Annotated in this window: 94 protein-coding genes and 1 tRNA gene (1 of these 95 running past the window's edge); 44 read left to right on the plus strand and 51 right to left on the minus strand. The window is 43.8% G+C overall.

Features of this window, described 5'->3' with window-relative positions; translation table 11 throughout:
• The first annotated feature begins 1074 nt into the window (after nt 1-1074).
• The 4 genes from thrS (at nt 1075) to rnr (ending at nt 7588) form a co-directional block, all read left to right on the plus strand.
• Nucleotides 1075-3009: a threonine--tRNA ligase gene (gene thrS / locus CXF65_RS09275; RefSeq protein ID WP_025652974.1), complete on the plus strand. Its 1935-nt coding sequence runs from the start codon at nt 1075-1077 to the stop codon at nt 3007-3009.
• A 23-nt stretch (nt 3010-3032) separates the two neighbouring features.
• Complete coding sequence (gene infC / locus CXF65_RS09280) at nt 3033-3536, plus strand: translation initiation factor IF-3 (RefSeq protein ID WP_021813163.1); 504 nt, start codon at nt 3033-3035, stop codon at nt 3534-3536.
• 398 nt (nt 3537-3934) lie between these two features.
• Nucleotides 3935-5179 (plus strand): toxic anion resistance protein, encoded by a 1245-nt coding sequence (locus tag CXF65_RS09285; protein ID WP_025652976.1) that lies wholly within the window; start codon nt 3935-3937, stop codon nt 5177-5179.
• 141 nt (nt 5180-5320) lie between these two features.
• Nucleotides 5321-7588: a ribonuclease R gene (gene rnr, locus CXF65_RS09290; protein WP_101211835.1), complete on the plus strand. Its 2268-nt coding sequence runs from the start codon at nt 5321-5323 to the stop codon at nt 7586-7588.
• 88 nt (nt 7589-7676) lie between these two features.
• Here rnr and CXF65_RS09295 read toward each other — a convergent pair whose 3' ends face one another.
• The 3 genes from CXF65_RS09295 to hisA form a co-directional block, all read right to left on the minus strand.
• On the minus strand, nt 7677-7979 hold the full coding sequence (locus CXF65_RS09295; protein WP_101211836.1) for a hypothetical protein: 303 nt from the start codon (nt 7977-7979) through the stop codon (nt 7677-7679).
• 84 nt (nt 7980-8063) lie between these two features.
• Nucleotides 8064-9719, minus strand: a complete 1656-nt coding sequence (locus tag CXF65_RS09300) for a mechanosensitive ion channel family protein (protein WP_101211837.1) — start codon at nt 9717-9719, stop codon at nt 8064-8066.
• Nucleotides 9720-9853: 134 nt separating this feature from the next.
• A complete protein-coding gene (hisA, locus tag CXF65_RS09305; protein WP_025652981.1) occupies nt 9854-10591 on the minus strand; it encodes a 1-(5-phosphoribosyl)-5-[(5-phosphoribosylamino)methylideneamino]imidazole-4-carboxamide isomerase in 738 nt (245 codons plus the stop codon).
• Between the two features lie 970 nt (nt 10592-11561).
• Here hisA and CXF65_RS09310 point away from each other — a divergent pair.
• The 17 genes from CXF65_RS09310 (at nt 11562) to CXF65_RS09390 (ending at nt 31116) form a co-directional block, all read left to right on the plus strand.
• Nucleotides 11562-12914, plus strand: coding sequence for a Na(+)-translocating NADH-quinone reductase subunit A (locus CXF65_RS09310; protein WP_101211838.1), 1353 nt, complete (start codon nt 11562-11564; stop codon nt 12912-12914).
• Between the two features lie 5 nt (nt 12915-12919).
• Entirely contained in the window at nt 12920-14155 is a 1236-nt protein-coding gene (locus CXF65_RS09315; protein ID WP_025652983.1) for an NADH:ubiquinone reductase (Na(+)-transporting) subunit B, read from the plus strand.
• Nucleotides 14136-15050: a Na(+)-translocating NADH-quinone reductase subunit C gene (locus tag CXF65_RS09320; RefSeq protein WP_025652984.1), complete on the plus strand. Its 915-nt coding sequence runs from the start codon at nt 14136-14138 to the stop codon at nt 15048-15050. Before CXF65_RS09315 ends, CXF65_RS09320 begins: the two co-directional genes overlap by 20 nt.
• A gap of 1 nt (nt 15051) precedes the next feature.
• The gene (locus CXF65_RS09325; RefSeq protein ID WP_025652985.1) at nt 15052-15723 is read left to right on the plus strand and encodes an NADH:ubiquinone reductase (Na(+)-transporting) subunit D; all 672 of its coding nucleotides are present in this window, start codon (nt 15052-15054) and stop codon (nt 15721-15723) included.
• On the plus strand, nt 15723-16331 hold the full coding sequence (gene nqrE / locus CXF65_RS09330) for an NADH:ubiquinone reductase (Na(+)-transporting) subunit E (protein ID WP_101211839.1): 609 nt from the start codon (nt 15723-15725) through the stop codon (nt 16329-16331). The genes CXF65_RS09325 and nqrE overlap by 1 nt, the downstream gene beginning before the upstream one ends.
• Nucleotides 16332-16454: 123 nt before the next feature.
• Nucleotides 16455-17690, plus strand: a complete 1236-nt coding sequence (gene nqrF / locus CXF65_RS09335) for an NADH:ubiquinone reductase (Na(+)-transporting) subunit F (protein WP_101211840.1) — start codon at nt 16455-16457, stop codon at nt 17688-17690.
• A gap of 176 nt (nt 17691-17866) precedes the next feature.
• Nucleotides 17867-18667, plus strand: a complete 801-nt coding sequence (locus CXF65_RS09340; protein WP_101211841.1) for an SDR family NAD(P)-dependent oxidoreductase — start codon at nt 17867-17869, stop codon at nt 18665-18667.
• A gap of 145 nt (nt 18668-18812) precedes the next feature.
• Complete coding sequence (locus CXF65_RS09345) at nt 18813-19958, plus strand: FAD:protein FMN transferase (protein ID WP_101211842.1); 1146 nt, start codon at nt 18813-18815, stop codon at nt 19956-19958.
• Between the two features lie 307 nt (nt 19959-20265).
• Nucleotides 20266-20511, plus strand: a complete 246-nt coding sequence (gene nqrM, locus CXF65_RS09350; RefSeq protein WP_025652990.1) for a (Na+)-NQR maturation NqrM — start codon at nt 20266-20268, stop codon at nt 20509-20511.
• 444 nt (nt 20512-20955) lie between these two features.
• A complete protein-coding gene (locus CXF65_RS09355) occupies nt 20956-22266 on the plus strand; it encodes a CynX/NimT family MFS transporter (protein WP_101211843.1) in 1311 nt (436 codons plus the stop codon).
• 39 nt (nt 22267-22305) lie between these two features.
• Nucleotides 22306-23064, plus strand: coding sequence for a hypothetical protein (locus tag CXF65_RS09360; RefSeq protein ID WP_157824070.1), 759 nt, complete (start codon nt 22306-22308; stop codon nt 23062-23064).
• 159 nt (nt 23065-23223) lie between these two features.
• Complete coding sequence (locus CXF65_RS09365; protein WP_413772501.1) at nt 23224-24099, plus strand: arylesterase; 876 nt, start codon at nt 23224-23226, stop codon at nt 24097-24099.
• Entirely contained in the window at nt 24096-24842 is a 747-nt protein-coding gene (locus CXF65_RS09370) for an ABC transporter ATP-binding protein (protein WP_101211845.1), read from the plus strand. The genes CXF65_RS09365 and CXF65_RS09370 overlap by 4 nt, the downstream gene beginning before the upstream one ends.
• 109 nt (nt 24843-24951) lie before the next feature.
• On the plus strand, nt 24952-27555 hold the full coding sequence (locus CXF65_RS09375; protein WP_101211846.1) for an ABC transporter permease: 2604 nt from the start codon (nt 24952-24954) through the stop codon (nt 27553-27555).
• Nucleotides 27556-28296: 741 nt separating this feature from the next.
• A complete protein-coding gene (locus tag CXF65_RS09380) occupies nt 28297-28518 on the plus strand; it encodes a hypothetical protein (RefSeq protein ID WP_101211847.1) in 222 nt (73 codons plus the stop codon).
• A 12-nt stretch (nt 28519-28530) separates the two neighbouring features.
• Complete coding sequence (locus CXF65_RS09385; protein WP_101211848.1) at nt 28531-29202, plus strand: hypothetical protein; 672 nt, start codon at nt 28531-28533, stop codon at nt 29200-29202.
• A gap of 594 nt (nt 29203-29796) precedes the next feature.
• On the plus strand, nt 29797-31116 hold the full coding sequence (locus CXF65_RS09390; RefSeq protein WP_101211849.1) for a valine--pyruvate transaminase: 1320 nt from the start codon (nt 29797-29799) through the stop codon (nt 31114-31116).
• Between the two features lie 85 nt (nt 31117-31201).
• Here the strand turns inward: CXF65_RS09390 and CXF65_RS09395 are convergent, their stop codons facing one another.
• From CXF65_RS09395 to hisB, 5 genes are all read right to left on the minus strand, one after another.
• On the minus strand, nt 31202-32113 hold the full coding sequence (locus CXF65_RS09395; RefSeq protein WP_101211850.1) for a DJ-1/PfpI family protein: 912 nt from the start codon (nt 32111-32113) through the stop codon (nt 31202-31204).
• 207 nt (nt 32114-32320) lie between these two features.
• Nucleotides 32321-33169 (minus strand): hypothetical protein, encoded by an 849-nt coding sequence (locus CXF65_RS09400; protein ID WP_101211851.1) that lies wholly within the window; start codon nt 33167-33169, stop codon nt 32321-32323.
• A 61-nt stretch (nt 33170-33230) separates the two neighbouring features.
• Nucleotides 33231-33614, minus strand: a complete 384-nt coding sequence (locus CXF65_RS09405) for a hypothetical protein (protein ID WP_101211852.1) — start codon at nt 33612-33614, stop codon at nt 33231-33233.
• 142 nt (nt 33615-33756) lie between these two features.
• Nucleotides 33757-34401, minus strand: a complete 645-nt coding sequence (gene hisH / locus CXF65_RS09410; protein WP_101211853.1) for an imidazole glycerol phosphate synthase subunit HisH — start codon at nt 34399-34401, stop codon at nt 33757-33759.
• Nucleotides 34402-35067, minus strand: a complete 666-nt coding sequence (gene hisB / locus CXF65_RS09415; protein WP_101211854.1) for an imidazoleglycerol-phosphate dehydratase HisB — start codon at nt 35065-35067, stop codon at nt 34402-34404.
• Between the two features lie 356 nt (nt 35068-35423).
• Here hisB and CXF65_RS09420 point away from each other — a divergent pair, with 356 nt between their 5' ends.
• Nucleotides 35424-35846: a hypothetical protein gene (locus CXF65_RS09420; protein ID WP_025651952.1), complete on the plus strand. Its 423-nt coding sequence runs from the start codon at nt 35424-35426 to the stop codon at nt 35844-35846.
• A gap of 111 nt (nt 35847-35957) precedes the next feature.
• Nucleotides 35958-36033 (plus strand) — tRNA-Phe (locus CXF65_RS09425).
• 100 nt (nt 36034-36133) lie between these two features.
• On the opposite strand, the gene CXF65_RS09430 is transcribed toward CXF65_RS09425, so the two are convergent.
• The gene (locus CXF65_RS09430) at nt 36134-36499 is read right to left on the minus strand and encodes a hypothetical protein (protein WP_101211855.1); all 366 of its coding nucleotides are present in this window, start codon (nt 36497-36499) and stop codon (nt 36134-36136) included.
• A gap of 179 nt (nt 36500-36678) precedes the next feature.
• Here CXF65_RS09430 and CXF65_RS09435 point away from each other — a divergent pair, with 179 nt between their 5' ends.
• Together CXF65_RS09435 and CXF65_RS09440 are read left to right on the plus strand one after the other, a co-directional pair.
• Nucleotides 36679-37179 carry a DUF4385 domain-containing protein gene (locus CXF65_RS09435; RefSeq protein WP_101211856.1) on the plus strand — a complete coding sequence of 167 codons (501 nt, stop codon included), beginning with the start codon at nt 36679-36681 and terminating at the stop codon, nt 37177-37179.
• Between the two features lie 127 nt (nt 37180-37306).
• Nucleotides 37307-37984, plus strand: a complete 678-nt coding sequence (locus CXF65_RS09440; RefSeq protein WP_101211857.1) for a phosphoglycolate phosphatase — start codon at nt 37307-37309, stop codon at nt 37982-37984.
• Nucleotides 37985-38011: 27 nt separating this feature from the next.
• Here CXF65_RS09440 and CXF65_RS09445 read toward each other — a convergent pair whose 3' ends face one another.
• Nucleotides 38012-39589, minus strand: a complete 1578-nt coding sequence (locus CXF65_RS09445) for a YifB family Mg chelatase-like AAA ATPase (protein ID WP_101211858.1) — start codon at nt 39587-39589, stop codon at nt 38012-38014.
• Nucleotides 39590-40082: 493 nt separating this feature from the next.
• Between CXF65_RS09445 and CXF65_RS09455 the strand changes: the two genes are divergently transcribed.
• The 3 genes from CXF65_RS09455 to hemN all read left to right on the plus strand — a co-directional run bounded on the left by CXF65_RS09455 (nt 40083) and on the right by hemN (nt 45547).
• Entirely contained in the window at nt 40083-42596 is a 2514-nt protein-coding gene (locus tag CXF65_RS09455) for a penicillin acylase family protein (protein ID WP_101211859.1), read from the plus strand.
• Nucleotides 42597-42905: 309 nt separating this feature from the next.
• Entirely contained in the window at nt 42906-43850 is a 945-nt protein-coding gene (locus CXF65_RS09460; protein ID WP_101211860.1) for an arylamine N-acetyltransferase family protein, read from the plus strand.
• Nucleotides 43851-44005: 155 nt separating this feature from the next.
• Complete coding sequence (hemN, locus tag CXF65_RS09465) at nt 44006-45547, plus strand: oxygen-independent coproporphyrinogen III oxidase (RefSeq protein WP_101211861.1); 1542 nt, start codon at nt 44006-44008, stop codon at nt 45545-45547.
• A gap of 126 nt (nt 45548-45673) precedes the next feature.
• Here hemN and CXF65_RS09470 read toward each other — a convergent pair whose 3' ends face one another.
• The 5 genes from CXF65_RS09470 to CXF65_RS09490 form a co-directional block, all read right to left on the minus strand.
• The gene (locus CXF65_RS09470; RefSeq protein WP_025651960.1) at nt 45674-46534 is read right to left on the minus strand and encodes an SPFH domain-containing protein; all 861 of its coding nucleotides are present in this window, start codon (nt 46532-46534) and stop codon (nt 45674-45676) included.
• Nucleotides 46535-46572: 38 nt separating this feature from the next.
• Nucleotides 46573-47064 carry an NfeD family protein gene (locus tag CXF65_RS09475; protein WP_051395162.1) on the minus strand — a complete coding sequence of 164 codons (492 nt, stop codon included), beginning with the start codon at nt 47062-47064 and terminating at the stop codon, nt 46573-46575.
• A gap of 226 nt (nt 47065-47290) precedes the next feature.
• The gene (locus tag CXF65_RS09480; protein ID WP_025651961.1) at nt 47291-47839 is read right to left on the minus strand and encodes a porin family protein; all 549 of its coding nucleotides are present in this window, start codon (nt 47837-47839) and stop codon (nt 47291-47293) included.
• Nucleotides 47840-48046: 207 nt separating this feature from the next.
• Nucleotides 48047-48601 (minus strand): porin family protein, encoded by a 555-nt coding sequence (locus CXF65_RS09485; RefSeq protein WP_101211862.1) that lies wholly within the window; start codon nt 48599-48601, stop codon nt 48047-48049.
• A 161-nt stretch (nt 48602-48762) separates the two neighbouring features.
• Nucleotides 48763-49308, minus strand: a complete 546-nt coding sequence (locus tag CXF65_RS09490) for a porin family protein (RefSeq protein WP_101211863.1) — start codon at nt 49306-49308, stop codon at nt 48763-48765.
• A 292-nt stretch (nt 49309-49600) separates the two neighbouring features.
• Between CXF65_RS09490 and CXF65_RS09495 the strand changes: the two genes are divergently transcribed.
• On the plus strand, nt 49601-50851 hold the full coding sequence (locus CXF65_RS09495; RefSeq protein WP_101211864.1) for an 8-amino-7-oxononanoate synthase: 1251 nt from the start codon (nt 49601-49603) through the stop codon (nt 50849-50851).
• A 71-nt stretch (nt 50852-50922) separates the two neighbouring features.
• Complete coding sequence (locus CXF65_RS09500) at nt 50923-51732, plus strand: methyltransferase domain-containing protein (protein WP_101211865.1); 810 nt, start codon at nt 50923-50925, stop codon at nt 51730-51732.
• 145 nt (nt 51733-51877) lie between these two features.
• On the opposite strand, the gene dnaK is transcribed toward CXF65_RS09500, so the two are convergent.
• Together dnaK and grpE are read right to left on the minus strand one after the other, a co-directional pair.
• The gene (dnaK, locus tag CXF65_RS09505) at nt 51878-53821 is read right to left on the minus strand and encodes a molecular chaperone DnaK (protein ID WP_025651966.1); all 1944 of its coding nucleotides are present in this window, start codon (nt 53819-53821) and stop codon (nt 51878-51880) included.
• Between the two features lie 275 nt (nt 53822-54096).
• A complete protein-coding gene (gene grpE / locus CXF65_RS09510; protein ID WP_101211866.1) occupies nt 54097-54702 on the minus strand; it encodes a nucleotide exchange factor GrpE in 606 nt (201 codons plus the stop codon).
• Between the two features lie 703 nt (nt 54703-55405).
• Between grpE and CXF65_RS09515 the strand changes: the two genes are divergently transcribed.
• Nucleotides 55406-56701 (plus strand): alpha/beta hydrolase, encoded by a 1296-nt coding sequence (locus CXF65_RS09515; protein ID WP_101211867.1) that lies wholly within the window; start codon nt 55406-55408, stop codon nt 56699-56701.
• Here CXF65_RS09515 and CXF65_RS09520 read toward each other — a convergent pair.
• From CXF65_RS09520 to fmt, 15 genes are all read right to left on the minus strand, one after another.
• Nucleotides 56666-57793 carry a metallophosphoesterase gene (locus CXF65_RS09520; protein WP_101211868.1) on the minus strand — a complete coding sequence of 376 codons (1128 nt, stop codon included), beginning with the start codon at nt 57791-57793 and terminating at the stop codon, nt 56666-56668. The genes CXF65_RS09515 and CXF65_RS09520 overlap by 36 nt on opposite strands.
• Before the next feature lie 156 nt (nt 57794-57949).
• Complete coding sequence (locus tag CXF65_RS09525; RefSeq protein ID WP_227523241.1) at nt 57950-58984, minus strand: metallophosphoesterase; 1035 nt, start codon at nt 58982-58984, stop codon at nt 57950-57952.
• Nucleotides 58985-59171: 187 nt separating this feature from the next.
• The gene (locus CXF65_RS09530) at nt 59172-59633 is read right to left on the minus strand and encodes a thiol-disulfide oxidoreductase DCC family protein (RefSeq protein ID WP_101211870.1); all 462 of its coding nucleotides are present in this window, start codon (nt 59631-59633) and stop codon (nt 59172-59174) included.
• Nucleotides 59634-59764: 131 nt separating this feature from the next.
• The gene (locus tag CXF65_RS09535) at nt 59765-60622 is read right to left on the minus strand and encodes a fatty acid desaturase family protein (protein WP_101211871.1); all 858 of its coding nucleotides are present in this window, start codon (nt 60620-60622) and stop codon (nt 59765-59767) included.
• 116 nt (nt 60623-60738) lie between these two features.
• Nucleotides 60739-61194, minus strand: coding sequence for a hypothetical protein (locus CXF65_RS09540; protein WP_101211872.1), 456 nt, complete (start codon nt 61192-61194; stop codon nt 60739-60741).
• A gap of 83 nt (nt 61195-61277) precedes the next feature.
• Nucleotides 61278-62243: a TIGR01777 family oxidoreductase gene (locus tag CXF65_RS09545; protein ID WP_101211873.1), complete on the minus strand. Its 966-nt coding sequence runs from the start codon at nt 62241-62243 to the stop codon at nt 61278-61280.
• 24 nt (nt 62244-62267) lie between these two features.
• On the minus strand, nt 62268-62768 hold the full coding sequence (locus CXF65_RS09550; protein ID WP_101211874.1) for a hypothetical protein: 501 nt from the start codon (nt 62766-62768) through the stop codon (nt 62268-62270).
• 124 nt (nt 62769-62892) lie between these two features.
• On the minus strand, nt 62893-63846 hold the full coding sequence (locus CXF65_RS09555) for a fatty acid desaturase family protein (RefSeq protein ID WP_101211875.1): 954 nt from the start codon (nt 63844-63846) through the stop codon (nt 62893-62895).
• A gap of 126 nt (nt 63847-63972) precedes the next feature.
• Complete coding sequence (locus CXF65_RS09560) at nt 63973-64491, minus strand: GbsR/MarR family transcriptional regulator (protein ID WP_025651978.1); 519 nt, start codon at nt 64489-64491, stop codon at nt 63973-63975.
• 121 nt (nt 64492-64612) lie between these two features.
• On the minus strand, nt 64613-65242 hold the full coding sequence (locus CXF65_RS09565; protein WP_101211876.1) for an L-threonylcarbamoyladenylate synthase: 630 nt from the start codon (nt 65240-65242) through the stop codon (nt 64613-64615).
• Between the two features lie 158 nt (nt 65243-65400).
• A complete protein-coding gene (gene dprA, locus CXF65_RS09570; RefSeq protein WP_198551990.1) occupies nt 65401-66648 on the minus strand; it encodes a DNA-processing protein DprA in 1248 nt (415 codons plus the stop codon).
• 48 nt (nt 66649-66696) lie between these two features.
• Nucleotides 66697-67794 carry a LysM peptidoglycan-binding domain-containing protein gene (locus tag CXF65_RS09575; RefSeq protein ID WP_227523242.1) on the minus strand — a complete coding sequence of 366 codons (1098 nt, stop codon included), beginning with the start codon at nt 67792-67794 and terminating at the stop codon, nt 66697-66699.
• 338 nt (nt 67795-68132) lie between these two features.
• The gene (gene thrC, locus CXF65_RS09580) at nt 68133-69554 is read right to left on the minus strand and encodes a threonine synthase (RefSeq protein ID WP_101211879.1); all 1422 of its coding nucleotides are present in this window, start codon (nt 69552-69554) and stop codon (nt 68133-68135) included.
• A gap of 58 nt (nt 69555-69612) precedes the next feature.
• A complete protein-coding gene (locus CXF65_RS09585; RefSeq protein WP_101211880.1) occupies nt 69613-71214 on the minus strand; it encodes a transcription antitermination factor NusB in 1602 nt (533 codons plus the stop codon).
• Between the two features lie 66 nt (nt 71215-71280).
• Nucleotides 71281-72372 (minus strand): methionyl-tRNA formyltransferase, encoded by a 1092-nt coding sequence (gene fmt / locus CXF65_RS09590; RefSeq protein WP_101211881.1) that lies wholly within the window; start codon nt 72370-72372, stop codon nt 71281-71283.
• Between the two features lie 231 nt (nt 72373-72603).
• Between fmt and CXF65_RS09595 the strand changes: the two genes are divergently transcribed.
• Nucleotides 72604-75462 (plus strand): response regulator, encoded by a 2859-nt coding sequence (locus CXF65_RS09595; protein WP_101211882.1) that lies wholly within the window; start codon nt 72604-72606, stop codon nt 75460-75462.
• A gap of 125 nt (nt 75463-75587) precedes the next feature.
• On the opposite strand, the gene CXF65_RS09600 is transcribed toward CXF65_RS09595, so the two are convergent.
• From CXF65_RS09600 to rpmH, 8 genes are all read right to left on the minus strand, one after another.
• A complete protein-coding gene (locus CXF65_RS09600) occupies nt 75588-76262 on the minus strand; it encodes a riboflavin synthase (protein WP_101211883.1) in 675 nt (224 codons plus the stop codon).
• Nucleotides 76263-76681: 419 nt separating this feature from the next.
• Nucleotides 76682-77767, minus strand: a complete 1086-nt coding sequence (gene ribD, locus CXF65_RS09605) for a bifunctional diaminohydroxyphosphoribosylaminopyrimidine deaminase/5-amino-6-(5-phosphoribosylamino)uracil reductase RibD (protein WP_101211884.1) — start codon at nt 77765-77767, stop codon at nt 76682-76684.
• Nucleotides 77768-77804: 37 nt separating this feature from the next.
• Nucleotides 77805-78281, minus strand: a complete 477-nt coding sequence (gene nrdR, locus CXF65_RS09610; RefSeq protein ID WP_025651988.1) for a transcriptional regulator NrdR — start codon at nt 78279-78281, stop codon at nt 77805-77807.
• A gap of 122 nt (nt 78282-78403) precedes the next feature.
• Entirely contained in the window at nt 78404-79849 is a 1446-nt protein-coding gene (gene mnmE / locus CXF65_RS09615; protein WP_101211885.1) for a tRNA uridine-5-carboxymethylaminomethyl(34) synthesis GTPase MnmE, read from the minus strand.
• A 173-nt stretch (nt 79850-80022) separates the two neighbouring features.
• A complete protein-coding gene (gene yidC / locus CXF65_RS09620; RefSeq protein ID WP_101211886.1) occupies nt 80023-81714 on the minus strand; it encodes a membrane protein insertase YidC in 1692 nt (563 codons plus the stop codon).
• 219 nt (nt 81715-81933) lie between these two features.
• Nucleotides 81934-82308 carry a membrane protein insertion efficiency factor YidD gene (gene yidD, locus CXF65_RS09625; protein WP_101211887.1) on the minus strand — a complete coding sequence of 125 codons (375 nt, stop codon included), beginning with the start codon at nt 82306-82308 and terminating at the stop codon, nt 81934-81936.
• A 1-nt stretch (nt 82309) separates the two neighbouring features.
• Nucleotides 82310-82681, minus strand: a complete 372-nt coding sequence (gene rnpA, locus CXF65_RS09630) for a ribonuclease P protein component (protein WP_101211888.1) — start codon at nt 82679-82681, stop codon at nt 82310-82312.
• Nucleotides 82682-82866: 185 nt separating this feature from the next.
• Nucleotides 82867-83001 carry a 50S ribosomal protein L34 gene (gene rpmH / locus CXF65_RS09635; protein WP_007394757.1) on the minus strand — a complete coding sequence of 45 codons (135 nt, stop codon included), beginning with the start codon at nt 82999-83001 and terminating at the stop codon, nt 82867-82869.
• 611 nt (nt 83002-83612) lie between these two features.
• Between rpmH and dnaA the strand changes: the two genes are divergently transcribed.
• The 6 genes from dnaA to CXF65_RS09665 all read left to right on the plus strand — a co-directional run bounded on the left by dnaA (nt 83613) and on the right by CXF65_RS09665 (nt 93292).
• Entirely contained in the window at nt 83613-85058 is a 1446-nt protein-coding gene (gene dnaA / locus CXF65_RS09640; RefSeq protein ID WP_025651994.1) for a chromosomal replication initiator protein DnaA, read from the plus strand.
• 205 nt (nt 85059-85263) lie between these two features.
• A complete protein-coding gene (dnaN, locus tag CXF65_RS09645; protein ID WP_101211889.1) occupies nt 85264-86439 on the plus strand; it encodes a DNA polymerase III subunit beta in 1176 nt (391 codons plus the stop codon).
• 194 nt (nt 86440-86633) lie between these two features.
• The gene (recF, locus tag CXF65_RS09650; protein ID WP_101211890.1) at nt 86634-87848 is read left to right on the plus strand and encodes a DNA replication/repair protein RecF; all 1215 of its coding nucleotides are present in this window, start codon (nt 86634-86636) and stop codon (nt 87846-87848) included.
• Nucleotides 87849-88412: 564 nt separating this feature from the next.
• Nucleotides 88413-90992 (plus strand): DNA topoisomerase (ATP-hydrolyzing) subunit B, encoded by a 2580-nt coding sequence (gene gyrB, locus CXF65_RS09655; protein ID WP_227523247.1) that lies wholly within the window; start codon nt 88413-88415, stop codon nt 90990-90992.
• 126 nt (nt 90993-91118) lie between these two features.
• Entirely contained in the window at nt 91119-92600 is a 1482-nt protein-coding gene (locus CXF65_RS09660) for a DUF6880 family protein (RefSeq protein WP_101211892.1), read from the plus strand.
• Nucleotides 92601-92662: 62 nt separating this feature from the next.
• Nucleotides 92663-93292, plus strand: coding sequence for a manganese efflux pump MntP family protein (locus CXF65_RS09665; protein ID WP_025651999.1), 630 nt, complete (start codon nt 92663-92665; stop codon nt 93290-93292).
• A 351-nt stretch (nt 93293-93643) separates the two neighbouring features.
• Here the strand turns inward: CXF65_RS09665 and rlmF are convergent, their stop codons facing one another.
• Together rlmF and CXF65_RS09675 are read right to left on the minus strand one after the other, a co-directional pair.
• Nucleotides 93644-94681, minus strand: a complete 1038-nt coding sequence (gene rlmF, locus CXF65_RS09670; RefSeq protein ID WP_101211925.1) for a 23S rRNA (adenine(1618)-N(6))-methyltransferase RlmF — start codon at nt 94679-94681, stop codon at nt 93644-93646.
• A gap of 65 nt (nt 94682-94746) precedes the next feature.
• Nucleotides 94747-95445 carry a LysE family translocator gene (locus CXF65_RS09675; RefSeq protein WP_101211893.1) on the minus strand — a complete coding sequence of 233 codons (699 nt, stop codon included), beginning with the start codon at nt 95443-95445 and terminating at the stop codon, nt 94747-94749.
• A gap of 319 nt (nt 95446-95764) precedes the next feature.
• Here CXF65_RS09675 and CXF65_RS09680 point away from each other — a divergent pair, with 319 nt between their 5' ends.
• From CXF65_RS09680 to CXF65_RS09690, 3 genes are all read left to right on the plus strand, one after another.
• Nucleotides 95765-96571, plus strand: a complete 807-nt coding sequence (locus CXF65_RS09680) for a crotonase/enoyl-CoA hydratase family protein (protein WP_227523243.1) — start codon at nt 95765-95767, stop codon at nt 96569-96571.
• Between the two features lie 68 nt (nt 96572-96639).
• Nucleotides 96640-98778, plus strand: a complete 2139-nt coding sequence (locus CXF65_RS15050) for an McrB family protein (RefSeq protein ID WP_198551991.1) — start codon at nt 96640-96642, stop codon at nt 98776-98778.
• A complete protein-coding gene (locus CXF65_RS09690) occupies nt 98762-100171 on the plus strand; it encodes an McrC family protein (protein ID WP_157824071.1) in 1410 nt (469 codons plus the stop codon). Before CXF65_RS15050 ends, CXF65_RS09690 begins: the two co-directional genes overlap by 17 nt.
• 384 nt (nt 100172-100555) lie before the next feature.
• On the opposite strand, the gene CXF65_RS09695 is transcribed toward CXF65_RS09690, so the two are convergent.
• Nucleotides 100556-101395 (minus strand): membrane protein, encoded by an 840-nt coding sequence (locus CXF65_RS09695; protein WP_025652910.1) that lies wholly within the window; start codon nt 101393-101395, stop codon nt 100556-100558.
• Nucleotides 101396-101764: 369 nt separating this feature from the next.
• On the opposite strand from CXF65_RS09695, the gene CXF65_RS09700 reads away from it, so the two are divergent.
• Nucleotides 101765-102940: a MalY/PatB family protein gene (locus tag CXF65_RS09700; RefSeq protein ID WP_101211895.1), complete on the plus strand. Its 1176-nt coding sequence runs from the start codon at nt 101765-101767 to the stop codon at nt 102938-102940.
• Here CXF65_RS09700 and CXF65_RS09705 read toward each other — a convergent pair.
• Nucleotides 102937-103143 (minus strand): hypothetical protein, encoded by a 207-nt coding sequence (locus CXF65_RS09705; RefSeq protein WP_101211896.1) that lies wholly within the window; start codon nt 103141-103143, stop codon nt 102937-102939. The genes CXF65_RS09700 and CXF65_RS09705 overlap by 4 nt on opposite strands.
• A 183-nt stretch (nt 103144-103326) precedes the next feature.
• Here CXF65_RS09705 and CXF65_RS09710 point away from each other — a divergent pair, with 183 nt between their 5' ends.
• Nucleotides 103327-103893, plus strand: coding sequence for a PAAR domain-containing protein (locus tag CXF65_RS09710; protein ID WP_101211897.1), 567 nt, complete (start codon nt 103327-103329; stop codon nt 103891-103893).
• Here CXF65_RS09710 and CXF65_RS09715 read toward each other — a convergent pair.
• The 7 genes from CXF65_RS09715 to CXF65_RS09750 form a co-directional block, all read right to left on the minus strand.
• On the minus strand, nt 103885-105099 hold the full coding sequence (locus CXF65_RS09715) for an IS256 family transposase (protein ID WP_101211898.1): 1215 nt from the start codon (nt 105097-105099) through the stop codon (nt 103885-103887). The genes CXF65_RS09710 and CXF65_RS09715 overlap by 9 nt on opposite strands.
• 123 nt (nt 105100-105222) lie before the next feature.
• Entirely contained in the window at nt 105223-105999 is a 777-nt protein-coding gene (locus CXF65_RS09720; RefSeq protein WP_101211899.1) for a hypothetical protein, read from the minus strand.
• Nucleotides 106000-106437: 438 nt separating this feature from the next.
• A complete protein-coding gene (locus CXF65_RS09730) occupies nt 106438-107301 on the minus strand; it encodes a hypothetical protein (RefSeq protein WP_101211901.1) in 864 nt (287 codons plus the stop codon).
• On the minus strand, nt 107298-107789 hold the full coding sequence (locus CXF65_RS09735) for a hypothetical protein (RefSeq protein WP_101211902.1): 492 nt from the start codon (nt 107787-107789) through the stop codon (nt 107298-107300). The genes CXF65_RS09730 and CXF65_RS09735 overlap by 4 nt, the downstream gene beginning before the upstream one ends.
• Before the next feature lie 453 nt (nt 107790-108242).
• Nucleotides 108243-109811, minus strand: a complete 1569-nt coding sequence (locus CXF65_RS09740) for an FGGY-family carbohydrate kinase (protein ID WP_101211903.1) — start codon at nt 109809-109811, stop codon at nt 108243-108245.
• A 186-nt stretch (nt 109812-109997) separates the two neighbouring features.
• The gene (locus tag CXF65_RS09745) at nt 109998-111644 is read right to left on the minus strand and encodes a glycerol-3-phosphate dehydrogenase/oxidase (RefSeq protein WP_101211904.1); all 1647 of its coding nucleotides are present in this window, start codon (nt 111642-111644) and stop codon (nt 109998-110000) included.
• Nucleotides 111645-111834: 190 nt separating this feature from the next.
• Nucleotides 111835-113595 (minus strand): FAD-binding oxidoreductase, encoded by a 1761-nt coding sequence (locus tag CXF65_RS09750; RefSeq protein WP_101211905.1) that lies wholly within the window; start codon nt 113593-113595, stop codon nt 111835-111837.
• A gap of 718 nt (nt 113596-114313) precedes the next feature.
• On the opposite strand from CXF65_RS09750, the gene guaA reads away from it, so the two are divergent.
• Nucleotides 114314-115343 carry the 5' portion of a glutamine-hydrolyzing GMP synthase gene (guaA, locus tag CXF65_RS09755; RefSeq protein ID WP_101211906.1) on the plus strand. Its footprint extends 590 nt past the window's final position, so the window shows 1030 of its 1620 coding nt (coding positions 1-1030); its start codon is at nt 114314-114316; its stop codon lies beyond the right edge, outside the window.

Below are 115343 nucleotides of genomic sequence, written 5' to 3' on the forward strand. Positions count from 1 at the left end.
ATCTCTTTCACCATTTAGCTCTAATCCCTTGCGGGTTAAGCTATCTAGCGAGCCGACTAGTATATCATATTGAAATAGTCTGTCAACCCTTTGTTCTAATTCGTTTCAACTGGTTATCTGGGTTATAAGCTTGTTAACTTATTTGCCAGCTTCGCTTGCTGAGGTGCGTATTATAGACGCTTTTAATGCTGTGTCAAGAAATAAATTATTCTATTTAAAAGTAATTTATTTGGTCAGCTAGATCATTCAATGGTAACCCATCTCCTAATCCGCCTTCCCTTCCGACTGGGACGCATTATACGCGTATTTGAAAGAGGGTCAAGGGCTGTTTTTGATTTTAGCTAAATTAACCTAACTGTATTCCTTAGTAGACTATTTATAGCTAACCAGTAAGCAACGTTGTGATATTGAGCTGTCTTACAGTACTATTTTATTTACTTTGCTAACCTACCAATTGTTGCACGCGGCACACCCTTTCATCTTACCCAGATTATTCGTTTTCCTTACCTAGGCAGCAGGACAAGCAGTAACTGATTATGATTTGTTTAAATAAGAAACAATCGCGTTTATAGGGTGTGATGAAACAAGAGAGAAGTATGATTAATAAAGAAGCTCGAAAACTTGTAGATAATAAGACAGCTAGATGTATTAAGTAGTTGAAAGTCTTATTACTGCCATGGTGCTTATTAATAACCTGCTTCGCTATGTCCTTAGTTATACATATTTATCCTTCTTGATATTTACATCAATAGCACCTATATATAGAAGCTTACCTAACCCCTTGCTATCTAGTGTTTATAGACGGTTTTTGCTATAATGGCCGCTTTTATAACATTACTTAAGAGTAGTTCTGCTTAACCTTATTATAAAAGGCAGCTCGCTCTCTATTATGGTTATGCGATTATAGATTATTAGATGGCTATAAATCGTGATGATATATATGTCTGCACTTTTAAGTAATGCCTATCTCTTACAACATATCACAGTGGTTGGATATAATTGACGCAGTCTTACGGTTATATGATTGATTGTTGCAATCATCACTGCCAACGGACGCAAAAAGGTGAATAGATTATGGTAGCGATTACTTTACCCGATGGTAGCGTAAAGAACTTCGAAGGCAATACAACCGTCATGGAAGTGGCGCAAAGCATTGGAGCTGGCCTAGCAAAAGCGACGGTTGCAGGACGTGTAGATGGTCAATTGGTGGATGCCTCTGATCCTATCGCCCATGATGCTAAAGTAGAAATCGTTACGCCAAAAGATGCTGATGGTGTCGATATCATTCGTCACTCGGCCGCTCACTTATTAGGGCACGCGGTCAAACAGCTTTATCCCGATGTGAAGATGGTGATTGGTCCTGTTATCGAAGATGGCTTTTATTATGACATCTATAGTGAGACGCCGTTCACCCCTGAACATATGGAAGCCATTGAAAAACGTATGATGGCGTTGATTAAGCAAGATTATGACGTCATCAAAAAAATGACACCTCGCGATGAAGTCATTAAAATCTTTGAAGAACGCGGCGAAGATTATAAGCTCAAGCTCATTAATGATATGCCAGGTGAAGAGGCTTTTGGCCTCTATCATCATCAAGAATATGTCGATATGTGCCGTGGCCCCCACGTGCCGAACACGCGATTCTTAAAGGTATTCAAGCTGACTAAAATGTCTGGCGCATATTGGCGCGGTGATGCTAAGAACGAACAACTACAACGTATTTATGGGACAGCGTGGGCAGATAAAAAAGATTTAAAAGCCTATATCCAGCGTATCGAAGAAGCGGAAAAGCGTGACCATCGTAAGATTGGTAAGGCTTTGAACCTGTTTCATATGCAAGAGCAAGCGCCGGGTATGGTGTTTTGGCATGCCAATGGTTGGACAATTTATCAAGTGCTTGAGCAATATATGCGTAAAGTACAGTACGATAATGGTTATGAAGAAATTAAAACCCCGCAAATTGTGGATCGCAGTTTATGGGAACGCTCAGGACATTGGGGTAACTATGCAACCAATATGTTTACCACTTCAAGCGAAAACCGTGATTATGCGGTAAAACCGATGAACTGTCCGTGTCACGTACAGGTATTTAATCAAGGTTTAAAGTCTTACCGTGATTTGCCACTCCGTATGGCAGAATTTGGCTCGTGTCATCGTAATGAGCCGTCAGGTTCACTGCATGGTTTGATGCGCGTTCGTGGTTTTACGCAAGATGATGCGCATATATTCTGTACCCAAGCGCAAATTCAACAAGAAGTGGCGGATTTTATTAAGCTGACGCTTGCTGTTTATGAAGACTTTGGCTTTGACAAGATTATTATGAAGCTCTCAACCCGTCCTGAAAAACGTGTTGGTAGCGATGAGTCTTGGGACTTTGCCGAAAAGGCGCTTGCTGATGCCCTTGATAGCTCAGGATTAGATTGGGATTATCTACCCGGCGAAGGCGCGTTTTATGGTCCGAAAATTGAGTTCAGTCTAAAAGACAGTTTAGGGCGCGTGTGGCAGTGCGGTACTATTCAGGTTGACCCAAATATGCCTGAACGTCTTGATGCGGAATTCGTCAACGAGCAAAATGAGCGCGAAGTACCTATTATGTTGCACCGTGCCATCTTGGGTTCATTTGAGCGCTTTATCGGTATCTTAATTGAGAACTACGCTGGTTGGATGCCAGTTTGGCTCGCACCGCAACAAGTCGTTGTGATGAATATTACCGATAAACAAGCCGATGCCTGCGAAAACGTGGTGAGCGAGCTCAAAAATGCAGGTTTGCGTGCTATTAGCGACTTGCGTAACGAAAAGATTGGATTTAAGATACGAGAGAAAACATTAGAACGTATTCCCTATATGCTAGTATTAGGGGACAAAGAAATCGAGACGGGCAGTGTCAATGTCCGTACTCGCGAAGGTGAGAACCTTGGCGTGATGAGTGTTTCTGAATTTATAGCATTAGTACAGACCGCTGTTGGTAAAAAAGGCCGACAGACCCCAAAAACAGATGAGGAGTAATACCTATTAAACAGTCCAACCGTTTGAACATCAACGAAGATATCAGTGCCAAAGAAGTCCGTCTGGTTAAAGAAGACGGCGAACAAATGGGCGTGGTCGATATCGACACCGCGATGAAAGCGGCACGCGAAGACAATTTAGATTTGGTCGAATTGGTTCCTGAAGCCAAACCGCCAGTATGCAAAATCATGGATTATAAGCATTTCCTCTATGATCAAAAGCAAAAGGCAAAAGAAGCTAAAAAGAACCAAAAGCAGACTCAGCTCAAAGAGATGAAGCTACGTCCTAGCACTGAAGAAGCCGATTATCAGGTCAAACTGCGTAAAATCGTCAGCTTCTTGGAAGATCAAGATAAAGTTAAAATTAGCATCCGCTTCCGTGGACGTGAAATGGCGCACCAAGATATCGGTCGCAAACAACTTGATCGTATCATTGAAGATACCGCTGATATCTCAAACGTCGAACAGTATCCCAAGATGGAAGGCCGTCAAATGGGTATGCTGCTTGGGCCAACTAAGAAAAAGTAATCTATTCTTTAGATGACTGTTAGTGGTGGCTGTGAATCAATTTGACTGCTATTTAATATAGACAGTTCGTTGAGATAGATAGTTATAATCTTAACCATCAATATGCTGCGGGATATTGATGGTTTTTTACTATCCAATCATGTAAAAAACAGCTTAGTCATGCAAACAATAGCGGTGCAAATAGCGCATAGTTATATTAGACTGAGTTTGGTTTACAAAATCTGTCTTCTCAGTCTTTCGATTACAAGGTAGTCTAAAGGACAGTTTTATATTCAATCATCTCTATACAAAAAATCTATGCCAATAAAAACTATTAAACATATAAAAACATTGTGTACCACGACCATTAACGTCGTTGGCAAAAGACACAGCCCCTCTCAGATATTATAGGAAACTTCATGCAAGAATTGACCCCACCCGAAAACGCCTCTACGCCAAGTATTTCTTTGACGCCACCTGAACCGGTCAAAGAAATACAAAAAAGTGAAGCCGATCAGATGGTCAAGTTGGATGAAAGCCAAATTCCAGAACTTGATGCCAAGGTCGATGCGTTCGTCGATCACGTGCTTAATAACTCTGTCCGCAGCGCTGAATTTCAGCAAAATGTGCAATCTATTCATAATTTGGGTACCAAAGAAATTCGTGAATCCGCGCAAATATCTAACCGTATGTTAGAGTTGCCTGCGAAAAGCCTGAATGACAGCTTGTTTGACAACTCCCCTATCGCCAAGTCATTGACTGAGCTGCGCGGTATCGTCGAAGATTTAGACCCGAGTAAAAAAGAGCTGACCAGTTCGCGTAAGCTGTTTGGTCTCATACCTTTTGGCAATAAAGTACAAGATTACTTCCGCCAATACGAGTCAGCGCAGTCGCATATCAATGCTGTCGTCACCAGTCTTTATAATGGTAAAGACGAGCTGCTCAAAGACAATGCGATGATTGAGCAAGAAAAAGTCAATATGTGGGAGTTGATGCAATCTATCCGTCAATACGTCTATGTGGGCAAAAAAATCGACGAGCAACTTGAGCAAAAAGTATATGCTATAGAAGCGACCGACCCTGAAAAAGCTCGGGTTATCAAAGAGGAAATGCTGTTTTATGTGCGCCAAAAGAATACGGATTTTTTAACCCAGTTAGCCGTTAACGTCCAAGGCTATCTGGCGCTTGATACCATTCGTAGAAACAACCTAGAGCTGATTAAGGGTGTGGATCGCGCAACGACAACCACGGTATCGGCGCTGCGCACGGCTGTCGTGGTGGCACAAGCAATGACCAATCAAAAGCTTGTCCTTGACCAAATCACTGCTTTAAACAAAACCACTAGTAGCTTGATTGAGTCAACGTCAGCGATGCTCAAACGTCAATCAGGCGAAATTCACGAGCAAGCGACCAATAGCACTATCGAGCTAGATAAACTGCAAAATGCCTTTAATAATGTCTATGACACGATGGATATGATTAGTAATTATAAAATTGAAGCGCTAGAGAATATGAAGCAGACGGTCAATACTTTGACCACTGAAGTGGATAAAGCCCAGAAGTATCTCGACAAGTCTAATCAAACAACAGTGCTAGAAGTATCTAAAGAATTAAACAGTAAAAAGATTACAAACCAATCGAATACGGTTGATATCGATATTTGAGATACCTCGAGTGCTGTCGCTGATTGACGGTGACAGCCACCCGCTATCGAATACATATAAGACAATTGACGCAAGATATTGCAACGTCGTTCGTGTTAAGATAGTCCTTATTAATAATTTTAAAAATAGATACGGTAATTTATGAGTTGGAACGATCCAAACGCCTCAAGTGAGGCAAAAAAATATGACAATCCCATCCCTAGTCGCGAGCTGATACTCAGCACGATTAATGAGCATGGCGAAGTCACCCATCAACAATTGGCAAAAGCCTTTAATATTGATGATCCTGACCAATTTGATGCTTTAGGTAATCGCCTCAAAGCGATGGCACGTGATGGACAAGTAAATCGTGATGGACGTCCTTATCGCTATCGTACGGTGACCCAGCACGATGTGGTTACTGGTACTGTGTCAGCCCACCCAAAAGGCTTTGGCTTTGTATTGCTAAGTGATATGCCTGACCTATTCTTGCATGAAAAACAAATGCGCTGGGTCTTTAATGGCGATACCGTCGAAGCAGTTGGTACCTCAACAGACAACCGCGGTCGTACCGAAGGGCGTATCGTCGATGTCGTTGAGCGTCGCCAGAATAATTTCATCGGTACATTGGCGCGTGACGAAGACGGCTACTGTGTCGAGCTTGGCAGTCCTAACAACCATCAGCCGATTACGGTCACTGAAGAGAATGTGCAGGCTTTCGAAGCTAAGCAAGGCGCTCCAGTGAAAGTAGATATTATCGACTGGCCAAATCAGCATGAGTTTGCTACGGGTAAAATCACTGAAGTGCTGTCTGATGATAACGATCGTGAATTAATCATCGAGACCACCCTGCTCAACTATGACATTCCGTCTGATTTTAGTGAAGCGGCGCTTAAACAAGCCAATGATTATCAAGAGCCGACTGAGAAAGACTTAAAAGGTCGTACGGACTTGCGTGATTTACCCCTTATTACCATTGATGGTGAAGATGCGCGTGACTTTGATGATGCCGTATTTGCCGAAAAACGCTCAGGTGGTAACTACCGCGTCTTGGTAGCGATTGCTGATGTGAGTCATTATGTCACGCCAAATTCGCCGCTTGACCAAGATGCTTATGAGCGTGGTACATCGGTATATTTCCCGCATCGTGTGATTCCGATGCTGCCTGAAGTACTGTCTAACGGTCTGTGTTCATTGAACCCTGATCTTGATCGTCTGTGTATGGTTGCGGATATAAAGATATCTCGCGCAGGCAAGGTCACCGGCTATGACTTCTATCCTGGGGTGATTCATTCACAGGCACGCTTGACTTATAATCAAGTGAATAGCTATCTTGAGGATCCACAAGACCCGAGTATTCCTAAGTCATTAACCGGTAATAAAGCGGTCAAAAAATCGGTCGATACTCTACATCAATTGTATGAGCTGCTGCTGCAAAAGCGTGAAGAGCGTCATGCAATGGAGTTTGAAACGGTTGAGACTTATATTAAGTTTAACGAAAAAGGGGGTATTGCAGCCATCTTGCCGCGTACTCGTGGTGACGCGCATAAGCTTATTGAAGAGTGTATGCTGCTCGCCAATACCTGTGCCGCTAATTTTGCGTTAAAAAACGAGCTGCCAGTGTTGTATCGTAACCATGACAAACCTGATGGTGAAAAGTCGATGCGTGTCCATGAATACGCGAAAAACTTTGGCTTAAGCTTCCCAGAAGAAAACCCAACGCAAGCGGATTATCAGCGGATTATCGAAGCCACCAAAGACCGTCCCGATGCGATCAGTATCCACAGCATGCTACTGCGCTCAATGATGCAAGCGAATTATTCGCCTGACAATATTGGTCACTTTGGCTTAGCTTATGACGAGTATAGCCACTTTACCTCGCCGATTCGCCGTTATCCTGACCTCATGCTGCATCGCGCGATTAAAGCAAAAGTCACTAACACTAAGCAACCAGTGATGGACTTCTCTTTAGAGGGTGCTGGCACGCAGACGTCAGATACTGAGCGCCGCGCTGAGAAAGCATCACGCTACGTAGAATCTTGGCTCAAATGTCATTATATGAAAGATCACGTCGGTGAAGAGTTCGACGGTGTGGTAACGACGGTTACTAGCTTCGGTCTATTCGTCACCTTAACTGACTTATATATCGATGGCTTAGTACATATCTCCAATGTTGGTGACGATTTCTTTGTCTATGATGAGCAGCAACAGCAACTCATTGGTAAAGATAAAGGTACGCTATTTGGCTTGGGTGATTTGGTCAAAGTAAAAGTGGCCGGCGTCAATATGGATCTGCTACAAATAGACTTTGATCTTAAAGCGAAGCTGCAATCTAGCGAGATGAATCAAACGAAAAAAGATCAACCAAAGAAAAGCCCTGCTAGAAAAAACAGTAGCCGAAACAATAAAGGCACTAGCAAAAAAAGCTAACGTTGAGTAAAAACCAATCGTAATAAAAAAGGCTAAAGTTTATCTTTAGCCTTTTTTTGTGCGCGATGAATACGTGATAACTGCTTAACTACTGCGCATTACTCATCTGCTCTACGCGCTCTTGATTGACCTGCTCGGCTTGCTCTATTTGGGCAGTGGCATTATCGAGAATGGCTTTAGGCTGCTTACCAAGAGGCTGGCTTGCGATATCGGTGTTGGTGCTCACGGTATTACCTTCAGAGCTAATAGCAGTATCTGGCGCTGCTGCCGTGGCGCTGCTACTGGTCGTCGACGCTATCCGACTCTCGTGGCGACTGCTATTAAACATGTTGAAACCAATTAAGATAACAATACCAGCTAGGGCGAATATAATCAGATGCTTCATTTGCATAAAAATGTCTCGTATATTTTAATAATATTGTCTTATACGTTTTCATGCATTTTTTATGCCTAGTTGTGAGGTTTTTTTGGACATTTACTCTTGCGGACTATTATTACTCAATAAATCCGTCTCATCTGAGTTTTCGGCAATTTCTTGTTCGACCTTTTCCATTAACTTCTGATCAGGACGAGCATTTAGCACCTCTTCAGCGTTACGTCCCTGTAAGATGTATTTAGCACGGGCTTTGGCTTGTTTTTTGTCTTTGTCATCAGCACTGCTATCATCAGCTTTATTGATAGCTATAGATTCCGGTGTGGTCGGCGTAACCGTCATATCAGCATTAGCCCCATGAGCTTGGCCAGCGCGATTATTACCTTGTAGATGCTCCAAGGCTTTTTCTAACTCATTATTGAAGCGTAAACGATAGATAGGCTCAGGAAGACTAAAGCCTTCATCCTCTAGGGCGTGTTTGGTTTCACGTATGGCGATACTGCGTGCTTTGGCAAAATCCGTTTCTGATTGATCCACCCAAACCTGAAACTCAAGAATGATATTGGAATCGCCAACATTATTAATGACCGCAATCGCTTTGGGTTCATCTAAAACAAAATCTAACTGACATATCGCATCGATACCTACTTTGATGGCAGCAAGCGGATCATCATTGGCATCCACGCCCAGCTCAAAGGTAAAACGTCGTTCAGGGTTTTTGGTGTAATTTAGAATCGTACCTTTAAAGACTTCTGCATTTGGTATACGTAGCTGATTGCCATCCAACGTCATCAGAATCGTCGCACGTGATGTCAAACGCACCACAATACCCTCTTGCCCGTTAATGACAATCTGATCACGAGCGCGAAACGGCTGACGAATACTCAGCATCAACGAGGCAATATAGTTCTCAATAGTATCCTTGACCGCAAAACCAACCGCGATACCGATAACACCCGCACCGCCAAGTAGCGTCCTTAGGATCGTTTCTGCCCCTATCAAGCTCAATGCCAAGATCAAACCAAAAATAATAAAGATTACTTTGACAGTTTGTGCCAGCAGTTCAGCGACGAAAGGATTGGGCGTGAGCCGTTGCCACATATTTTTTCGATTGGACAACCAGCTACCAAACCATGTAACCAATCCAAAGATAACAATGCCGACCAAGAGTAAAGGCACCGCTTTGACTAGGTTTTTAACTTGCGCTTTGAGCCCTTGATAAACCGTCGTGACGTTATCCTGAACATCCAGCGTTCGATTGATATTATCCTCAACGGTGACCACATCCGTCAAACGATTGGTCAAATTAATGGCTTGTTGCGCCTTTTTTTCGTTGGGAGTTTCTCCTGCTAAAGTCACAACGCCTTGAGTAACACTGACACTGACCGCTTGCAACCCTTCTATTTCAGAAAAAATACCGTTGATACGTTGACGAATGTCATTGTCTTTTAAGGGTGTGGGGGTGGTTTCGATTTGAGCATTGTTGGTGCTCTCACCACTAATCACCGGTGGGTCGGCAGCAGGGGGGAGGTTTTGCGATTCAGCTTCTACAGAGGTCTCGCCTTCTGTAGAAGTTGCAGCATCTTCATTAGACACTTCTTCTGGCGTACTCTCTATACCCAAGGCCGTCGTGACACCAGCTATGTCTTCACCAACAGCATAAGCGGGCAAAGTAAAAACGAGGCTTAGTAGCAATAGCAGCTGGCCCCACACTGTTAAAAACTTGCGTGTCATCGGGCGGTCAAAATAGGCGGCCATAAGCATCCTTTGCTCAGTATTTTTTTGGGTGATATTGTGATTTCAAACTAGCAAGTGTCCTCAATCTGAACGTGAACAACTAAATGGGCTAAAAACAGTAATTAAGATAGCCCATTATTGACCGTTTAAATCCATTAGCTGTCTAAATAACGTTGCGCTTCCGCTAAGTCCAATGTGCCTTCATAGATAGCGCGGCCAGTAATAATGCCTTCAATACAATCACCATAAGGCTTAAGCAATTCGATATCTTGCATATTGGTCACGCCGCCCGAAGCAATCACTGGCAGGCCACCTTCACGTGCTAAATTAACCGTTTGCGGGGCGTTAACGCCTTGCATCATGCCATCGCGGGCAATATCAGTATAAACGATTGACGATACGCCCACATCAGCAAAGCGTTTGGCAAGCTCAGTGGCTTTGGTATCCGTCACATTCGCCCAGCCATGAGTCGCCACCATGCCGTCTTTGGCATCGATACCAACGATAATATGTCCGGCAAATTCGCGGCAGGCTTCAGCCACAAAATTAGGATCTTCAACGGCCTTAGTGCCAATAATAATATAGGTTAGTCCGGCAGTGATATACTGCTCGATGGTGTTCATATTACGCACACCGCCGCCCAACTGAATAGGCAACTGCGGAAAAGCTTTGGCGATGTCGTTGACGACTTGCTTGTGTACTGGCACCCCATCAAAGGCACCATTCAAATCGACCAAATGCAATCGGCGCGCACCCTCGTTTACCCAGCGCGCTGCTACGGCAACGGGATCGTCCGAGAACACCGTATCATCTTCCATACGGCCTTGTTTTAAGCGCACACATTTACCATCTTTTAGATCAATAGCCGGGATAATGACAGGGACAGCACACATATAGCATTCCTTATAAAACGTAATATTAAAAATAAACAGCAAAGTTAAACAATAAAAAGTTAAACAGTGATAAAAAGCCCCACTCAGTGAGCTAACAGAGAGTCGTCTAAAATTGAATCCTAACGGTATTTGAAAATCTCATTTGAAAACCTCTGTCCTTATATTATGAACAAATGAATAGTGTGAGCAAATGAATAGTGTGAGCAAATGAAAAAATCTGCCAATCATAACCATAAGTTTGAGCACTCTGAGACACTGGCAACATTAGGTAAATTCAATTACTGACTGGCAATTTTAGGTCAATTTAGCGTATAATCCTAGGTAAATTTGTATTTGTTTCTAAGTGATAGCAACCATGCGCTACACATTTTTATTCACTCATAAATGAGTTGATGTTGCATGGCGGTCAGGATGAATCGAACAACAGCCATATATGTTTTTAGATCATTGGCTGATACGTTGTTGAACGGATGATATTAGAACTCAAAATAGGTCACCTGCGATAGGTCAACCTGCGCCATTACACTCTAAATGAATTTTTTGCTTGAATGGTATGTTGCCTTCATCAGTTATTTATTTGATTCACTCTTGTCCCTGAGCCAATCACTCTGAGTTACAAATTTTAAGATTTTAATAAATCGCATGGCAAAACTGTCTTTTTTATAGCAATTGCTTTTAGCAACCAGCTTTGACAATAGACTTTGATTGGATGATTTTGCCATGCACCTTGGTAGCCAGTCGCCACTTTGGTAATTCGAATAAGACATTAACGTGTTGTTAAGGAGTCTAAGGTCAGCGTTAATACTCTTACTAGTAGTTATGATCCAGCGTTACATTTAAGTGCTTTGTCTCCGCCCTATTTTAGGATGTGGCTGATTAAGGGCTTTGATGAAAAACGTGACGTTCATGCTACCGATATACCAAACAGGACGTCTGGTATCGTTTTAGACTATGGACTAAGTTTTCGCTTATGATTACCATCAAAAAAGGTTTGGATTTGCCCATCACTGGTGAACCCTCCCGCGAGATATCTGAGCACAGACCTGCCCATGTGGCACTCATTGGCTATGATTATGTGGGCATGAAGCCCACGATGAATGTCAAAGAAGGCGACATCGTAGCTAAAGGTCAGCCCGTTTTTGAAGACAAAAAACGTGTCGGCGTTATCTACACTGCCCCTGCTGCTGGTAAGGTCATCGCCGTTAATCGCGGTGAGCGTCGTGTGTTCGAAAGTCTTGTGATTGCGGTCGACCCAAACGGTGAAGAAGTAGAATTTCAGCGCTACGACTCCCAGCAACTTGCTGACCTAGATTCTGAAGTCGTTGAAACCCAACTGCTTGCCTCTGGTGAATGGACCGCGTTCCGTACGCGTCCCTATAGCCGTTCTCCTGAAATCGGTGCCCGTCCGCACGCCATTTTTGTCACCGCGATGGATACCAATCCATTAGCGTTTGACCCGATGCTGCTGATCAATGAGCAACTGCAAGCGTTCAACGACGGACTTGCGGTACTATCGACGCTCAGCCCTAAGACCTTTGTCTGCCATCATGGTGATGCCCAGCTGACGCCAGTTGCGAAGACTGCGTCTAATAATGTTACTGCGTATCATAGCTTTGCTGGCAAACATCCAGCAGGTCTGGCTGGCACGCATATTCATTTCTTGCATCCAATCATGCGTGGCGTGAGCGTCTGGACGATCGGCTACCAAGACGTGATTGCGATTGGGAAGCTATTTACCACTGGGCGCTTATATACGCGTCGCCTGCTAAGCCTAGCAGGCCCTGCGGTCAAAAACCCACACCTAATCGCTACCGAACGCGGTGCAGATATTACTGCCTTGACTAAAGGTCAACTGATCGATGGCGAGAACCGTATTATTTCAGGTTCAGTGCTATCGGGTCGCCAGTCATTTTCGAATATTGCCTATGTTGGTCGCTTCCATGATCAAATCAGCGTGTTAACTGAAGGTCATGAACGCCCAGCGTTCCATTTCTTTACACCAGGTGCAAACCGTTTCTCAAAACTGCCTATCTACATCTCGCAGTTCTTCGGTGGCAAAAAATACAACTTTACCACCACCAGTAACGGCTCACCGCGCGCGATGGTACCTATCGGGGTTTATGAAGAGGTCATGCCACAAGACTATCTGCCAACGCAGCTATTACGCGCGTTGATTGTCGAAGACATCATCACGGCAGTAGACTTGGGCGCACTTGAATTGGACGAAGAAGATTTAGCATTATGCACCTTCGTATCTCCTGGCAAATATGAATTCGGTGATATTTTGCGTGATAACTTAACGCGCATTGAACTGGAGGGCTAACCACGATGAAATTTTTACACAATATGTTCGATCGTATGGAGCCGTCTTTCACCAAAGGTGGCAAACACGAAAAATACTATGCCATCTTTGAGATGTTTGATACGTTTTTGCGTCAACCAGACTCAACGACATACGCCTCATCACATGTGCGTGACGGGATTGATCTAAAACGCATTATGATTACCGTCTGGCTATGTACCTTCCCAGCAATGTTTTGGGGTATGTACAATATCGGTCATCAAGCATTGACAGCTATTACTCAACTTGGCTTGCAGCCTGAAGGCTGGCGTACCATCATCACCAGTATGGCAGGCTATAACCCAGACAGTATTTGGGCGAGTTTTGTCTACGGGGCGATGCAGTTCTTACCGATCTATATCGTTACCTTTGCCGTCGGTATTTTCTGTGAAATTATCTTTGCCGTGGTGCGCGGACACGAAGTCAACGAAGGTTTCTTTGTGACCTCTGTATTATTCGCACTATGTCTACCACCAGATATTCCATTATGGCAAGTAGCCTTAGGTATCATCTTTGGTGTGGTCGTGGCCAAAGAAGTCTTCGGCGGTACCGGTAAGAACTTCCTTAACCCTGCCCTATCGGGTCGTGCGTTCCTATACTTTGCGTATCCTGCTTATATGTCAGGCGACTCAGTATGGACAGCAGTTGACGGCTTTTCAGGAGCGACACCACTTGGCCTAGCGGCACTTGGCGTAGTACCTCAGGATTTCGTCGATGTCTACGGTAATGCCATCACGTGGGGTGATGCGTTCTTAGGCAACATGCAAGGCAGTATCGGTGAAGTATCGACCTTAGCAATCTTAATGGGTGCAGCAGTTCTGTTATGGACGCGTATTGCCTCATGGCGCATCATGGCAGGTTGTGTGGTTGGTCTGATTGCCACCTCCCTTGTCTTTAATATGATTGGCTCTAAAGACAACTTGATGATGAGCCTACCGTTTTACTGGCATTTAGTAATTGGTGGTTTTGCATTCGGTGCTGTCTTTATGGCGACCGATCCAGTCTCTGCTGCGCATACCAATAAAGGCCGCTGGGCTTATGGTATCTTGATTGGCTTTATGACCGTATTGATTCGCGTCGTCAACCCAGCCTTCCCAGAAGGCATCATGCTGGCCATTCTATTTGCCAACTTATTTGCTCCATTGTTTGATTACTTTGTGACCCAAGCAAACATCAAACGCCAAACAGCACGGAGGGTTCGCTATGTCCAAGCCCAAAAGTAATAATGCGAAAACCATCAGTGTGGCATTGACGCTATGCTTGGTGTGTTCCGTATTGGTCTCAGCAGCTGCTGTTGGTCTAAAGCCAGCACAAGTCGAAAACGCACGCTTAGACCGCAACAAAAACATCTTAGTCGCCGCCGGTATGTACGATGCTGAATCTGATACCGCTGACGACGTTACTGAGCGCTTCAAAGATTTTGAAGTAAAAATCATTGACTTGAATAAAGGCAATTATGTAGAGGATGACGCGCTAAAAGCCGCGGGCATCCCTGATCGTAATGATTATGACGCTAGCCAAGCGACCAAGAACAAAGCACTGAGCGATGACTTAGGGGATAACGATCCAGCCAGTATTGGTCGCAAGCCTAAATACGCCAAAGTCTACGTCAAAGAAGATGACGCAGGTAAGCCTGAGATGGTGGTACTACCGATTCAAGGCTATGGCCTATGGGGTACGATTTATGGTTTCTTAACGCTTGAGAGCGACATGAATACCATCAAAGGTATTAGTTTTTATGAGCATAAAGAAACCCCAGGCCTTGGCGCTCGCATCGAAGAGCCAAAATGGCGCGCGATGTGGAGCGGTATCCACTCGTATGACGAAAACGGTGACGTGGCAACGGGTGTGACCAAAGCGGGTAATCCAAAAGACAACTGGGTTGACGGTATCAGCGGTGCAACGCTAACCAGTCGCGGTGTGAGCAACATGATTCAGTTTTGGTTGGGTGAGCAAGGTTATAAGCCTTACCTAGATTTGCTACGCGAACAGAACGGTCAAACGCTTGACAGTGTTGATGCCCAAGCGAGCCAGTCGACACCACCGGACAATAAGAGCGCTCAACCGACAACCGAACTGGCAGCGACCCTACCAGTAGCAAACGGCAAGGAGGCATAACATGGCTGACACTAAAAGTATTTTAACCTCGCCTATCTTTGATAATAACCCCATTGCCCTACAGATATTAGGTATCTGTTCGGCACTGGCGGTGACGACCAGCATGTCCAATGCGTTGGTGATGTGTGTGGCGTTGACTCTGGTAACGGCGTTTTCGAGCTTCTTTATCTCTATTATTCGTAAGCAAATTCCGTCAAGTATTCGTATTATTGTACAGATGACCATCATTGCCTCACTGGTTATTTTGGTCGATCAAGTGCTAAAAGCCGTCGCTTATGATGTCAGTAAAGGTCTATCGGTCTTCGTTGGCTTGATTATCACCAACTGTATCGTTATGGGCCGTGCCGAAGCCTTTGCCATGAGCAATCCACCCGTACCCAGCTTTTTGGACGGTATCGGTAACGGTCTTGGCTACTCGGCGGTGCTGTTATTTGTCGCGACTATTCGCGAGCTATTAGGTGCAGGTACGTGGTTTGGTATTACCATCCTACAGCCTGTTACTGATGGCGGTTGGTATATTCCAAACGGTCTATTACTGTTGCCACCGTCAGCATTCTTTATCATTGGATTATTCATTGCCATCGTTCGTATTTGGAAACCAGAACAGGTTGAAGATGCTGAATTTGTAATGAAGCCGCAGTCTAAAGGCATGGCACATGGAGGCGGTCACTAATGGGACATTATGTTAGTTTATTTATAACCTCAGTCTTTATTGAGAATATGGCGCTGGCCTACTTCTTAGGTATGTGTACTTTTTTGGCAGTATCGAAGAAAGTGTCCACTGCGATTGGTCTTGGTGTTGCAGTCGTCGTCGTGATGGCGATTACCGTGCCGCTAAACAACTTACTATTTCAGTTCATTCTAAAAAATGGTGCGCTGGCATGGGCAGGTTTTCCAGGTATTGACTTAAGCTTTTTGGGCTTGCTCAGTTATATTGGTCTGATTGCTGCGACCGTACAGATTCTAGAGATGTTCTTGGATAAGTTTGTCCCAAGTCTCTATAACGCGCTAGGGGTATTCTTACCGCTCATTACTGTCAACTGTGCCATCTTAGGTGGCGTGCTGTTCATGGTTGAGCGTGACTACAACTTTGGCGAATCGATGGTGTACGGCGTCGGCGCAGGCTTCGGTTGGGCATTGGCGATCACTGCATTGGCCGGTATCCGTGAAAAGCTGAAATACTCAGACATTCCAGCACCACTGCGTGGTCTCGGTATTACCTTTATCACGGTTGGTCTGATGTCACTTGGCTTTATGTCTTTCGGCGGTATGTCAATCTAGACCGCTAAGCTTAAAAGCCTATTTAGCGATTTGACCTATTTAATTCATTTATTCGGTAGGGGTTCAGGAAACACGCAATGACGTCTTTTCGCACCCCTACTCCATAGATTAAGGATACCTACCATGGATTACGCTACGGCGATTGGTGGCGTTGCTATGTTTACCTTGATCATCATGGGACTCGTTGCCATTATTTTGGCAGCGCGCTCAAGACTGGTCAGTTCAGGCGATGTTACTATCCATATCAATGACAATCCCGATAATGACGTCGTGACACCGGCAGGCGGAAAACTACTACAGACACTGGCGAGCGAAGGTATTTTCTTATCTTCAGCCTGTGGTGGTGGTGGTACGTGTGCGCAGTGTCGTTGCCGCGTTATTGAAGGGGGCGGTTCTATTTTGCCTACCGAAGAAGGCTATTTTACCCAAGGTGAAATCCGTAATCACATGCGCTTGGCTTGTCAGGTAGCTGTTAAGCAAGACATGAAAATCGAGATTGATCCTGAATTCTTTGATGTACAAAAGTGGGAATGTGAAGTTATCTCTAACGATAACGTTGCCACCTTTATTAAAGAGCTAGTGCTTAAAATTCCAGAAGGCGAAGAAGTTAACTTCCGCGCTGGTGGTTATGTACAGTTGGAAGCGCCACCGCATGAAGTACATTACAAAGACTTCGATGTGGCCGAAGAGTATAGAGAAGACTGGGAAAAATTCGGTATCTTCAACTATGTCTCAAAAGTTGATGAGCCGGTTATTCGTGCTTATTCAATGGCCAACTACCCAGAAGAAAAAGGCCTTATTAAGTTTAACATTCGTATCGCTAGTCCACCGCCACGTGGCCCTGACGGTATCCCACCCGGTAAGATGTCTTCTTGGACATTTAGCTTAAAGCCTGGTGATAAAGTGACGGTTTCAGGTCCTTATGGTGAATTCTTTGCCAAAGACACCGAAACTGAGATGATCTTCGTCGGTGGTGGTGCAGGTATGGCACCGATGCGCTCACACATTTTCGATCAGCTTAAACGCTTAAACTCTGATCGTAAGATTAGCTTTTGGTACGGTGCACGCTCTATTCGTGAGATGTTCTATGTTGAAGATTATGATCAACTAGAAGAAGAGTTCGATAACTTTGAGTGGCATGTGGCTTTGTCTGATCCACTTCCTGAAGACAATTGGGATGGTTATACTGGCTTTATCCATAACGTCTTGCTAGAAGAGTATCTCAAAGACCATCCAAACCCAGAAGACTGTGAATACTACATGTGTGGGCCACCGATGATGAACGCGGCGGTAATCGACATGTTGCATAGCCTTGGTGTTGAAGACGAAAATATCATGCTTGATGACTTTGGTGGTTAAGCCGACTGGTTAGAGAAACACGATTAAATTAATACTATAAAAGAGAGTCTCAATTGAGGCTCTTTTTTTATTTCGATTAAATGATGACCTTAAATCATAAGACTACAAATTTAAATAGTAGCCCACCTACGCTCTCCTATATGATGGATTATTTATGATGTTAAGAAAGGATTCTTATGAAAACCAAAGTAAAAGAATTAACCATTTGGATTACTGGTGCTTCTAGCGGTATCGGAGAAGCCTTAGCCATTGCTTTTGCCAAACGCGGTGCTCGGATTATCTTGAGTGGTCGTGATGAGGCAAAATTGGCAGCGGTCAAAAAAAGCTGCAAACACAGCAAAAAACATATCATTATGCCTTTTGATATTAGTGATGCCGAGCAAGCGAAAGAAGCCTATGACGCTGCTATCGCACAAGCAGGGAACATTGACTGGCTGATTAATAATGCTGGCGTCAGTCAACGCGCGCTTATTATGGAAACCAGTGAAGCGGTCGAACGGCAAATTATGGAGATAGACTATTTTGCGCAAACGCGTCTCACAAGATTGGTTTTGCCCAATATGATCGCACAAGGCGGCGGCAAAGTCGTGATGATATCGAGTGTGGCCGGCTTACTCGGTACGCAATATCGCGGTGCTTATGGGGCAGCCAAGGCCGCCTTGCATATGTGGGCGAACAGTTTACGTGCAGAATTGCATGATCAAGGCATAGAGGTTGCGACCATATTTCCAGGCTTTATCCAAACCAACGTTTCTATTAACGCGCTGACAGGAGATGGTAGCGCCCAAGGTACCATGGATGAGGCGACCAATAAAGGACTGACTGCAACTGCCTTTGCCAAGCAAGTCGTTAAGGCGCTTAGTAACGATAAAGAATACATCATCGTTGGTGGCAAACAAGAAAAACTGGCCACGAGAGTCAATCGCCTATCACCGCCAAAGCTCTATAAGTTAATACGTGAGTCGCAAGTGAAATAATAAGCATAAATATACTAGGGACTCATTAACACGCTCGCTGACTTTTGCAATTTTAGAGTTATTGGCGTTATGGGTGGCAAGGGGTGTAAAATAGGCAACGCTTAACTAAAGCCACATTCACCCCTGATGCTATAGCAAAGAGCTTATGAAAAATTTAATGTATTCCTTGTCTACTAATAAAAACAACACTATCGCCCTATATGGCGTCATTTGTCTCATCGGTACAGTGAGCCTCACTGCTTGCCAGCAAACGCCAGATTATAATTATCTGAGCGGTGAGACGATGGGCACCAGCTACCATATTAGCTATCAACTACCGGATGATGTAGACGAAACTGCCATCCAAGCCGCGATTGATAAGCGTTTGCAAGATATCAATGACAGCATGTCCACTTATCAAGCGGACTCTACTATTTCTAAATTTAATCAATTAGGCAAAGATACGCCGATTGCTATCGACTCCGATTTCAGCCATGTATTAGAGGCGTCTAGGCAAGTCTATCAACAATCAGGCGGTGCCTTTGACCCGACAGTGATGCCACTGATTGAGACATGGGGATTTGGTAGCACCATGACGGTTGAGCGCCTACAAAGCCCGCCAACTGCGCTAGAAATCGCGCAAGCAAAAGCCTTGGTAGACTTTGAGAGCGTGGTGCAAAACGACAACGGTCTTATTAAAACCAAAGACGGCATCGAGCTTGATTTTTCAGCAGTGGCAAAAGGCTACGGAGTTGACGTTATCGCTGACGTCCTCAAAAACAACTATAAAATCCGTAATTATATGGTCGAGATTGGTGGTGAAATTGCGACCTCTGGTGTCAATAACCAACAGCAACCGTGGCAAATTGCGATTGATGCGCCTATCGACGGTAGCACCGTTAGCGAACGCCAAACAATTACCGCCATCCGTCAACCGATGAACACGACGAATCAGATGCATCTAGCAACGTCAGGGAACTATCGCAACTCGGTCGTCTTTAATGGTAAGCACTATAGTCACACGATCGATCCCACCACTGGCAAGCCTATTGTTGGTGGTGCTCCTTCGGTCACCGTGGCTGCAGATTCGGTTGCGTTGGCAGATGCCTGGGCAACGGCACTGACAGCGATGCCTTATGAAAAGGCCTTAAAAGTCGCTAAGGAACAAAACCTAGCCGCGCTGTTTGTGATATTGGCTGACGGTATCAAGCCTAGTGATTCTTTAGCCAAAGAACGTTTAGACAGTATCGACGATTGGCAACTGGTACAGACACCGGCGATGATGAACCTGCGTGCGGATAAACAACCGTAAATTTCTAGGGCGTGTCCTCATTTTAAAAATGAGGATAAAAGCAAGGTAAATTGCTGTCAAACAAGGAAAATAGCGCAGATCATATCGATGATATTATCTAGCTATTTGATGATGTTTGGCCGATATTTGGCGATGTTTAACCACTTTTAGCCTATTTAGATCGCTATCGGTTGAATTGAGTGCAGGCCCTAGTGTAATGCTGTAAAGAACACCCTATTAGTATCAACGAGCAATGCAAAAATTTGCTATACTATTAGTAAGTTATCTCTACTGATGACTGCCCTATTTTTAAAACGAGGTCTCCTCTATGCTTAGCCAACTACTTCCCATGCTTGCTATTACCTTTACTGTATTTATCCTATTCTTTGTGTTTATGGGTATCGGTTATATGGTCAAAAAAAAGCCGCTTAGAGGATCTTGCGGCGGCGTTGCAAAACTGATGGGCGATGAAAACTGCTCGTTTTGTGGTAACGATCCTAACAAATGCGATTCAATCATCGCAGAGCAGCAAGAAAACGCGCTTAGAGCTGCTCAATTAGGCAAATCTGTATAAAGGTCACATTGGTTACCATACGCTGGTAGCATTTACCTTACATCTGTTCTTATAATAGCGTCTAGTCACTTTGAAAGTGGCTGGCGCTATTTTTCATTGTGCCATCAGCTGTTTATATGCTTGGTTTTAGATCAGTTGTCCATAAAAGGGTGAGTGAAAAAAGTGCCAATAATAGCTTCAGCGCGCCTGATGCCGTAGCCACGTTATGTGTGATTGACGACAATCAATCTCTCAAAGCCATACTCGTATAGGCTATTACTCATATATAAAGCCACTACCCATACATTATGTTTACCCTAGCTTATAGGGTAACAAGCTCGTACTCCTTGCGCTGTGCAAGTAATGTCTAGTTCTGATTTGCGATTCTGATTGATAATGTTAGTCACCGTTTAGGTGCGTTTTCCTTAGTGTTATTTATCAGCGACGATTCTTCGGCGTTGTTTAATGACGTGTCCTTTTTCTCATTTTAATAATAGTCGTGCTGCTATGTCTACCTCCTCCCATTTGCCGTCTGATTTGCCACCACAGTCTCACCCAGATACCTCGTCAGCGTTTAAGCTGCCTTCATCGCGCTTCACTTTTTGGCTCGTACTATGCGCCATGATATTACTGGCGACCAATATGCGTGCGCCTATTGTCGCCCTTGGCTCTATTGCACCAGTGGTGCAAGAGGCGCTCAATATCTCTGAGACGCAGATTGGTTGGCTGGGTGCGGTGCCGATGCTAACGTTTGCAGTGGGCGCGCTTATCGCACCAACGATTGGTAAGCGCTTTGGTCTTGAGAATACGCTCATTGCGATGATTGGTTTATTAACGGCAGGTATGATTATTCGTACTGTCATACCAACTTGGCTGGGATTCTTAACGGGTACTTTATTACTGACCTTGGCTATCGGCTTTGCTAACACCTTGGCGGCACCCGTTATCAAGCAGCGCACTCCGCAACATATTCCATTGATTACTGGCCTATTTAGCCTGACCATGACGGCGTCTGCGGGTATTGTCGCAGGGGTGGTATTACCGTTATCTGAAAGTGTCGGTTGGCAATGGTCGCTCGGTGGTTGGTCGTTGTTGGGACTATTTGCCCTAGCGATTTGGGTATTTTTGCGTTTTAGTTTGGGCTCTTCTAATCATCAAGCTGCTGTTTTGCCGCCCTCAGGATCTTCAAAGATTTCGATGTGGCGTACGTCTTTTGCATGGCAAATAGCGGTATTTATGGGCTTGCAGTCACTACTGTTTTATACCGTTGCCAGCTTTTTACCTTCTATTTGGGTCAGTAAGGGTTTAACTCCAGTTGCTGCTGGCCAGATGGGCTCGGTGTTTCAATTTATGGCGCCGCTCTCTATTTTAAGTTTGACTTGGCTCGTCAATCGTGGCCGCCCTATTCAAGCGCTCGCGATCTTAGCTGCGGTGCTCAACGTCATTGGGGTGTTAGGAGTCAGTTATCTAACCCCTGATTTAGCTTGGCTGTGGTCAGGTTTGATGGGAGCAGGTTGTTCTGCTATCTTTACGCTCAGTATGATGCTGTTTTCCCTGCGCACTTATACCACCAACCAGTCCAGCGAGCTATCGGGCATGGCGCAGTTCGTTGGTTACTTGCTAGCCTTCTTTGGTCCGTTAGGCACAGGTTGGCTACATGAATTAACTGGTAATTGGGGCTTAGCACTGTTACTTATGCTAATCCTGATGGTGATTAATGTCGGTTTTGCGTGGTTAGTCAGTCGCCCCATTATGGTCGATGGTAAACAGGTTTAGTTGAGTATTTATTAAAACATTGCTAACAGGAATAATACTTTGGACAACCAAGAAAAGCTGACCACTCACTCTTTAGAGAGTGAGTCAATGAATAGAGAGCTCATAACTAAATGTGATGAGCCATTCTTAAAGCAAGTTGAGCAAAACCTTATAGATATTGTTATTTTCCAACAATTACGTTTCAGAGTTAGACTTTTTCGAGGTATGTTCAGTCCTATTTCTAAGTCTAGTAAATTTATAAATAAATACTGGTCTTCAATAAGAAGAACATTATTAATTTTATGTATGATAGTCACTTTACTCTTATTGCTATGCGCAATTTTTTTTGATCCATTTAATTTAGTTTTCTTAGCACTATTTATAATCTATTCGATACTGACTTTCGGAATTTGGTTTTTAAAGATGTCTCCTAAAAATCGGAATCTTCAAAGGCTTGGTAATTATATTGATAGAAAATCAGCTGAAAAATCAGCGAAAAGAATATTAAAAGTAGCAGCTAAAATATTGCCTTTCGATGCTCACTATCTTTTTTCTGATAATTTGGTCACTTACAGTCGTTTAAAAGATGAGAATACTGGGATTGTCTTCTCTAAAAAACTAGAAAAATTTGCTGTAGTACATAGCCATGCTACCCTTTTATATAAGAGCTCAACAACTATTTTTGAGCGTACACTTATAATGCATGATGGTCAGCAACAAATAATTGATGTCTTAGCAAGGTTAGACATTGAGTTTATAATTTACACGCCTGAGATCTACAAGGACTTACTTGAAGAACTAAGTGATACAATTTATTAGTCTCAGCTTTAGAATGCCCAGTATCTCTAAATAATCAAAAAACTAAGATCAATTACGAATATTAATTTTTACTGGAAACTATAATCTTAACGGTTGCGCAATATTGCTAGATGGCTTGGTTTGCTACACTAGCTCTATTGCCCAAAGGATAAGATTGTGATGACAAAGCGCTCGCCTCATTCAGCTCAGTTAGCGGATACTCAATACCCTACTTCCTCTTCAAATTTTCGCCTATTGCCACATTTAGCAATTGCAATGCTAAGTGCAGCTCTAGTCTTGAGCGGCTGTCAGAAAACACCTGAAACAACTGCTACTGACAATACGCAAACGGCAGAGCAAACCACTGAAACCGCCACAGTTGATGCGCCAGTAGCTACCACTGAAATGATAACTAGTGCGCAAACTATTGAACAACCAATAACGATATTAGCGTTGGGTGACTCACTCACTGAAGGTTTAGGTGTCGACCCTGATGAAAACTATCCCGCACAATTAGAAGATAAATTAAAAGAGCTGGGCTATGTCAATGCTACTGTCGTTAATTCAGGACTGAGCGGCGAGACTAGTACGGGTTTGGTCAACCGTCTGGACTGGGTCGCCCAAACCAAACCTGATATTACGATACTAACTATCGGTGCTAATGATGCGATACGCGGTCTAGATGTCACTACTGTTGAAAAAAATATTCGTACCGCGGTCAAGCATCTACAAGATAACGGTAGCGAAGTCATTTTAGGCGGTATGCAAATCTATGACAATCTCGGTAATGATTACGTCAAATCCTTCTCGGCTATCTATCCGCGTATCGCTAAAGATATGAACCTAAAAATGATTCCGTTCTTTTTGGACGGGGTCGGTGGTAAAGCCGAGCTTAATCAAGCTGATGCTATTCACCCGACTAAAGAAGGTTATACCATCATCGTTGATAATAATATCTTGCCAGTGCTGAAGCCTGAAGTCGATAGAATGCTGCAATCTATGCAAGCAAACTCGCTTACCCCTGTAGAAACGCCTACCACTGAGACTGCGCAATGAGCCTAACAAAAGCTAATAATGTGAATCCTGCCTCTAACCAAGAAGTACTGCTCCGCGCTACTGGCTTAACCAAAACAGTCTCGGTAGGTGAACGTTCGCTGACGATTATTAAAGACGTCGATATCCATGTCAACGCAGGCGAGTTCGTAGTGATTATGGGTAAGTCCGGCTCAGGCAAATCAACTTTGCTTGGCTTACTAGCCGCGCTCGATTATCCTAATAGTGGCTCGGTTAAATTGGCAGAGCAAACCTTAAGCAGCCTTGATGAAGATAAACTGGCGGCTATTCGTCAGCGCGATATGGGTTTTGTGTTTCAATCCTTTCACTTGTTGCCTACGCTAACCGTCGCTGAAAATATCGCTTTCCCGCTTGATATCGCCCGTCGTCCCGATCAAGCGCGCGTCGATGAACTTATCGAAGCCGTCGGATTGGGTCATCGCCGTGATAGCTTACCAAGTCAACTATCAGGTGGTGAACAGCAACGTACCGCTGTCGCGCGTGCCTTGGTCTCCCGACCTAAGATTGTCTTCGCTGATGAACCTACGGGTAACTTAGATGAGCAAAACGCGGATCAAGTGATGCAACTGCTATTGGATCTACGTCAACAAACAGGATCCGCGCTAGTGGTAGTCACTCATGATCCTGCGCTTGCCGAGATGGCGGATCGAGTTATTACTATGCATGATGGCATGATAGATGGGTCGCTTTTGAAGAGTGACCGCAAGGCTGATGAAATTTTCTAGCGTGCTGTGTCTACGCTGACAGAGGCTGCAAAAATTTCCATCAGCCTTACTGGCAGAAAATACATATGGTACTTTTATTTAATACCTACTATAGACGGATCAAAAGTTAATGGATAATGCTGCTAAGAGTGATCAGACTAAGCCGTCTAGCGCTAACATAAGCCAAGTTTTTACTGCTACCTTAGGCACTAAAGCCTTAACCCGTAGCTGGTGGCGACGTTGGGTTTATCCGGTTTTATTCCTAATTACCTTAACCTTATCGCTTGCCACTTATCTAACCCTTGATTCTATTCAGCAATCTGTCGATAAATACATTACTGACAATCAGCGCGCGCTCGTTGGTGGCGACTTAGTGCTAGAAGCCAATCAGGAGTGGCCCGCGCAAATCATAGAGCAAGTCAAAGATTTACCTGACGACCAGATAGTCTACGATTATCAGTTTAGCTCGATGGCAGTGACCGATCAGCAAACTTTACTCGTCCGCGTCAAGGGCGTCACCCCTGCTTATCCGCTATACGGTGAAGCCCAAACTGCTTCAGGCAAACCTCTATGGCAACAGCTCAAACCTAACACCGTAGTCGTCGCGCCAGAAGTTATGCAAGGTCTTAACGCTAGCGTTGGCGATACTATTAACATTGGCGAAGCTGAGTTTACTATCAGCGATGTACTGACCAAAGAGCCTGACCGTCCGCTAAGTGCTTTTGATTTTGGCGGGCATGTATTGATGCAAGAGGACGGCTTAGCCGCGACTAACCTGTTAGGTCAGCGTAGCCGTGTGCGTTATCGTATCGAGATAGCAGGTGACGCGGAAACCATCACCACGTTAAATGAGCAATTACAGCAAACCTTAGTTAGCTATCCTGATATCCGGCTTTCTGATATTGACTCTGAGGACACGCAAGTCTCGCGTATCTCTGATAATGTGCTGATGTTTTTGAAGTTACTGGTCATCGCGGTATTGCTATTATCAGCGGTCGCTATGTACGGGGTTATCACCGCTTTTGTTACTAAGCAGCAGTCTAATAATGCCATTCGTATGGCGATGGGCGAACCGGTTAGGCAGATTAAAGCCAGTTATTATCGGTTATTATTGACCACTTCGATCATCGCTAGTATCGCCGCTACTGTGCTCAGTCTCGGGCTATTACAGATTGGTCAGCCCTATCTGTCGGCTATCTTGCCTGCCGATATTGGTTTGGCTATTAACCCTATTAGCATTGTTAAAACTGTCATTATCGCTATCCTACTGACGATAGTGATTACCCAGCGCGGACTCAGTGAGCTGAGCACTACTAAGCCTGCTACCTTACTCAATCAAGGCGCTAGCCAAGCCGCCACCAATCAATCTTGGTATCAACGGCTGCCGCTACTGTGGTATAGCGTGATGCTCGTTGGTCTGTATCTATTCTTCGCTTATGAAGTCGGCTCTTGGATATTCTCCGCGCAACTGCTCATTGGCTTGATTGCTTTTGTGGCAATATTTTGGCTATTGGCACGCGGTTGGCTTGGGCTACTCGCTAGCATTGCTAAACGTCGTAAAGTCAGTTGGATGCAGCGTATTGCTATCCATAATCTGGCGCGTAAAGGCAATCAATCGGCATTATTCTTTGTGACATTAGCGCTATCGGTCGCGGTACTAACGCTGATTACCACTCTCAATCACAGCATCAACGCGCAGTTCGTCGATGCTTATCCAGAGGATGCGCCGAATATATTCTTGCTTGATGTTCAAACCGAACAACACGATGCAATCGATAATATCCTCAAAGCGCCCGTCAGCTATTATCCAGTGATTCGCGCGCGCGTAGTCACTGCTAATGACGTTGCTGCTGCCGATATCGAAGCCCCTGATAATCAAGATGATCCGACGCGAGTGTTTAACTTAAGCTACGCTGATAGCATAATGGATACTGAGTTTGTCACTGATACGCTGACTGATGGTGAACTGTACACCCCTATCGAAGGTCAAGATCCACAAACCTCTAAGCTACAGCAAGTCCAACCGTTATCTATCTTAGATACCGCAGCCGATATGCTTAATGTTGGCATGGGCGATCAAGTCGTCTTTAATATTCAAGGCATTGAGCTGACCGGACAAATCACTAGTATTCGCTCACGCTTTGAGCGTGGCCCTAGTCCGTTCTTTTATTTCTTATTTGAGCCAGACCTACTATCTGCGGCGCCGCAAATCCAGTTCGCTACCGCTCATGTGCCAGAAGCGAGTATTCCAGAGCTACAAGGTCAGCTAGTGCGCGATTTCCCTGCGGTAACCACTATCGATGGCACGGCTATCGCGGAGCAAATCCAAGACTTAGTGACGCAGATGAGCCGCTTGGTCTATGTGTTCACCTTACTGGCGTTATTGACAGGAATTATGGTGCTGATCAGCTCGCTACTCTCCACTTCTCAAGATCGAATGCAAGAGAGCGCTTCATTCCGCTTATTAGGCATGCAGAAGTCTGATTTATATAAGCTGAATATCTTGGAGATTGGGGTACTTGGCGTTAGCGCGGCAGTGTTTGCGATGACTATCGCAAGTGTTGGCGCGTGGTTTGCCATTACCCAATGGTTCAATCTACGCTTTAGTGTGCCGTGGGTGAGCTTGGCTATTGGCGGCGCGGCGTTAGTTGTCTTGCTGTTTGCCATTGCCATTGTTTATGTGAGATTGGTGATTGGACGCGGGATTATGGCACGGGTTCGGGCTATGATTTGAGAAGCGTTAAAAAATTGTATTCAATTTTAGCTTCGAAAGGAAAAATCCTTTAAAGGGGATTTTTTGATTGTTGATTTAGAAAAGGTTGGTTATGGTTTATTTGCTGTAGCTAATCCTGCTATCCGCTATTATCTGCCAGTCTAGGTATGAGGAAGGATTAAGCGAAGCATTGCTTCGCCCTGACGCAAGAGAAAATCTATGATTTTCTGTCGTTATTGTTTGAGCCGTTCCTGTTACCTCGATATCATCTCAAAACGATACTTTCGCAACTTTACTGCCTAATCCATCAGGATGTTCGTTTATATCAAGGCTAAACTCTTCACTTTACCTCCAAGTAGTATATGTCTTGTTACATTTCCCCCATACTGTGTCACCCCGAATAAGGTAGAATGAATGCTAGCATTCATTCTACCTTATTCGGGGTGACACATACTCCCTTTATGCCATTACGTAATATTTTATTAGTAATATCAATTACTTACAAAATATGCTCCTACTTTAATTTTTTCTCTTTCTTATTTTGTTATTATTCACAAGATCTACTTATTTTATATAAAGATATTTGTTAAGTCATATTAATAAATCTTGTCTTAAAATGACACGTATGATATAAGTACAGCTCAAATAACTTACATAGATAGATTAATAGCAATTCGTATTATTAATACTTTTTAATATTATTTTTTGCACATTATTCAAATGTACTGTATAGTATGTACCCACTAAATATTGGAGGTTTTTATGATAGGAGATATGTTCAAAAAAATGACAGGTTTGAAAGCTGACAATCTTTCTATTTTAGAGATTGAAGATAAAGTGAAATCTGCCAAGAAAGTTGAAACAATTCCTTTTAATAAATCTGATAACACCTTAGTTCCGACTAGAGGGAATGTTTTTAGCTATAATACGATGACAACTAATGATATTAATAATGTATTAGATGAGCTAAATACGTTTCACTAGAGTTTTGTTTCTATGGTAATTAAAAACGAGGAAGATGTTTATCATTTTTACAACGATGTATTCAAACTTCTATATGCAGACTTGGTAGCAGTTACTGGACAAAAAAGTGAACAAGTCTCTTTTGAGTTACAAGCATGCCTAGATCATATAGTTGTGGCTCAAACTTGTAATGACATGGCAATTTCTGAAGATAACTTTCGTAAAGCTCATGGGCATTTAGTTAGGGCTTCTTTAGATTGTGCGAAATTATTATGGATAGAGCTAAAAAATAGAGCTAAAGCTTTTTTGGATGATAAAGAGATTATGGAACTTGCTCATAACTCCAGTATGGATGAGTGCTATAGCACCTATAAAGAAGCGGAAGATTTATCTATAGAAGCTCGACGATTAGAATCCCAAAATTCTGGTATTTCCCCAGAAGATACTATTGATACCTGGTACAAAGCTATTGAGGCATTAAATCGTTTTATTGAAATGTTTGTAGAGAGTAAAGTAACATCTGTTAAGAAAGTTAGGAAAAATAAAGCTTTAAAAGATAGACTTGTAGATATCCTTATTTCTTTTGTTGTAGGTACTATTGTGACAGTTTTACTAGGTTACATGACAAATACGTTTGAAATCAAAAAGCCTGATTTCTTAGTAGATTTTCTATATCCTAACTCCAAAACACTTGTAGACAAATAATATAGTTTCTTTAATTAATATAAAAACTCTTTTACTCTTTCAAGATACAAAGATGAGGGCCATCTTCTAGTCTATTTATGTACGTTTTACAACTGCCCAAACTAAAAAGCCTTCTTTATCTTTATAGATAGAGAAGGCTTTTTTTAACGTCTTTTCTTTAAAATCGTCTAGTCTACGCTAAGCTTAAATCGTATAACAAATTTGCTTAACTTTCAATACTTGCCTTGTAGAGCGGTTTAGCCTCGACAGTAGCGGATATACTTTTATGACCACTGGCCTGCGGGGATTTGGCTGAGAGGGTTATCGAGGCAACAGGAACACTATCAGCCTTTAGTCACCGCGCCAGTGGGCATATAAGATAGTAGCGGATAGCGAGATTAGCTCCAAAACCCCAACCCCCTAAAACCCCAAACGCTCGCTATTGATATAGAGAGCGTTTTTTGGTTTATTTACAGGTTAAATATACGAAAGATAAACGGCGATCAGCGCTTGACACCGCACACATCAAAGCTGGCATTTGCTATACTAGCGCCACACGAACCCGCACACTCACCCAATCAAACAGTCAGATACTGACAAGCGCACGGTAATCCTATGAAATTCTCAAAGTTCGGTCAAAAATTTACCCAGCCCACTGGCATCTCACAATTGATGGATGATCTAGGCGATGCGCTAAAAAGCAATCAGCCAGTCAATATGCTGGGCGGTGGTAATCCTGCCAAAATTGATGCCGTCAATGAGCTGTTTTTGCAGACTTATCGAGAGCTTGGCAATGATAATGATACAGGTGAAGCCAATAGCACCTCAATCATCAGTATGGCGAATTATTCTAATCCACAGGGTGATGCCGCCTTTATCGAGGCTTTGGTCAGCTTCTTTAATCGTCATTATGATTGGAATTTGAGCGCAGAAAATATCGCTTTGACCAATGGCTCGCAGAATGCTTTTTTCTATTTGTTTAACCTGTTTGGTGGGGCTTTTAATGTTGACGACAATCAATCTGTCGATAAATCTATTCTACTGCCACTAACGCCTGAATATATCGGCTATAGCGATGTGCATGTCGAAGGTCAGCATTTTGCCGCCGTGTTGCCGCATATCGATGAAGTGACTCACGATGGCGAGGACGGATTTTTTAAATATCGGGTCGATTTTGAAGCGTTAGAGAACTTGCCCGCGCTTAAAGAAGGTCGTATTGGGGCGATTTGCTGTTCGCGTCCGACCAATCCAACGGGTAACGTGCTGACCGATGAGGAAATGGCGCGGTTGGCTGAGATTGCCAAACGCTATGAGATACCACTGATTATCGATAATGCCTACGGTATGCCCTTCCCTAATATCATTTATTCCGACGCGCATTTGAACTGGGATCATAATACGATACTGTGTTTTAGCTTATCGAAGATTGGTCTGCCCGGTATGCGTACCGGTATTATCGTTGCCGATAGCGAGGTGATCGAAGCAGTCAGCGCCATGAATGCGGTGGTGAATTTAGCACCGACACGTTTTGGCGCGGCGATTGCAACACCACTTGTAGAAGATGACCGAATTAAGCAACTCTCTGATGACGTTATCAAGCCTTTTTATCAGCAACAAGCCAAAACAGCAGTGAAGCTATTAAAAGAAGCGTTGGGCGATTATCCGCTAGTGATTCATAAGCCAGAGGGCGCGATATTTTTGTGGTTATGGTTTAAGGATTTGCCGATTAGTACCTCTGAGCTGTATGAGACTCTCAAAGAAAAAGGCACGCTTATCGTACCGAGTGAATACTTCTTCCCGGGTGTCGATATTAGCGATTATAAGCACGCGCACGAGTGTATTCGTATGAGTATTGCCGCCGATGAAGACACGTTGACTAAAGGTATTACGGTGATTGGTGAAGTGGTTCGTGGGATTTATGATGAGGCTAAGTGAATAGTTTGAGCGTCTTATTTTAAAGTAAAAAAACGGACTATTAAGTAGTCCGTTTTTTTGCGCTATATATATATTTGAGAACAATCTAGCCTAGCTCTTTCAATAAAGCCTTGGCACTGATTTTACCAAACTCATTAGCCGCTAATGGCCCATCACCTGAGATCAGCTTTCTATCTTTATGCGTCTGTCCTGAGGCGAGCTTATTACTAATCGTGACGCCCAAATCCTCTAATTTTTCACCGAAATACCAAGGCATAGGTCCCGGTAGATAACCAATTTTTGGCATTTGCTTATCCATACCTGTCGGGAACGCGACCATCTCATAGCCTTTAAAAATAAAGTCACGCTGAGAATTATTTTCTTCACCTGAGTTATCAGCACTTTCTAAATTAGCTGCCAATAGAGCCGCTGGTCCATGACAGATGGCTAAGGTAAATAGATCCTTCTCATGACCCCAACGCAGCAATTCACCAAGACTATAATCTTCAGGTAAGCCTAACATCGCACCATGACCGCCGGGAATGAAGATAGCGGCGTAGTCGTCACTTTTAGCCATGTCATTTTTGACAAAGTCATCGATACTTTTTGGCTTATTCAGCTTAGACTCGTATCCGCTATAGATTGCTTTGACGTCGTCATCCTTGTCTGGCATGGCCCATTGCTCAATTTTGACAGACTCACCAGTTGGGGTAAACACATCGACATCAAACCCTGCCTTTTTAAAATGCAATAAAGGCACCATCATCTCAACAGGATGATTGCCCGTTTCGAACCTTTTATCATTGGTCATAGTCATGTACTGCTGCTCGGTGCAGACCATCATGATTTTTTTATCACCCGTATAAGGTGTGTCATAATCGGTATTATCATAGTTAGTTTTGCTCGGTGCTGCTATCTTGAGCGAGGATACGGAGGGAATATAAACTCCTTCCTCAATTTGTATTGGTTCTAAACCCAACGTATCTTTAGCTTTATCTAATAGGTCTTGGATATTCATAGTGACTCCTTTTTGATAGGTTTTTTATTATTTGTAGTTGTGGATAGCTCAATCGATAAACCTGATAGGCATATCGATTCAGCTTTTGTCTAAATGTAAGGTAACAAACTAAAAAGGCGTTAAATAGAGGAGAGTTTTTATGTTTCGTAAGCTTTGTAAGGGGTCGGTTGTTAAGTTGCAGAGTTTTCTATCTAACAACTAACCACTCTATAAATCAACTTTTATCCTAATATACTGCGTCTGTGCATTGACGCGACCGCCTATCTGCATGGCACTAGCGCTATGAGTCACCGCTACATATAAATAGCCGTCTCTCGCCCAAAATATATCAGCAGGATCAGTGATAGGCATCCAATTTTTAAAGCCTGCACTCATAACAGGGATGATCGCTCTGCCTTTAACTTTATAGAGTCCGAGATCGGTATGACCCTCATATGGGTTAGCGTAAGCTGAGATGATATAGCGTTTATTTGGCGACAGATAAGGATAAGCTGAAAACTCTTGAGTTAAGAACCCTTCAACTTGATCAAACATTTGATAGTTCTGACTCTCCCAACGTAGCACTTCAACCAGATGCTGATCTAAGGCATCGATTTGACCGATATAGCGATACGTTTCACCATCATCGTCACTATCGATATCTACTAGTTTCAAAGAGTCTTTAACCAGCTGAATGGATATGACGCCATCTTGTTTTTTAATCGCGTTTTTATGTGATAGATAATCGACAGCGAGCGGACGTTTTTTCTCAAAAAAGGCTTTATCTATTAATTCAATTTTAAGATAGTCATTGAGTACTTTGCCAGCTGGAAAAAATTGATCTTTTTTGCCTACTGACAAATGCGTTATTCGATTTAACTCATTAGTATCAAGTAATTTGACAGGTACAGGTGTTGCGTGGGCTGATGGTTTTTTAATGGAGGGGTTTGTCGATTTAATGACATTCTGAGCAGCCATTGCCGAATGGTAACTGCCAAAGCTAAGTAGCAAAGCGGTTACTACCAGAAGAAGGTTAGCGGCGTAAGACTGAAACTTTGTGGAGATAAACATGGTCATAGCGCCTCTTTTAGGTTTGAAAAACAACCGCATTAATTTACCTTATTTTTATGGTAATCAGCTAAGATCGTTTTTTTAATAATCTAACGGTTGGCGCAGGTGCGGTGGGACGAAAAATCTTAGTCCATTTATTCAACCCATAGAGCACATAAGGTATCAGGCAAGTATTGATCAAATCATGAATACTTGCCTTGATGTCTACCATTCCTAATGCAAAAAGCCCTCTCGGTCTAATGATATGGCGGTTGTCTAAATACTCACCCAATAAAGCAATACCCGTGACGACGATTAAAGCTATAAAGGACTTAATACCTTGCTTTTTAATGATAGGCAGCAGCACAAGCAGACACAAAAGATAGACGCTGACACCGACATAGATATGCAAAGCATCTTTAGCCAGTCCGGTTACTTCAATGATATCGATTTTAAAGGTGGTGAAATCCACTAGAGTATTCCAAATATAAGCAAGTAGAAAATAACTGAGAGTATAGCTAAAAATTTATAACTGAACATAAAAAAGGCAGATTATACAATTGATAATCTACCCTCATACTAAAATAAATATTCATTTCACGTTTAGCGTCTCTCTAAATATTCCATTCGACGAAGTTTTTGAGCAGTTGCAAACCTGCAGTGTGACTTTTCTCTGGATGGAACTGGGTCGCAAATAAATTGTCTTGAATGATACTGGCACAAAACGGTTGACCATAATCACAGATAGACGCCACTTGTGAGCTGTCGGCAGGCGCACAGTAATAGCTGTGCACGAAGTAAAAATGGGCGTTATCCTCGATACCATGCCACAATGGATGATCAACATCCATACCGCTGATGGTATTCCAACCCATATGCGGGACTTTAATAGTCGCACCTTGTTCGTCTTGCCACGTCGGGTCAAACGCTTCTACGCTACCTTTTAAAATACCAAGGCAATCTGTACCACCATTCTCAGATGACTGCTCAAATAACGCCTGCATACCGACGCAGATGGCCATGACAGGCTTGTTGAATATCGCCTGACGTACAACCTCATCAATGCCTGCTTCATGCATGCCAGCGATACAGTCGCGCATGGCACCGACACCGGGGAAGACTATTTTGTCCGCCGCCGCTGCGATTTTTGGGTCATTAGTGATAGAGACTTCTGCGCCAACGCTCGACAGTGCTTTACTGACAGAGTGCAAATTACCCATGCCATAATCTAATAGTGCAATCTTTGTAGCTCTACTCATCTAGAACGCCTCTTTGGTCGACGGCAAGGTATTCAAAGCGCGCTCATCATATTCGCAAGCCATACGTAGCGCACGAGCAAAGGCTTTAAAGGTTGATTCAATCTGGTGATGGCTATTTTTGCCTTTCAAATTGTCCAAGTGCACCGTCATCCATGAGTGATTGACGAAGCCGTAGAAGAATTCGCTAAATAGATCCACATCGAATTTGCCCACGTGTGAGCGAGTAAAAGGAATGTCCATATGCAAACCCGGACGACCTGATAGATCAACGACTGCACGCGTCAAGGCTTCATCGAGTGGCGCATAAAAATGCCCATAACGACGAATGCCCTTCTTATCGCCTAACGCTTTATTAAAGGCTTGACCAAGCGTGATACCCGTATCTTCTACACTATGATGATCATCGATAAAGGTATCGCCGGTACATTTAATATCTAAGTCAAACAAACCGTGACGCTTGATTTGATCAATCATATGATCCAAGAATGGCACGCCAGTGTCTACCGTGCCTTGACCCGTACCATCAAGATTAACGGTACAGGTAACTTGCGTCTCTGCAGTAATACGCTCAACGGTGGCGATACGTTCAGGGCGTCCGTGTAGGTTTACATTGGAAGATTGGTTTTGCCCAGTTGTATTGGCTGTCGTTGTTGAATTGGCGGTCATGGCTACTCTCTATTAATGAAAAGCGGTCAATAAAATAGGACGAAAAAGTGCTTAATAAATGATCATTCACAGCTGCATCAGCTACTAACGAAAAATCTAAGATAAAATACGGTTAGCGTCGACGTACAACACTGAATTACTTGGTTTCATGCATATAAAATGCTGCCCATGCTCATCATAGCAAACCCTAACCACTCCTGCCACGACCGAGCAGTAAACCACGCACAAAATCGTGTCATTCTGCTAAAATAGTGGATTCAGTTTTATCAATCATTACTCGCGCCGACTCTGAGAACCCATACTCTACGGCCCTACACTCCATGACATTGTGCTGTCTCACATTATAGGAACCGATTATGCCCTTAGAAGCGATTGCCATCAACCGTTTGGATGCGCCACTTATCAAAAAACCTGCACGTGAGAATGAACTCTCGGAGCGCTTGCATGATTTGTATGACAGCGATGATAACCAGCCAAGTGGTCTCGAGGTATTAAGTATCGTTGAGCAGGGTTTTAAGCGTGGTCAAACGCTTTACGTCGGTATGTTCAATGATAAGCCCATCGCTGCTGTTGCCTGCTTTGACGATGGACAGACCAATGCCAAGCGCTTGCAATATCTTACTGTTCATAGCCAAAATCGTGGTCGTGCTATCGATGCCAAGTTTATTAAACTGGTTTATGATGCCGAAGTAAAAAAAGGCGTGCGTGAATTCGTCCCTGTTGATGCGGATATTCATCGTATTATGAGCGAGTATGAGCTACTGCGCGTTAAGGATTAATCTTAAGGTTAAAACTTTATATTTGACTATTTATGCCTTTTTATCGCCTATTATGCAAAAATCACTTGACAGTAACGTCTATATTTAGTTTAATAGCGCCTCAACGAAGACGGCTCGATAGCTCAGTCGGTAGAGCAACGGATTGAAAATCCGTGTGTCGGCAGTTCGAACCTGCCTCGAGCCACCATTCGTTTAAGCATTCTAAAAAGCCCCAGACATTTAATGTTTGGGGCTTTTTTTATGGCTGTCGTTAATAGCATTTATTGTTTGATCCATAGCATCTGTTATCAGAGTCGCCGACGCAACAACACCTCGCAACGCTCGCGTGAATCCAAGTCATAAATGGTCGCACGGTAATCAATACCGTGACGGCCTTCAAAAAACACCACCCGATCGCCCACGGCTAAAAAACAAGAAGTACGCGCATCATAAATAAAACCATCAATGACGAATGCCAAATCACGATCTATCTCGCGTACCGTATAGGTCTCACCTTGCGGAACCAAACGCTCAAACCATGCGCTATGGGCAACATTGGTGCTTAGCACACTTATCAGCAGCAGCGCTGATATCATAAGTACCCTTTTTAATGACCTCGCAAAAGTCGCGCCAGCTAAGCTGATTTTATTTAGGATATTTTTATTAACTGTCATGACCTTAACCTACTCAAACCTGCCTAATGATTGATTCTGTTCGCTACGCTTCGTATGCTAAACGCTTACTGTCACGGTTGCATAACATTTCTGTGCTGTTTTTTAGACGGCAGTGCTCAGTATACTCGATAGCAATGATAATGCTAAATAAGACAGATAAATGCTAATAGGGATAAGCGATGAGAGAATTTGATTATGATTTGGATTATAAAAACTTAGACTTGCGAGCGCAGCCTGAGCTGTATCGCGTCGGTCGCGGTGAGCAAGGCGTATTATTGGTAGAGCCTTATAAGTCTGAGATACTGCCGCACTGGCGCTTCGCCACGCCTGATATTGCAACTGAAAGCAGCGAGACCATTTATCAGATGTTTTTAGATTATCTGGCTGCCGATGACTTTGTCGGTGCCGATATGGCGCGCAAATTTATCCAAATGGGTTATACCCGCGCGCGCCGCTATGCCAATCATAAAGGCGGTAAAAAATATAAAGGCCCAGTACCTGATGATAAAAAAGGCCAAAGCGGCGCACATGGTCGTGCAGAGTTACCACGGCAAGAGGAAGATCCTACCAAAGCAGAATCTGCCCGTATTTTTAAACAAAAATGGGATGAGTGCCGCGAGAACAAAGATTATCTAAAAATGAAAAAAGAGCATCGTGAACGCTACAAAGATATCGAGTGACTGCTGATGTTTATGATATTAAGAACAGTAAATAACTAAATTGACTGGTCTCAAAACACTACTGTGCTAAGGTATGGCACGATATACCAAACATAATAAATATAACGACTTTCAATAGCGAGGAATAATGGATAAGCAACTTTTAATTTTTGATTTCGACGGCACTTTAATCGATAGCGTACCAGATTTGGCTGATGCGACCAATGCGATGCTGACCATGCTCGGCAAAGAGACCTACCCTATTGACAGCATACGTAATTGGGTCGGCAATGGCTCCAGAATGCTGGTCGAGCGCGCGTTGGTGGGTAAGGTAGAAGTGTTAGAAGGTGAGTTGACGGTCGAGGAAGCTGATCATGCCGAGCAGGTATTTTTTGAGGCTTACAATAATATTAGCGGTAGCAAAACCGTTGCCTACCCATATGTCGATAGCGGACTAAAGAAGCTGAAAGATGCAGGCTATACGTTGGCATTAGTGACCAACAAGCCGATTCGCTTTGTTCCCAAAATATTACAATCCTTTGGCTGGCAGGATTTGTTTGCTGAAGTGCTGGGCGGTGATAGTCTAGCTGTTAAAAAACCAGACCCCGCGCCGCTACTGCATGTTTGTGACGCTTTAGATGTAACTCCAGCACAAGCGGTCATGATTGGTGACTCAAGAAACGATATATTGGCAGGACAAAACGCTAATATGGACACCCTTGGACTGTCTTATGGTTATAACTATGGGCAGGATATTCGTGAGCTCAATCCTACCGCAGCGTTTGATGACTTTGTCACACTGGTTGATTATCTTTTACAAGGATAAATGATAAATTACTGAACATCACGCCAGCTACTTACTACGATAGCTCAATGCTTCAGACACATGGGCACTCGTGATATCGGTACTGTCAGCGAGGTCTGCGATGGTACGAGCAACGCGCAAAACTCGATGATAACCACGAGCAGATAAATTCAAGCGTTGCTGAGCCAACTGCAATAACTGCTGCTCGCCCTCTCCTAGTTGAATATATTGATCAATCTCGCTAGGACTTAGCTCATTATTGACCTTTTTTTGCCGCTTTAATTGATGTTTGTGGGCGGCAGCGACCCGAATTCGCACTTGCTCGGAGGTTTCACCCGCTTGAGCATTTTGCAAGTCGGCGATAGGTAGCGCCGGCACAGTAATATGCAAATCAATGCGATCGAGTAATGGGCCTGATAGCTTATCTTGATAGCGCTTAATCTGCTCGGGACGACAACGACATCTTGCTGAGCCGTCACCATCATAGCCACATGGGCACGGGTTCATCGCTGCCACCAATTGAAAGTTGGCTGGAAAGGTCATCTGCGAGTTGGCACGACTGATGGTAATTTGCTTCGCCTCTAATGGTTGGCGCAGCACCTCCAACACAGTACGATCAAACTCCGGTAATTCGTCAAGGAATAACACGCCTTTATTGGCAAGGGTAATCTCACCCGGTTTGGGACGTGAGCCACCACCGACCAAAGCCACGGCTGATATGGTGTGATGAACTTGGCGAAATGGCCTTGTCCCATAATCATAATCACTGTCTGCGACCGAATAGGTGCTAGCAACTTCTAACGCATCCTCAGCACTCAAATCTGGCAAAATAGTCGGTAGCCGCGAGGCCATCAACGTCTTACCTGAACCGGGAGGGCCTGTAAACAACAGCGAATGTCCACCAGCAGCGGCAATCTCTAAGGCTCGCCTCGCATGATGTTGGCCTTTGACATCAGCCAAGTCCACTTTATAACCCGTGTGTTTTTCTATCGCAGCGGGCGGTACAATCGCTAAGCGCTCATAAGTAGCATTTGGATTGGTCAAAGATTGCAGATGATCGCAAACGGCTTTTAGACTATCCGCTGCCAATATCTCTACACCCTCGACACGGCTAGCTTCAGCACCATTATCGAGCGGCACGATTAACTGCGGCGTTTGTGGTTCTTTATCCTGCTCCGTCAATTCTGATTCATCATTATCTGCTGTCTGTAATACTTTGGACGCCAACACTTCCGCCTTTATGGCTCTAGCAACGGCCAAGCTGCCAGTGACTTGCCGCAAATTTCCATTTAATGCAAGCTCACCGATAAACTCAAACCCTGCTAGTACCTCTGGATCCAACTGATCGCTGGCTGCCAAGATGCCAATAGCAATAGGCAAATCCAGCCGTGCGCCATCTTTTGGCAGGTCTGCTGGTGCTAGATTAATCGTCAGGCGACGATTGGGAAACTGAAATCCAGAATTAAGAATCGCTGAGCGCACTCTATCTTTACTCTCGCGCACAGCAGCTTCTGGCAGACCGACGATGGTCAATGCGGGCAAGCCTTGTGACAAATGCACCTCAATAATGACTTTTGGCGCATGCAAACCGACGACTGAACGGGTATAGACTTGGGCAAACGACATCAGCGTTTCCTGATACAGGGAGCTATTGATAATAGAGCATTATTTATCAACGCGCAAATGTCGTGTTTTTTATCATTCGAATGGCTTGATTGCTGCTAAACGTCTATTTTCTAGTACGCATCCTAGACCGTGCCCTCATTTTAAAAATAGTGATAAAAAGGAGGTAAATTACAGTCAAACAAGGAAAACAGCGCAGATAATATCGAGATATTGATTAGCTATTTCACGCTTTTATTTTTTAATAAATTTCACCTATTGGTTTTTTAATTATTAACACTATGATTTAAAAGAATAAAATAATTATTAACTTTTATTTTTGTCTGACAAATAATTTTGTTAACTGACTAGCAAAGTGTTTTCTTTTGGGTATATGATTAGTGAGTATTTGTACACTAAAAGCAACAATAGCAATTTATTGAGCGTTTAAAGCAGGCTAGATAAATGGATTATCAGCGCCTTAAATCGTAAAAACTAACCATGGATGGTGAAAACAATGAATATGTTGATTAGAAATCAGCGAGCGCCCACGCTCACGCTACTCACAATGGCCGTGTCCTTAGCGTTATTCGGCTGCTCGGATAATGACAATAGCTTTAACGATGACGATATCGATACCCCTGCCGCGACATATGAGGCCGATATTCAGCGTACCCAGTTTGGTATCCCCCATATTACTGCCAAGGATTATAAGGGGCTGGGTTATGGTGTCGGCTATGCTTTCGCTGAAGATAATATCTGCTCGCTCGCACATGAAATCGTAGTGGCCAGTGGTCAGAGCATGCTGTATTTGGGCGATGAAGGCAATATGGCCAGCGATGTATTTTATACCTGGTATAACTCTCCAGAGAGGCGCAGCAGTTTTTTAGCGGCGCAAGATCCAGAGGTTATCGATGCTGTAACAGGCTATGCGGCAGGTTATAGTCGCTATCTGCGTGATACAGGCGTTGACAATATTGATCCCGATTGTGCTGGTGCCGAGTGGGTACGCGAAATCGATATCAATGATCTGCTCACACTTTATGGCAAAGCCAATCTACGCGGTGGGCTTTCTAACTTCGTCGGCGCGATTGTGGCCGCGACACCGCCGGTAGAAAATAGCGTAATGGGCAGCTCTAGAATGCGTAGCGCCAACATAGATCCAGTCGTAGAATCCGCGCCAAAATTCGATATGACGACGATTAATGTGATGGATGGTGGTAGTAATGCTTATGCCTTTGGTAGCGAGGTCACCGGCACTGACAGTGGCGTAATGTATGGCAATCCTCATGAGCCATGGGAAGGCGTTCAGCGGTTTTATGAGTTTCATTTAACAATGCCAGGCAAGCTTGACGTGATGGGGGTCGGTCAGCAAGGTCAACCCTTCCCTAATATTGGTTTTAATAAGGACGTCGCGTGGAGCCATACCGTCTCTACCGCCAAACGCTTCACCCTTTACCAGCTCAATCTGGTGGCTGGTGATCCGATGAAGTATATCTATAAAAACAGTGATGGTGCCCTTGAGCAGCGTGATATTGAAGCCGTTGATGTGACCATCCAGCTCCCTGATGATCAGACCCTAGTCCGACCCATATACTTATCACAATATGGACCTATGCTAGCGGCCAATACCCTTAGTGATCTTTTGCCAACGTGGGGCGCTAACAATCTGGCTTATACGATTCGCGATGCCGCTTCAGAAAATCCACGTGCGTTAAATCAATGGCGCAGTATGAACCAAGCCACTAGTGTAGAAGATCTGGTCGATAGAATGCAGGACACCCTTGGTCTTGGGTTCGTCAATACCATCGCGACTGACCGTTACGGCAAGGCGCTCTATGCTGATATCTCAACCGTGCCGCATGTGACTAAAGAGCAGCTAGAAGCCTGTAGTGCCAATGCAGGGCCTTTCCTTGGGGCTTTGGTCGCAGCAGACTTGCCAGCACTAAACGGTAGCGATGCTGCCTGCGAATGGGGCACTGATGCGGACTCGCCACAAGCGGGTATTTTTGGTCGTTCAAACTTGCCATTTTTGATTCGTGATGACTATGTCGAAAACTCAAATGACAGCTACTGGTTGAGCAATCCTGAGGAGCCATTGACCGGATTCTCGCCATTATTACGTCGGCGTTTAGTACCTTTCTTAGGGCCTAATCCCGTAGATGGCGTTCCCCTACTGATGCGTACTCGCATGGGACTTACTCAAATATTGGATCGACTAAGCAATAAAGACGAGCTTGGCGGCAATACTTTTAATCTAGAAAATATGCAAGAAGTCGTCTATGGCAACCGTAGCTACGTGGCGGAGCTGGTACTCGATGATGTATTGGCAGATTGTAATGACAACGCTATGTTACCGCTATCCAGTGGCGGCAGTATCGATGCCACGCAAGCCTGTACGGTTTTAAGCAACTGGGACCGCCGTGACAACCTTGATAGCAAAGGTGCACACGTCTTTAGAGAGTTTTGGAACAATGTCAACTTCACCGAAACCACTGACACCGCATTTGAGGTCAAATTCGACGTCAACGACCCCGTCAATACGCCACGTGATCTCATCATTAACGAAAATACGCGTACCGCCCTAGGTGATTCGATTGCTTACTTTACTAGCAAAAACATAGCCCTCGATGCAAGTTTGGCTGATTTGCAGTACGTGATTGATGCCGGTAAGAGTAACGAAAAAATCTCTATGCATGGCGGACTTGGTCGTGAAGGGGCTTTCAATGTCGCACAGTCTCGAGGTAGAGAAATCATTAGAAATGGCGTTAAGACGACAACCACAACAAACAGTGACGGTACTTACGGCCCCATTATTAATGGCCCCACCTATATGCAGACAGTGACCTTTGATGACAAAGGACCGATCGTAGAAGCGTTATTAGCGTACTCACAATCAGCAGATAGCACGCGGCCTTATCACCGTGATCAGACGCGTCGCTACTCTGCCAAAGATTGGATTCGTGTCCCCTTTAGTGCTGGCGAGATATCCGCGCAAGCAGTTGGTGATAAGATTGAATTAAGAGAATAATCTGAGGATCATTTGCAGTAACTATCGGTAAACGTATACACAAGACCTCAGATAAATTCTGGGGTTTTTTGCTAATATTATTCGGGGGTATGTTTTCAGTTCAATCTATAATCATCTAAATATATAGTCAAAACATCCTAAAAACGCGACGGTATTGCTGATATCAATTTTTTGTAGCCTCTGTCTACACAGGCACAGCAAGCAAGAAAAATGGATGTCAGCAGTGCCTGATGTATCGATATTACTTTTCATTCACTGTAGCCATCTAAATGAAGATATTCCTTAAAAGAAACTACGCTAGGATTATTTATGACCAATATTAATTACAGCCATTATCTGCAACAACTTGGGTTTACAGCATCAGAGATTGATCAGCCAATCATACCCGACTTAGAACACCTAAAACGCCTACAGCTTACGCATTTAACCCAGTTTCCGTTTCAAAGTTTAACCACCCTTGTAGACCGACCCGTTGATTTAGAAGACCGCTCAATCTATGACAAGCTCATTGAGCGCCGTGCTGGCGGATACTGTTATGAGCTTAATGGCTTATTTTTGGCGCTGCTGCGCCACTTGGGTTATGAGGCGAGAATCATTACTGGGGTAGTGACCATCAACAATCAGCTTGAGAGGCACAATGCTCGCACGCACATGGCCATTATGGTGAGCATCGATGGCCAAAACTATTTGGTTGATGTGGGTTATGGTGGCCTAGTGCCCAGCGCGCCGTTGCTGTTCACTTATAACCAAGAAGACACTAATCAAAAAAATAACGACAGTCAAAATGCTTCGCAGATACAAACCACACCGCATGGTCGTTATAAAATCATCAAAGACAACAGTTTTGAAAATCAAATCGAAAATCCCATATTGCCACATGCCCAAGTAAACTATGAACGCTACCTCTTATGTTGTGAGGTTAAGTCAGAATGGCAGATGCTCTACGTCTTTGACTTATTACCACAAATTAAAATAGATATGGTGGTCGGCAGTTGGTATATCTCCACTTACCCTAACTCCCCTTTTAAACGCAGACTTATGGCTTCAAGGCTTGATAATGACGGCGTAAGGCATACTCTATTGAACCATAAATATCAGCGACATCAAGTGGGCAAACCCAGTAAAAGTAGCATTTTGACAAGCGTAGACGAAGTATTAATGCAGCTAAAACAGGTATTTTTGATAGATATCGCTGACGAGTTAACAGCCAGTGAGCGGCAGAAACTAACGGTCTTTTTAGAAAACAATGAATAGACAACAACGAAATCTTAAGAAGATTAACAAGGGTCAAACACCCTACTGTTCACAAGGATTTGCTATACTAGCGTCTATCTATTTAGACATAAATATGGCTGTGCACTTTGTGATAAATAAACAGCAATATATATGGTCAACACGAGGAATGCCGCATGACAGAATATACCGAACCAAACACTGAGCAACCTTATAATCGTGCCGGAGAGCAGCCGACGACCACACGCCCTGTTATGCAGCCAGACAACCCTTATGCCAGTACGCGCGGCAGTATTATGACCAAGCAGCTACCTGCATTTGATGAAGCGATTATTAATAAATACAATCGTTCAGGGCCTCGTTACACCTCTTATCCGACTGCTTTAGAGTTCTCCCCAATCCCTAATGACTTAGAAATAAAAATTCTGCAGAATCGTGAAGCGCGCGCGCCATTATCGCTCTATTTTCATATTCCATTCTGTCGCCATCTTTGCTATTACTGTGCTTGCAATAAAATTATCACTAAAAAAAACAGCGACTCCGGCGATTATCTGCAATATCTCATCGCGGAAATTAAGCACAAACGGCGCTTATTGACCACGCCAGAGGGCAGCAGTAAACCACTCGTTAAGCAGCTGCACTTAGGTGGTGGTACGCCGACATTTTTACGTGATGAAGAGATGAGTCAACTGTGGGCGTTTTTGCAGACCCAATTTGAATTCTTACCTGAAGATGAAGGCGACTATTCTATTGAAATTGACCCGCGCGAGCTGGGTGATGACACCTTAAAAACGCTACGCAATCTTGGTTTTAATCGCATCAGCTTAGGGGTGCAAGACTTGGACGAAACGGTACAAATCGCCGTCAATCGCATGCATTCGGCAGAAATGATCGAAAATGTGCTCACTGAAGCGCGCGAGCTTGGTTTTCATTCTATCAATGTGGATCTGATTTATGGCCTACCGCATCAAACGCCTGCGACCTTGGATAAAACCGTACGCCGCATCATCGAGATGTCACCAGATCGTCTGTCAGTCTTTAACTACGCGCATCTGCCAGAACGCTTTAAGGCCCAGCGTCAAATCAAAGAAGCAGACCTGCCAGAGCCGGCGGCTAAGCTTGCGATGCTCGGCAATACCATCAATACGCTGACCGAGGCGGGCTATCAATATATCGGTATTGATCACTTTGCTAAGCCTGATGACGAGTTAGCCATAGCGCAGCGCGAGGGCAACCTACATCGTAACTTTCAAGGCTACACCATCATGGGTGACTGCGACTTGATAGGCTTTGGCGTCTCATCCATCAGTCAAATTGCCAACGCCAATACCCGTTACATTTTGCAAAATGAGACAGACTTACAAGCATATCAAGCCAATATCGATGCGGCAAAAAGCAATCTTGCTGTCATGCCAGCAGTAAAAGTTATCAAGACATCGATTAAAGATCGCTTGCGTGAATATGTGATTATGAAGCTACTCTGTCATGACTATATCGACTTTAAAGACGTGAATCAGAAATTCGGTATCGATGCGATTACTTACTTCATTGATGAGATTCAGCAATTGGGTGAGATGCAAGACGATAAGCTCGTCGATATGGATGCTGCTGGAATTCGAGTCTTACCAAAAGGTCGCCTGCTTGGTCGCAACGTCGCGATGGTGTTTGATGAGTATCTGACAAATAAGCAGCAAAATCGCTTTTCTAAAGTTATCTAACTAGACTGGTTTTTGAGTTGATTATGAGCAATAAAAAAGACCTCAAGCGAGGTCTTTTTTTGGTTTAGCATAAAGGCTGTTAACTACCAAGCTTAAGTTTGAATGATATGATTCATAATTTAAGCACTAAACCTTAAGCTTATCGCCTACCATCCCTTTGACTGTACTGAGGATGTCAGCCGGTAATACCACCATTTTTGCATTGTCAGATTCAGCTAACTGACGAATCGACTTGATATATTGCTCACCGAGTAAATAGACAATTGGCATCTCTTCTGTGCCCATTGCTGCAGTAATCAAACGAATCGACTCCTCTGACCCTTTTGCCAACACTACCTGCGCTTCAGCATCACGGCGTGAGGCTTCTAGGCGACCGTCTGCCTCTAGGATAGCGGCTTGCTTTTGACCATCAGCACGGGTCACTGTCGCACGACGTAGGCGCTCTGCCGCCGCTTGCTCTTCCATTGACGCTTGCATGGTTTGCGATGGGTTAATATCTTGAATCTCTACGGTTTTTAGGGTGATACCCCAATCTGCAATATCTTCTGAGATGGCATGCTTTAGCTTGGTTTTGATTTCATCACGGCTAGATAATGCACTATCCAAATCCATCTCACCGATGATGGAACGCAAAGACGTCTGCACCAAATTACGAATACCATATTCATAATCTTCGATACCATATACCGCTTTATCAGGGCGCACGATATTAATATAAGCGACAGCGTTCGCGATAATAACCACGTTATCACGGGTAATCACTTCTTGTGAGGGAATGTCGAGCACGATGTCTTTGGTGGTCACTTTATAAGCGACATCATCAACGTAAGGAATAATGAGGTTTAGCCCAGGTTCTAGCGTTTGACTATATTTACCGAGGCGCTGCACGACCCACTTATAACCCTGCGGTACGATCCGCACGCCTTTAAATACGGTAAACATCACCAGCGCGATCAAAACGATCATGACAATACTGAAACTTTCCATATTCCACCTCTATCATTATATTTGCTTAATTATTATATTTACATACTCTTAGGTATCGCTGCCTGCGACTTCATACTACTGACAACCAATTCATTACCAACGATATCGGTCACGATTACCCGATCACCGACGGCCACTTGTTCTCCTTGCGTGCGGCACATCCATTCAGCGGCCCCAACGATAGGCACACTAAACCGTACCATGCCCGCTCTCTCAGGCTGCGGTGGCACGATAATCATACCGGTCTCACCGATAATAACGCTGCCACCCAATCCCGCTTTGGTGCGATCCACTGACAGAGGTTTAATAAATTTAAACCATGCCAATAAAAACACCGCAGAAAGTATCAGCCAAATCACAATCTGGATAGTTAACGAAATGGGTAATAGCCACGACAGTGCTGCGACAATGATGGCAGCAGCGCCAAACCAAAGGCTGGCAAATGTCGGAACGAACATCTCAACAATCAGCAGCACAAAACCCAATACCAGCCAATGCCACGGTTCAATCATCCAGAGAGTCTCCATCATTGATATATTCCCTGTCTTTGTCATTCTAGCTTTCAATGTAGCACATTTCTAGCGTGATAATGCCTTAAAAATCATTAATATACTGCTACCGCTTCCCTGAGTAGAAACAAAAGCTCAATAAGTATTCATGAAAGCCTGATACAAAAAAAACGACCACATATGTGATCGTTTTTTTGTTTAACTGATTCAACTCTATAAATATCAAAGTTAAAATTATAGATTTATACTAGAATTTATAATTTGCACCAATAGTTAATAGCGTAACATCTTCAGCAACATAATCATATTCAGCTTCAATGCTCATGTTAGGGTTGAAGTTATAACCCAAACCAATACCACCAGCGACACCACTATCACTATCACTATCGCTATCAGAGTTTCCAAAAGCGTCGCTTAGAGAGACATCAATCTCAGCTTTAGCAAACCCTAGTTTACCTTTGGCGTATATATCAGTATTAGGGAATTGATAACGGTAAGTACCATAAGCACCATAAGTTTTAAGGTCATATTCACCTTTAATACCACTCACACCTGTATCTACATCAGCGTCATTAGAGCCTACATACTCAATTTCAGCACCAAAGTTAGAATCAAAGTTATAACCAGCATAAACTCCATAAGCAGTAGGATCGTCTAGATCATCAGCATCTACCAAGAACTGACCAACTTTTACGCCAGCGTATGGCTGACCAGCATAGTTGATGGCTGCTTGCGCACTAATACTCATTAAAGAACCAACTGATAATGCGATCAAAGCTTTTTGTAAAGTATTCATCTGTCTTCCTATTAAATAAAACTAAAATGTAGCCTGAGTGGACATAACAGAGCACATAAGTGAGCTGAACTATTGTTGAATTCGCGATTCTAGCAGAAGATTATTTTTAATGCATTCTTTTTTAGTGACTTCAACCGTATTTTTTTCGTACAAAAAAAACGACCGCCAAAGCGATCGTTTTTTATTCTATAATTGACTAGCAAGCATTTAGAATTTTAGATGTGCACCAACTGTCATAAGGTCAGCATCGCTACCGACAATATCATATTCAGCTTCAACGCTAAAGTTAGGGTTGACTGAATAGCCAAGACCTACGCCACCAGCAAGACTGGTATCATCATCAGAATAGCTTTCGGTTCTGATTTCAGTGTTACCGACATTGCGGGTAAAGTCACCCTCTATCTCAGTTTTAGCAACCCCTAGTTTACCTTTAGCGTATAGACCTGTGTTCGGGAAAGCATAGCGGTATGTACCATAAGCACCATAGGTTTTGGCATCAATATCACCACCTCGGTAGTCAGCGTCATCTGAGCCAACATATTCTGCTTCAATACCGAAGTTAGGGTCGAAGTTGTAACCACCATATACACCGTACGCAGTTGGATCATCAGCGCCGTCTACGTCTAAGTCAAACTGACCGACTTTAACACCAATATATGGCTGACCAGTATAACCGTTACCATAAGAAACGGCGGCTTGCGCACCCATACTTACTAAAGAACCAGCGGCTAGTGCGAGTAATGTTTTTTGTAGAATTTTCATTGTATTCTCCTAAGATTTTTTTATTAATTGCTTTTATATGGATTGTGATGGTAAGAGACGACCATAAGAATAGCTATCTCTTATTTTTATAATGAATCAGCCATCTGCCCGATAGCTTAAAACTTTATAACTTTAAACTTTGTGAATTAGAACTTTGTGAATTAGAACTTTAGGTGTGCACCAACGGTTAGCAACTTGGCATCAACATCGCTATCCATCATCGCGTATTCAGCTTCGATACCGAAGTCAGGGTTTACTGAGTAGCCTAGACCGACACCGCCAGCGATACCTGTGTCACTTGTAGAGTTTGACACTCTCACTGGACCAGCAGTATAGTCACCTTCTACTTCAGTTTTGGCGACACCGAGTTTACCTTTGGCATAGAGGCCTGTGTTTGGAAACTGATAACGGTAAGTACCGTATGCGCCGTAAGTCTTGGCATCAAGATCGCCATTGCGGTAATCAGCATCATCTGAGCCGACATATTCTGCTTCAATACCAAAGTTAGGATCGAAGTTATAACCACCGTATACACCATAAGCAGTTGGGTCATCAGCATTGTCAACGTCTAAGTCAAACTGACCGACTTTAACACCTACATATGGTTGACCGGTATAACCGTTGCCATAAGAAACGGCTGCTTGTGCACTGACCGTTAATAAAGAACCAGCTGCTAGTGCAAATAGAGTTTTTTGTAGAGTTTTCATTATTAGCTCCTTCAACTTATGTGGACAAACAAGTTATTTATTTATAATGGGCGTTTTTAGCCATATCGCCTTGTTTGCTAACGATGGGTATATAGTAACAAAGTATTTCATACAGTCTGTCTGTGTTTGATGGCATCCGGGTTAAGATTTGCAAGCGTTTATCAGCCTATGAGTTACAAACACCAAGATATGAAACTTTTTGTTACAAGTAGCCAATTTGTGCAATACTTCCTACTCATCAAGCACTCTATTCATGCCAAAAAGCCAAAAATAAAAGAAGGAATATTTCAATATGGCAAGTTCTATAGTGGCGCAGCTGCACGAATCATTGATCCATTTGAAGTCCCAGCAGCAATATCGTTGTTTGCCAAGCCTAGAACATCAAGGGCGCTATGTCGTCAGCCAAGGCAAGACACTGCTGAACATTGCCAGTAACGACTACTTAGGCTTGGGTGGTGATACTGAGCTGCAAACTGAGTTCCTTGAGCAGATACAACAGTTACCAGTGGTGAAGCGACCTAAGATGAGTGCGACTTCCTCGCGGCTGCTCACAGGCAACGATACCCAGCTACAAGCACTAGAATGCGAGCTGCAGGAATGGTATCAAGCCGCTGCATGCAGACAGGATATATCTGCCTCAGAACCAGAATCATACTCAAAGTCGGTATTGGTATTTAACAGTGGTTATCATGCCAACATTGGCATTTTGCCAGCTTTAACGACGTTGCCATTCAAAACACTTATTTTGGCTGACAAACTGGTCCATGCCAGTATTATCGATGGCATGCGTCTGAGCCAAAGCAAGCTGGTCACCTATCGTCGCTATCGTCACAATGACTATGAGCATCTGGCTAAATTTATCGACCAAGCAGATCCAAGTGTTGAGCGTATTATTGTGGTCACTGAGAGTGTCTTTAGTATGGATGGTGACTGCGCTGACTTACAGCAATTGGTACAACTAAAAGCCGCAGACAGCCGCATTGAGTTGTATGTCGATGAGGCACATGCCATTGGTGTCTTAGGAGATACCGGATTGGGGCTCGCAGAAGAAACACAGACGTTGGCGGATATTGATTATTTGGTCGGTACCTTTGGTAAAGCGTTTGCGTCAGTTGGCGCTTATATCATGTGCGATGACATCGTCAAGCAATGGCTCATTAACACCATGCGTCCGCTGATTTTTAGCACCGCCCTACCGCCCATCAATCACGCCTGGACGCGCTTTATTTTAGCAAAAATGCCAAACCTCATTGACCAACGTGCCCACTTGGCTCGGATCTCTGTAAAGCTCAGTCAAGCCATTGCACAACGACATCACACCTCGCCAATCACTCAACATATCCGCTACGACTCACCCATTATCCCCTATATACTGGGCGATAATGGACGTGCTATTGCCAAAGCGCAACAATTACAAGCAGCAGGGTTTTACGCGCTGCCCATCAGACCACCTACCGTTCCTGCGAACACCGCTCGTATTCGCTTGGTCATGAATGCCAAACTAACCAACGAAGACTGCGAGCAGTTGATAGAACAATTATAAGTCTGTCATCTAACCGAGATGTCAGTCCTACTATCGACCGATAATGGACTTACTTGGATGTAATAAGCCATATGAAAACACTCGACATACCTAACGACCTCAGTGCTAGGAAACAAATCATCGCTCGCCATTTTGCCAGTGCCAGCGACTATGACCAGCATGCCAGTATTCAGCAGACAGTCTGTCAGTATTTACTAGAAAACATTGCTCATACCAAACAAAGCAGTGTATTAGAAGTCGGTGCGGGTACCGGTCAAATGACACGACTACTAGCAGCCCATATATACAGCCAGCGTTGGCTGATCAATGAGCTGTGCACTGAACAAACTACTATCTTGCAATCAATTTTACCAACGGCTGACATAGCGATTGGCGATGCTGAAACCATGGAGTTGGAAGGAATACACAGTTTGATAGTCAGTGCCAATGCAGTGCAGTGGTTTGATAATCCGTTGAATTTTGTCACGCAATCAGCACACCGTCTACAGACTTCAGGTCAACTACTCTTCAGCACCTTTACGCCCAATAATTTTTTGCAAATTAAAGCGCTAACGGGTCAAGGCCTTGATTACCCAGATATCACTGAATGGCAGTCAGTATTAACGAATGCTGGCTTTGAGCATATCGAGCTTTCAATTGAGCGTTTCGACTTACCATTTATCAGCCCTTATGCTGTGTTGAAGCATATGAAACTTACGGGTGTGTCGACCAGCCAGACACAAGTACAATCAAACAGTACCCAGCCCTTTATGTGGACAAAGGCGGGTCTGCAACAGTTTGAGTCAGAGTATTGGCAGCATTTTTCTGCAAAAACCGAAGATGGCCATCCTTGTGTTAATTTGACTTATGAAGTACTGACCGTGAGTGCTTTTAAACCCTAAATAAGCTATATAGTCAAAATATCCTAAAAACGCGACGGTATTGCGGATATTTGAATGTTCAACAGACCCTACAAACAGAAATTATAGCCATAAAAAAACGCACCCCGAAGGATGCGTTTTTTAATCTAACTAGTTAGTAGCCGTATTATTTTTTATCTTCGTCTACTTCAGTGAACTCAGCATCGACTACGTCATCGTCGGCTTGGCTGCTATCTGCTGCACCGTCAGCACCTTGTTGGAACTGGCTTGGATCCATACCTTCGGCGCCAGCGCCTGCATCAGCATAAATCTTCTGACTGACTGGCAAGAAAGCATTGTCTAACGCTTCAAGCTTGGCTTTGATGTCATCATGGTCGTCTTCTTTTGCCGCTGCTTCAAGCTCAGTGATAGCCGTCTCTACTGTTGACTTTTCTTCATCAGTGACTTTATCTGCAGCTTCTTTTAGTGCTTTTTGTACCGCATGGATACGACCATCTGCTTCGTTACGTACTTGCGCTAGGTTAGCGAACTTCTCATCTTCAGCCGCGTTGGCTTCTGCATCACGAACCATTTGTTCAACTTCTTCATCCGACAAGCCAGAATCCGCTTTGATCTGGATACTTTGTGCTTTACCAGTACCTTTGTCCGTTGCTGAGATGTTCATGATACCGTCAGCGTTGATGTCAAAGGTGACTTCGATTTGCGGTAGACCACGTGGCGCAGGTGGAATGTCCGTCAAGTCAAAACGACCAAGCTGTTTGTTTTGGTTGGCGATTTTACGCTCACCTTGATACACCTGAATGGTTACTGCTGGCTGGTTGTCTTCAGCGGTTGAGAATACCTGTGATTTCTTAGTAGGAATCATGGTGTTTTTCTCGATCACTGGCGTCATCACACCACCCATTGTTTCGATACCAAGGGTCAATGGCGTTACGTCAAGCAATAGGACATCAGTTTTGTCACCAGACAATACCGCACCTTGAATGGCCGCACCAGCAGCGACTGCTTCGTCAGGGTTCACATCTTTACGTGGCTCTTGACCGAAGAACTCTTGTACTTTTTGTTGTACTAATGGCATACGAGTCTGACCACCAACTAAGATGACGTCATCGACATCGCCGATTTTTAGACCAGCATCTTCAAGGGCAATCTTACAAGGACCCATGGTACGTTGTACTAGCGCTTCCGTCAAGCTCTCAAGTTTTGAGCGGCTGATAGTCACGACCAAATGCTTAGGACCACTGCTATCAGCAGTGATATACGGCAAGTTTACTTCAGTACTTTGCGCACTTGATAGCTCGATTTTTGCTTTTTCTGCGGCTTCTTTTAGACGCTGCATCGCAAGAGAGTCACCTTTTAGGTTAACGTCTTGGTCTTTTTTGAACTCGTCTACTAAGTAATCAATCAATGCTGAGTCAAAGTCTTCACCACCAAGGAATGTATCACCGTTGGTTGCTAGTACTTCAAACTGCTGCTCGCCATCGACATCAGCGATTTCGATGATTGATACGTCAAAAGTACCACCACCTAAATCATATACAGCAACCGTACTGTCGCCTTGCTTTTTGTCCATGCCATAAGCAAGGGCCGCTGCGGTTGGCTCGTTGATGATACGTTTTACATCAAGACCGGCAATTTTACCCGCATCTTTGGTTGCTTGACGCTGTGAATCATTGAAGTAAGCCGGTACCGTTACTACTGCTTCAGTCACGCTTTCACCAAGATAGTCTTCAGCTGTTTTTTTCATTTTTTTCAAGATTTCAGCAGAAACCTGTGGTGGCGCTAGTTTTTTGCCGTTGACTTCTACCCATGCATCACCGTTGTCTGCTTTGGCGATTTTGTAAGGCACCATGCCGATGTCTTTTTGCACGACTTTGTCATCAAAACGACGACCAATCAGACGCTTAATCGCAAACAAAGTATTGTTTGGGTTGGTGACGGCTTGACGCTTGGCTGACTGACCAACGAGAATTTCGTCATCCTTATAGGCGACGATCGATGGTGTAGTACGAGTACCTTCAGCATTTTCGATGACTTTAACCTTGTCACCTTCCATCACTGCCACACATGAGTTGGTTGTACCTAAATCAATACCAATTACTTTACCCATAATCAATTGCTCCTAATTTGTTTTTAAATATAAATGTTTGTATTGCTAACCGTATGGGTTGCCTGCACTTATTCAGCCATGCTGTATGAACCATACGGAACTTTACATATCAAACCTTTGCATATCAGACCATAGTCGGTCACTTGTTGCTTTATATCGGTTTGACCGTACATTTTTTCAAGTCAATAACCACGCAAACACAGTCTTTTGTGTGATTTTTTGTCAAAACCCTTAATTTAAGTAAGGTTTAACCATTTAAAATCAAGTGTTAAGTCCTATTGACCGACACGAACCATCGCAGGACGCAAGAGGCGGCCATTCAAGCTATAACCTTTTTGCAGTACTGTACCGACGGTATCCGCTTCAGCGTCTGGGTCGATGCCTACCGCTTCATGAAAATCAGCGTTGAACTTTTCACCTTGTGGTTCAACCACTTCTACGCCGTTTTTATTCAAGACAGCGACCAATGCTTTGTGAGTCAGTTGCACCCCTTCGGCGACTGGATCATTTGCATTCGCACTTTCGATAGCACGCTCTAAGTTATCAACGATTTCTAACAACTCTTTGGCAAATTTTTGTAGGGCGAATTTTTTACTTTTATCCGCTTCTTGTTCCATACGTTTTTGCGCATTATAGGCTTCAGCATTGGCACGGGCGGTACCTTCTTTGGCCTGCTTAACCTCGCCTTCTAACTCAGCGATACGCGCTTTAAAGGTGTCGATATCGATGTCATTTTCGATCGTCTCATTGGCATCAGCGTCTGAGTTGTTTTTTGGATCAAATTCTTTCATGGTTTCTTCTAAAATACTCTCAGCGTGCTCAATATTGTCATGCGACACATTGTGCTCAGGGGATTCGTGATTGTTATTATGCTCGCTCATGGTAGCTCCTTAGGATTATTAATAATAAAGGTTGGTTTTAAGGCACGATAAACTGACCAAACACTGGTCATTGTGCTGTTATTAATGGCCTAACTGTTTTTGTTCATTCTTTTTGTAAATGCGCTTCAATAGCTGCTTGATAAAGGTGATGAGCATAAATTTCAAGCCTAACCTAAGGAATTTTTTGTTTTAGCAGGATAAATCATTGCAAGGCGTAGGGATTATCGTCACTAACACTATAAAAAGCACTCAACGTTAAGATAAATGACGGGTACAAATGATGATGTTTTTGTCACCGAGCCACGCTTAACTTTATGGTGACCAGCTTTTAAGATAGATTGGAATGTAGGGTCTGTTGAACACTCAAATGTGGCACTGGCAGTGGCTATTTTTTAGACAATACGCAGTGAAATTTTTGACGCCTAGTCATTCCAGGTTAGATAATTTCGCCATGTATTGGCAAAAAATAGCCCTGCCCCAAAGGGCTGATGCTAAAACCACCCCAAACGTTGTTGTAAACCTAGCTAAGGTCTCGACATTCTCGTCGGTTTACGCCTAGTTTGATGCGATTTTAGCGATCAGCAGTCCTAATATTTGAATGTTCAACAGACCCTCATATAAATCTTATGATTAACTGCTATATTAATCGTTCACTTATAAAGCCGATTAACTTTGTTTAAACATCGATTACAAGAGAGGGTTTATGCCTATTTTACCAGTGCCATCGCTCAATGCTTTATTGACAAAAACGCTTAAGACCGTCAAAACAACAGCCGCTAAAAATGCGCACCAGCATCATATTTTGCACCATACGCTAAAAGGGCTGGATAATTTGCCAACGCCGCTACTCGAACGAGTTAATCACCAATTAAAAGCGTCTACAGCGGAGCAATATCCCCTCGCTGACGCCCATCTGCGCCTGATACTTGCGGTCAGTAATAAGCTCAAGCGCCCATTAGCACTGGATAAGCTACCCAACCTACGGCAGAAATTTGGTACAGATGCGGTGTCGTTGCAAGCGCCTAGCGTTTGGCAACAAAATGCGAATGTCTCAGGAAATTCAGAGAACGCCGTCAGCTGGCAAGATAGAACCATTGCCAACGCTGACGGTGGTGACATGACCGTGCGCTGCTACCAGCAGTCGAAGCAGAATAATGAGGGAAAAAGTGCGGATGAAGTCGCCATGCTGTTTTTTCATGGCGGCGGATTTTGTATTGGTGATATCGACACGCACCATGAGTTTTGTCATACGGTCTGCGCCCAAAATGGCTGGGCAGTCGTGAGCGTCGACTACCGCATGGCACCTGAATATCCAGCGCCAACAGCCCTTAAAGACTGTCTGTCGGCGTATGCTTGGTTGGCTAAACATTCTCAGTCACTTGGTGCATTGCCATCGCGCATCGTATTGTCTGGTGATAGTGCGGGTGGTTGCTTGGCAGCACTGGTGGCGCAGCAGGTTATTAAGCCTATCGATGCACTATGGCAAGATAATAATCAAACTGCTGAGACTGATAAAAAAGCCAATGATACTTTTAAAAATTCACTGGCTGATTTGCCGCGACCTTTAGCCCAATTACCGCTATATCCGGTCACTGATTATGAGGCTGAATATCCGAGCTGGAAGCTTTATGGTGAAGGCTTGCTGCTCGATCACAACGATGCAAACGTCTTTAATACTGCCTACACTCAGCATAGTGGTCTAGCGCAGTCTCACCCGCTTATCTCAGTCATGCACGGTGACAATGCGCACCTGTGTCCCAGCTATGTCGTCGTTGCGGAATTAGATATCTTGCGAGATGAAGGGCTGGCTTATGCTGAGCTTTTGCAAAAAGAAGGCGTTAAGGTAGAAACTTATACAGTGCTAGGCGCACCGCATGGTTTTATTAACTTGATGAGTGTCCATCAAGGTCTTGGCAATCAGACAAGCTATATTATCAAGGCGTTTGCTTGTTTTGTGCAAGACCTACTGACCAGTGAGGGTGATGAGCCAAATCTCTGAGCGCGAGCCCAGTCGAAACGGAATGCCCCAAAAGCCGTAACCAGATGACACCACAAAGTGACTGTCATTGATAACCTCATAGCCATAACCCAAGCGGTTGATGGCACTGACAATGAAGTTGGCGGGGAATATCTGACCGTTATGGGTATGCCCAGAGAGCTGCAAATCAATCGGCATTTGGCTGTGCTCAGCAATATCACTTGGTCTGTGGTCTAACAATATCAGCGGCTCAGCGCTATTGACCTGCGCCAGTAGCTCAGTCGTCGGGACGCGCTGACGCTTATGATTGTCGAAGCGTCCCATCAGCCAAAACGCTTGCCCTTGGTGCGTGAGGCGTATGACTTCGTCATTTAATAACTGCACGCCAGCAGTACGCAACGCTTGGACAATTGGCTGCTCGTGCCCGTACAAATCATGATTGCCTAAAGTTGCATAGACCCCATACGGCAGGCTTTTGCATAACTCAGCCAAGTTTTCTGCCATTTTATATGTGGTAAATGCCTGTATATTGTCATCCATGATATCGCCTGGCATCAGCAATATGTCTGCTTTATGCTGCACAATAAGACGATGCAGCCTATCTATTGCGCCAATCCCAAACAATCTCCCGATATGCAAATCGCTAGCGACCGCAATACGTAGCGGCTTGACCAAAGGCTTATCAATATCAATAGATAACTCACGCACCACAGGCGCATAAGCGCTGTATAGAGCATAAACAAATAACCCGATAAATACTGCCAATGCCAACATGCGCAAGCCAAAATCGACTGTCGCCGTTGTAGCGAGTACATCACTGGTTAGCGATGTAATTACCCAATATCCACCATAAAATAGGCTGGTCACTAAAGCCGTCAATAACATAAAGTGCATGACTAACATCCAGCCACTGATCCAGCGATAGCTATTGGCAAATGCTCTATTGACACTGAGTAGCAGCAAACCGTTGGTAATAACGAACATGATGACCCATACGGAGGTTTGCAAACCTGCTGTCTGCCAAGGCTGTAACCACCATTGCACGCTTAAAGCAGCGCCGAAACTAAAGAGCTGCAATAGCACAAAAATGGTGATGAAAAATGCGTAGCGCATAAAAAATCCTTGAGTATGGTGGCGTCAATGCAGTATGTTTTCAGGTGACAATGCGAGCAAAGCCTCTATCAACAAGCCTAGCAGCAAATAAAAGCCTCTACCATTTAGATATGATAAAGGCTTTATCATAAGGGCAACACTATTTATTTAAATAGCTCATACACCAGACTGCAACGTAATTATCCAAACCTCAGAACGCGTACCCAGTCTAAATGGTACGGGACCGATGCCATAACCAGAGGTCACCAAAAACTGCGTATCGGCTATTTTTTTGCTGCCATAGTTTAATGGTGAGAACCAATCCATCAATATCGTTAACGGGAATATCTGCCCGCCATGGGTATGCCCAGACAGATGCAAGTCAACTGGCAGGGTGCTGACCTCATCCATCGCGCTAGGACGATGTTCTAAAAATAGCACTGGTTTGTCTGTCTGTACTTGCGTTAATAACTCCTCAGCTGACAGTCTGGTACGATCGATGTCATCTGAGCGCCCCACCAGCCATACTGAGTCATTTAATAGCACACTCTCATTATCAAGCGCTTTGATGCCAGCCTCTTCCACCGCCTCAGTGATCTGTTGGTCATAACCGAAATAATCGTGATTACCTAAAGTCGCATAAACGCCAAGCGGTGCCTTTAACTTTGATAGCTGCTCTTGCATATTCGTATTATCGTAAGCAATGGTATTATCATTCATAATGTCGCCAGCGATAACCACGACATCAGGATGTTGCGCATCGATAAGGCTTACCATTTTCTTTATCTGTCGATTGCCAAACCATCTGCCCAGATGCGTATCAGAGACAAGCGCGATATCCATTGGTTTAGCCAGCGGCTTATCTATAGTGACTGTTAAACGATGTACGACGGGCGAATAAGCATTAAATACCGCTAAGCTAACAATGGCGACATAAACTGTAATGGCAAAGGTACGCAAGAGTATTGGACGAGATTTTCGCTTAAAGAGCTGATGAACGAGTACTGCCACTGCAGCCGTTATCACACCAGCATAAAGCATAAAACCTTGCAAAATACTAACGACCAGATAGACATGAAAGCGCTCACCCCAAAACTCAGTCAAACCATAAATGAGAGCACTATTATTAATAACAAAGACAGCTGCTACCAGTGCAGCTTTTGCAGCAGTAGTTTTTGGCTTTACAAACCAGCAGAGAAGCACGCTGGTCATAACAGCTAGCAACTGAGTAAAAACAATGAAGAACCACATAATCAAGTCTGCTTAGATAAAGATAACGCTATCTTACGTCAAAAGCTGGATGCTCTGAATGTATTGTCTTTTTTTCCACGAAAACTTCATATGCTTTGCCTCTAAAGTGCTATTGCCACAAAACTAAATAGTGGCCAGTAAAAGCCCTTTAACGTTTATCTGGTGCAATTTTGCAAACGCCATTGTCACAGGCTTGCATCACTGCTTTACCATAGATCAACTTGGTCACCCAATTCGGAATTCTATAACGATTGCGCGCGACATAGGGATAAGCTAAGTCACCCAGTTGTTTGACCACTGGCAAAAATAACAAGGGTGACCATTTCACGCCGCCCGTTCTGTAGAGCAGTCGTACGGCATCCATGTGCGTATACCAGTTATCGTAGCTGTCTTGCACACACATATAAGTCATCGCATCCTCACGGCTAAATCCTGCGGCGGCTAAATTATCAAGCCCCTCTTTCACAGGAACTAAGCGTATCTTCTCCGGCTGACGCACTTGCATATTGTGCGCCTCGGTGCTACATATGACGCATGCATCGTCGTAGTACATGGTAATGGATAAATATGCTTGCTCTCTATAACTGTTGATATGATTTTGAATAATCATCTTATGACTCCTTTCTGAGTGATATAGTCAATCCTATATAAATCAGATACGGTGTCAGGCTCGCTTAGTCTACTATTTGTAGTACTTTCACTCGCCTTCCTTGTATCCAAATTATATTGAAACGACTATGGCTAAATATCAAAGTGATGCGAATGGGCATTGGATTTTTCAGTCACCCTAGACTCTTGATACTGATTGACTGGGGCTAAAAAGGGAATTACTGGCTGCTGCGTCCACTGCGGGGCAATAGCATCTAAACGCTTGGCCAGCATCGGTAAATGGTTGGTCGGCACCGCTGGAAACAGATGATGTTCGATGTGATAGAGCAAGTTAAAAGTCAGTAAATTAATCAATGGATGACGCTCACTACGGGCATATACTATCTCATCACAGCCATGATGGACGCTCCATACAGCAAAGAACCCCACCATCGTATTGGCCAATATCATTACCAATACGTGATACATCAATATAGGATGCATCGTGATAAAAGCGGTGGCAATCACTGCGAAAATAAGCAACATATCAAGGGCAACAAGAATACGATTGCGGCGGCTACCATGCGTTAAGCCAAACCACTGAATCGCTATCGAAAAAATTCCGCCGCCTAATATCGCTTTATACCAAGGCAGACGTGCCCAATTACCCTCAACGTCACTCTCTCCCAGCGGATCTCTATGATGATTAAGATGAGTATGCCGAATGGCATGCGTACTACAAAGCATAGTGATACTCAGCATAAATAGCATGAGCTCTGTGGCGACTTTACTCACACCTAAAGTACGGTGATAGCAATCATGGGCTTGTCTAAGTGCGGCGGTAAAAAAGAAAAACGTTGCAGCCAGCGCAAGTAGCCAAAATCCCTGCCACGCGCTCCACCATGACAATAATAAAAAGGGTAACGATAAAAAGATATTATAAACCGTCTCAGTGGGCTTGAGCTGACGCAAATCTTGCCATTCAATATTGGCTAACGAAGGATGACGCATGATGTTCTCCTTGCTTTGTGATAAGCAGTAGCGACTCAAATTAAGCAACCACTTGTTTAGTAATTATAAATTAAGTTTACTTTATTTCTGTCAAAAGTGAAATAACTATTTAAATTTTATTTGTATTTAGGTAATGCGATAAGACCTGTAATCACAGCGCTGGCTCCACCTATCAAGCTAAGAACCAATCCAAATATTATTTTCTCTAAAAAAACATCTGTTGCTATAATCCAAACTGAAAATATAAAAGTACTAAAGAATCCAATGAAGAATAACGGTACTATTTTTAGTATGGAGTCAAAGACTATCTTCAACTTACATATAGTTAATCCAGCTACTAACGTAGGGAGCAAACCAAAAAAGAATCCGCCTACAATAGAAGCTAATAGCATTTTGAAAATATCTGTTAACTCTTGCCTAAAAATATTACCGTCAATTACAAGCATCACAATCATATATAAACAGACAATCAGACCACCTATCGCACCTCCCAACAATCCATAAGTTCCTATTACCTTAGCTTTAGGATAGCTGGATGCTGTGGCTGTAGCGCTAATCTCAATATCACTCATACACACCTCTATTTAGGTTTCACATGAAACAAAGCATCATGTAAATAATAATGATGTTTCACATGAAACAGTCGCTTAATGATTTACGAACTCTGCTCTTCTAAAGCTTGCTTCAGTGTTGGCTGTTTAAAATCATAACCTGCGTCCTGTAATGCTTGAGGCAATACCTTTTGTCCATCTATTAGTAGCGTCGACATCTCACCAAATATTAGCTTAAGCAGAAAATTGGGTAAAGTAAAAAAGGTGGGCCGGTGTAGCCATGCTCCAAGCGTTTTGGTAAAAGTATGATTGGTCACTGGATTAGGCGCAGTGAGGTTATAAACCAGCACTGGCGTATCATTGATAGTTTCTAACGAGTGCTCATCGGTAGTCTGAGTGTCCGCATAATTAGCAAGATGCTTTTCAATGATGAATATCACCGCCCCAACCCAGTCTTCACGACTGATCCAGCTCATGATTTGTTTGCCATCACCTAACTGCCCACCAACACCCATTTTAAATGGGGTTAATAACTTACCAAGCATGCCGCCTTCAGGATGAATCACCACACCGGTTCGCACGATAGCCACAGGTACGCCATATTCCGTTGCTGTCAAAGTTAGCTGTTCCCATTGTTCACATAATTGATGGGCAAAATCAGTCTCAAAACCACTGCTTTCGGTAAGAGGTTTGTCACCTTGAGTCCCATACCAACCAATCGCTGAACCGCTGACCATTAGCTTGGGCTTAATACTGGTGCGCTTAATAAATGCCAATAAGGATTCGGTAGGCTTAATACGGCTGGCAAGCAATTGCTCTTTGCGCGCATCACTCCAACGCGAGTCAGCGATACCTGCCCCTGCTAGGTTTAAAACAACCTCAAAGCTTTTATCTGAGCTCGCCAGCTCATCATAAGTTATCATTTCGATATCATTCGGATGTGCTTGGCTGCTATCACGCGTCAGCCAAGTAATGTGCAGCGCTTTATCTTGGGCACGGTAACGCGCCATAATCTCATTACTAAAGGCACTGCCTAAAAATCCTGAGCCACCACTGATTAAAATATTCATGTCCTATTCCCTATATTTTTTTGCTTATCGTTTAGTAAAACTTAATTCGCTATAGTCATCGTCTTCTTTTTTAACTTTTATATCAAAACGACTTTTACATGCTTTTGGTAAAGCAATACAGCCAGCGATAGCTGCATTGATAGCGCCAAATAGTCCTATACCAATCATAAAGGCCAGTAGCACGCCAACCTCTATCCATGAGTTTATGCCTAAATATAAGACGATTGCACCCATATAACCTGCTGACGTTATAAACCCAATCAAAAATGTCGTGCGTAGACTCTTATGATCACCGCGCCATATATTTTTATAAGCGACGAGAATACCCGTTAATAAAGCAGGAATAAAACCCAATAAACCAACGTATAGTAACGGCTGACAACCAATTTGTGCAAAATCCGCATTCCTAAAAATGAATAACAAACCTAGCTCTGCAATCACTCCACCAACCATACTACCAAGCCCTGCAAACAAAATAATCACTGATAAGTAAGGGTAAGCACCTACATTGTTATTCGTTTTCATGATATTTATCCTATTAACATTGGTCATTAATTGAGTATAAATACGACGTTGGCAAAGCCAGTGAAATTACTGTGGATAATGGGTGGATAAGTAATAAGTATCTTGATTTCATTTAGTCTACTGATTAAGCAAAACGCTTACGAATAGGACACTCACTATCATTATTATTTTGAGATTTATTCTTTAATTTGTTCCAACGATGATTAATAAAGTCCATCGCAACAGCAGTATTTGGCAATACATGCGCTTTGGTCAAGTGTGGTGCTGCCTCATCTAAACGCTTGGCTAATTCAGGTAAATGGTTGGATGGTACAGCAGGGAAAAAATGATGCTCTGCGTGATATAACAGGTTAAAAGTTAGTAAATTGATCACTGGATTACGCTCGGTGCGAGCGATTGTCTCATCACAATCATGGTGCACGCCCCACACAGCAATGATACCAACGCTAGCATTGGCCAACATCATGGTCAGTATGTGGTACATCAATACTTGCGCTAACATGGTCAGAGCAGGAACAGCGACAGTAAATACGGTCAGTACGAGGGCAACCAAGACGACTAAAGCAATAAAGCCAAATTCTAGCCAAGCCAAGCTTTGATTGCGACGGCTGCTTAAACGCAGTCCTTGCCGATAGATAGCGAGCCGATAAGTTATCCCGCCGAGCAGTGCTTGCCACCATGACACATTTGCCAGACTGCCTTCAATATCACTATCGCCCAGCGGATCACGATGATGTGCCATGTGAGTGGCTCGAATGCTGTGCAAGCTGGTCATTAATAGTACGCTAAGCAATAATAATATGGCAGTGGTCGTACGCTTACCTGTCCCCAAACTATGATGATAGCCATCGTGCGCTTGACGGAATGCAGCAGCAAAAAACAAATAAGAAGCGCCGCATGCCAGTACATACCATGATTGGCTGGCGAACCACCAAGACAGTAGTAAGAACGGATATGGCAAAATAACATTGTAAGCGATTTGACCGCGCGTTAACTGACGCAAGTCTTGCCACTCGATTGAAGCAATAGCCTTTTTAATGACTTGCTCTTTATTAGCGTGTGTTTGATTGACTGTCATTTTACACATCCATTTGTCGTTGCTATTGTCATTAAAGCTTGACTAAAAATTATTTTTATTACATTAATTTCTGTTTAAACAGAAATTATATCGCAAATTTTTTATTTTAAATCATACAGCTTACTATTAACGTAAAACCTTTTTAATACTCGCGCCCAATTTGAGGACTTTTTTAAGGATACTTGTGGGTAGCTTCAGCATCTCAGACGACCATGTGGTCAGCGTGTTGACGAACTCTTGGGTATCCTTTATCCGCGCTTTTACTTCGCTATTTTCATGCTCAAATTCAGGACTGTCCATAAGTTCTTGTAAGAACTGCACCGTTGGCTCAAGCTCACGTTTTTGACGCTCAACGACGATAATACGTGCCAACTCCCAAACGTCGGTATTAGTCGTAAAATGATCGCGACGATCGCCCAATATCGATACTTTCTGTACTAGCCCCCAGTTTTGTAGCTCTTTAATACTGTTTGAGACATTAGAGCGCGCAACGCCAAGCGTCTCGGTAATCTCTTCCGCATTGAGCGGCTTACCGATGATATAAAGCAATGCATGAATCTGTGACATAGTGCGATTGACACCCCACTGTGAGCCCATTTCGCCCCAATGTAAGATAAATTTTTCGGTCACAGGATTTAGTTTCATAGTATTTATTCGCTTAATATTTCATATAGTTTGGCTAATTTCTTAGTTCATATTGCATCATTCTTTTATTTCTGTCAATAATGAAATCAGAGAATAATATCTATTGCTTGATTGCCATGCTCTAACGGATGATTAAACCTGTGATTGCATCACGTATTTGACTGGGTAAGGTATAGCCTAACGTCTCCGCCTGTAAGTAGCGGATTTGCTCGTCAAAATACCCATAAGCATCTGTAAGAGTCATAGCAGGCGGTTGCCCTGATGGATTGCAGCTTGTAGAAACCAACAGTCCAAAGGGATTATGCGCGCTGACCAACTGCTGGCATAGCTGACGGATAATGGGGTGAGCGATAACTCTGACCGCAACTGTCCGATGCTGCCCGGTTATCCAAGGAGGAATAGTAGTAATCAGCGCCTGCGGAATGGGTAACAACCAAGTGTGCGCTTGTTTGCATTGTAGCTTTATATTGTCACTATCCGTCTGCCAGCTATTAATGATTTGTTGGCGCTGACTGTCTTCTAAAGTATCTAATAAGGGCGCTAAACGCTCAGCACTGTCAGTAACGACAATCATACCTTTAGCTTTTGGGCGCTGCTTGATATCCAAAATACGCTGCACGGCTGCCTTATCATAAGCATCACAACCTATCCCCCAAACGCTTTCGGTTGGATAAGCAAGTAACTGTCCTTCTTTTAGCCACTTGGCAGCTTGAACGACAGAATCAGTAGTAAAGGATGCGGATTTTTTCATGGCTTGAAGGCTTCGAAAAGGTAGGAGTTTAAGCATTAATAATAACATAGGAGAGAAGCTGACTAAGTGAGCGACATTTAAATATTTATAAAATTGGGCTGACCTTAGCACCCTTAGAAATATTAAAGCATAGCTATCGTTGTAAACACCCAAATAGCCTATACGCGTAAATAACGCCCACCTTGCACGCTGATGACGCCTAGTAACTCAAGCTCCATCAATTGTCCGATCAGCTGCGGTGGCGTAAGCTTGGTACTGACTAACAACGCATCTAAATCTTGTCCATGCCAATCAAGCTGCTCATAAACCAGCGTTAAATGCTCAGGGGCGACGATAGCGCTTTTAGGAGATTTGATATTAGACGGTATCGGTTGGCTCACCGCTGGCACAGAATCTGTCTCTGCAGCATTAGCAGACTGACTGTTAGTCGAGGGCTTATGGTTTGAGTTGGTCGTCTGTGCTGTTGGTCGATAGCCATTATTGCCATAAACCAGCTGACCATTGACGTCCTCAATGACTTGCTGAGGATGATAAATCAACGTCGCGCCTTCACGTATCAGATGGTGGCAGCCCTCAGCATTGCTATTATCAATATGACTGGGAATCGCAAAGACTTGCTTGCCCTGCTCCGAGGTTAGGCGCGCAGTAATCAACGAACCACTTTGGATAGTCGCTTCGGTGACAATAGTGGCTAAGCTGAGACCTGCCACCAAGCGATTGCGCCGTGGAAACGTATGCTTGTGCGGCGGCGTATCCGGCAACAGCTCACTGATAATACAGCCACCTTGCTCGATAATTTGCGCAAATAATTTATCATGATGATTGGGATAATACACTTCAATACCAGTGCCCATCACCCCAATGGTTCGACCTTGATAATCAGCATCTGTCTGCGCCAGTGCTCCTAAATGGGCGCGCTTATCCACACCCATGGCCAGACCGCTAGTGATGATATACCCTGTCTGTGCTAAATATTGTGCCATATCAAAAGTAATTTTTTGCGCATGGGCGGTGGGTTTGCGACTGCCGACGATGGCAATTTGTGCTTGCTGCAAACGCGCGCGCTGGCCACGATAAAACAACAGCGGCGGCGGATCGTATATTTGTAGGAGTTGGGCGGGATAATCAGGCTGGTCGGCAAATAGCAGACCGTAGCGCCCCTCGATGAGCGCTTGCTGAATTTTATCGATACTGGCTTGTGTTTGCGCTGGCTGTTCATGGCGGGCAAGATGCGTATGATGAATACCCAATTGCCGCCAAGCGTCTACTTTGGCTTGCCAAGCAAGCTCTGCTACCCCAAAAGAAGTCATAAGCTTATGATAAGCCGATAATGACGCATTCACCTCAGTCCACAGCGCCAATATTGCGCGCTGCTCGTCGGATAACATTGGAGAAACTGCCGTCATAATGGTCTGACTCGCATTTACGGATTCAACTGACTTAAGAAGTCTGGCTTATAGATAAGGGGGTGGTAGTAGCTGATCACCCACGTTGAGCGGTAGCTCAGAATCAAGCACATAGGCGTAGCTAATATTATCAAAAGTATTGAACACCATCACCATACCGCTCTGCTCACTGGGCAAGCGTACAGAGGCATCATTATCTTTGGTATCGCGTACCAACGCCCCTTTTTGATAGACAGTCAATACATCACCGGGTTTGGCACCATCAGTGCGACCCAAATTAATCGCGACCACACTACCCTTCGCCGCAGAACTGATTGAGTCCATGACACGAACAATCATACCGCCACGGCTAACGGTTGCAGGCGTTGGGTAAAATACGGGCGGGATAGAGTTGTTCAGCTCAACAAAAACGCGATCACCTTCACGGACTTCTTTGCCGTAGCTGTCGGTAAGCTGCAAGCTTGTGACGCCATTACTTTCTGTAGACGTAACCAATCCAGTCGCTACTTGGGTGACTTCAAGTCCGATGACTTGCTGAGTCTTTGGCTCAACATACATCTCACCTTCACGGTAGATACCATAACGCTGACCGACGATAAGTGGCACGCCTTTGGCGTAAACTTTGTCACCGCTTGCCGTGATTAAGTTGCCTTTTTTAGACGCTAATATATATGGTGTGGTATTGAAGTCTGCTGGATTAACGATGATGGTTTTATCTAGCCAATGCTGGATAGCAGACCATGGGATAGGCGGAATGCTATTGGCCGTCGACGTGACTGATACCGAAGTGGTAACTGCAGTACCGGTCAATTGTTTTTCAATCCCAGCACAGCCCTCACCCGTATCGACACCAATCAAAGTCTTACCTTGAATCACACATAAGATAAGAATATCGTTGGGATAAATAAGATTAGGGTTTTTGATTTGCTTATTGGTTGCCCAAATTTCTTTCCAGCGCCATGGACTGTCTAGATAGCGTCCTGAGATATCCCACAATGTATCGCCTTTTTTAACCGTATAGCGGTTGGGCGCATCCGCTTTGATAGTAGGCGGTGGATTGTTAGCGTGGGCAGCATTCATTAGCATTGCACTACTAAAGGTCGTGATCAACAAGGCTTTTGCTATCGTTTTTAAGCTCATCTTCATTGTTATATCCACAATATGTACCGCTGTTGTCGCCATAATCAATACTATTTAGACCCTTTATTTAATCTTAAGCCTTGAGCATTATTAAAATTAATGACAAGCATAAAAAGGCTTAACAGTACGGTTATCATAACGCCTATAGGGCAGCTGTTCAGTGTAATTGGCTGGTGGGATTGCTAAAAAAGCGTCTAGCAAAATGATGAGTCGCCGACGCTGTTTCTAATATTACAATTATATCTACCATAACACAATCATAAACACTTTATTACAATGGCGTAACTTTTATGTGGACGCTTGTTTAATGGTTAAACAAAGCTAATAACAAGTCCAGCATTAATTCAGGCTGGATTTGGCGTCACATGTTGACGAATTTGCTCAGCGACCAGCTCAGCGTTGTTATCCAGCACCACCACGTGCTGTGGTAAGCTCTCCAAGCCTTCGGTATGCGCTGGCCGAGCAATGTCTATTGGCCCAATCGCTTCAACGATTGTGTCAGCAAATTTGACGGGTAACGCTGTCTCCGCACAGACAATGATTTCACCCTCTAACTGTAGCTCTTTAGCAACCTTGATACCGTCAGCTGTATGCGGATCAACTAGCTCACCATGCTGCTCATAAAGCGCTTTAATGGTTTGCAGGCGGTCGCTATGGGTCGACTTGCCAGCAGCAAAACCGTAACGGCTGTTGACCGCATCCATCAAGTCAGACAAGTCAAAACCTTGACCAGACTTCACCCCTTCAAACAACTCATGAACGCGCGCGCTGTCTTTTTCTAGTAGCAAATAAACAAAGCGCTCAAAGTTAGACGCTTTGGAGATATCCATCGATGGGCTTGAGGTAATGTAGGTTTTTTCAGTCGGACGTGGCTGATAAGCACCTTGGTTAAAGAAGTCATTTAGCACATCGTTTTCATTGGTGGCGACGATTAAGCGCTCAATTGGCAAACCCATTTCGCGGGCAATATGACCGGCACAAATATTGCCAAAGTTACCTGATGGCACGCTAAAGCTGACTTTTTCATCGTTATTTGAAGTTACGGCAAAATAGGCTTTAAAGTAATAAACGATCTGCGCTAGGATACGACCCCAGTTAATCGAGTTGACGGTTCCGAGGTTATAAGCGGCTTTAAATTCGGCATCTTGCTGTAGTGCCTTGACGATATCTTGACAATCATCAAACATACCATCGATAGCAATGTTATGAATATTATCATCGGTCAAACTATACATTTGCGCACGTTGGAATTCGCTCATTTTGCCATGCGGTGACAGCATAAAGACTTCGATGTTTTCTTTACCTCGCAATGCATATTCTGCCGCACTACCCGTATCACCACTGGTCGCACCGATGATAGTAATACGCGCATCTTTTCTTTTTAGCACGTATTCAAAGGCATTGCCCAAGAACTGCATGGCAACGTCTTTAAACGCCAATGTCGGACCATTTGATAGTCCTAAAATATATAAATTATTGTCAAGCTTGCGCACAGGTACGATTTCTTTACTACCAAACACCTCAGCAGTGTAAGTACGCTCGATAATATCTTGCAAATCAGCGGCAGGAATATCGGTGGCAAAGCGCTGCATAATCGCCATGGCAAGCTGTGGATAGCTGAGCGTGCGCCACTCATCAAGGGTCGTGCTATCTATATTTGGATAGTGCTCAGGCAGCATCAAACCGCCATCTGGCGCAAGCCCCATCAATAGCACATCACTAAAATCCATCGGCGCTGTCTGACCACGGGTACTGATATATTTCATTAGATTGTCCTGTCTATAATGAGGTTATTCAATAGTTAAAACGGTTTATTCAGCAGTTTTATGCCATTGTCTTATGAAGCAATGCATAATAGAAACCATCGCCACTCGTGCTATCAATCGGTAAGCATTGACGACCAATCGCCTGTTCGATACCCCAGCTACAATCCTCAGTAAACTCAATCGCTACTGCATCGTTATGATGAGTGATAAAATCTTGCATTTGCTCGACGTTCTCTTGCTTTAAGATAGAACATGTCACATACAGCAGATAACCACCAGCTTTAAGTTGTGGCCATAGATTATGCAAGATATCTGCTTGTAGCAGCGCCGTTTGCTCGATGTCTTCTTCGGTACGCAGGATACTGATATCAGGATGACGGCGAATTACGCCAGTCGCGGTACAAGGAGAATCTAATAATATCGCATCAAATACCGGCTCATTTGTCGCCGCTTTTTTATTCTTGCCATGCTGCCATCTGGTCGCATCTGCACAGACAATGTTCAATGCAATGCTGTTATCTGCTTGCTGCAAATCATGCTGACTCAGATTTAGGCGCTGTAAATTCTCACGAATACGCTCGATACGTGGTGCTTCGTTGTCAATAGCCGTTACCTTAATATCAGTAATCGCAGGTGACGTTTCAGATGATATCTCATTATTGTCTTGTTTCACGTGAAACAACGATGATTCGTCATTAGCGCTTATAAGCTCTAACCAGTGAGCCAATTTACCACCAGGTGCCGCACATGCATCTAAAATGTGTAGCTCATTATTATTACTTTCATTACTGTCGCTGTCAGTATTCGCACTTTCAGCGCTAAGCTTAGCCATTAATGCTTGATTAATAATCGGCGCAGCTAGTTGCGCATGCATGTCTTGTACGCTAGCCGTTCCTAAGGCAAAATCAGGCAAAGCGTTAACAGCGGTGCTTTGATGCAGTCTAAGACCTTTGGTTGATAGCGTGGTAGAAGTGGCAGACCCTGATGAGTTTGCTACCTTAAAACCAGTCGTTAGCTCAACGATATCTGCATCAATTTCTGCCCCATCGAGTGCTTGCTGATACTCCTCTACCGAAGTAACCGCCGAGTTTACTCGTAAAAACATCGGTGCTGGCTGGCGCAAGCCTTGGGTCAGCTCATCATACTGCTCGCTCCAATCTTGCTTAAGCTGATAAGCGAGCCAATTCGGTAGGCTGTGTTTTTTATCGCACTTCTTACGGAATTTGCTTGGATTCTTGGCGACTTTACGCAAAATAGCATTTACTAAACCAGTCGAGTGAGCGAATTCAATCTCTTTGGCAGCTTCAACGGTTTCATGAATTGCAGCATGGTCAGCCACTTCTAAATATAGCAACTGTACTAAGCCGACTTGAATAGTGGTACGCACTTCAACTTCGTCGATAGGGTTGTCTGCTAAGCTATCGAGCAAACGTGCCAGCGCATGCCACTGGCGCAATGTCGTGAGCAGTAACGCATGAGCAAAGCCTTTGTCACCATCGTGCAGACTATTCAGTAACGGGTCAAGGACGCTTGAGAGCGACTGACCGTTTTGAATAGCCAGTAAAGTGCGGATCACGCGTACGCGCACGCTGCCATTCATGATAAGGTTGCTTGACGGTTTGAGCTTGTTGTTTCTTGGCGCAGTGCTGGTTTGTCTCATTAAATTTGATTTCCTTGACGCCTAATCGATAGCGCCTTGTGCAAGTAGGTTAAATATAAGTAAAAACTAGTTTGATTCTTTAGTGAACTGGTCGCCATCATTTAATTGGTTGCCATGGCAAATTTGCTCGGCGGTCATCGGCTTACCACCCGCAAACTGTAAGTCGGTGATGGCTAAAGTGGTGGCTGATGATTCAGCTTCACTCTCTTTACCACAAGCGACTAGAATCGCTTTTCGGCCAACGCTCACCACAGTACCAGCAGGCTCATTGGTTTGCTGCGATGCATTCACAGGCAAGCTGGCCAATATTTTGACCCGCTGACCTACCAAAAAAGTATAAGCGCCCGGCCATGGCGTCAGGCCACGAATTTGGCGTTCAATCTCCGTGGCGGATTGCGTCCAGTCGATTTCGCCTTCGGTTTTGACCAGTTTTTCGGCGTAATTGGCTTTACTTTCATCTTGAGCTACCGCTTGCGCTTGATAAGGTACCAAGTCTTGTAGCACGGTACTAATAGCTGCCGCGCCTAGTTCAGCCATCTTATCATGAAGGCTCGTGGCGGTATCATCAGCATTAATAGGAGCGCTGACTTTGTAGAGCATGTCGCCCGTATCCAAGCCTTTATCCATTTGCATAATGGTAATGCCGGTCTCAGAATCGCCCGCCAATAAAGCACGATGAATCGGCGCTGCACCGCGCCAGCGTGGCAACAATGAGGCATGAATATTTAGACAACCATAAGTAGGCGTGGTCAATACACCAATCGGCAATATCAGACCATAAGCCGCAACAATCATGATATCTGGCTGATAAGTGCGCAAAGTCTGGCGCGCAGCCATGCCTTCGGTGCTAGATTTTTTAAAGGTAGCTGGTTGTTCAACCACAATATCATTGGTCAAAGCAACTTGCTTGACCGCAGACGCTGATAGCTTTTGCCCGCGACCTGCTTTGCGATCAGGCTGTGTATAGACCGCGACAATCTCTATATTAAGTGTGTCCTGCTGCTTGATGAGCGACTCAAGGCTGACAGCAGCAAACTCAGGCGTACCCGCGAATATTACTCTTAAGGGAGCGATACGCTGCTGCTCAGCAAGCGTAGGTGTCTGTTGCGGCTGGGTAGAATTTGTAGACAAATCAAAGGTGGAAGCAATTGTGGTCATAGTGGTGCATTATGTATGATTAATTCGTCCATTATAGGTGAGTTTACGACGTTGTGCCATGATTGTAATAGTGACAATCCAGCGTTACTAATGACACTATTTATCTTTATAATAGTAAAAAGCTCAGCTACTTATTCATAAATAAGCCAGAGCACGCAAACCTGTCAGATTTATCATTATTTTACGATCTGCCATCATGCCGACTTATTGTCGACTTAGGGTCATGCTTTTATGCAACAGTTTCAGTCTTTACAGCGCTTACTGCTCTTTTATACGTTGACACTATTGACCATGTTGTCACTGTACTACTTTGCGTTGTTTGACGATATTAAGACAGACAATAAGCAGCGGAGTATAGATACCTTTGAAACATTGCAGCATGCCGTTACTGAACACGCGCAGCCCCTAAACTCTGAAATTCAAGAAATACTGAGCGAGCCGTCTTTTGCAGGCATTAGTTATCAGATTATTTTTATGATGCCATCAGGGCAGACTCATATCCATCGTTATGTCCGTCCTAATGAGCGTGCATTTCCCACCGTCACCTTTCCTAATGTTATTACCTCATTGCCCTCTGATAGCAACAACTACGGCGCCTATACGCTCAACCCTCGCAACTTAACAGGAACGATTGAACTTGAGAGTGGTCATAAGCTCTATATCATATTGCGCCATAAACCCCTTGAAATAGACTGGATCTCCTATCGCTACTGGCTACCGCTAATGACGGCGATCATGTTCTTTATTATGGCGTTACTTTATACATTAAATCGCCAGACTAACTGGCAACAACTGATAGTTTATACCGATAATTTAAGTGCCAAAGCAAAGGATGCTTATTTGCCACCGCCGTTTGTTGACAAAAAATCGACGTCTGAGTTTTTGCGTCTAGGTCACGCGCTCAGTCGTATCAGTTACCAACTTCATAGTAACCATCGACGTATACAAACCTTGCAACATCGTCTTGAGCGTTTGGTTGAGCAAGCGCCGTTGCCGATGGTCATGATTATGCGTCACGGGCAGATTAGCTTTTTTAATCAACGTTTTGAGCGAGTATTTGATACATCATTCCAAAGTGATACCAACTACCAATTGACAGATTTTGTCTCAGCTGACGATGAATCGGTTCAGCTACTGCTCCAAAAACTCTCTAGCTTGCGCGTTACCCGCACTCTAAACGTTCGCGGTATAGAGAACCAGCAAGCCTATCAATTGCATATTACCCCATGGTTTGGCGAACATGGACAAGTACATGGCTTTACCGTGCTACTAAATAATGTCAATGAGCTTGTCAATCAGAACACTCAGTTGCAGCAAAAAAATCAACAGCTACAAGGCAAGATTGATGAACTTAGTGAGCTTAAACCCGCGATATATCACGAGCTGCATCAACCACTAGAGACGATAATCGACACCCTTGAAGCCGTCAATACTGATACTTTTTCTATCCAGCAGCATACTGTACTACAGACGTTAACGAGGTCGAGCGACGCGATGTTGACGAGTCTTAATGACATGCTGGGCATGGAAGAGATTGACGTCAAAAAAACGCACCTTAAGATTGAATCTGTTGATATCTATAAACTGGGACAACACATCAATGACTTAGTCATAGAGGATGCACGGCGCCAAGGGCTTGAGCTGCTTTATTTTTTTGATCCTGATTGTCCGCGCCATATTGACACTGATCGCAAACGCCTTTGCCAAGTCTTACTGAGCTTACTGGATAACGCCATCACCTCTACTCTTGCAGGCTCTGTTTCCCTAACGATCGAAGCCTTTGCTGACGCAGCTTTACCACTAAGCGTCAATGACAGTGTACTGGTTACCAATGACGACATGACAGCAAAAAACCCGCATAACTGGGTAAGGTTTAGCCTGCAACATACAGCTGTAGATAACACTTCGCGCAAACAAACACCGCCGCTTACTTACGTTAAGCAAACTGATGTTGCAGCTAATGACCAAATACAGCAACCGCTTGTGCAGGCAAATCTTGCACACACCAAAGCCAATACTTTTGCGCAATTATTGGGCGGCTTCCTTGAGTCAAATAGCTCGGATAATGACTGTAGCACCATCAATTTGTATTTACCTTGCCGTCGTCCAAGTTATCAGCCGGTCTATCACCTTAATGAGCAATTGACCAAAGTCCATCTGATTGCAGTAGTCAATCAAACGCTTGGTGCTGAACATTTGCAACGTTTATGTGACTACTTATCTATACCAGCTTCTATTTATACCACTATCAATAGTGCAACTATTAAGCAGTTAACAAAACAGCTCGCAAAAGATGGGCAAACACTGGCACCCGTTCTGCTGTTAGATTATGAATATTATGAGAGCAACGCAATCGTATTCCCTAAGCCAGCAGCAGGGGACGATAAAAACATCAATGATAGTAGACGCAAGAGCTTGAGCCGCTTATTGGCTAATATCTCGCTACCAACGATACTATTGAGCATGAAGCCTGAGCGCCGCATTCCTTCTATGCTATTAGATCAATGCGATGGTTTTTTGGCTAAGCCACTAGACAATGCTTTATTATTATCTGAGCTGCTGCGTTTGACACTACCAGTCAGGCAGACGTTGGTAACCGCACAAAGCACTGATACTGACAAATTTGATACCGATAATCTTGATAATGATAATCGGGCGCTGGTCACCGAGGTAGATGGCGCTACCATAGATATTTCTGACCACAAAACTACCAACGAGACCGCGCCACCGCTTATTTTGGTGGTAGAAGACAGTCCGACCAATCAAAAAATAGCGTGTAAGATATTAACCAAGCTTGGCTATCGTACCGTGGTCGCAGAAGATGGGCAGCAGGCGTTGAGTCAACTGCAAGCGCAGCATGAAGAGATTGCTCTTATTTTGATGGACTGCCGGATGCCGGTGATGGATGGCTTACAAGCGACCCAAGCGATTCGTGCGCAAGGGGATGATATTCCTATTGTGGCGTTGACAGCGAATAATACTGCAGAGGATCGCGATGCTTGCTTTGAGGTAGGCATGGATGAATTTTTGACCAAGCCTATCGATAAAAATAAGCTGCAATCGGTATTACAGAGTCTTATTAAAGATTAAGGCGTGCCCTCATTTCATCGTTATCAAAATGAAGACATGCCCTAATAGGTATCTTTGACACTCGCGATTTAAATTGGCTTGCAATTTAAACCAGAAAGAAAGTATGTATTGATAAATGTCACTTACTATCTCATAAAGCCGTTATCTGCTAAAAATGTCTCAGTGATGTTACTTGGTGTATTTTGCGCTGTCGCACTTGCACTTTGTGGCTTGGTTAGCAACCGCTCTAAATAGCGCGCGACAATATCCACTTCAACATTAACCTTATCGCCTACCAACCAATGCTGAGCAATATTGGTAACTTGTGCGGTATGCGGAATGATATTTAAAGAGACGATATTGTCGCGTACCAAATTCGTCGTGAGACTAATACCGTCAAGCGTAATCGAACCTTTGGTCGCTGTATAATGCGCCAACACTTGCGGTATTTCAATCTCAATATAGATAGAGCGCGCGTCTTTTTGCAATTTACGCACGACGCCGACACCATCGACGTGACCGGCGACAATATGACCACCAAAACGGGTGGTGGGCAACATCGCCTTTTCTAGGTTGACGATATGACCTGGTTTTAGCTCTTCTAACGCTGTATGCGCAATTGTTTCACGTGAGACATCAACCGAGTAATGATTGCTGCCAAAATCCACAACCGTCAAACAAATACCATTAGAAGCAATAGAGTCACCCAGTTTCACATCACTGAAGTCTAAATCATCAGACTCTATCGTCAAGCGTATGTCACCGCCTGTAGGCTGCATGGATTTGACCTTTCCGACACTTTCTATAATTCCGGTAAACATATCAACCTCATCTCATTATTATATTGCCGCGATAGACAACGTATTAGTATGTATTAAGAAGGCGTTTGTCTGCCTTTATCTTTTGGTGAAACATGCGTTTATTTTAAGCACACTATGGGATAAGTTGTGGATAAGTAATGAAAAATCAACCCATACACCGTTAAAAACCTAGGTTTTGACCAAGTTATCCACAGTAGAGCAGAGTCTAAGAATAAACCTGTAAATACTTAAAGACTAACAATAAGTAATTGATTTTAAAGGGTTTAATATATATTCTATATAAATTAAGGTCTTTTTGGTTTCATGTGAAACAAAGTTATACACAGTTTCATGTGAAACATTACCTGAATTTACTAACTTATCCACACTTAGCACATATTTAGTACAGACTGTGGGCAAGCTGTTTATAAGTGTTCATTTCATAAAGGCAATAAGGTCAGTTTAAGATCAGCACCAACTTGTTCATAACTGTCGATATCAAAACGCAGCTGCTGCGCCAACGATAGCGGATTAAAGTTCACCATCGGACGCGCCTGTGCGCCTAATAAACAAGGCGCTTGATAAACAACCAGCTCGTCGACCAACTGCTGGCTCAAAAAACTGCCTGCCACGCTGGCACCAGCTTCAACCAATACTTCATAACACTGATGCTCGCTGACTAAATTGTTTAATAACGCAATTAAGTTGTCCTCATGCCAATAAATCGTATCCACTCGACGGCATAACTGATAATCAGACTTTAAGCTGTGCGCTAAGCGCTGACGCCTATCGAGTACGACAACCTTGGGAGCAGGAACTTGCTCAAGCGCTATACCTAACTGGTTTGAGCGTACATTTAATTGAGGATTATCAACGATGACGGTTTCGCTACCTGTAATAATGGCGCCACTGCGGGCACGTAGCTTTTGCACATCCTCGCGAGCAGCGACACCTGTAATCCACTTCGACTCCCCTGTCGCCATCGCCGTACGACCGTCAAGACTGGTGGCTATTTTAAGCCGTACATAAGGCATCTGGGTACGCATCGCCTTCAAAAATCCGCGATTTAAGGCTTCTGCTTGCTGCGTTAATACACCAATAGTGACGTTAATGCCCGCCTCTTCGAGTAAACGCACACCACGTCCAGCGACTTGTGGATTGGGATCTAAACCTGCAATCACTACCCGCTTAACACCCGCAGCAATCAGCGCAAGCGCACAAGGCGGCGTACGACCTGTATGACTACACGGCTCCAGTGTCACATAAGCGGTTGCGCCTACTGCTCGCGTACCAGCCTCTTTCAGCGCAAATACCTCGGCATGAGGCTCCCCTGCTTTCGGGTGAAAACCTTGACCAACGATATCTTCTGCCTGAACAATGACACAGCCTACCGCTGGATTGGGCCTAGTAGTATAGAGACCATGCTTACCCTGCTCGATAGCAAGCATCATAAAATAGCGGTCTTGGGCATCTTGCTCATGGCTTGAAAGCTTATGATTTGAGGTTTTATGGTTTGAAAGCGTCATAAAGAGGTGCACTTAATAAAAAAATAGCTAATAAAGGCTACTTAACGTTGTCGTCCGTTTTTTCGCTGGGACGAATGTTAGCAATTTCTTGGTGAAAGGCATCGATATCTTGAAAATCACGGTACACACTGGCAAAGCGTACATAAGCGACGTCATCGAGCGTCTTAAGCTCGCTCATAATAATCTCACCTAAGACTTTGCTGCTAATTTCACGCTCACCCATTTGCCGTACACGCTTTTCGATACGACTAATCATTGCCTCTTGCTCATCAATGGTAATGGGACGTTTTTGTAGCGGCAAGAGTATAGAGCGGCGCAGCTTTTCGTTATCGTAAGGCTCAATCTTACCGCTTGATTTGATAATTCTTGGCATCACCACCTCTACCATCTCAAACGTGGTAAAGCGCTCTTGGCAACTATTACAGGAACGGCGGCGACGCACTTGCGCCCCTTCTGCTGCAAGCCGTGAGTCAATCACTTTGGTCTCTGACGCATTACAATATGGGCAATGCATACTATTTTCCTTGTCTTAATACATTAAAGGCGGCAACATGAAAGCCATATTGAAGCGCTAATTAGGATGAATGTATGAAACTTTTTAACCATTATTTTCCAATAGAAAAAGACTTAACAAAGCTATTTACCAATACAGAAACTGCCAAAAATTTTACCTAGTAAATCATCAGCGCTGAACTCACCAGTAATCTCACCCAAACTATGCTGAGCTTGACGTAAGCTTTCAGCCACCAATTCACCGGCTTGAAAGACGGTTAACTGCTCGTGCGCTTCTGCCAAATAATTTGCCGTGCGCCTGAGTGCATCCAAGTGCCTTGTACGGGCAATAAGACTGTTTTCGGGCGGATGGAAACCCACTTTAGCACACAACGCTTCGACCAATGTATCGATACCAGCGCCTGTTTCACATGAAACATTGACTTGTTCATAACCACGATTTTTTATTTCAATCTGTGAAGCGGACATGGCATCCTCGTCACTCAAACCGTTTAATAAGTCGCTTTTATTGGCAATGATTAATAATCGCTTAGCCTCTGGTAGCTTGCCAAATAACTGCTCAGCCAGCTGTAGTGGCGTACTCTCTTCCTCAAGGTCGCGGGTCACGTCATAGACCATCATCAACATATCAGCCTGCGTAATAGCGGTACGCGCGCGCTCAATGCCAATACGCTCCACGGTGTCTTGCGTCTCACGTAGGCCAGCCGTATCGGTTAGGTGCAGCGTTAGACCGTTGAGTACTACGGTCTCTTGTAGCGTATCGCGTGTGGTGCCTGCGACGTCAGTGACGATAGCGCGCTCTTGTCCTGCTAGACGGTTTAGTAAGCTTGATTTGCCTGCATTCGGCCTACCTGCCAATACCACATGAATACCATCACGTAATAGCTGACCTTGTTTTGCGGTCGAGAGTACTTGCTGGATTTTTTGTTGCGTGTTCTCAAGATTGGCCTGTATAACGCCATCGGATAAAAAATCAACATCTTCTTCATCGGGGAAATCAATGGCGGCTTCAACATGTAAACGCAGATGAATAAGCTGCTCCAGCAATTCATTAATTTTTTGTGAAAACTCACCACTTAGCGAGCGTATAGCACTACTGGCAGCGGCAGCACTAGTCGCATCAATCGCATCAGCGATAGCCTCTGCTTGTACCAAATCCAGCTTATCGTTATCAAAAGCGCGGTAAGAAAACTCGCCAGCACTGGCTTGTTTGGCACCCAATTCAAACACGCGCGCGAGTAACTGATTTTGCAAAATCATGCCGCCATGCCCTTGCAGCTCAATCACATCTTCACCAGTAAAGGAATGTGGGCCCTTAAAATACAATACCAAGCCTTCGTCAATGGTCGTGCCATCAGCCTGATAAAAACGGCAGAAGCTGGCCATACGCGGGGTAAACGCCGACTTACCCGTGAGCTGACAAGCGATAGCATAGGCACGTGCGCCTGACAGACGAATAACCCCAACACCCCCGCGCCCAAGCGGTGTAGCAATGGCGGCAATGGTAGCCAATCCAGATGAATCAGTTGGGGCTAACGCCGCTTTGACAGAATCCACACTTATTCTCATTAACTAAAAACTCCATTATAGACGGCTCGGCGCAGGCTGACAAAACAAACTTTAAATAGCGGTATTTTGCGCTTTTTAACACGTATCAACATAAGCAAACATTAGGTTTGACGTATAAAAAAACCACCGCTTGTGCGATGGTTTTATTCATTATAAAGCAGACTGCTTGTTGCTTAATCAAGCACCTTGACGGTACGACGCTTTTGCTCTTCGTCGACTTTTTTATTCACAATATATTGCTGAGTCATACTAAACAAGTTGTTCACCGTCCAGTATAGAACCAGACCTGCTGGGAAGAACAGCATGAAAGCGGTAAAAATAATCGGTAAAAACTTCATTACCTTGGCTTGCATCGGATCAGCGGGCTGCGGGTTTAGCTGCTGCTGTATAAACATCGACGCACCCATGAGCAATGGTAATATAAACCATGGATCCATCGCTGATAAATCCTGAATCCATAAGATCCACGGTGCATGACGCAACTCAACACTTTCAACCAGTACCCAATATAACGCTAAGAAAATCGGCATTTGCATTAAGATAGGCAAACAACCCGCCATCGGATTGACTTTCTCTTCTTTATAAATCGCCATCATCTCTTGCGACATTTTCATACGATCATCGCCGTGCTCTTCTTTGAGCACTTTGAGTCTTGGTGCAATGGCACGCATCTTCGCCATTGAGTAGTAGCTCTTGTTTGAGAACCACATCAGCGCAATTTTAACCAAGACAGTCAGTAGAATAATTGACCAACCCCAGTTACCAATGACTTTATGAATGCCTTCCAAGATAGCAAACAAGATTTTTGATATTGGCCATAGCAAGCCATAATCGACAGTTTTGTTCAAACCAACTGCCACATCTTTGAGCTCAGACTGTACCTTTGGCCCAGCATATAGCGTTGCATTTAACGTCACTTGCTTGTTTGGTGCAACATTGACTGGCTGACTGTTAAAGCCGATAAAGTACTCATCAGCCGTTTCACGACTGAAGAACTTACCCGTGAAGTTTTCAGGCGTCCATGCAGAGACAAAATAATGCTGCACGATGCCAACCCAACCTTTATCACTGGTCGTAGTCAACTCACCATCACTAAAGTTACCAAATTTCAGCTTATTGTAAGGATCATCAGGGGTGCCCCAAGCGCCGCCCAAATACGTCGCCATGCTTAGCGCGCCTTTGTCAGACATGCCAGGATCTTTACTATCATCACGTTTTAACTGAGCAAACATCTGCCCTTGCCAAGCAGCGGCAGAGGCATTTTGAATTTGATAACTGATATCAATCGGATATTTGTCTTGCGTAAAGGTAAAGGTCTTAGTAATCGTCACGCCGTCTTTTTTATAAGTAAGCGGTACAGATAACGTTTGCTGCCCTTTTCCCATGACGTAATTATTAGCAGTATGACTGTAATTGGCACGACCTTCTGCGGTGTCAATACCATCTTGACCAATCAGGCCAGACTGAGCCACATAGACGCGATTACTATTATTTTCTAACAGTACAAAAGGCGTCTCGCTATCGAGCGTCGCGTTATACTGCTTAAGCGCAGCATAAACGATATCACCGCCTTCTGGATTGATTTTTATATCATAGCGATCAGTGGTGACTGTGATCAGCCCAGCATCTTTCGCAGGGGTAGCCGTCACAATGCCGTTATCGGCTGTCACGTTATCCACCGTCTGTACCGGAATATCACCTGCTGCGCCAGTCGTAGAGGGAATATCAGCACCCACTGACGTTGCAGCTTCTGGTGCCGTGTCTACAGCTGGTGCATCGGCATAGTCATCTCGCCATGCCAAAATCAGCAGATAAGCGGTGATTAGCATCGCAATGATGATCATCACCCGAAATATCTTTTGCATAAACCTTTCCTAGATTAAAAAATTAGGGAATGAAAAATTAGGGCATGTGTCATGACCACGGATCGCCGTTATCTATTAGCGCTGTGACAACGTACTAGCAGTCATTTACATAAAATGTGCATCATTTTACTAAAAATCCACCCTAAATGATACCAACAGTGTGGATAACTTGTGGGTAACTCAATAGATATCCACAAGTTATCCAGTTACTAACACGTTTTACGGCTGTCTCATCATATGGTTTAGGCGAGAAACATAGCTTGTAGTGTCTTTACCAACATATAAACCTTGAGCTTTAACAATCGCTAGCTCGATAGGGGATAAATATTGATAGAAATAAGAGGATAAGGGCAGCGGTACAAAATCGATGCCGTGGCCGCCTAACGGATGACAGCGGCTAATACGTTTTAACAAAAGCCAACTGCCTGACCAGACACCATGACACGCTACCGCTTGTTTACCATAATTAGAACAAGTTGGATAATAGCGACAACGGGCAGGGATAATTGGACTTATTATCTTTTGATAAAAAAAAATAAAATAATAAATCAAAAAAAATAAATATTTATTTATTTTTAAAATAATGAAATTCATTTTATTTTTTTTCTATTTTTTTAAATATATTATTTATCTCATTTATTAATTCTTTATTATCTAAATCTTTAATAGATTTTTTAACAATGAAAACAATATCCTTGTTTTCTAGTTTTGCAGATTTTACGCGGAACTGCTCACGTATTTGACGCTTGATTAAATTTCGCGCCACCGCAGTAGGTACTTTACGCTTGGTAATAGCCATACCGACTCGCGGCTGCTCGTGAGCATTGGTACGTATAAAAGCCATCAAATGGCTCTGGTGCAGCTTGCGCTCTGGGGCATCAAACACCTCACGGAAAGCTGCAGGCGTCAGCAGGCGTTGCTGTTTAGTGAAGCGGGCGGTCAAGGTAGCTGGAGCAGTATTGGACATAGTACAACCTAGTATCAGAGCGGGTGACAATATCAGAAGAATCATAAAATATAGAGACAAAAAAAGCGCCGATGTGGGCGCTTTTAATATATGGCTACGTGTCAGTTGTGATGATTGACTATCGCAATCTATAAATAATAGAAACACAACAAGCACTATTAGCCATGCTCATCGTCATCTACTAATTATACAGTAAGACGATGACGTCCTTTAGCGCGGCGACGAGCTAAGACCTGACGGCCTTTTTTAGTTGCCATACGAGCACGGAAACCGTGAGTACGTTTACGCTTGATCACGCTTGGTTGGAATGTACGTTTCATAACTCACCTATCAAAATAATGGACTAAATTCGTAATAACGGAGGATTATACCACCGCATAGTATCTTGGTCAATGAACTAATTTAATCGATGTTTAGATGAGTAGAGTACATTGTCTCTAAAGCCGTTTTTCTGATTACTCTTGCATCATCAATCTGTGGCTAGTGAATCCAGTTTAATTCCCTAGAAGTCCTTCTTTGTTAATTTAAACTTTTGAAAGTTATCCACAGAAATCTTTGAACTCTATAATAATTAACTATTAATATATATAAGTATTGTTGTTATTGGGAGGCCTATTATCTGTGGTTAAGTCAAAATTACCCTTTATTATCAAAATACTAGACTATGGGTAACCCTGTGGATAACCTGTGGGTGGAATATGGATAACTCGTGTTGTTAACTTATCCACAAAACTATCCACAGCCTTATCCACAAAAAACAGGATGTTATCCACAGGGTATTGTGTTAGATTAACACCCTACTTGATATGTGATTTTGCATATTCTCTAAGAGCGTTTTTGAGGTGATATTCATAGGCAATATGGATGTTGGTTGAGCAGTTATGCCGTTTAGGGCAATTTATTATTTCAGATTATGGGGTTATTATTTTTCATGATAGACACAGCAACTATTTGGGATAAGTGCCTAAACGATTTGCGTTATAACGTCAAAGATAACGTATTTACGATGTGGTTAAGACCCTTATCAGCCCATCAGGAAGCGCAGACGCTCATTATTCTTGCACCGAACGATTACTTTGTAACGTATATCAAAAAAAACCATTTGCAAGATATTCAGCAGCTGGTGGCCAAGCACAGTCAAGGTAGTATCGAGGAAGTGATCGTGCGGGTCGATAATGCAGGTCGTGAGTCGAACGACAATAATCAGTCGCAGTCAGGTTCGCTATTTGTAGAAGATAACCCCTCCCCTCCCCCTGACGAGCACAAATTTGAATCCATACATCAGAATAATGCGCGCGCAGATATCGATGCCAACATGCGTCATGCTACCCTAGCAGAATCTGCTGATGCCAAATCATTAAGCTATCTAAATCCTGATTTTACCTTTGAGACCTTTGTCACTGGTAAGTCTAACAACCTTGCGTACAAGGCTTGTTATGAGCTTGGTAAGCGTCAATCAAAGAATCGTCACAATCCTTTATTTATATATGGTCCTTCAGGATTGGGAAAAACTCATTTAATGCATTCGGTAGCGCACCGCTATTTAAAAAACAATCAAAGTTTTTATTATTTCACTTCTGAAAAATTTATTAATCAATTGGTTTATTCATTAAGAAATAATAAAATAGAAGATTTTAAAAAGAAAATAAAAAAAGTAGATTTATTAATTGTAGATGATATTCATGTACTAGCAGGAAAGACCAAGAGTAGTAATGAGTTTTTAACGTTATTTGCGGATTTTACCAGTGGTGACAAGCAACTGATTTTGGCATCAGATCGTCATCCATCGCAGATGACGGAATTTGATGAACGTTTTAGATCGCGTTTTTCTTGGGGTTTGACGGTGGCTGTTGATCCGCCTGAGATTGATACACGAGTACAAATCTTACAGAAAAAAGCAGCATCACACGGCATGACGCTCCCTAAGGAATGCGCTTTATTTATCGCTCAAAACGTGGTGTCAAATGTCCGTCGTTTAGAAGGTGCTCTAAATCAAGTATTTGCCAATGCTAACTTGACGGGTGCACAGATTACTCTTGAAATGGTGCAATACGCGCTAAAAGACATCGTCGCGATGCGGGTGCAAGCCGTCAATATGGATAATATCCGCAAAGTGGTCGCTGAATACTACGATGTGACTATCAAAGACATGATGGGACGCAAGCGTACGCGTAGTATTGCTAGACCACGGCAAATAGCCATGGCATTATCACGTGAATTGACCAGCGATAGCTTTCCGGAGATTGGACAGTCTTTTGGCGGACGGGATCATACGACGGTGATGCATGCTTGTGATAAAGTTAATGAGCTACGCGCCGCCGACCCAGCGTTTGATAAAGATTACAAGACACTTGCTCTGATGTTACAAGCAGGTTAAAGCTATATGTTACGATTAATTTTAGGCTGTAGCTACGCTATTTTTAGGCCGTGGTTACACTGTATTTTAGTCGGTTGATATGGTTTATAATATTGCGAGTACCAACCGACAGATACCTTGTGGATTATCGTCAGTAGACAGGGTATTATTAAGCCATTATTTTACATTTATATAAAAATAATCATTCAAATAAGAGTAACCAAGCATGCAATTATCGATTAATCGAGAGTCGTTACTAAAAGCTATTAACTTGATCGCCAAGGCCGCTGACAAACGCCACAATATGGTTATCTTGGGTAATATCAAGCTACAGTTGTCTGAGTCAGTGCTTATTTTGACAGCCTCTGACTTAGAGGTAGAGCTGACATCGACGTTGAAATTGCCTGCTGGTGCTTGTGTTGAAGCAGGAACAACCACTTTACCTGCGACAAAACTTAGAGATATCTGCAAATCCTTACCCGCACAAGCACAAGTTACGCTTGCCACCCAAGAAAACGAGCGTTGTTTGCTGACGAGTGGTAAGAGCCGCTTTACCTTGGGTACATTGCCTAGTGAAGATTATCCAAGCTTGGGCAATCCCGAAAATATCACGCCGTTGACCATTAGCCGTAGCCGTTTGACGGATTTGATTCATAAAACCCAGTTCGCCATGGCCATTCAAGATGTGCGCTATTATTTAACTGGTATGCTGTTTGATGTTTCACAACAGCAGCTAACCACTGTTGCAACTGACGGCCACAGACTGGCATTGGCACGTAGTGTCATTGATGTCAGTAGCGACTTAAATATGCAAGCCATCTTGCCGCGCAAAGCGGTGATTGAGCTTGAGCGTTTGGCTTCTGAGCTTGGTAAGATGTTGGGTGATCAAGATAACGCAGTGACGCTAAGCTTTGGTCGCGAGTTTTTGCAAGTAAGCTTGCCGTTCGGTGAAGTGGATAGTGCAGGGCAGGTGAGTGATAATCTAATGGTGACCTTTACCGCACGTTTAATCGACGGTAAGTTTCCTGACTATCGTCGCGTCATGCCAAGCAATACCGATAAATTGGCCTTATTTAATCAAGAAAAAATGACAGATGTGCTACGCCGTGTCGCGATTTTAAGTAACGAAAAATCACGTGGCGTCGTCTTTAATTTCGCCAGCGATGGTATGGTGGAAGTACGCGCTAATAACGCTGAGCAAGACGAAGCGGTTGAGATGATACAAGCTAAGTATCAAGGTGAGCCGATGGAGCTGTCCTTTAATGCTGCCTATTTGCAAGATGTGCTAAGTGTCATCCAAGGGGATCTGCAAATGCATATGAGCCAATCTAACGCCTCAGTACTAGTAAATCAGCTAAACGATGAATTCCATCAATATGTCATCATGCCAATGCGTATATAGTGCTTTTTTTTGTAGAAAACGGTGCAGTTAGACGGTAGCACTTGTCCAGTGAGACGAGGTCGCTGTCTTTGTAGTATTGTTTTTAAGCCCGTTTTCATATTTAAAACTAACCTCTGCAACCTCGCAAAATCTATAATTAATTAAACTTTTGCCTGCTAATAATCGGATGGTAAAAATAGGCGGCTGTCGATATTATGATTGAACGTCTACAAATTTCACACCTACGTAACCTCAGTCAAGTCAATCTACCTGCCACTGCTTGCAACGTCATTATCGGCGCGAATGGTAGTGGTAAGACCTCGCTATTGGAAGCGATATTCTTGCTATCACGAGGTAAGAGTTTTCGTCATCACCAGCCTAAACGCTATATTCAGCACCATCAAAATAGCGCAACCGTACATGCTAGACTTAGTGATAGCAGCACTTTAGCGATTCAAAAGCAAGCTGATGCGACGACGATACTACGTCTTAATCAAAGCACCGTTTACAATCAAAGCATCTTAACCGAACAGCTCCCCACACTATTAATAGATCCCTCTACTATGGATATGTTAGAGCAGGGCAGTGCCAGTCGTCGGCAGCTGTTGGATTGGTTGGTGTTTCACATGAAACAAGGCTTTCATCCACAATGGGTAGCTTATCAACGGCTATTAAAACAGCGCAATAGTTTGCTAAAAAAATCACGCCACTTGACCCAAGTTCAACTTACTGAGCTTAGAGCATGGGACAGAGGTCTGAGTAGTCATGCGGCACTTATCCATCACTATCGCGAACGAATATTTAGCGAATGGCAGCCTTATTTTGCTCAAAGCATTGCTCAGTTATTGCCTGCTTATGCCGAGCAATTGAGCTTGAGCTATAGTGCCGGTTACGACACCAGTGTTGCGCTCGATGTACAGCTTAATGAGCGCTTAGAACAGGATTTGCAGCTGGGCTATACCCGCATCGGTAACCACCGTGCCGATATTCATGTCCATTGGCGCTCTAGCGAGCCGCTAGCCATACATGAAGGGCAGGAAACTAAAAACACGACAGTAGAAGGCGATATACACACGAAATTGCCCGTTTTAAGAGAGCAGGCCGCTAATGTGTTATCGCGCGGTGAAAAGAAGCTATTGATTACCGCATTGCGCTTATCACAGTTGCCGCTGCTACTTAATACTGAAAAAGATGCGGATATCTCTAACAATGATTTTAAATCGCGAGTGACGCCCGTGGTATTGTTAGACGATATCACTGCAGAGCTTGATGATAGGGCGATTGAGATTTTATTGTCAACGCTAGCGCAGCTACCTTGTCAAGTATTTATGACCAGTTTGACCGATGATATCGTACCGCTAGTCAATACATTATGGTCAAAACCTAACATGTTTCATGTGAAACAAGGTCAAATTTCTCCTGACAACTAAGCATAAATATTGATATTTTTGTTTTAATTCCTCCTCGTCAACTTTGCATTTCATCCATAATTTACCCTCTTATTTTTCGGTAATTCTTACCGACTTAAAATACCTGATAGATAACGATAAAACTGCCAGTAAACAGTGACTTAGAAGCAAAAAAATGCTAAAATAGGGCTTTATTTTTGTCCTATTCTCAGTAAGTTATCTTATGGCGTGATATAGAGTTTTTTTATTATCTATAAAATTCTAAGTGGCTGATAAATATGTGTTTTATTTATTTTACTTGGCTTTAATAATGTTTAAAAGAACAGAAGCTAGTATTAAAAATACCGAGCGCTAATTTTATGTCTGTAATGACATGCCACAAAGTTGTAGCTAACACTGTTTAGCTAATGATACGCATGACAGGCTTTGACCATAAAACGTTAAGTCTAAGATAACATCGTGAGGCGTCACCGTAATGGTGCGCCCGTGATGGGCTGATAATGGCTAGATTAAGGAATGCACATGAGTGATTCATTACCTACCGATTACGAGCAATTGACGGCCGATACGACAGTTTCAGATGCTATGGTGTCGGATACTGTCGTTGACACGATTGTCCCTGCCGCCGTTCAAGGATTACCCTCTGATTACAGCTCCAAAGATATCCGTGTTTTACGCGGTTTAGAAGCCGTGCGCGTGCGTCCTGGGATGTATATCGGTGATACCGATGACGGCACCGGCTTGCATCATATGGTCTTTGAGGTGGTGGACAACTCTATCGATGAAGCATTGGCCGGTCATTGTGATCAGATCGATATCGTCATTCACGAAGACGAATCGGTCAGTGTCATGGACAATGGTCGCGGCGTCCCTGTTGATATCCATCCAGAAGAGGGGGTGTCAGCGGCACAGGTTATCATGACCGTGCTGCACGCAGGTGGTAAGTTCGATGATAACAGCTATAAAGTCTCAGGCGGTCTACATGGTGTCGGCGTCTCGGTCGTTAACGCCTTGTCCAAAAAGCTTGAAATGAATATCTGGCGTGAAGGCTATCACTACCATCAGACGTATACCGATGGTGTGCCTGATGCTGACATTCAGCAAATGGAAGCAACGGATAAAACGGGCACCCAAATCCGCTTTTATCCTAGTAACGATGTCTTTACTGGCACTATCTTCGAATATGATATTTTAGCCAAGCGTTTACGTGAGCTGTCGTTTTTGAACTCAGGTGTACGCATCGTCTTGACCGATGAGCGTATCGATAAGCGTCATGAGTTTGAGCATAAAGGCGGATTGTCAGAGTTTGTCAGCTATATTAATGCGGGCAAAGATGGCGTCAACGAAGTCTTCCATTTTGATAGTGAGCAAGACGATGGCATCAGTGTCGAAGTGGCCCTACAATGGACGGACACTTATAACGAAAAAGTATTGTGCTTTACCAACAACATCCCGCAGCGCGATGGTGGTACGCATTTATCAGGCTTTCGTTCGGCATTGACCCGCTGTCTAAACAGTTATATGGATCGTGAAAACTTATTCAAAAAAGAGAAAGTGACGGCGACGGGCGATGATGCGCGTGAAGGTTTGACGGCGATTGTCTCGGTTAAAGTGCCTGATCCAAAATTCTCTAGTCAAACCAAAGACAAGCTGGTCTCAAGCGAAGTAAAGTCTGCTGTTGAATCAGCCATGCATGATAAGTTCAACGACTTTTTGTTAGAGAATCCAACGGCTAGTAAAGCCATTGCGAATAAAATCATCGATGCAGCACGAGCACGTGATGCCGCTCGCAAAGCACGTGAAATGACACGTCGTAAGACCACTTTGGATATCGCCGGTTTGCCTGGTAAGTTGGCGGATTGCCAAGAAAAAGATCCAGCGCTTTCAGAGCTGTATATCGTGGAGGGTGACTCTGCGGGTGGTTCAGCCAAGCAGGGTCGTAGCCGTAAGACCCAAGCGATTTTGCCACTAAAAGGTAAAATCCTAAACGTTGAGCGTGCGCGTTTTGACAAAATGTTGTCGTCTGCGGAAGTAGGTAACTTAATTACTGCGCTTGGCTGTGGTATCGGTCCTGATGAATATAATCCTGATAAAGTACGCTATCACAAAATCATCATCATGACCGATGCCGACGTTGATGGGTCACACATTCGTACCTTGCTGTTGACCTTCTTCTTCCGTCAAACGCCAGAGCTGATCGAGCGTGGCTATATTTATATCGCTCAGCCACCGCTATACAAAGTGAAAAAAGGTCGTCAAGAGCTGTATCTAAAGGACGATGAAGCCTTAAAAGCTTATCTATTGTCATCAACAATTGACAATACCAAGCTGCATATTAGTGCTGATGCGCCTGCCATTACTGGGCAAGCATTAGAGACGCTATTGAATGATTATAACCAAACGCAGCTGATCAAAGCCCGTTTGCAAATTCGTTTTCCAGCGGTAATTTTGGATGCTTTAACGCATACGCCAAAGCTTAGCACTGATATGACTTACGATAAGTCTGCTATGCAAGCGTGGCAAGAAGCCATGCAAACTCAGCTTGAGCACTTTGGTAGTGATCTGAGCCCTGAGATTGAATTGGCCAATATTCATGCGCCGCAACCAAAGAATATGGATGCTGCCGCTGCAGACTTATTGGGTATGAGGCCTGCGGTAGAAATTGCAGATGGCACAGTGTCTGATAGTGAGGCGTTATCAGCCAAGGCACAATGGTTGCCACGTATCACTGTTTATGTGCATCAATTAGCCCACCATTATCTGCTAGATGCAAGCTTTATCAACTCAGGTGAATATACTAAGTTGCTACGATTATCGGCTGAATGGAACACCTTACTTGAGGAAGATGCCTTTATCCGTCGTGAGGCAACAGCAGGTACGACCAAAGATATCCCAGTGCGTGACTTTGATTATCTCTGGCAACAGATGATGCTGGATGCGCGTCGTGGTTTGGCAATCCAGCGCTATAAAGGGCTAGGGGAGATGAACGCTGATCAGCTTTGGGATACCACTATGGATCCTGAAAACCGTCGCATGCTACGCGTCACGATCGAAGATGCTATCGCGGCGGATCATATGTTTACCTGCCTAATGGGTGATCACGTTGAGCCACGTCGTATCTTTATCGAAGAAAATGCGTTAACAGTGTCTAATTTGGATATTTAGCTTTTAAGTTTTGAGATTATAGACCTTGAAGTTTGAATATAAGTATTTATTGGTATAAAGTCATCTTGCTCGCAAGGTGGCTTTTTTCATATGAAACATTACCAGTAAAATAGTGAGGGTAACACTATGCTAAACGCAGAACAAAAGAAGTATTTGTCACAACTATCAAAAACGTCTTTAATTGATTTTGTCTCTGATGTGTATGGTGTAGATAAAATGCTCGATAAAAAAATTGAGCGTCTGCTATTACAATCAGATAAGCCTAAACTTATAAAAAAGTTAACCACTACACTAAAAGGACTTAGAAGACGAAGGAAGTTTGTAGATTATTGGGAGTCTAGCGAATTTGCTACTGAGCTTCAGCACTTAGCCAGTGACATAATGAGCCTTTACCCTGAGCAACCACAAGAATGCTTGACGTTACTTGAGTTATTTATAGAATCTACTAATACTAGCTTAGGGCGTGCTGATGATTCCAACGGTTATATTGGTGATATTTATAGGAGTTTGACCGCATCTTGGCTGACAGTGGCTAGCACATGCTATGAGCAAGAAAAGCGAGACATACCTGTTGATGAGCGCGATATACTCAGCCATGCTTGGATAAAGAAAGTAAAATTGCTGGCTGACGATAATGATTATGGTACTAAAGATAGTTTGTTAGAAGATATTAATGAGCTGTTATCTGAGCCTGAGATACGTGGATTGATCGCTGATTATCAACAAGAGCGTGAGAATATCCAAACAAAAAAGGCAAATGAAGATGCGCTCAATGAAAGGCAAAACAGCCCTTTAAGCGATGATGCTTTTTCGATTAACTATGAAAAAATGGTAATTGAGATCGCCATAAAAAATCTATCAAGGGCGCTAGGTGATGTGGAATTTTTTGAAACGATCTTTTTTGAGATGCAAGAGACTAGACCAGTTCATCCTCGAAGATTAGAAGAGTTGCTAACATTTTTGCTAAATCAAAGAGCTTTTGATAAGGCACTACACTACTTAAATGAAGAGTGGCAAAGCGATGGTCTGTTAGATAAGACCAGACGCTTGGATTGGCTAAGTCACATATATCACATGCAAAAAAATACCGATGCGCTCATGGAAGTGCTAGGCGAGGTATTTGAGCTGCAACCAAGCCCTTTAAGGCTAAAAGCTATCATGGCTGAGGCCAGTCCTGCTCAGCAAGCTCAGTGGCGAAAAAGAGCTTATGAGCTGGCAGAGCAACAAGAAAATGTATTTATGGCAACATCACTACTGCTAGAAATAGGAGAGGTTGAGCTTGCCAATCAGGTCGCAGTTGCCCGTTATTGCCAGTTTGCTGATGTACATTATACAGCGCTAACCGGCATGTTAAAGGAGTTGCCAGCTGAGACTGATTTACTTCAAGTTATTATTTATCGCACTTTACTTAATGATATTCTAGACAGCTCTCGCAGCAAAGCCTATGGTCACGCGGCTCGCTACTTCAACCGTCTAACAAAGCTTGATACGGTTATTAGTCAATCGTCTAAGCCTTACAGCGAACTTGCAACCCATAAAAAATATGTTATTACGCTTAAAGATAAGCATGGCAAAAAGCGTAGTTTTTGGGAAAAGGTAAACGATTAAATCGATGTGATGTTTCACGTGAAACTTCGCTAGATAAATCATTATAATAAGTGGACACCAAAATGATTGAAGTTGTGTTGCTGGCTATCGCTTTAGCCATGGATGCATTTGCTGTCGCGATTGGGCTGGGTGCTAAGTCGCAAAAACAAAGCAAGCAGTATTTGTTACGTTTAGCTGTTTATGCGGCGTTATATTTTGGTATTGCGCAGGGCGTGATGCCATTGATTGGATATTTGTTAGGCGCAGCACTTTTAGGCTGGTTGGCTGCTGCTGCACCTTGGATCGGTGGCATTATACTGATCGGTCTCGGTGGCAAGATGCTTTATGAGGTGTTTACTGGTGATGGGGAGGATGCGGTAGACAGTGCGCTTCACCTAAAGGCTGGTGCTATTGATACGACTGGTGATACCGTTGCCGCCATAGGCAGTGGAAACGGCAGTATCAATCATCGCACTATGTTTACGCTCGCCATTGCCACCAGTATTGATGCGATGGCGGCAGGGTTTACCCTTAATTTATTGGCATTGAATGCATGGTTAGCATGTTTAATTATCGCTGTAGTAACGGCTATATTTGGGCTATTCGGTGTTTATCTAGGCTGGCGCTCTGGTACATGGTTAGAGGATAAAGCCGAAGCATTAGGTGGTTTGGTGCTTATTTTAATTGGTATAAAAATCATGTTTTTTGGCTAGATAACTAGGGCGTGTTGAACATTCATAAATGAACACTGATGATCGCTAAAATTGTTCCAGACACGGCGCAAGTCGAAGATTATGTTGATACCTTAGCTCGAATTGCAACACAGTATGGGGCAATTTTAGCATCAGCCTAAAAAATAGTCTCTGTCAGTGCCACGATTGAATGTTCAACACGCCCTATAATGAGTGAAAAGTAATATCGATAAATCAGCAATACCGTCGCGTTTTAAGGTATTTAACTATATTCCATTTTGACTTATTTTCTCAATAAAAAGCACCGCTCTGGGTTCCAGAGCGGTGCTTTTTTGTTTCACGTGAAACTTTAAGAATTAAAAACAGTAACTACTATTCTTCATCAGTGTTAAAACGCCATGCCAATATACGGGTGTTTTTCTGTCCTTGGCTCATCTCAATAATGCGCATCTGTGTGACATCAAGCTGCTTTAGCAATAGCTGTAAAGGTTTTACGTTTTCAGACTTCGAGACTAAGCTAGTAAACCAGCCAACATGCTCAGCGAAATCTTGGCTCTCTTTTATCATCTTAGTCAAAAAGGTAATCTCGCCACCTTCACTCCATAGCTCTTTATGCTGACCGCCGAAGTTTAGGTTTTGTGCCGCATTGCCAGATTTCGTTGAATGTCGGCTTACTTGCTCGTTTTCATTCTTGCCACGATGGCGTTGCAAATTATGCTGCTTGCGGGTATTGGATTCCATCGCTTCTTCTAGTGACGCATGGAATGGCGGGTTGCACACGACCACATCGAAGTAATCTTGACGACCGATGATACCTGCAAAAAACTTCTTCGGATTGGGTTGTAGTTTTACTTTCACTGCGCCTTTTAGCTTTGGATTGGCTTCACAAATCAATGCCGCGGTATTGACCGAAATAGGGTCGATATCGCTCGCGGTAAAGCGCCAACCGTAGCTTTGGCTGCCGATAATAGGGTAAATAGCACTGGCACCAGTACCAATATCTAAGGCATGGATTTCTTTACCCATCGGCGGTGTATTATCGTCATTCATGTGCGTGGTTTGCGCCAATAAGTCAGCGATGTAATGAATATAATCGGCACGCCCCGGAATCGGTGGACACAAATAACCTTCAGGAATGTCCCAAAATTTAACGCCATAATAATGGGCCAATAGCGCCTGATTAAGCACTCTTACCGCTTGATGATCAGAGAAGTTAATCGTTGGCTCGCCATTAGGATTGGTAATCGTATGCTTGGCAAGCTCAGGCAAAGCGCGGGTCAATACCGCAAAGTCATAGCGGCCTTGGTGCGGATTGCGTGGATGCAGCTGGCCTAATTTTTTGGCAGTCTCAGGTGATCTGTTTCTGTGATTGTTAGCGGTCGGGCGACGGTTCATAGGCTTACTGGTCATAGTATCGGGCTTTGATGTTTGAATATAATCAACCATTTTAGCAGATTTCGCGGCTAACGAATGTCTTATCGGCTACGTAAAATCAGGTTTAATCCCAATACGATCATCGCGGTACCTAAGACGCGGTCAATCCAATGCTCAAAGCGTTGAAAGCGACGATGTATCGCAGGAATGGAGAGTAACATCACTACGGTGCTAAACCATGCCATCTGTAAGACCATCATCCATACGCCATAAATGGAAAGCTGCCAAAGTGGTATATTAGGTGACAATACCAAGGTAAATATAGCGACAAAATAGACGGGCGCTTTTGGGTTAAATACATTACAAAAAAAGCCACGACGTAGAATGGCGAAAGTTGAGTCGCTATTCATAGAAGGTTTTTTGGTAGGAAGCAGCGGTGTTTGCTCGGTAGACTTAGTGTTTGAAGTATCAATGCCTACATTTTCTGAAGCTGCTAAATCTAATGGTTTTTTCGGTTTGGCTTGAATACCTTGCCATCCGAGATAAATCAGATAGCTACCACCCAACCATTTAATAGCGGTCAATAGCGGCTGTGAATGGGCGATCACTGTTGCCAGTCCCAGCACCGAATAGATAATGTGTACAGCAAGACCCAAGGTAATACCAAGGCTACAAATCAAACCTGTGCGCCGACCTTTTGCCAATGTCTGCTGTGATACCAAGACAAAATCAGGCCCTGGAGAGGCAGCAGCGAGTAGATGAACTCTGGTGATCAGCAAAAAACCGTGCCAAAATTCCATAAAAAGCTCTGAGTCATGTCTTAGGTTGAATAATAGTTGCACTTATCGCAAATCAGGTCAACTGATATTGAGGTCAGCTGTTGATGGAAACGCTAAAACGGTGCTTGCGTTGCAAAGAGCGTATGTCTATATTGAAAGTCAGTAGTATTCACTGAAATAAGACAATTTTGGCGTAGGGTGTGGTTAACGCAGCGTAACCCACCGTCTTATACTTTTATAAGGTTTAAATGGTGGGTTACATTTTATCTTTATTCTCTACGAAAACTTGATAAAACTAACCGCACCCTACCACAACTACAAATATAAAAAGGATAAAACCATGAGCATGCAAAACGATACTGACGCTATTGGCAAGCGCATTACCTATGAAACTGACGGCCATATCTGCCTAATCGGACTCAATCGTGCGGACAAGCGCAACGCCTTTGATAGCCATATGATCAAGCAACTTTCCGAAGTCCTAACCAACTATGAAAATGACGCTAACCTACGCTGTGCGCTTATCTTCGCCCATGGCGAGCACTTTACCGCTGGTCTTGATTTGATGGAGCTACAAGATAAATGGGATAAAGGCGCGTTTGAATTTACTGAGACACAAATCGACCCGTGGGGTATCGGTGGCAAACTGCGGACCAAACCTGTGGTCGTGGCAATACAAGGCACTTGCTTTACCGCTGGGATTGAGCTGATGCTAAATAGTGATGTGGTCATCGCTAGTGATAACTGCAACTTTGCGCAAATGGAAGTCCAACGCGGTATCATGCCATTTGGCGGGGCGACGGTAAGATTTGTCGCGGCGGCTGGCTGGCAAAAAGCCATGCCGTATTTGCTAACTGGTAAAAACTTTGATGCGCAAACGGCTGATAGACTCAATTTAGTCAGCGAAGTGGTAGCAAATGGAGAAGAATACGAGCGCGCGCTAACTATCGCTAAAGAGATTTGTAACGCTGCACCGCTTGGCGTGCAAGGATTACTGTCATCAGCACAAGATGCCAGCCGTAATGGCGCAAAATCGGCACTCGCCAATATTCATAGCTATCTGCCGCATTTATTTCATTCAGAAGATGCAAAAGAGGGTGCAATGGCGATGGTTGAGAGAAGGGAAGCTGAGTTTGTGGGGCGTTAGGGTTTTTAGTCTACCTCTCGTATGATCATAAGAAACCATCATTAAAATTTCATTTGAAGGATACCGCGGTGCAACAAATTATCATAAAGAATGATGACTATAACGGTCCATCCCAAGTTACTAGGGAGGAGTGGCTACATGTATTGTTAGATGAAGACTTTATGTCTCTTAACTATAAATTCTTCTTGATCACTTTTTTCTCAGAGCCTGAATACAAGGCTGACTTTGAGTATCTGGCAAAGCGATATAATCTCTCGAAGCAATCTCTAAGTGGCTATATAAGTCAATTTAATATGAAGGTGAAGAAAAGATTTTCGAAGTTGCAAAATGTCGATACATCAAGTTTGTGGCTAATTGCTATGAAAGGTAGTGAAAATGGTGAATGGCAGTTGCGCGACGAGCTAGTTGGAGCAATGCAAGAGCTAGATTACATCAATGCTAGCGCTATAAAAATCGACAGCATCGGTCACTTGGTTGGTCTTATAAACCAAGACGTCAGTGGTCTGAAAAAGGACTTTCTTTTCGCTAGAAAAGAGCTGACAGGTAATCAAAGAATTACTAACTCAAAGTTATTGTTCAAATACGATAGCGAAGACAGAGAGTGGGCGATCAACGAAGGTGCGGGCACCGAAGTCCAATACCACATCTACTTATCAGACAATAAAATTGGTTACGGTTTAGGATTTAATACGCTTTACGTCAGATTTAAAGAAGAAAAAACACCAATAGAATATATCAAGCCGTTTATGGATGCTTTTATAGCTTTGAGAGACAGTGAAGAGATTACTAAGCTTGCTAAGAGAGGCTTTACATTAAACACGGATGAGTACGGCTTTCAAAACCCTGTCAAAGACGAGCATTACTTATTCGGTCGAATAATGGAGTTAGATTATGAACAGAAACTGTCTTTGCTTAATTACTACAGTATCATCAATGATCTAAAAGGCGATTTGTTTGAAGCTTATAAAAATGTTTTTAAGCTTGCTAATAAGTCAATTATGAATGAACAAGTAAGTACTTCAAACGCTCAACCACCTATCACCAATCCTTTGCTACAAGAAATCAGCGAGCTACTGTTAGCCAATAAGAATCTTATACTTACAGGAGCACCAGGAACGGGTAAAACCTACTTAGCAAAAGCGCTGGCTAAAGCTTGGGATGCAGAGCACAAGCTCATTCAATTTCATCCGTCCTATGACTATACTGATTTTGTCGAAGGTCTAAGACCTATTCAAAATGAAGAAGGTGAGGTTAGCTTTGAGCTGCGGGACGGTAGTTTTAAGAAGTTCTGTAAAGAAGCATTAAAGTATCAGAACAATCAACAATTAAGTAACTTTGATGAGGTCTATCAAAGATTTATAGATGAGATATCTGAGAATACTTTAGAGTTAGCAACCCCTAGCCAAGAGAGTCCATTTAGCGTTATTGTTAACTCGCGCGATAATATTACCGCCGTTCTTTCAAGTGAAACGCAGAGACAAATCACTTTAACCAAATCTTTGATACAAACCTATTTTGAAACAGGTAAGTCGCTGAACTGGAAGCCTTATCTGATTCCAGTATGCCAATACATTGAAGAAAACTACGATTTGCAAATGGCTAATACCGATGATAAAAACAAAAAGTTCGTCCTTATACTCGATGAAATAAACCGTGCCGAGATATCCAAAGTCTTAGGCGAGCTTTTCTTCTCAATTGACCCCGGCTATCGGGGCGAGAGTGGCAGAGTCACTACCCAATACGCCAATCTGCAAACCAAAGAAGATGTTTTTAAGAACGGTTTTTATATTCCAGACAACGTCTATATCATCGGTACCATGAACGATATCGATCGTAGTGTCGAATCATTTGATTTTGCAATGCGCCGCCGATTTGCTTGGAAAGAAATCAAAGCCGAAGATAGGCTTTCAATGTGGGAAGGGCAAATAGATGAATGGGCAGAAGAAGCTAAGCAACGGCTTATTAATTTAAATAGTGCTATCGAATCTGTTCAAGGCTTGAGCGATGCCTACCATGTCGGTCCAGCTTACTTCCTAAAACTGGCTAATTATAATGGGGATTTCGATAAACTCTGGACGTACCATCTACAGTCGCTCCTGTTTGAATATCTGCGTGGCTATCCTGATGCCGATGAGCAGCTTGCTAGTTTAAAAAGTGCCTATGATAATACCTATGACTCGGTTGGTTATAATGATAGTCACGACTGACAATACAGCTTTAGAGCTGACGGCAATGGATCAGGTTTATAAGGATAATATAAGTCTGATTGCTAATAAAAATATTAGCGAGTTGGTAAAAGCAAATCCTGATTTACTAATATTTCCTGATTATCTTAAGGACAACGAAGACGATATTGCTAGCGAGCCAATCTTTGAGCTAACTCTTAGTGATTCTAAGATAATTTTAACAACGGGTAATGTCATGGGTTTTATTGGCGTACAGAATACGCAACTAAAAATCCAATCGCGTTTTGCTCAGAGTGTTATCGATGAGGCTAGTGACGTTGGTACTGTAACGAATAATCAAGAAGCCAGTATTGAGGACTATTTTTTACACTATATGCTACAAAAGGTACTGTGCTTTAATTTATTTGATTTAAAGCATAGTCGCAATCAAACCAATGTCTTTGATTTTTTGGTCTATTTATTTCCTTATCTACTAAAAAAGGCGCTCTCGCAAGGCTTGTATAAAGAGTATCAAAAGAAAACTTATAACGATAGCAATCTTAAAGGTGCTATCGATATCAAAGCTCATTTGCAACGAAACCTGCCTTTTCGAGGTAGCGTTGCCTACCGTGTACGCGAGCACAGCTTTGATAATCCGCTTACTCAGCTGATTCGTCATACCATTGAGCTTATCAAGCAAAAACCAAACTTGCGAGACGTGTTGCATAGCGATAGCGAGACCCTAGATTTTGTTAATCTGATTGTCCAGCATACGCCGTCCTATCATGCGCGAGGTCAGCAAACTGTCATTAATGCCAACCGCAAACCTTTCGTCCATCCTTACTTCACCGAATATAGTGGTCTGCAAAAAATCTGCCTACAAATCCTCCGTCATGATGGTCTGAAATACGCCAAAAATGATGATAAAGCCTACGGTATCTTGTTTGATGGGGCTTGGCTATGGGGGGAATATTTAAATACCCTTCTGCGTGATATCGGCTTTAAACATCCTACTAATAATAATCGAAAAGGCGGTATCAAGGTTTATGCACAGAAATTTTCGGGTAATAACGTGCGCCGTTATCCTGATTTTGTGAAAGATAACCGCATTATTTTGGACGCGAAATATAAGCGCATGAAAGACAATCACATTAGTCGTGATGACCTCAATCAAATCCTATCTTATCTGTTTTTATATCGAGCTAATATAGGAGGCTATATTGCGCCTACGGTAGATGATAATTTAGCTTTGAATATGGGTGTCTTAAATGGCTTCGGTGGTAGTATTCATAAGTTTAAGCTGGCGATTCCGCAACAGGTCGCCAGTTATCAGGCGTTTAAAACAGCTATTACTGAGAATGAAGCGAAGTTGATTAGGGCTATTGAAGCGTTGTCATTTGAACAAAGTGATGATGATTTACTTGCTATAAGTTAAACTTTGCAAACAAAAAATAGCTGACTTAAGACGCGTTTTAGCCCTGACAGTAGCGGCTATCCTGCTGACGACAATGGCGCTGCGGACTGTGGCTGGGAGTGGTGTCGAGGCAACAGCAACGCTACCAGCGACTTTAGTCCGTACTCCATTGGCTAAGCAGATAATAGCGGATGGCTGGATTAGCTCCAACCCCTTATTATGATTACACTTAGCTTCGATTTTCAAATAACTCCGAACCTATTCGGCTCGTTACGCTGTGCTAACCATATTCTAAGAGCTTTCTAACACTGTTAACCTAAACAAAAAAACCCCGCCGTGGCGAGGTCTTATTATTTTGTCTACGATTACTAGTTTATCGCTTAGCTCATATCAGCAGTCAACCGATTAGCGAGCTTTTTGGTAGTAATCAACCATCATAGTGCCTAACGTGCCATTGTCATCGATAGTGACGATTCTGACCGTACCTGACTGTGCTGCGGTACTAGATTGCACTTGTCCTGTGCTGCCTAACACCACTTGATTGGTTTTGGCGGCCATTGCTCCGTTACCGATAGCGATGCTGTTCATGCCACCTGCCATAGATTTATTACCTAGCGCGACCGAGTTTGCACCTTGTGCGGCTGCCGCTTCTCCGACTGCCGTAGAGCGTACGCCACTAGCATTAGCTATATGACCAAATGCTTGCGCGCGTTCGGCAGAGGCTTTTGACTGCCAACCGATAGAGGTTGAGCCAAGACCTGCGGCGTTGGCTTCACCACCAACGGCGGTTGCGGAGTTTAGACCTGCATTGGCTTTGTTACCGACGGCGACGGTGTCGTTAGTGCCACCAGCCATGGCGGCTTCACCGACTGCGGTAGAGCGAACACCGCTAGCATTGGCTAAGTGACCAAAGGCTTGCGCGCGTTCGGCAGTGGCTTTGGATTGCCAACCGATAGAGGTTGAGCCTAGGCCTGCGGCATTGGCTTGACCACCGACAGCGGTTGCTGAGTTCAGACCTGCATTGGCCATATTACCGATAGCAACCGTGTCGTTAGTGCCGCTAGACATAGCACTATTGCCTAAAGTAATGGCAGTAGAGTTAGCGTTTGCCATCATTTGAGCGTTTGCAGTAACAGGTTGAGCCTCAGCGCCTGTGGTCATAGCTGTACATGCAGAGGTCGCGGCAACGGCGAGAGTAAGCACGCTCATTTTGAGTGCTGAATGTAGTGAAAAGTCCATTTTCATTGATAAATCCTTTTTAAAAGCCCAAAAGGCTAATTGGTTTGGTTTTGCTGGAGTTGATGTATATTTTAACGCTCGCACTATCAACGTACTCTGACGTAAACAACTGAAAACCATTCAGAGTTCGCAGTTTAAATGTAGCACTAATGGTGGAGGGCAATTCAACTATTGTTAGTATTACTCCTCCAAAGGTCGTTTAAGCCGATGGATAGATAATGACAGTTGAGTAAAGCTTAGATTTCTAAGGCGTGTCCTCATTTTTAGCTCATTTAGGCGCTTTCGTCCAGATTGAAGATAGGCCCTAATCATTTAAACAGTAAAGACAACGCTATTATCTAGACTTATAATAAGTGTCCACTATCTTTTAGGAAAATGTCAGTGCCATATAATTTTGATGAAATAATCGACAGACGAGATACGGGATCGGTCAAATGGCATTACTTTGATGACACGATTCCGCTATGGGTCGCGGATATGGATTTTAAGGCTGCCGCGCCAATCTTAAACGCGGTTGAGCAAGTCGTACAGCATGGCATATTGGGCTATACCAAACCGACTGCGGCCTTGTTTGATGCGATTATTAACTGGCATGGCAGTCGTTATAATTTACAGCTAGATAAAGAAAACATCTTGTTCTCGCCGGGTGTCGTGCCGAGTCTCGCGCTGATGATGCACATCTTTACCGAGACAGCGGATGCGGTATTGGTCAATGATCCTATCTATACGCCGTTTATGACGAAGGTGAAGCAAAATAATCGCACGCTAGTGATGTCGGCATTAAAGGAAATTGACGGTAAATATCAACTGGATTTGGACGATATCGAAGCTAAAATTATTGAGCATAATGTTAAGCTTTATTTACTGTGCAATCCGCACAATCCGGGCGGGCGGGTGTGGACGGTAGGCGAACTTGAGGCGCTACTGACGCTGTGTAAAAAGCACAATGTAGCGATTGTCAGTGATGAAATTCATCAAGATTTAACCTTAAGTGGTCATAAATTCACGCCTTTATTAAAGCTAGCAGAAGCAGAAAATTACGCGCATAACATCGTTAGTCTAACCTCAATGACTAAAACCTTTAACGTAGCGGGTATCAAAGGCTCGATGATCTTTGCTAAAGATGAGACGCTAATCAGAAAAATCAGCCAGCAGCAGCAGTTAAATGATGAATACGAGCTGAATTTATTTGCTTATACGGTGATGCAAAGTGCTTATGAAGAGGGCGGAGAGTGGCTAGAGCAGGTACTGACTTATATTGAGAAAAATATCGAGATCACGCTAGACTTCTTAGCAGGGCATCTGCCTGATATCAAGGTGATGCGCCCAGAAGCGTCGTACTTGATTTGGCTCGATTGCTCGGCATACGGTGAGGACAATCAGGCGCTTTATGACAAACTGCGAGAAGCGAAAGTTGAGCTAAACTCGGGTATTAAATACGGTCGCGAGGGACATCTAAAAATGCGTATTAATGTGGCGTGTCCTGAGGCGCTACTTCGTGAGGGATTGAATCGGGTTTATGCGGCTTTTAGGGGTGGTGATAAATCCTAATAATTCTTACATAAAGGATCTTTATATATCAGATGGCCAAAAGGATCGTTTGGATCATTAGTAGCAGGTACAGCTGCACGGGCGCAGTTAGGATTATAGTACTTGCTCTGAGTAGCAGAAGTTCGGTCTTCTAAGGGTTTGGTTGTGGTACAAGCATTTAATAGCAAGCACGATAAAACTAGTAAGGCAGGGATGTTACGCATTATCATGATCCTAGAATTTTAAATATAGACTTAGGTGAATAAATAGTGAACAGAAAAGTAGATTATGCACAAATTATGACTTTTTGCTAAGTAATGTTATACACTAAACTCAAGTCTATTAATTACAAGATTAAAATAGTATTCAAATTAAGTGAATTTAAAAAATAGTTGTAGGGTACTAATATGGCCTGTTATATCACAGTCGGTGCAAAAACCTCTCACGGTGGTGAGGTAATTACAGGCTCACCACATACTACTCATAATGGTATTCCTGTCTCTCGTAAGGGTGACAAGGTCATTTGTAGAAAGTGTAAAAAGCTAACCACTATCCTCACTGGTGACCCTTCATTTATTGTCGATGGTGCACCGATTGCACGTGAAGGTGATGTAACCAGTTGTGGTGCTAAGCTGATTGCTATTCAACATTCTTTTTGTGAATCAGACTTTGAAGTGATGGGTGTGGAGCAAGCAGAAGAAATCAGACGAGAAGCCGAAAACTATTTTAATCAAGTAATGTCCAATTATGACATTGCTTTTCAGTTTGTGACTGATAATAGTGAGCCTTATGCAGATATCAACTATGAAGCAGTAAATAAAAACACTGGCAAAGTGTATAAAGGCAAGACGGATGAAAAGGGATGGACAGAGCGTTTTTACTCTGATACTGAAGATGAGTATGACGTCAGACTAGATTTAGATTGGCAAACGAGGAGCCCATCCCAAATTCTGTGTAACTGCCATTTAGATTAAATGCTTACTAATACGATCATCAAACATAATCATAAAGCGATTTAAAGCAGACGTCCAGTTACGAATGGGCATAGACCACTTTTTGGATGCCTGCTGAGTTGCTAAGTACACCACTTTGAATGCTGCCTGATCAGATGGGAACACCTTACGCTTATTCACCGCTGTTCGAATCACGCTGTTCAATGACTCAATAGCATTGGTGGTATAGATGGCTTTTCTGATGTCTTTAGGGTAGCCAAAGAACACCGTTAAGCCATCCCAGTTATTGCGCCAAGACTTGACCACGTGCGGGTACTTATCACCCCACACCTCATCAAAGTGTTCAAGGTTAGCCTCTGCCATCTCAAGCGTATCAGCACCGTAGATGGCTTTTAAATCAGCCGCTACGGCCTTTTTATCCGTCCATGGTACAAACTTCATGGAGTAGCGCACCATGTGTACGATACACAGCTGAACCTGTGCCTTTGGATAGACGGTGTTAATGGCATCAGGGAAGCCCTTTAAGCCGTCGACACAGGCAATGAGGATATCTTGTACCCCGCGGTTTTGTAGTTCAGTGAGAACACCCAGCCAGAACTTAGCGCCTTCATTCTCTGATAACCACATACCAAGCAGCTCTTTTTTACCGTTAAGAGCAACACCTAGCGCCAGATAGATAGCCTTGTTGATGATCTGCTTGTCTTGACGTATCTTCACGACGATGCAGTCCAAATAGACGATAGGATAAACACTATTCAATGGCCTGTTCTGCCAAGCGGTGATGTCCTCTAATATGTTGTCAGTGACTCTTGAGACAAGAGAGCTTGAAATGTCGACATCGTAGAGCTCTTTAATGCTCTCTACAATCTCGGTGGTGGTTTGACCCTTGGCGTAAAGGAATATGATCTTGTCATCAAGACCTGAGATACGGGTTTGATGCTTACTGACCAGCACAGGCTCAAAGCTGCCACCGCGGTCTCTTGGGGTGGAGATTTCAAGATCGCCTGTGTCACTGCGGACGGTCTTTTTAGTGTGGCCGTTGCGCTTATTGGGCTTGTCTGCCTTCTCATGTTTAGGGTAGCCGAGATGCTCTTCCATCTCAGCCTCTAAGGCAGTATCAATAAAGGATTGCATGAGCTGCTTTTGGAAGTCTTTGATGTCATCAAAGCTTTTCATGCTACCAGCCATTTGCTCGGCTAGTTTTTTAATGTCAGATTGAGTAGTCATTGCTTATTCTCCTGTTATTGGATTATAAGCAGTTACACAGTTTTTAGGAAAGGCTCCAAACGAGTGAAGGCAGTTAAAAAATGGTAATACAAGAAGAGATATCTTTTTTTATCATACTCAGCTTTAACTAATAGTTAATCCTTCTAACATTTTATTATTACAGAATGGCATTTCATTATTTATGATATTAACGCCCCATAACGAAAAAAACTTACCTTCATATTCAATATAAGTATGAATAGTCTCACCGTCTGACAGGTACTGCTGATTATTTACTTTCTCCATATACTGTTTATAAAGCGTATCGACGATTTCCGTAGCTTTTTGTCTATCTTCAATTACTAAATTAATCGTTTCTATCATTTCAACTTTTTCTTGAGGAAGTAGCTGATGTTTATACTTACTCCTTTTATAAACACTACCAATACCATAGTTGAATTGAGTAAGTCTTTGATCTTCTGTCCACTTACGACCATCTAATTCACTATAGACACGGATATAACTGCTTGAACCGATTAGGTCGATTAATGTTTCAAAGTAGTAACTATAGCCGTAACTACCATAATGTAGCTCCTTATCATATAGAGAGTCCCATAATGGAGAGGATTTTATCTTCTCATTAAAAGCTTTACGAGTCATGAGAACAATAGGTTCTTGTCTTTCTGTGCCTGTTACTGGCGGTGGCGGTAGAACTAAGTGTTCGACGTATGCAGAGCTGCAAAGCACCTCCAGATTGGGTGTTTCTTCTGTATCTACATTTTCTACTTTTAAAGAGATTGTATCTACTGGTTTAGTGATTGCAACTGCTTCTGTTATAGGTTTTTGAGTTTGCTCTGTAGTAGCACAACTTGTTAAACAACCTATAAGCATCATAAGCAGAAATGTTTTAGAATAATTCATTGACCGCTTCCTTTATGAATTTACTACGGTGTTGTCATTACGTAGGATGTCCCATTGCCATTTAAATATTGCGTTCATAGTGTATCGATTGCTAAGAGAAGGTGTATTAGGAGCAGCAGTTAACGGTTTGGCTTTAGCGTTATAATCCATCACGTTGTCTGTATAGCCCATATAAAAGTAATGCACGTTACTATATTTTGGCTCTTCTGGCTTTAGAAAAGTATGGGGTAAGCTCAGACTATGGCCTAGCTCATGCACCAATTTATGTATGTCTGGTCTACCGGTCTCAAATACTATGGCAAAGTTGCCCCCTCTAAAGACAGAGTCACATTGTGCTCCATTGCATGCAGGCCAAGCTGCTCCCCCTATAGATCCTGTTCTATTTAAATATTTGACACTATATTCAGTCAGAAACAAATAAGTAATATTGTTATCATCTCACTCAATGTCCTTATTTTTTAGGATCTCTTGATAATAAATATCTGCCAGCTGTTTCATCAAACGCGAATAATGATCTGAAGAGACAGTTCGCTGATAATCTGGGTGTGACAAAAACTGTTTTATACGCGCATTGGCTTGGCTTGATAGATCGACATAGTCGATATCCACAGTTGTTTCAATCAAAGCTTGATTGAAAGATTGGTGTTTTAACTCTAATAGAATATCTGCCTGATCAGGTGCTGAGGACGCCCATTTAGACGGTCTTATGATCTCTTCTCTAGTCGCTGTACCTGTTTTACCGTCACCTAGGTTAACTTTATAGGGTGTTTTTTTAATATAAGCATCATTTAATCCATCTGGCTGCGGTGAACGATGCGTCAAACAGTGGACGACTTTAATAGCGGCTTTTTTGATAGCAGCGTTTGGGTAAACACACAACAGGCCTACTATTCTAGTTGTGTTATCCAGCGTATCAGTTGCCTTAATCTTTACAAACCTAACTTTGCTACTACCTGTAACAGCTTTGATATCAATAGCTTTACTATTATCTTGATAACGTTTAACGACTTTACTTTTTAGTTCTGAACCAGTAAAAGGACGCTTTAATTCGGGCTCAGCCACATTCATTAGGTCGGCCAAGGTATTAATACCATCTGCGGTAATAGTAATACCATCATCTGCCTCGAACGAGATAGTAATACTAGCAGGGTCACTGATAGGGATGATGGGCGTCGCAGCAGCGCTTAGTATCTTCTCTTGCTCAACCTGCAGGTATAGATTGACACCATCGCGGTTCTTACCTGAAGCGTGAGTTGTTGGAAAGACAGCCAACCAAGCAGGAATATACCTCTCACCTATCACTGTTTTGATACTTTGCGTCTCAGGTAGGTCTGAAATAGATTGACACCATCGCGGTTCTTACCTGAAGCGTGAGTTGTTGGAAAGACAGCCAACCAAGCAGGAATATACCTCTCACCTATCACTGTTTTGATACTTTGCGTCTCAGGTAGGTCTGAATTTGTCTGATTAAGACGAGTATATTCATTCATTAACTCTATAACAGAGCCCTTATATAATCTAGCTAGCTTACTTCTACCTGTCATAGGGTCTATTCCTAACTCATGCACCTCCTCTATATCATAAACATACTCATCTCTGAGCCAATCAAAGCCATAACTGCCGTCATAATAAACGTTTGATACTGCAGCGCTAGCCATAGATGGTTTAGATTCAGGTCTTCTAAAATGTATCGTAAATTCCCAAAGTCTAGGACGTGTAATTTTGGCTACGACAGTAGGTTTATCCGAGCTGGCTGTTCCAGTAGTAGTTCTTTGTTTATTACCTGCCATACATCTCTCATATAAAAATTAAACTTTAGTTAGCTAGTAAAATGTATTAGCATGAAATTTAATCGAACAATTGACAAAATTTTAAGCTCTTACCCTGCCAGACGCTTTTAATGGTTGATGATTTTGAAACCTTTTTAATTGATTGCATGAGGATTAGGGTTTAAGTTAAATGTTTGGATTATGAAAATTAACGACACTTTAGTTTGCTAATGATAGTCGCCTTGGGGCGCATTTTAGCCGTGACTGACGCGGTATCTTGTGCGACTAAGCGAGTTGCGGGCACTTGGCTGAGGGTAGTATCGAGAATACAGGAATGCCATCAGCCGTTAGTGCCCGCCACGCTTAGGGGTACAGATACAAGCAGAAGGCGCGATCAGCTCCCATAACCTCTTTTCCAAAATTATCCCACCTTTTGACCACGCCTAATACTTCTACACTTCAAACTCGTCCAGACTACTTGGCAGGATATCCTGTGATGTCTTGAATGCTTTGGTATAAGGGTTTTAGGCGCTCGTACATCTTGAGATAGACCTCGTTATAGAGGCGCTTGTAGAGTTGCACATTGGCTTTGATGGGGATGAATTCGTCGCCTAAATGGGTCATGGCTTCGCTGGCTGTAGCGTGGTCAGGATAGACGCCGAGACCCACCGCGCAGTTGATGGCAGCGCCGAGGCCAGTAGCTTCAAAAGTGTGCGGGCGGTAGGCGGGCATGGCAAAGATGTCGGCGGTGAGCTGCATGGCGGCGTCACTTTGGGAGCCGCCGCCTGAGACGCGCAGGTGTTTGATGGGTTTGCCGGTACGTTTTTCGATGGTATCAAAGCCAAGTTTAAGCTCGTAAGCCAGCCCTTCCAAGATAGCGCGGTACACGTGCGCGCGGGTATGCACATCACCAAAGCCAATAAGCGCGCCTTTGCCCTCAAGTCCCGGATGACGGACGCCCGGCGACCAATAGGGCTGCATGATAAGTCCCATGCTGCCGGCTGGAATGCCTTTGACGGCGGCGTCGAGGAGCTTTTCGGTGTCGATGCCTTGGGTTTTGGCAAGTTGTTGTTCGTAATGGGCGAATTGTTCTTTAAACCAGCTGACCATCCAAAAGCCGCGATAAATCATGTATTCGTGGTTGTAGTAGTGCGGGGCGGCGGCGGTGTAGGCGGGCATGTGTTTGAGTATCTCGATATAGTCGGGGGAGATGGTGTTGATGGTGGCGGTGGTGCCAAAGCTAAGGCATGCGGTATCGGCGGCAAGTCCCGCTGCGCCTAGGGCTTCGCAGGCTTTGTCACTGGCGGCGGCAATCATCGGCGTGCCCTCTGGGATACCTGTGACTTTGGCAGCTTTGGCGCTTATCTCACCAAGAGTTTGGCCTGGTGGGATGATTTTGGGCATTTGCTCGGGGGTACAGCTAAACAGCCGCCATTTCAGGGTGTTGGGTTTGAGCCATGTTTGCGCTTTGTAGTCATACGGCAGATAGCCGACCGAATGACCATTTGAGTCGATAAGTTCACCTACTAGCTGATAGGTGAGGTAGGCGGAGAGATTGACGTAGTGCGCGGTCTGCGCCCATATCTCAGGCTCGTTTTGCGCGAGCCAATTACAGCGCGCTTTTTGCTGGGCGTCTTTGACTAATTCGCCCATGCCGATAATTTTGGTAAGCGGGCCAAGAAAGCCGATACCACCAGTCTCAGCGCGGCGCAAATCCATCCAAACGATAGCAGGACGTAGCGGCTGCTTGTCTTTATCGAGGCAAATCATGGTATAGCGCTGGGTAGCGAGACTGACGCCAGCGATTTGTTCAGGTTTAATCTCGCAGGTCTGCCAGAGCTTTTGACAGGCCTCTGTCAGCTTTTGCCAATAGTAGTCGGCGTGCTGCTCGGCATAATTGGGCTGTTCAGAGAAATACGGCTCGATAGGCACGCGGGCTTTGGCAATCTCGCTGCCGAATTGATCAAAGATGAGCGCGCGGACGCTTTGAGTGCCGTTGTCGATAGCTAAGAAATAAATCGGGTTTGCAGAATTATCGGTCATAGTCGTCCTTAACTATACTCAGTTCTAGTTAAAACTGATACACATTTGCTATGTGCTGCTGGGATGCTCCTTTTGAGATAGTTGCGCAGCATCGAAAAGTGACGAAGTCGCACAGCAAGCAAGGAAAATTTATACCAGCCGCACAGCATAACTCTTAAAGTATCTTAAATGTAGGTATAAAAAGCACTAAGCCGCAGGCAGATGATAATAACGCTGCCATAACTCGCTATAGCGAGCGACTTCTTGTTGCCACTTTTGCTCATCCCAGCCCAGCTCCTGCTGGCAAATTTGCTTCAGTCTGGCGCTAATCAGTGGTGTCATCGCACCGTGCGGTAGGATTAAGCCTACGCGCGTCCGCCGCAGTAGTAAATCATCTAAATGTATGACTTGTTCAAAGCGCGCGGCAAAGCGAATCTCCGCCCAAATGGTGTTGCTATCGGTGATATAAGCTAAGTCTTCTTCATGCGCCAGCTCAAGTAAAGTATCAAGCTTACGACCATAGAATCCTTGCAAGCGCTGTTGTAGATCAGAGGGTAGCGTCGCAAACTTAGGATGGATGGATGCTACTTTACTAAAGACCTGATCGCCATTTATCGCTTGGTTGTGAGTAGCAGAGTCATCAAGCGCGAGCACCTTTTGACACTTTTTAAGCACCTCAAGGGCAATCAGGCGAAAGGTGGTGAGCTTGCCGCCGCTGACGGTCACCAGATTATTATCGAGCCAGACGCTATGATCGCGCTTTTCTTTACTGGGGCTGACGCGTTTGCCATTGCCGCTATCTGCTATCAGCGGTCGTACGCCTGCCCACGTGCTGATGACATCTTCTCGATTGAGATCGGTATCATCAAACAATGAGTTAGTCGCTGCTAGTAGATAATCGACCTCTGCGCTAGTGATACCGACTTCTTCGTCATTAAGTGGCGGATGATCTAAGTCAGTGGTGCCAAGTACCGTACGGTTCTCCCACGGATAGACAAACACCGCTCTTTTATCAGCAGGATGCAAAAAGGTATAGGCTTGCGAGGTAGGTAAGCGCTCTTGACTGACGACTAAGTGACTACCGCGTGAGGGACGTATTTGCTTATGAAAGCTTTGCTCAGTTTGCTCGCGGGCTTGCATACGTAAGGTATCGGCCCAAGCGCCGGTGGCACTGACCACCACTTTGGCGTGAACCTTATAGGTTTGATCTTTATCTTTAGAAGCGGTGTCTTTTAAAGTTGCACCCACCACCAAGCCCTGCTCATTGGTGATAAGTGACTCGGCTTTAAGATAATTAATCGCCTGCGCGCCGTCATGAATGGCTTCGTCAAGTACGCGCATGACCAGTCGCGAATCATCGGTGATCGCATCGCTAAACTGGCTGGCACCCAAAAATTTATCTTGCTTGATATTAGGGTTTAGCCGTAAAAACGCGTCTTTTTTAAAGTATTTAAAGTAGCGTTTGCCCGCTATCTTGTCGTAGACGCGTAGCAAGGTATTAAATATCCACGGCGGTGGGAACTTGCCTTTATAATGCGGCATGACGTAATGCATCTCGTTAACTAGACCGCCTGCTTCGCTTAGCATACGTTCACGCTCACGCACGCTAAGTAAAGTAGTCTTATAATCGCCTGAAGCTATGTAACGCAGACCGCCATGTACCATTTTGCTTGAGCGGCTGGACGTGCCCCAAGCAAAGTCTTTTTGCTCGATAAGCAATACGGCAAGGCCACGCCTTGCTGCCTCGCGGGCAATGCCGGCACCCGTAATACCGCCGCCGATAATGAGCATATCCCAAGGTTCAGATCGTGCTAGGGGCGCGAGTGCTTGCTGGCGTTGTGTGCTTTGGTTCATAAGATTTTCTTCTTAAATGACGTCATTCATTTAACGAACATAAATAGTTAAGCCATTTTGAAATCAGTTCGATATAGTGCTACTGACATTGATTTTGTGCAGCCTCTGGAGTGACGAAGTCGCACAGCAAGCAAGGAAAATTTATATCAGTAGCACGGGATAGACAATCTATCTCTCATATTTTCAATTTCTATTCCTCAAGCAATACCCCTGGATTCATACGCTGCTCAGGATCTAAGCTTTTGAGCATATCATGAGTCACTTGCAAGCCAAGCTCCCCTTTTTCAGCCGCAAGGTATGGGGCATGATCACGGCCAACGCCATGCTGATGCGATATGGTGGCTTTACCATGGGCAAGGCTCATACTGGCCGCGTGTTTGATTTTTTGCCAGCGTTTTAAGGTAGCAGCATGGTCTTTGGCGGCGCGGAAGAAGTAAGTGGTGTATAGACTTGCGCCTTGCTTATAGACATGCGAGATATGGGTAAAGGCCATCACCTCCTCTCCTTCGTCCGCTAAGGCCGTTTTTACCGCCTCTTGCATCTGTGCCATTTGCTCGTCAATACGGCTCCAGTTGGTAGCGGTCTCAAAGGTATCAACCATAATGCCTTTATCCCAAAGCGTACCGCGCAGATATGGGAATTTAAAACGCCCGTGCGCCCAAACACTACCCATAATATTGGTAATTTTACCCGTGACACTACCATTTTGCTTTAACAATTTATTGAACTGCGTCACTGCTAGTTTATTCTGTGCTTTATCGCCTGAGATGCCGTAGGTGAGCATCACCTTATCTGAGCTGAGTCCGCGCGCTTTTAGATAAGTGCTAATCGCTAAAAACTGGCTTGGCGTCGTACCTAAATGCAAATGCGCGTCAGTCTCGACCGCATTGCTTAGGCGTAGCATAGAGAGGCGAACATTGTTTTGCACCGCTTGTTTGAGTACCGCTTTGCCCGCTTCCCAATTCGGCAAAAACGCCACTTTAAATAGCTCTTCTTCAGGTTGTGATTGCACGCGCATCTTGACTTCGGTAAAGATACCTACGCGGCCTTCAGTACCCATCATCATCTCACGCAAATCTGGCCCTGCCGATGACGCGGGGATATCAGCAATCTCTAGCACGCCTTGCGGGGTCACTAAAGTGCCGCCAGCAAACATTTGCTCGATGCGCCCGTAGCCCAAGGACTGCTGGCCACTAGAGCGCGCGGCAATCCAGCCGCCAAGCGTCGATAGCTCCCACGACTGCGGATAATGACCTAGACGATAACCGTGCTCATCCAATTGCGCCTCAACCGCAGGCCCTTGCGTACCCGCACCAAAGGTTGCGATTTGACTCTCATTATCTAAGTCAATCAGCTGATCCATCTTGCTCATGGCGATGGTCAGTACGGGACGTGAGCCCTTTTGTGGATTGATATGACCAACGACGGAAGTACCACCACCAAAAGGAATGACGATAAGATCATGCTCTTGGGCTAATTTAAGTAATTGCTCAACATCATCAGTCGATTCAGGGAAAGCCACGCCGTCAGGGAAGACTTCAAAGTCACCACCATGCATAGCGATCCAATCGGGAAAGCTTTGCCCACGCGCATGTCTGAGTCTGACCTCTTGATCGGTCGATACCATATTGAGATCGGTAAGCTCAGCAGGGAGTCGTGATTTGGGTACGGTTTTGAGCACTTGCTGCAAGCTGACAGACTTTAGCTTATTGGTTTTACCGATGTGTGATTTGATTAATTTCGCACCGTGTGGTGAGACTTTTTTATTGATACTGACATTGCCCCAGCCATTCCAGCGCGTTTGCTCGATGGGTGTATTTAAGGAGGTATTATCTTTTGAGACGCTATCTACACTGATGTTATCGATATTTTTATTATCAGAATTTACGGCGATAGGTGCAGACTGGTCAGATTTAGGGCTTTTACGGATAAGGGATTTGATTTTGCTCATAGAAGTTTAGCCTTTCGATTTATTATATAGTCACATTTTATATAAATCGGATGCGAGGTCAGGCGCGCTCAGTCTACTATCCTGTAGACACTTCACTCGTCTTCCCTGTATCCAAATTATCCTGAACCGACTATCACTTTTATTTAGGTTTGGATTGAGATCTGGTGTTAATCATTAGAGCCAATATAACGATCGCTTAACGGCAGATAGTGAGCGACAGCTAGCGATGCTATAACCTACCTACTATCAAATCATTACAACGTCAACCTCGCTGACCATACTAATGTATAGCTTGTACTCGATTGCTTTGTATTAATATATATTGATATCATTTGCGAATGACTATATATCTACCGTGCTAACGTTAAACTGCTTATCATTTGAGCATATCACAATATAAACAAAACGTTTATACGTACTCGTCATTTGTATAATAAAAAATTATCATTTTTGTTAAACAGTCCTATTATTAGGACTTACTCGAATATAAATGTCATCTCCACCTAGCTATTTATTAAGAATTATTTATTGAGCTTGCTGTCTCTTTTTTCCCCACGCTTGCCTTCTGACATTCAAATAATCGTCAATATTCGCTAATAACGGGTCATCGCTATTGATAACTAGCAAAAATCGTCAATAATTAACCATCTAATAGCCAATAGAGGACGTAAACTTGTTAAAATAGGCCACCAATTTATTTATTGATGGACATCGATTTATGACCACTGCCGCTGCCACTCCTACAATACCGACTATCAAGCAAGACCGTATCCTCATTCTCGATTTTGGCTCGCAGTACAGCCAGTTAATCGCTCGCCGTGTGCGCGATTCTGGCGTTTTCTGTGAGATGTTCCCTTACGACATCGACACTCAGCGTATCACGGATTTTGGTGCCAAAGGTGTCATCCTATCGGGTGGTCCTGAGAGCGTGCATGCTGAAAATAGCCCACGTATCAACGATGCGGTATTTGAGCTTGGTGTACCAGTACTGGGCATTTGCTACGGTATGCAAGCGATGGCAGATCGTTTTGGCGGGCAGGTTCATGCCAGTGATATTCATGAGTTTGGTGCGGCGACCATCGAAGTAAATGGTCACTCGCAGCTGACTGACGGTATCGAAGACAGCAAGACTGACGGCGCGGCTGCCAAGCTAAACGTTTGGATGAGCCATGGTGATAAAGTCATCGAAGCGCCTAAAGGCTTTGACATCGTTGCTAGTACGCCAAGCTGTCCGATTGCGATTATGGCCGATGATGCCAAACAGTACTATGGTCTACAGTTCCATCCTGAAGTGACGCACACTCTACAAGGTCAAGCGTTATTGGGTCGTTTCGTACATCAGATTTGCGACTGTGCGGGTGATTGGACGCCAGACAATATCGTCGATATGCGCGTGGCACAGTTAAAAGAGCAAATCGGTGACAAGCAAGTATTGCTTGGTCTATCAGGCGGCGTTGATAGCTCAGTGGTTGCGGCGCTATTGCATAAAGCGATTGGTGATCAGCTAACGTGTGTGTTCGTTGATAATGGTCTGCTACGTCTGCACGAAGGCGATCAAGTGATGCAAATCTTTGCTGAAAACATGGGTGTAAAAGTCATCCGTGTCGATGCCGAAGATTTATTCTTAAACGCCTTAGCAGGCGAGTCTGATCCAGAAGCCAAACGTAAAATCATCGGTAAAACCTTTATTGATGTCTTTGCCAATAGTGCGCGTGAAATCAGCGAGCAAAGCGACGGTAAAGTCATTG

This window comes from Psychrobacter sp. Sarcosine-3u-12 (assembly GCF_002836005.1).
Classification (GTDB): domain Bacteria; phylum Pseudomonadota; class Gammaproteobacteria; order Pseudomonadales; family Moraxellaceae; genus Psychrobacter; species Psychrobacter okhotskensis.

Excerpts from the sequence above, each read along its gene's own strand:
- CXF65_RS09460 (WP_101211860.1), top strand. The coding sequence starts at position 42,906 with ATGACCAATATTAATTACAGCCATTATCTGCAACAACTTGGGTTTACA.
- CXF65_RS09295 (WP_101211836.1), bottom strand. The coding sequence starts at position 7,979 with ATGCAAATGAAGCATCTGATTATATTCGCCCTAGCTGGTATTGTTATC.
- CXF65_RS09575 (WP_227523242.1), bottom strand. The coding sequence starts at position 67,794 with ATGAAGATGAGCTTAAAAACGATAGCAAAAGCCTTGTTGATCACGACC.
- CXF65_RS09545 (WP_101211873.1), bottom strand. The coding sequence starts at position 62,243 with ATGAATATTTTAATCAGTGGTGGCTCAGGATTTTTAGGCAGTGCCTTT.
- CXF65_RS09595 (WP_101211882.1), top strand. The coding sequence starts at position 72,604 with ATGCAACAGTTTCAGTCTTTACAGCGCTTACTGCTCTTTTATACGTTG.
- CXF65_RS09705 (WP_101211896.1), bottom strand. The coding sequence starts at position 103,143 with ATGCGTAACATCCCTGCCTTACTAGTTTTATCGTGCTTGCTATTAAAT.
- grpE (WP_101211866.1), bottom strand. The coding sequence starts at position 54,702 with ATGAGCGAGCATAATAACAATCACGAATCCCCTGAGCACAATGTGTCG.
- CXF65_RS09715 (WP_101211898.1), bottom strand. The coding sequence starts at position 105,099 with ATGACTACTCAATCTGACATTAAAAAACTAGCCGAGCAAATGGCTGGT.
- CXF65_RS09370 (WP_101211845.1), top strand. The coding sequence starts at position 24,096 with ATGAGCCTAACAAAAGCTAATAATGTGAATCCTGCCTCTAACCAAGAA.
- CXF65_RS09660 (WP_101211892.1), top strand. The coding sequence starts at position 91,119 with ATGCTAAACGCAGAACAAAAGAAGTATTTGTCACAACTATCAAAAACG.
- CXF65_RS09315 (WP_025652983.1), top strand. The coding sequence starts at position 12,920 with ATGAAATTTTTACACAATATGTTCGATCGTATGGAGCCGTCTTTCACC.
- hemN (WP_101211861.1), top strand. The coding sequence starts at position 44,006 with ATGACAGAATATACCGAACCAAACACTGAGCAACCTTATAATCGTGCC.
- CXF65_RS09700 (WP_101211895.1), top strand. The coding sequence starts at position 101,765 with ATGTCAGTGCCATATAATTTTGATGAAATAATCGACAGACGAGATACG.
- CXF65_RS09480 (WP_025651961.1), bottom strand. The coding sequence starts at position 47,839 with ATGAATACTTTACAAAAAGCTTTGATCGCATTATCAGTTGGTTCTTTA.
- CXF65_RS09745 (WP_101211904.1), bottom strand. The coding sequence starts at position 111,644 with ATGAACCAAAGCACACAACGCCAGCAAGCACTCGCGCCCCTAGCACGA.
- CXF65_RS09435 (WP_101211856.1), top strand. The coding sequence starts at position 36,679 with ATGAGAGAATTTGATTATGATTTGGATTATAAAAACTTAGACTTGCGA.
- hisB (WP_101211854.1), bottom strand. The coding sequence starts at position 35,067 with ATGACCGCCAATTCAACAACGACAGCCAATACAACTGGGCAAAACCAA.
- CXF65_RS09455 (WP_101211859.1), top strand. The coding sequence starts at position 40,083 with ATGAATATGTTGATTAGAAATCAGCGAGCGCCCACGCTCACGCTACTC.
- CXF65_RS09750 (WP_101211905.1), bottom strand. The coding sequence starts at position 113,595 with ATGAGCAAAATCAAATCCCTTATCCGTAAAAGCCCTAAATCTGACCAG.
- CXF65_RS09375 (WP_101211846.1), top strand. The coding sequence starts at position 24,952 with ATGGATAATGCTGCTAAGAGTGATCAGACTAAGCCGTCTAGCGCTAAC.
- gyrB (WP_227523247.1), top strand. The coding sequence starts at position 88,413 with ATGGTGTCGGATACTGTCGTTGACACGATTGTCCCTGCCGCCGTTCAA.
- CXF65_RS09680 (WP_227523243.1), top strand. The coding sequence starts at position 95,765 with ATGAGCATGCAAAACGATACTGACGCTATTGGCAAGCGCATTACCTAT.
- CXF65_RS09565 (WP_101211876.1), bottom strand. The coding sequence starts at position 65,242 with ATGAAAAAATCCGCATCCTTTACTACTGATTCTGTCGTTCAAGCTGCC.
- CXF65_RS09600 (WP_101211883.1), bottom strand. The coding sequence starts at position 76,262 with ATGTTTACCGGAATTATAGAAAGTGTCGGAAAGGTCAAATCCATGCAG.
- CXF65_RS09320 (WP_025652984.1), top strand. The coding sequence starts at position 14,136 with ATGTCCAAGCCCAAAAGTAATAATGCGAAAACCATCAGTGTGGCATTG.
- nqrM (WP_025652990.1), top strand. The coding sequence starts at position 20,266 with ATGCTTAGCCAACTACTTCCCATGCTTGCTATTACCTTTACTGTATTT.
- CXF65_RS09690 (WP_157824071.1), top strand. The coding sequence starts at position 98,762 with ATGATAGTCACGACTGACAATACAGCTTTAGAGCTGACGGCAATGGAT.
- CXF65_RS09445 (WP_101211858.1), bottom strand. The coding sequence starts at position 39,589 with ATGTCGTTTGCCCAAGTCTATACCCGTTCAGTCGTCGGTTTGCATGCG.
- rlmF (WP_101211925.1), bottom strand. The coding sequence starts at position 94,681 with ATGACCAGTAAGCCTATGAACCGTCGCCCGACCGCTAACAATCACAGA.
- thrS (WP_025652974.1), top strand. The coding sequence starts at position 1,075 with ATGGTAGCGATTACTTTACCCGATGGTAGCGTAAAGAACTTCGAAGGC.
- CXF65_RS09345 (WP_101211842.1), top strand. The coding sequence starts at position 18,813 with ATGAAAAATTTAATGTATTCCTTGTCTACTAATAAAAACAACACTATC.
- CXF65_RS09540 (WP_101211872.1), bottom strand. The coding sequence starts at position 61,194 with ATGAGTGATATTGAGATTAGCGCTACAGCCACAGCATCCAGCTATCCT.
- CXF65_RS09495 (WP_101211864.1), top strand. The coding sequence starts at position 49,601 with ATGGCAAGTTCTATAGTGGCGCAGCTGCACGAATCATTGATCCATTTG.
- CXF65_RS09560 (WP_025651978.1), bottom strand. The coding sequence starts at position 64,491 with ATGAAACTAAATCCTGTGACCGAAAAATTTATCTTACATTGGGGCGAA.
- rnpA (WP_101211888.1), bottom strand. The coding sequence starts at position 82,681 with ATGTCCAATACTGCTCCAGCTACCTTGACCGCCCGCTTCACTAAACAG.
- CXF65_RS09720 (WP_101211899.1), bottom strand. The coding sequence starts at position 105,999 with ATGAATTATTCTAAAACATTTCTGCTTATGATGCTTATAGGTTGTTTA.
- CXF65_RS09525 (WP_227523241.1), bottom strand. The coding sequence starts at position 58,984 with ATGACCAGCGTGCTTCTCTGCTGGTTTGTAAAGCCAAAAACTACTGCT.
- recF (WP_101211890.1), top strand. The coding sequence starts at position 86,634 with ATGATTGAACGTCTACAAATTTCACACCTACGTAACCTCAGTCAAGTC.
- dprA (WP_198551990.1), bottom strand. The coding sequence starts at position 66,648 with ATGACGGCAGTTTCTCCAATGTTATCCGACGAGCAGCGCGCAATATTG.
- dnaN (WP_101211889.1), top strand. The coding sequence starts at position 85,264 with ATGCAATTATCGATTAATCGAGAGTCGTTACTAAAAGCTATTAACTTG.
- CXF65_RS09550 (WP_101211874.1), bottom strand. The coding sequence starts at position 62,768 with ATGAAAACGAATAACAATGTAGGTGCTTACCCTTACTTATCAGTGATT.
- hisH (WP_101211853.1), bottom strand. The coding sequence starts at position 34,401 with ATGAGTAGAGCTACAAAGATTGCACTATTAGATTATGGCATGGGTAAT.
- CXF65_RS09500 (WP_101211865.1), top strand. The coding sequence starts at position 50,923 with ATGAAAACACTCGACATACCTAACGACCTCAGTGCTAGGAAACAAATC.
- CXF65_RS09390 (WP_101211849.1), top strand. The coding sequence starts at position 29,797 with ATGAAATTCTCAAAGTTCGGTCAAAAATTTACCCAGCCCACTGGCATC.
- CXF65_RS09340 (WP_101211841.1), top strand. The coding sequence starts at position 17,867 with ATGAAAACCAAAGTAAAAGAATTAACCATTTGGATTACTGGTGCTTCT.
- ribD (WP_101211884.1), bottom strand. The coding sequence starts at position 77,767 with ATGACGCTTTCAAACCATAAAACCTCAAATCATAAGCTTTCAAGCCAT.
- CXF65_RS09420 (WP_025651952.1), top strand. The coding sequence starts at position 35,424 with ATGCCCTTAGAAGCGATTGCCATCAACCGTTTGGATGCGCCACTTATC.
- CXF65_RS09735 (WP_101211902.1), bottom strand. The coding sequence starts at position 107,789 with ATGGCAGGTAATAAACAAAGAACTACTACTGGAACAGCCAGCTCGGAT.
- CXF65_RS09470 (WP_025651960.1), bottom strand. The coding sequence starts at position 46,534 with ATGGAAAGTTTCAGTATTGTCATGATCGTTTTGATCGCGCTGGTGATG.
- rpmH (WP_007394757.1), bottom strand. The coding sequence starts at position 83,001 with ATGAAACGTACATTCCAACCAAGCGTGATCAAGCGTAAACGTACTCAC.
- CXF65_RS09285 (WP_025652976.1), top strand. The coding sequence starts at position 3,935 with ATGCAAGAATTGACCCCACCCGAAAACGCCTCTACGCCAAGTATTTCT.
- yidD (WP_101211887.1), bottom strand. The coding sequence starts at position 82,308 with ATGAATTTCATTATTTTAAAAATAAATAAATATTTATTTTTTTTGATT.
- mnmE (WP_101211885.1), bottom strand. The coding sequence starts at position 79,849 with ATGAGAATAAGTGTGGATTCTGTCAAAGCGGCGTTAGCCCCAACTGAT.
- nqrF (WP_101211840.1), top strand. The coding sequence starts at position 16,455 with ATGGATTACGCTACGGCGATTGGTGGCGTTGCTATGTTTACCTTGATC.
- CXF65_RS09485 (WP_101211862.1), bottom strand. The coding sequence starts at position 48,601 with ATGAAAATTCTACAAAAAACATTACTCGCACTAGCCGCTGGTTCTTTA.
- CXF65_RS09385 (WP_101211848.1), top strand. The coding sequence starts at position 28,531 with ATGGTAATTAAAAACGAGGAAGATGTTTATCATTTTTACAACGATGTA.
- nqrE (WP_101211839.1), top strand. The coding sequence starts at position 15,723 with ATGGGACATTATGTTAGTTTATTTATAACCTCAGTCTTTATTGAGAAT.
- CXF65_RS09665 (WP_025651999.1), top strand. The coding sequence starts at position 92,663 with ATGATTGAAGTTGTGTTGCTGGCTATCGCTTTAGCCATGGATGCATTT.
- CXF65_RS09325 (WP_025652985.1), top strand. The coding sequence starts at position 15,052 with ATGGCTGACACTAAAAGTATTTTAACCTCGCCTATCTTTGATAATAAC.
- CXF65_RS09490 (WP_101211863.1), bottom strand. The coding sequence starts at position 49,308 with ATGAAAACTCTACAAAAAACTCTATTTGCACTAGCAGCTGGTTCTTTA.
- CXF65_RS09365 (WP_413772501.1), top strand. The coding sequence starts at position 23,224 with ATGACAAAGCGCTCGCCTCATTCAGCTCAGTTAGCGGATACTCAATAC.
- hisA (WP_025652981.1), bottom strand. The coding sequence starts at position 10,591 with ATGTGTGCTGTCCCTGTCATTATCCCGGCTATTGATCTAAAAGATGGT.
- CXF65_RS09395 (WP_101211850.1), bottom strand. The coding sequence starts at position 32,113 with ATGAATATCCAAGACCTATTAGATAAAGCTAAAGATACGTTGGGTTTA.
- CXF65_RS09710 (WP_101211897.1), top strand. The coding sequence starts at position 103,327 with ATGGCCTGTTATATCACAGTCGGTGCAAAAACCTCTCACGGTGGTGAG.
- CXF65_RS09530 (WP_101211870.1), bottom strand. The coding sequence starts at position 59,633 with ATGATTATTCAAAATCATATCAACAGTTATAGAGAGCAAGCATATTTA.
- CXF65_RS09310 (WP_101211838.1), top strand. The coding sequence starts at position 11,562 with ATGATTACCATCAAAAAAGGTTTGGATTTGCCCATCACTGGTGAACCC.
- yidC (WP_101211886.1), bottom strand. The coding sequence starts at position 81,714 with ATGCAAAAGATATTTCGGGTGATGATCATCATTGCGATGCTAATCACC.
- CXF65_RS09585 (WP_101211880.1), bottom strand. The coding sequence starts at position 71,214 with ATGAGACAAACCAGCACTGCGCCAAGAAACAACAAGCTCAAACCGTCA.
- rnr (WP_101211835.1), top strand. The coding sequence starts at position 5,321 with ATGAGTTGGAACGATCCAAACGCCTCAAGTGAGGCAAAAAAATATGAC.
- thrC (WP_101211879.1), bottom strand. The coding sequence starts at position 69,554 with ATGAAATATATCAGTACCCGTGGTCAGACAGCGCCGATGGATTTTAGT.
- CXF65_RS09380 (WP_101211847.1), top strand. The coding sequence starts at position 28,297 with ATGATAGGAGATATGTTCAAAAAAATGACAGGTTTGAAAGCTGACAAT.
- CXF65_RS09520 (WP_101211868.1), bottom strand. The coding sequence starts at position 57,793 with ATGCGCTACGCATTTTTCATCACCATTTTTGTGCTATTGCAGCTCTTT.
- CXF65_RS09430 (WP_101211855.1), bottom strand. The coding sequence starts at position 36,499 with ATGACAGTTAATAAAAATATCCTAAATAAAATCAGCTTAGCTGGCGCG.
- CXF65_RS09535 (WP_101211871.1), bottom strand. The coding sequence starts at position 60,622 with ATGCGTCATCCTTCGTTAGCCAATATTGAATGGCAAGATTTGCGTCAG.
- dnaK (WP_025651966.1), bottom strand. The coding sequence starts at position 53,821 with ATGGGTAAAGTAATTGGTATTGATTTAGGTACAACCAACTCATGTGTG.
- CXF65_RS09355 (WP_101211843.1), top strand. The coding sequence starts at position 20,956 with ATGACGTGTCCTTTTTCTCATTTTAATAATAGTCGTGCTGCTATGTCT.
- fmt (WP_101211881.1), bottom strand. The coding sequence starts at position 72,372 with ATGACCACAATTGCTTCCACCTTTGATTTGTCTACAAATTCTACCCAG.
- nrdR (WP_025651988.1), bottom strand. The coding sequence starts at position 78,281 with ATGCATTGCCCATATTGTAATGCGTCAGAGACCAAAGTGATTGACTCA.
- CXF65_RS09675 (WP_101211893.1), bottom strand. The coding sequence starts at position 95,445 with ATGGAATTTTGGCACGGTTTTTTGCTGATCACCAGAGTTCATCTACTC.
- CXF65_RS09695 (WP_025652910.1), bottom strand. The coding sequence starts at position 101,395 with ATGAAAATGGACTTTTCACTACATTCAGCACTCAAAATGAGCGTGCTT.
- dnaA (WP_025651994.1), top strand. The coding sequence starts at position 83,613 with ATGATAGACACAGCAACTATTTGGGATAAGTGCCTAAACGATTTGCGT.
- CXF65_RS09515 (WP_101211867.1), top strand. The coding sequence starts at position 55,406 with ATGCCTATTTTACCAGTGCCATCGCTCAATGCTTTATTGACAAAAACG.
- CXF65_RS09555 (WP_101211875.1), bottom strand. The coding sequence starts at position 63,846 with ATGACAGTCAATCAAACACACGCTAATAAAGAGCAAGTCATTAAAAAG.
- CXF65_RS09300 (WP_101211837.1), bottom strand. The coding sequence starts at position 9,719 with ATGGCCGCCTATTTTGACCGCCCGATGACACGCAAGTTTTTAACAGTG.
- CXF65_RS09740 (WP_101211903.1), bottom strand. The coding sequence starts at position 109,811 with ATGACCGATAATTCTGCAAACCCGATTTATTTCTTAGCTATCGACAAC.
- CXF65_RS09475 (WP_051395162.1), bottom strand. The coding sequence starts at position 47,064 with ATGATGGAGACTCTCTGGATGATTGAACCGTGGCATTGGCTGGTATTG.
- CXF65_RS09400 (WP_101211851.1), bottom strand. The coding sequence starts at position 33,169 with ATGACCATGTTTATCTCCACAAAGTTTCAGTCTTACGCCGCTAACCTT.
- CXF65_RS09440 (WP_101211857.1), top strand. The coding sequence starts at position 37,307 with ATGGATAAGCAACTTTTAATTTTTGATTTCGACGGCACTTTAATCGAT.